Raw genomic sequence first — 115,343 nt, 5'->3', positions numbered from 1 at the left:
GTGCCGAGCAGCGGGTCACGGCGCTGTTCGGCGGCGATCACCGCGGGAGATCGGTAGGCCGATTCCACGTCCGAGCCCGCGTGCCCCATCAGCCGGACCGTGCGCAGGCGCAAGAACGCCGGGCGCCGGTGCTCGCGCACCCAATGCGCGGCGCGCGTTGCCGCGTCGACAGCGGCGGCGAGGTCGCAGCCGTCCGCGGCGAAGTACTCGAGCCCCACCCGGCCCGTGTAGGCGGACTCGATCCAGCCCCAGGGGGTGGGCACGCTGACGCCGATGCCGTTGTCCTCGCAGACCAACAGCAAGGGCAGCGGTAGCCCCTCGTACGCACCCAGCGCCGCCGCATTGATCGCGCCGACCGCCGTCGAGTGATTGGCGGAGGCGTCCCCGAAGCTGCACACCGCCACCGCATCCGCGGGCCAGGGCGTATCGACACACAGCCTGCGGGCCCTGCCGATCGCGAACGCGACGCCCACCGCGCGCGGAAGGTGGGAGGCGATCGTGGAGGTCTGCGGGATCACCGCGAGGTCGTGCCGGCCGAACACCTTGTGCCGCCCGCCGGAGATCGGGTCGGCGGCTGCCGCGACCACCCCGAGCAGCACGTCCCGCAGCGGATCGCCGCCGCCGACCTGGCGCGCGCGTTCGAGGAAGAAGCCGCCGGACCGATAGTGCAACAACGCCGGGTCCGTCGGACGCAGCGCAGCCGCCACGGCCGCGTTGCCCTCGTGACCCGAGGAACCGATCGTGTAGAAGCCCTCGCCACCGGCCCGCAGCACGCGGGCGGCGAGATCAAGATGTCTGCTGCCGAGCTGGGCGTCGAAGAGCTCCAGGCAGCGGGCCACGGCGAGCACCGAACCCTCGCGGACGGGTTCCCCCGGGGCCGGCGAGCGCCTGGGGGTCGGGCTCGCCATCGCCGCGACGGTCTCGATGAACAGCTCGTCGATCGGTTCGACCATACGAAAACTATGCGCCTTCGGCGCCCGTGCGCGTGTTGTCCCCGATTGGGTGCAACTCGCGCGCGGGCGGCGCAGCCGCTGTCAGCCGATGGCGGCGGGGTCCATCCACATGACCTCCCAGACGTGCCCGTCCAGGTCGCGGAATGCGCGGCCGTACATGAAACCCTGGTCCTGCGCCTCCATCCAGGCCGAGCCGCCCGCGCCGATGGCGGTGTCGACCAGCGAGTCGACCTCCTCCCTGCTGTCGGCGGAGATGCACAGCAGGGCCTCACGAGACTTCGAGGTGTCGCAGATGTCATCGGAGATGAAGTCGCGGAACCGCGCCTCCTGCAGCAGCATCACCGTGGTCAGGTCGTTGATCACCATCGAGGCACAGTTCTCGTCGCTGAAGGTCTCGTTGAACCCGAATCCGAGCCCGTCGAAGAACTTCCGGGTCGCCTCGATGTTCTTCACTGCCAGGTTCACGAAAAGCATGCGGGACATTGTCTGCTCCTGTCATCGGTTGCGTCGCTGCGTCCTCGGCTTCCGAGGTCGTCGAACGGTTAGACCATCGCCGATCGGAAAACTCATCGGTCCCTGCAAACTATCTCCGTTCGACGCGCTCCGGGCACGGCGAACGCCGGTTGGACTACCGTCGAACCCGGCGCTCGTACCGCCATGAATCCACACGAGTTCGAAGGAGACAACGCCATGTCGCAGCAGGTTCGGGGTGTCATCGCCCGCTCCAAGGGAGCGCCGGTCGAGATCGCGACGATCACCATCCCCGACCCCGGGCCCGGCGAGGTCGTCGTCGCCGTCTCGACCTGCGGGGTCTGCCACACGGACCTCACCTACCGCGACGGCGGCATCAACGACGAGTACCCGTTCCTGCTCGGGCACGAGGCGGCCGGCATCGTCGAGAGCGTCGGTGCCGACGTCGATTCGGTCGCGGTTGGCGATTTCGTGGTGCTGAACTGGCGTGCCGTCTGCGGTCAGTGCCGTGCCTGCAAGCGTGGACGCCCCCAGTACTGTTTCGACACCTTCAACGCGACGCAGAAGATGACCCTCGAGGACGGCACCGAGCTCAGTCCCGCCCTCGGTATCGGCGCGTTCGCGGACAAGACCCTGGTACACGCCGGTCAGTGCACGAAGGTGGACCCGTCCGCGGATCCCGCGGTGGTGGGTCTGCTCGGCTGCGGCGTCATGGCGGGCATGGGTGCGGCCATGAACACCGGCAACGTCGGCCGCGGCGACTCCGTCGCGGTCATCGGCTGCGGCGGCGTCGGTGACGCCGCGATCATGGGGTCCCGGCTGGCGGGCGCGGGCACGATCATCGCGATCGACCGCGACCCCCGCAAGCTCGAGTGGGCGACCGAACTCGGCGCCACCCACACGATCAACGCCGCCGAGGTCGACGACGTGGTCGAGGCCGTGCAGGAACTGACCGGCGGCTTCGGCGCCGACGTGGTGGTGGATGCGGTCGGACGGCCGGAGACGTGGAAGCAGGCGTTCTACGCCCGCGACCTCGCCGGCACCGTGGTCCTGGTCGGCGTGCCGACCCCGGACATGACGCTGGAGATGCCGCTCATCGACTTCTTCTCCCGCGGCGGCGCACTCAAGTCGTCCTGGTACGGCGACTGCCTGCCCGAGCGCGACTTCCCGATGCTCGTTGACCTGTACCAGCAGGGCCGGCTGCCGCTGGAGAAGTTCGTCACCGAGCGGATCGCGCTCGACGAGGTGGAGCAGGCCTTCGAGTCCATGCACCGCGGCGAGGTGCTGCGTTCGGTGGTCGTGCTGTGAGCGACGTGCGGGTGGACCGGGTCGTCACGTCCGGCACCTTCAGCCTCGACGGCGGCACCTGGGACGTCGACAACAACATCTGGCTGATCGGCGACGACACCGAGGTGGTGATCGTCGACGCGGCACACACCGCGCAGCCGATCATCGATGCGGTCGCGGGCAGGCGGGTGAAGGCGATCGTGCTCACCCACGGGCACAACGACCACGTGACGGTGGCACCGGAGCTATCGGAGCGCCTCGACGCGCCGATCCTGCTGCACCCCGCCGATGACGTGCTGTGGCGGATGACCCACCCCGATGTCGCGCATCTCCCGCTCGAGGACGGACAGCGGATCGCGGTGGCGGGCACGGAGATCCAGGCCATTCACACGCCGGGCCACTCTCCGGGCTCGACCTGCCTGTACCTGCCCGAGGCGGGCGAGCTGTTCAGCGGCGACACCCTGTTCTCCGGTGGACCTGGGGCCACCGGACGCTCCTTCTCCGATTTCCCGACGATCATCGGATCGATCCGCGACCGGCTGTTCGCGCTGCCCGCGGAGACCCGGGTGCACACCGGGCACGGCGACGGCACCACGATCGGCACCGAGTCGCCGCATCTGGAGGAGTGGATCCGAGCGGGCTCCTAACGCCGGACGGCGGGTCGGCCCGGTTCCCCGGTCCGACCCGTCGTGCCGCGAGGCTCAGCCGTCGATCTGCCACACCTTCGGCCCCCGGGCATCCACCTGGCTAGTGTGGAGTCCGGGTAGGTGCCCCCAGCCGGGCACCTGCACGTCGGGGGCGAGCGGAAGCGAGAGACCGATCAACAACATGCGCACGGCCGAGTATCCGCGCCCATCACACGTCCTGCTCCACCTGAGCGATACCCACCTGCTCGATCGCCCCGACACGCTCTACGGCGCGGTCGACAGCGAGGCCCGACTACGGCAGATCTTCGCCGAGATCGAGGCGTCACACGCGAGGCCCGATGCGCTGGTGTTCACCGGCGACCTGGCCGACAAGGGCGAACCCGGCGCCTATGCGAAGCTTCGCGCCCTCGTCGACCCCGTCGCGGACTCGCTCGGCGCGCAGGTCATCTGGGCCACGGGCAATCACGACGACCGCGCTCACTTCCGCGCCGTGCTGTTCGACGAGGATCCGCAAACCGGGCCTGTCGATCGCACCTACGACGTCGACGGCCTGCGCATCATCACCCTCGACTCGACCGTGCCCGGACACCACTACGGCGAGATAGGTGAGTCCCAACTGCGCTGGCTTGCAGCCGAACTCGAGACGTCGGCACCACACGGCACCATCCTGGCGCTGCACCACCCGCCGGTTCCGTGCGTGCAGGATCTTGCGGTGCTCGTGGAGTTGCGCGACCAGACGCGGCTCGCGGAGGTGCTGCGCGGCAGCGATGTGCGGGCCATCCTGGCAGGCCATCTGCACTACTCGACGACCGCGATGTTCGCCGGCATCCCCGTCTCGGTCGCATCCGCCACCTGCTACACGCAGGATCTCACCGTGCCGCCCGGAGCCCAGCGCGGACGCGACGGCGCCCAGGGCCACAACATGGTGCACGTCTACCCACGCACCATCGTTCATTCCGTCGTCCCGATGGGCGGCCAGGACATCGTCGGCGAGTACGTCACCGCGGGGGAGACCGCGCAGCGCCTCGACGCGGCCCGGGTCCGGATCGCAGACAGCGAACTCCCGGTGGTGCCGGTGAGCGCCGACCGGGTGTAGCCGGGCGCGCGACCGGCTACGTCGCGGAGATCTTCACCTAGAGTCGGGGCATGGCTACCGTCTGGACAGTTCCGATCGACATCACACCGCGCTGGCTTGCCTCGCCCGAGGTCCAGACCTTTCTCGCATCCAACGACCTGGCCGACGCATCGCCGGATCCGCGGGTGCGGCTGGCGCAGTTCGCCGAGGTGACCACGTCACTCGGGCGCCACGTGGGCCGCACGTTCACGTCGGTGCAGTCGGCATCGGCGGCGCTGTTCGATCGGACCGATGGCGGCGGCCACGGTGTCCCGGTTGCGTTGCGGCTCGCCGCGCTGCGCCTGATCGTGACGGCGGTCCATCAGACGCGTCCCGCTCCCAAGCCATTGCCTGCGCGAGTGGCCGAACAGTTGGGGAGGTACGTCTACGCGCTGCTCGACCCACGCAACCGGTCGGTCTTCTACGTGGGGAGTGGGCGCGGCAACCGAGTCTTCGGCCATGTCTGGGCGGCGTTGGAGGAGAACGAGAGTCTCCGATTGCTCGAGCGCCAGGAGAAGGACAGCTCCGAGAGCACGGCCGCGACAATCGGTCGCATTCGCGACGTCTACGACTCCGGCCACGAGGTGGAGCATTTCATTGTGGCGCACCGGATCACGTCCGCCGATGACGATCGGGTCGCGGACGAGATCGGCCGGGCGCTGGTCGGAGTGCTCGGCCTGATCGAGCCGGACACCGAATTCCCCGGAGTCACCAACCCCTCAGACGGCCCCCTCGAAACCACTGCGGCGACGGTCGATGACCTGGTGCTGCAGTACGCGGCGGAACCGGTACCGGACCTGCCCACCCCGTGCTTCCTGGTCGAGGTGAAGGGTGCGGCAAAGCGGGGCACGACACCGGATGAGATCTACGCGATGTCACGGCAGTCGTGGGCCGCCGGGAACGCTGTGCGCGACTCGGCCAAGATTCCGGTAATCGTCTTTGCGGACAACATCGTTCGTGCCGTGTACCGCGCGGAGTCGTGGGCAATGGTGCCGCGGTCGACCGACACCACGCTGTGGCGGTTCACTGGCACAGCCGACCCGGAACTCGAAGCCCAGTACGTGAACAAAAGGGTCACGCCCGATCGCGTGGGGCTGAAGAAATGGCCGGGCTCCGGATCGGTATCCCACCTGACACACGCCCGTCCGGGTCGGTAGACGATCTAGGGGCGTAGCGCCTGCGGGGACTCCCAGGGTGCAGGGATGGGGAAATAGTTCTCCAGGAACTGCGTCACCTTCTCGGTGCGCAGCTCGAGATCGATCTCGGGCGCGCTGCCGTCGTTGAGGCAGAAGAAGTCCATCGACCGCTTCGCGAGAAGCGAATCCATGTCCTTGAGACCGGATTTCATGGTGGTGTCCACGTACTTCACCCGCGCGGCGGTCTGCGCCACCGCGCGTCCACTCATCAGCGCGTAGTAGTGATACAGCGAGTTGGTGACCGAAATGTTGGCGCTCGCCCGGAATGCACTTGCGGCCGTGGCCGCGAACTCATCGGGGAACTCCTCCTCCATCTCGGCCATCACGCTCTTGCGCAGCGGAGTGGCCGCATGCTCGAGGTGCCGGGTGGTCATCAGACCGAAACGATCCTGCAGCAACCGCCGGTTGACCCGCGCCGCGTTCTCGAACCCACTGCGCTCCCCGTCGTTGTGGCCCAATCCGATTCGCGTTGTCGCCTCAATGAACATGCTGACGCCACCGGGGGAGAAGAACATCTGGGGTCCGACCGGCCGGCCGAAGAACATGTCGTCGTTGGAGTACAGGAAGTGCTCGGCAAGGCCTGGGATGTGGTGCAGCTGGCATTCCACGGCTTGCGAGTTGTGGGTGGGCAGCACCGACGTGTCGGCGAAGAACTCTTCGCTCGGCATGAATGTGACCCGGGGGTCGTCGGCCAGCCAGGCGGGCCGGGCGGAATCGGTGGCGACGAAGATGCGCCGGATCCACGGCGCATACATGTGGACGGACCGCAGCGCGTACTTCAACTCGTCGATCTGACGGAAGCGGGCCTCGGAGTCGTCGCCCGCCCCGACCACATAGTTCTGCATGCGCTTGGCGCGCTGCGCCTGCCATTCCTTGGATGAGCCGTCAACCCACGAGAACACCAGGTCCACATCGAAGTTGATGTCCGACGCGTGGTCGGCAAACATGTTCTCGATGGTCGGCCACACCTTGCCGAACCGTTCGACCGTGCCCCGCACGGCCTCTTCGGGGCGCACTGTTCGTCGGGTCAGCGAGTTCTCGATCGGCAGCACGATCTCGTCCTCCGACATCGACCACAGCTCGATCTGCACGCCCGTCGACGCCCCGTAGTTCAGTCCGCTCGCCACCTCGACCCGCGGCCGGAACAACCGGAAGATTCGGGCCTTCGACGTGGTCGACAGCGTGCCGTCTGCCACCAGGACCGCCGGGCCACGTTTGGCATCGACGGTCTTCGAGTAGAACGGGAGGTCCTCGCACGCCGCGACGAGAGCCGCGCGCAGGCTCTTGCGATCCGCCCAGTTGACGGCGATCACCGGTCGCTCGTCGTTGCCCCGCACCAGCAGGTATTCGATGCCGGCGGCGTCAAGGGTGTCGCGGATGAACAGCAGGTCCTCCACCACGGCCTCGTGTGGGGTCGTCGTGGTGATCGAGAGCGCGAAGCGGCCCTTGAACCGGACGACCTCGGGGCGATCACGCAGCCGCGCCTCGGCTGCTGCGGACGCGTCCCGCACGGCGTCGCTCGTCTCCTGCTCCGGGGGAACGAAGTAGATGTCATTCGGGGCAGCAGAGTGTGTGATTGTGGTCCTTCCGGTGGTGGCCGCGACAGGGCGGCCACCACCAGTCTAGTTCTCGCAGGCGTCGCCTCCGACCTGCGCCGTTGCCGGCCCTCGAGAACCGGTCAGCTCAGGTCCCACACCTTCGGCCAGTCCTTGCCGCGGGCCGCGGCGTCGGTGCCACCGTCGACGAACACGACGGACCCGACGAAGTAGCTGGCCTCGGGGCCGAGCAGGAACGCCACCAGAGCGGCCACCTCCTCGGGCTTGCCGCCGCGCCCGGCGGGGATGGTGGACAGGAAATGCTCCATGCCCGCGCCGACCAGCGGGTCCTTGCGCCCCTCCTGTGTCATCGGGGTGTCGATCAGGCCGGGCGCGATCGCGTTGAGTCGGATGCCCTGCGCGATGTACTCGGCGGACTTCGTCCGGGCGTAGTAGGCCAGCGCGGCCTTGGTGGCCGGGTAGGCCTGGATGGCGGCCCACTCCCCGAATGTCGCGGCGACCGCGTTGGCGCCCGATTCGTCGCCTGCCAGGCAGGCGTCGGCGAGATCGGTCGGCCAGTTCGGTTGACTGGTGGTGGAATTGGAGCTGACCAGCACCACGGACGGGTTCTTGCCCGCGGCCAGCAGCGGGCGCAGGCCCTCGAGGAGTTCGATGGCGCCGAAGTAGTTGACCGCGATCAGCAGATTCGCGGGGCGGCCCGCGGCGGCGGCCAGGCCGGCGAACGGGACGTATCCGTCGATGCTGCCGTCGGCCAGCGCGGCCACCTGCGCGATCGCGTCGCGGCGCCCGTCGGCCGTGCTCAGGTCGACGTTGACGTCCGCGTTGTGCAGATCGACGCCGATGACGCGGTGGCCGTCGGATTCCAGCCGCGCCTTGGTGGCCGCGCCGATGCCGGAGGCACAGCCGGTGATGACGTAGGTCGCCATGAAATTCCCTTCGAACAGAAGATCCGATGCGATGCGGCCAAATGCCGAATCGGTCAATGGGCATGCACCGAGCGACACCCAGTTGCCGAAGATATCCCCCGAGCCGATGGCTGCGACCGGGTTCGTCCGAATCGGAGGCTAGGTGCCGTGCCCCGACCACCGAACCGATTTGTCCCGCTGAGCGGGACCCGGATCGCGCACGTCAACTCAATCGAAGGCCCGCTCGTCGATCCAGTCGGCGTTGAACATCCGGGCGATCGACGCCAACGCGCTGGTGTCGCCGTCGACGCTGGCCGAGGTGACCATCAGCCGGCCGACCATCGTGGTGGCCGCGGACTCCTCGACCGTGTCGGTGGCGTAGAGCAGCGACCACGGGCAGACCTGATAGTCGCGGTGCGCGCGACCGATGGTCTGCCGGGCGGCGATGCCGGAGTACCGGGGCTGGTGAAAGAACCCGATCCGCGGGGTGGCGGTGGCGCGACTCCCGTCGGCGAGGTGCTCGGCGGCGTGCAGGCTGATGGCGGAGGTCGTGTTGAACACGACGACCCGGGTCTCGCCGCGCTGGAACCGCAGCCGCTCTTTCTCGGCGTCGCGGCGGCCGCCGAAGATCCGGGACACCGCGATGCCGCGATCCTCGAGCAGGTCGGCCACCGGCTCCGCGCCGGTGCTCACCATCTCCGTCGCTACCAGGCACTGGTAGCCGCGTTCCACGGTCGCCGCGACCAGGTCCGCAGTGTGCGGCGCACGGATCATCCCGGCCTTCTGCCGGAACCGGATCAGCGCCGCCCGCCCGCGAGCGGTGTCGGAACCGGTTCGCGCGAGCTGCATCTCGCGCCGGTAGTCGCCCCACTCCATCTCGTACTGCTGCCGCTGCTCGAAGGTCAGGTCGACGCCCAGCCCGTCGATCGGGGCCTGGCCCCACGGCGCGTCGCGGTGCAGCATCACCGGCGGTTCGGCGGAGGTCATCGCGTCGCGCACGCGGGCGACGGCATCGGCCTGGACCCGGCCGGACGCCTTCGCCTCCGCAGTCCACTGCCAGCGGCCCATGTACCGCTCCAGCGGCACCCCCAGCTCGACCAGCCGTGCGCCGAGCTCATCCCACCGCTGCGGCGGCTCGCGGTGCACCTGCGCCAGCAGCGACGACAGGTACCGCCACTCGCCGGGGTGGTGCCCGAGGGTCGCGGTCAGCGAGATCACGAACGGCGCCTTCTCTGGCGGGTCGAGGTGCCGGGTCACCCGACGCTGGTAGTCCGTGCGCTGCGAGTCGTGCCGGAAGTTGTGCGCCTCGTCGTTGATCACGACGTCGAACCGGTACCTCGGCCTGCCGTTGCGGGCGATGAGCTTCTTGAGTTGGTCGGGGGAGATGATCAGCCACCGGTATCCGCCGTCCCCGACGGCCGCGATCGACGCGCGCCAGTGTGGGATGGTGATCGAAGTCGGGCGATCCACGGTGACGAGAATCGCCTCGCCACCGCGCAGTCGAGCGACGGCCTTCGCGCCGGCGATCGCGCTGAGCGTCTTGCCCAGGCCCGGGTCGTCGGAGAGGCAGAAGCCCCGGAAGTCCGCCTCGGCCGCCCGGACGATCGCGGCGGCCCCCTCGATCTGTTCGGGTCGCAACTCCTTCCTGGCGGCCTCGGCGGACGGGCCCCTGGTGCCGTTCAGCTCGTCCTCGACCCACTGCTGGTACGAGTACGGCTTCGCCGCGAAGGGGCGCAGCTCCTCGGGCAGGACCGACCCGACGTAGGCGTGGGCCTTGATTCCGCCGTAGTACTTCGCACCAGGGGAGGGCGCCCGGAACGGCACCTCCAGCACCCAGATACGTTCCCCCGCACCGGCAACGGGGGAGTCGGTCTTCGTCGACTGGCGGCTGTTCTTTCGGCGGGCCTTGGCGGTCACCGGTCAACCGTAGCCACGGCGTGCGACATGTCGGCGGCGCGGGCGCGCCGCGGAACTCAACGCACTGCCGTCGCGATCAACCGACTCGACCGCTGCAACGCCGTGACGTACTCCTTCTCGATGCTCTCGACGATCGTGCTCACCGGTTCGATCCCGCGGATGGGCGCGAGCCCCTGGCCGGCCGCCCAGACGTCCTTCCATCGCTTCATCGATTCCGCACCGGCGGTGTAGTTCTTCTCCCCGATCGGCGGCGTCAGGTTGTCGGGATCGAGTCCGCAGGCAGCGAGGCTGGGCTTGAGCCAGGAGGCCGGGGTGCCGGTGATCGCGGAGCTGACCACGAGGTCGTCGGGACCGTGGTCGACGACCATCTGCTTGTACCCGTCCGCGGCCATGCTCTCTGCGGCCGCCAGGAACCGGGTACCCATGTAAACGAGGTCGGCGCCTGCGGTGATCGCACCCGCGACACCGTGACCGTCACTGATGCCGCCCCCGATGATGATCATCCCGTCGAAGAACTCGCGCACGGCAGAGGTGAACGCGAAGGGCGACAGGTGGCCCGTGTGTCCGCCTGCGCCCGCCGACACGCAGGCCATGCCGTCCACGCCCGCGTCGGCGGCCTTGCGCGCGAGGCGCAGGTTCACCACGTCGGCGATCACCGTGCCGCCGTATCCCTTGACGATGTCCATCACGGGCTTCGGGGATCCGAGTGCGGTGATGACGATCTGCGGCTTGTACTCGGCGATGAGGCGCAGGTCGTCAGCGAGCCGGGCGTTGCTGCTGTGGGTGATCACGTTTGCCGCCCACGGGGCGACCGGGACCGCGGCGGCCTCGGCCGCGCGGAGCTGATCGGTGATCGATCCCATCCAGGTGTCGAGGTCCGCCGCGGTGCGGCAGTTCTGCGTCGGGAAGGAGCCGACGATGCCGGCGGTACAGGCAGCGGTGACGAGCTCCGGGCCGGACACCAGGAACATCGGTGCCGCGACGACCGGCAGGCGCAGGGTGGACAGGAAAGAGTCGGTCATGATGGTTCCTCTATTGGGTGCTGTCGGTGTAAGTGCTTGTGTGAGTTCACGATGCGGTACGGCCCAGGGCGCCGAGCAGCTCGGCGGCCGCCGCCCGATCCACCTTTCCCAGCGCGGTCAACGGGAGACGGTCGACGCACTGCGCGGCCTTGGGGCGTTTGTAGTCGGGCAGCCGCCTGCGGCTCTCCGCCAGCACGACGCCCTCGTCGACCCCCGCGTCGGCGGTCGATGTGTACGCGGCGACGATGCGTTGCCCCCACACCTCGTCTGGCAGCCCGACGACGACGACATCGTCGACCCCGGGGATCGCGGAGATCGCCTCCTCCACCTCGCGGGGATAAACGTTGTATCCGCCGGTGATGATCATGTCCTTGCTGCGGCCGGTCAGATGGATGTAACCGTCTTGATCGCGGTAGCCGAGGTCGCCCGAGTAGAGCACGCCGTCGACATGGCTCTTGCCCAGATCCGTTCGCGTGCCCGCATTGTGATACCCCGGGCTGACCGCGGGGCCTGCGACGACGAGCTCGCCGACCTCCCCGTTGGGGACGGCATCGCCGAGATCGCGGATGACGATGTCCGCCTCCGGGCAGGCCCGACCCACCGAGCCGAGCAGGTCGGGGTTCTCGAGCACGCCGCGGCGGTGGTCCGCCGCGGTCAACACGGTCAGGGGCGGGATCGCCTCGACCATCCCGTAGTACTGAACGAGATTGGGCGTGATGCGGCGGTATGCCTGCCGGACATGCTCGACCGGCATCGGTGCGCCCGCATACGCGAGCATGCGCATGCGCCGCATCACCGACAGCCGGTCGTCGTCGAAGTCCAGCAGCCGGGCGATGACCGTGGGCACCAGCGCGGTGTGGGTCGCGGCGTGGGCCTCGACGGCGTCGATCAGACCCGCCGGGCCGATGTGATCGAGCAGCACCTGTCGTCCACCGGCCTCGAGGAACGGCAGCACGAAGAGCCCGCTGGTGTGAATGACGGGGCCTACATGCAGGAACACCGCCGGCTCGGCGCCGTCGAGGGTGCCTGCGAGCACCTGGTCGCGCATCGCGCGCAGCGAAGCCAGCCGGTTCGCGTGGGTCCGCTGGGCGCCCTTCGGTACCCCGGTTGTCCCGGACGAATAGTGCAACGCGCACAGCGAATCCGGCTCAGGCGTAGGAATCGCAGCGTGACGGGCGGCTCCGGTCGCCAACTCGTCGAGCGACGGCAGGGTCGACGAGGTCCCGTCGACGGTGATCACTGTCGGGGTGAGCGTCCGGGCGGTGAACTCGGCCGCGCCCGCGATCCGAGGGTCGACGATCAGCGCGTCTGGCGCGCAGTCGTGCACAACGCGTTCCCAATCCAGAGATCCGACGCGCGGATTGAGAGCGACCCGGACGAAGCCGCCGATCGCCAGCGCGAGATCGACCTCGACCGCCTCGACGGCGTTGCCGAGCAGGACGACGACCCGGCTCCCCACTGCGAGGCCGAGGTCATCGAGGGCCCCGGCCAGCGCGTGTGCCCGGTCGGAGAGTTCGGTGAACGTTCGAGACTTGCAGCTGTCCTCGATCGCGATCGCGGGCCCGTACCGATCGGCCGCGGTACGAAGCACGTCGGCTATCGACATGAGGCTCCTTCCATTCGCTACAGTTATTGAAGTAGACAACAGGCGGGCGAGATTCCGCAAGGGCCGCACCCGACCGCACAGGAGGAGTCCCCATGACCCAGAGCCTTTCCCCGTCGGACCGTCGCGCGCCGTGGGTGATCGATGCCGTCCGAACCCCGTTCGGCGCGGCCCGCGGGGCGCTCTCGCGCGTCAGGGCCGACGACCTGGCCGCGCTTCCGATCGCCGACCTGGTCCGCAGGCACCCCGCGCTCGATCCGGGCCGCATCGACGATGTCGTCTGGGGAAATTCCAACGGCGCGGGCGAGGACAACCGCAACGTGGCCCGGATGGCGCTGCTGCTCGCGGGGCTTCCGCACACGATTCCGGGGGTGTCGGTCAACCGGCTGTGCGGCTCCGGCGCCGAGGCGGTGTTGTCCGCGGTCAGGCGCGTCGCGGTCGGCGACGCCGAGATCACGATCGCAGGCGGCTCGGAGAGCATGAGCCGCGCACCGTACGTGCTCCCGCCCGTGGACGCCGCGTTCCCGCGATCGATGGAGCTGATCCCCACCACCGTCGGGTGGCGCATGCCGAACCCCAAATTTCCCGCGGCCTGGGTCGAGTCGCTCGGAAGATCCGCGGAACTGGTGGCGGAGCAGCTGGGCGTCGGCCGCCTCGAGCAGGACGAATGGGCGCTTCGGTCACACGAGCTGGCCGGCCGGGCGTGGACGGACGGCGTGCACGACGGCTTCGTGATGCCGCACCCGACCCTCGACCGCGACGAACCCATCCGGGAGACCGATGCCGCCACCCTGGCCACCCTGCGGCCGGCCTTCTCGAGCGGCGGCAGCGTCACCGCCGGGAACTCGTCCCCGATCAGCGACGGAGCGGTCGCGGCGCTGGTCGGCACCGGAGCCGTCGCCGACGAGCTCGGCGTCGAACCGCTCGGCCGGGTGCTGGCCTCCGCGGTCGTCGGCACCGAACCCGACAAGTTCGCGCTGGCGCCCGTCTCCGCGATCGCAAAGGCCCTGGACCGAGCGGGTCTCGAGCTCGCCGACGTTCGAGTGCTCGAGCTCAACGAGGCATTCGCCGCGATGGTGCTGTCCTGCCTGCGTGAACTCCCCGGCATCCCGGTCGATCGCGTCAACCCCTTCGGCGGCGCGATCGCCCTTGGTCATCCGATCGGCGCGTCGGCGGCCCGAATGGTGGTCGACTGCCTGCGCCATCTCCGCCGACTCGGCGGGGGCATCGGGGTCGCGGCTGCGTGCATCGGCGTGGGACAGGGCATCGCTATTGTGTTGGAGGCCTGAACAAGCGATCCGCGGGACGCGATCGTCACAGGCAGTACCGGAAGGTGGGTGACGTGGCCGAACCCGGCGCCGCCGCACCTCCGAGTCCGGTTGCCCAGACGATCGACCTGCTCGGCGACCGGCTGACCCTTGCCATCCTGCGCGAGGTCTTCGTCGATCACGTGCGCCGCTTCAGCCAGTGGATCGACCGAACCGGCGCTCCGCCCGCCATGCTGACGGCACGACTGAACGCGCTGGTCGAGGCGGGCCTGATGGAACGCAGGCCGCAGCCGAACGGCGGCGACCGCCACGACTACCTGCTGACCGAGCTCGGCCTGGCGACCTGGGAGATCCTGGCCAGCGTGTGGGCATGGCAGCGCGAGTGGTCCCCGGAAGGGCTGCTGCAACCCGAGTTGGTGCACATCGACTGCGGCCACCGGGGACCACCGGCGATGATGTGCAGGCACTGCGGCGGCGCCGTCGGTACGCGCGATGCGCGGCTCGAGCTGGACCGCGAATCTCTGGTCCTCGTGGCACGGGGCGGGCGAAGGCGGTCGACACGCACCGCCCCGTCAGTGAGCCGGGCCGACCTGCAGTTCACCGAGGTCATGGAGGCGATCGGCGACCGCTGGAGCGCCATGGTCACGGGCTTGGCGCTGTCGGGGGTTCGCCGCTTCGGCGAGTTCCAGTCGATCCTGAGCATCTCGCCGACGACCCTCACCGAGCGGTTGGGACGGCTGTCCGAAGTGCAGATCCTCACCCGGGCCGAACACGGCGGCGGCCGCGAGTACGTGCTGACCCCGCGAGGCAGGGGATTGTTCCCGATCTTCGCCTTCCTGCTGTCCTGGACAGAGCTCGCGCACCCCGGCGCACTCCCGCTCGGTCCGAAGATCCGCCACCACGACTGCGGCTCCTGGTTGCTCCCGGCGCTGCGGTGCCGCGGATGCGAGGCCAGGCTGAAACGCACGTCCGTGCGCTTCGAGCCGTTTCCGTTCGGCGCTCGGCTCCCGCGCTAGCCGAAGCAACTCTCACCCTCGAACGGTCCGACATCGTCGACCGTTGACAACCCGCTGTGTGTGCTGGTTCACTTCAATAATAGTAGTTAGATCGGGCAAAGCGGACGATCGCCCTCGTCCGCACACCCACCCCGATGACTGCCTGATCTCGCCACAATCTGTTGACACAGGAACGAGCGCCCATGTTCTTCGAAACCCACCTCGAACTGCTGCAGGCAGCGACAGAGGCCAACCGCACCCGCACCGCGTGGACCGGTTATGCGCCCATCGCCCCGCCCGACGCCGCGCAGGCCGACGCCATCCTCGGCACCTACGACGGTGCCACCCTGACGCTTTCGTCTCCCACGGACTCGGTGATCACCGCAGACGAGATCTCGCCGTACACCGCGAAGGCGCTCAACGTCAGCTACAGCGCGCCCTCCGTTGACGAGGCGCTGGTGGGTGCGGCAGCCGCGGCCACCGCCCTCCGCGACGCCGACGTCGAGCGTCGGGTCGGCGTGTGCCTCGAGGTACTGCACCGGATCCACCAGCGCGGCCAGGAGTTCGCGGCCGTCACCGCACACACCACAGGGCAGAGCCTCAACATGGCCTGCAGCGGAAGTGGGACCAATGCGCTCGACCGCGGTCTTGAGGCCGTGGCGATGGCCTGGTCGGCCATGACCCGGGTGCCAGGACACGTGACGTGGCAGCAGCGATTCGGCAAGTCGGATGTGACGCTGCGGAAGCGATTCCGCGCCCGCCCGCTCGGCACCGCACTCGTCGTCGCCTGCGCCTCGTTCCCTGCATGGAACGCCTACCCGGCGATCCTCGCGAACCTGGCGACGGGAAATCCGGTTCTCGTCAAGCCGCACCCCCGCTCGGTGCTCGCGACCGCGCTCGCGGTTCGCGTGATCCGCGAGGTGCTGGCCGAGGCGCAGCTGCCTGCCGACGCCGTTCAGTTGGTCGTCGACACCGCGGACGCCCCGGTCGCGGGGCAGCTGGCGACCAGCCCCGAGGTGCGGATCGTCGACTTCACCGGCAGCCCCACGTTCGGGTCGTGGCTGGAACGAAACGTCCCGAACACCCTGGTGTTCACCGAGACCGCGGGCGTCAACACCGTTGTCCTGGACTCTGTTTCCGACCTGTCAGCAGCCATGCGGACGCTCGCCGGGGGTCTCTCGCTCTTCAGTGGTCAGATGTGCACCACTCCGCAGAACATCTACATCCCGGACGCCGGTGTGCGCACGGACGAGGGTGTGATCGCACGAGACGACGTCATCACCGCGCTCCTCGCGGCGATCGACGATCTGGCAGGCGCACCTCGCCGCGCCGGTGCCGTCTGCGGCGCGCTGCAGTCCGACGCGACGCTGCACTCGATCACCGCGCTCGCCGACGCGGCCGAGGCGAGGGGGACCCTGGTCCGCAGGCCACTGCCGTACGCGCATCCGGACTACCCCCAGGCCCGGGCGGCGACCCCGCTGGTCATCAGGGTCGACCCACGCCGGGGAGACACCCTTCCCGAGGGCGAACAGTTCGGCCCGGTCGCGTTCCTCGTCGACGCCGCCGACACCGCGTCCGCGGTGGAGCACGCGACCGCGAGCGTCCGCAGTCACGGCGCGATCAGCTCGTACCTCTATTGCACCGACGACGCCGTCATCGACGAGGTGGCGGACGCATACGCCGATGCCGGGGCCTCCCTGTCGGCAAATCTGGTGTCCTCGATGCCCATGCAGTTCGCGGCCGCCTACAGCGACTACCACGTCACCGGCCTCAACCCTGCAGGCAATGCGACCCTCACCGACGAGTCCTTCATCGCCGGGCGTTTTCGCATCGTCCAGGATCGTCGCCAGATCGAAGGGGAGTGACCATGTCCCAGTTCACATCTGGCGTCTATATCTACGATGCCGTTCGCACCCCTAAGGCGCGGGTCCGGCGCCAGGGCGGCACGTTCGCCGACGTACCGTCACACGAACTCCTCGCCCAGTTGCTGTCCGCCCTGCAGGAACGCGGACTGCCCACTGACACGGTCGACGACGTCATCGTCGGCACCAGCACGGCCGTCGGCGACCAGGGCGGCGACATCGCGCGTACCGCCGTGCTCTGGGCTGGCTGGCCGGACCAGGTCGGCGCAGGCGTGGTCTCGCGACTGTGCTGCTCGGGGCTGGACGCGATCGAGTCCGCCTCGGCCAAGGTGGCGTCCGGCATCGCCGATGTCGTCGTCGCCGGTGGTGTCGAGTCGATGTCGCGGGTGCCGATGCTGTCCGACCGGCCGGCCTTCCTCGGCGACGAGGAGCTCGGCGACCGCACGGGTTACGTGACCATCGGAGTCTCCGCCGACCTCACCGCAGCCGAATACGGGTTTACCCGAACAGATCTCGACGAATATGCGGTGACCTCTCACCGCCGTGCCGCCGCGGCCCCGCCGTCCGAGTCGGTGATCCCGGTCCGATCGGGCGCCACCACGATCCTCGGCTCGGACGAGGGGCCCCGACCGGACATCAGCCTCGAATCACTCGCCGGACTCGCGCCCCTGTTCGGGGAGGATCCGTCGTGGAGCCGGGTGGCGATGCGTCTGCCCGCCGTCGGTCGGCCGGAGGGCGGGCTGCACACCGCAGCCACCGCACCGCAGATGGCGGATGGTGCGGCGATGGCGGTCTTCGGGTCCTCCTCCGCCCGCGATCGGCTCGGCCGCGCGCCGATCGCGGAAGTGGTGGGCGTAGCCCAGGCCGCCGTGCGCTCGCCGCTGCTCACGGCATCCGTTGTCGCCTCCAGGCGTGCCCTCGAGAACGCGGGGATCACCGCCGGACAGCTCGACGTGATCGAGGCGAACGAATCCTTTGCCGCGTCCGTCCTGGTGATGACCCGGGAGCTGGGGCTCGATCCGAACAGGGTCAACCCGCTCGGCGGATCTCTCGCCACCGGTCACCCCCTGGGCGCGGGCGGTGGTGCCCTCCTCGTCAACGCCCTTGACCAGCTCGCCCGCATCGACGGCGAGTACGCCCTGGTGACCATCCCGGCAGCGCTCGGGCTCGGCGCCGCCGTCGTCATCCGCCGTCTCCGCTGACCCGCCACCCCAGACCACTGCACGAAAGGACGCCATGAACGCCCTCCCGGAAGGCCCCTCCGCCAACCGCTTACGCCCGTGCCATCCCGACAGCCGTGTCGACGACTACCTCGAACACCACTGGTGGTCGCCGCTGACCGTGCTGGACCTCCTCGACGGCCAGGTCCGGAGCCGCGGAGGCGCCCCGGCGGTGACCGATCCAACGAACCTGCCCGCGCTGTGCGGGATCGAGCCGGAGTCACTGACATGGCAGGAGTTGGACGCACGCGTCGATGACCTGGCTGCGAAGCTGCACGAGTCGGGAATCGGTCCCGGCGATGTCGTTGCCGTGCTGATGCCCAACTCCGTCGCCCTGACCGCGACCTACTTCGCGCTGTGGCGCCTCGGAGCGATCGCGGCCCCGATGCCGGCCTCGTACCGACGATACGAACTGACGCGGATCGTCGAATCCGCTGCGGCCGTCGCGGTTGTCACCGTCAACAGCTTCGGCGACCGGTCGCCGTCCGAGGAGGCGCTCGGCCTGATCGGCGAGTTGCCCTCCCTGCGCACCGTGTTCACCTTCGGCCCGCCCTCGTCGAACAGTGGCCGACCGCTGGATGCCGCCCCCGCCACCGACGGATCGCTCGATGCCGCGCGTCGCGCCTACGCGGCGCTGCCCCGATCGGTGAACGACTGCATCACGATCTGCTGGACCAGCGGCACCGAGGCGGCACCCAAGGGCGTGCCCCGGTGTCACGGTGACTGGATCGCGGTCGGGCAGGCGGTTCAGGACGGACTGGAGACGGACGAGGCAACGGTCATGCTCAACCCGTTCCCGATGGTCAATATGGCCGGGTTCGCGACCTCGCTGCTGCCGTGGCTGCTCGGCGGCGGTCACGTGGTCCACCACCACCCGCTGGACCTGGCCGTCTATCTCGATCAGCTCCAGCGCTACCGCGTCACCCACACGAGCATGCCGCCCGCGATTCTCACCATGCTGTTGCAGCGGGAGGACCTTCGGACCGCATACGACCTGTCCGCGCTCCGCCGGGTGGGTTCGGGTGGCGCCCCGCTGCCCCCCGGTGTGGTGCGCGACTGGCAGTACTCGCTCGGTGTCGAGGTGCTCAACTTCTTCGGCTCGAACGAGGGAGTATGCCTGCTCGGCGCCCCGTCTGACACGCCCGACCCGCTGATCCGCGCAGAGTACCTGCCGAACTACGGCGCACCGGACAGGTCGTGGGCCACCGACGTGGCCGAGCGCACCTCGGTGCGCCTGGTGGACCTGGCGACCGGCGAACAGGTCACCACGGTCGGCGGACGCGGCGAGCTCCGGCTGAAGGGACCGACGATCTTCGCCGGCTACCTGGAGGGAACCGCGGCATCGAGCCCGTTCGACGAGGACGGATACCTCTGCAGTGGAGACATTTTCGAGCTCTGCGGGGACAACGGCGAGTACCTCAAGTTCGTCGACCGCAGCAAGGAGATCATCATCCGCGGAGGCATGAACATCGCTCCTGCCGAGATCGAGGGGATTCTCATCGACCACCCCGCCGTCGCCGATGTGGCCATCGTCGGGTACCCCGATGACGTCCTCGGCGAGAAGTGCTGTGCGGTAGTTGTTCCCGCCACCAGCGACGGGGTCGCACTCGAGGACCTCGTGGACTTCCTGCGCGCGAAGGAGGTGGCGTCGTTCAAGCTGCCGGAACGGATCGTGACGGTCGACGAGCTTCCCAGGAACCCGATCGGAAAGCTGCAGCGGCGCGACATTCGCGGCGCGGTCGAGAAGGTCGGCTGACAATGGCATCACCGGATGGCGACGGTGCACCGGTCGGCAGGCCACGCGAGACACCGACCGGGTCCGGCCGACCCATCGCCGACGAGATGACGGCGATGCTGGACGGGCGGTTCCCTGGCCTGGTCGGCATGCGCATCCTCGAGGCGTCGGCGTCGGAGGTCACCGGCGAACTGCGCGTTCGCGAGGAACTGCTGGCACCGAACGGATATCTGCACGCGGCCACCGTCGTGGCATTGGCCGACACCGTGTGCGGTGTCGGCGCACGGCTGGCGCTGCCCGCCGAGGCATCTGGATTCACCACACTCGAACTCAAGACGAACTATCTCGGCACCGCGCGGTCCGGCACGGTCACCGTCGAGGCGACCCTCGTCCACAGTGGGCGGCGCACGCAGCTGTGGGACGCCACCGTCCGCGACAGCGCCGGGAAGGCGATCGCGCTCTTCCGCTGCACTCAGATGGTCCTGTACCCCTCAGCACCGCAACAACATTCAACTTCTCGACCTGTACACAGCAACACCGAAACGGAGCAGGCATGACTTCCACCCAGCCGCGCGCGAACGGCGACCCCATCGCCGTCGCTCGCCCGGTCGACGCCACCGACGACAATCCGTACACCCTCGGGGTGTTCGCGCCGGTCCACGACGAACTCACCCTCGACGATCTCACCGTCATCGGTGAGATCCCCAAGGACCTCAACGGTGTGTACCTCCGCAACGGCCCGAACCGGCAGTTCGAGGCACCGGGCCGCTATCACATGTTCGACGGCGACGGCATGATCCATGCCGCACACTTCGAGAACGGGAAGGTGCGGTACCGCAATCGGTACGTCCAGACCAAGGCCTTCCAGGATGAGTCCGAGGCGGGCCGTGCCCTGTGGACCGGTCTGATGGAGAATCCGCAGGACAATCCGTGGGGCAACGGACACGGCCTCGGGATCAAGGATTCCGCCAATACCGACGTGATCTACCACCGCGGCCAGGTCCTGGCGACCTGGTACCTCTGCGGAACGCCCTACGCCGTGGACCCACTGTCCCTGGAAACGCTTGGTGCACAGGACTTCCTGGGAACCTTTGCCGGGGACATGATGGCCCACCCCAAGGTCGACGAGGCCACCGGCGAACTGATCTGGTTCGACTACGGTCCCGACCAGGACTTCCTGCGTTACGGCATCATCGGCACCGATGGTCGTCAGACGCACCTCACTCAGATCGATCTGCCGGGTCCGCGACTTCCGCACGACATCGGGATCACCGAGAACTACTCGATCCTGATGGATCTGCCGCTGGTTCAGGATCACGATGCGCGCCGGGCAGGCAAGTACCGGATCTTCTACGATCAGGATCTTCCCGCTCGATTCGCGGTCATTCCCCGCCACGGCAACGGTAGCGAGGTGCGCTGGTTCGAGGTGAAGCCCTGCTACATCTACCACGTGGTCAATTCGTGGGAAGAGGGCGACGAGATCATCATGGACGTGTGCCGGGTGAAGAACCCTCAGCACCAGACGACCTTCGCCTCCCCGCTGTCGAACATGCTCGCGTACATGCGGCTCGACGCCCAGCTCTACCGGTACCGCTTCAACCTTCGTACTGGCGCCACCATCGAAACCGAACTCGACAATGCCAACATCGAGTTCCCCAGCGTGGATTCGCGTGTGATGGGCCGCTCGCACCGGTACTCGTACAGCATGAGTCTCGGCAACGAGCCGACCCTGCTCTTCGACGGGCTCGTGCGGTTCGACTCACAGACGGGCACCAAGGAAGAGCACAAGTTCGGTTCCGGGCGTTGGGGTTCGGAGGCACCATTCGCCCCGCGCGACGGATCGACGGGTGAGACCGACGGCTACCTGGTCTGCTTCGTCAACGACGAGGCCGAAGACAAGGGCGAGATCAACATCTTCGATGCCGAGAACGTCGCGGCGGGACCGATCGCGCGGGTGCTGCTGCCGCGCCGGGTTCCCTCCGGCTTCCATGCCACCTGGGTGCGCGCCGATCAGCTCGCCGAGGCCCGCGCGTAGAAGAACGTAGGTCTCCCGGTGCGGGGCGGTCCGAGAGCCGCTCCGCCCGGGAGACCTACGTCGTGTGCGTGGCTACGCTCCGCTTCCCCGGACCACGACCGTGGCCACCGCGGTCGTGAACGAACCACCGATGTTGACGGTGAGGGCGCGCCTGGCGTTCTCGACCTGATGGTCCCCCGCCCGGCCGGTGACCTGGCGAGCAGAATCGAGCACCATGCGGACGCCGGTGGCACCCACCGGGTGCCCGTGTGACATCAGCCCGCCGCTGGGGTTCACCGGCAGCCGGCCGCCGCGCTCGATCGAACCGTCCATCACCACCTCGCCGCCCTTGCCCGGGTCCGCCAGACCGATGTGCTCGAGGGTGACCAGCCCGTTGATGGTGAAGCAGTCGTGGATCTCGGCGAGATCCAGATCGGCGACCCCATCCAGCCCTGCGCGGCGGTAAGCGTCGTCGACGGCTCCGCGTAGGTGCGGGAAGAGATAGTCCCGGTCGGCACTCTGGGCGAGCTTGTCCGCGAGCAGCAGCGTCGCCGTGCGATGGCCGAATCCGGCGATCGTGGCCTCCTGGTCCAGGTCGGCTCCGGTCCGCTGCGCCCACGCCTGCGCAAACTTCGGCCCGGCCAGCACCACGGCTGCACCTCCGTCGGTGATACGCCCGCAGTCGGTCTTGCGGAGCATCCCCTCCACAATCGGGTTCACCTCGTCGTTCTCGTCGAACGACCCAGCCGGGAAGTCCCAGTCCCTGGTCTGCGCAAGACCATTGCGCGATCCATTGCCGAAAGCGATCTCGGCGAAACGACCGAGATGTGCGTGGTCGAGACCGTAACGCCGTGCGTACTCGTCCGCGATGTCGGCGAAGAGCGCGGGCCACGGGTACTTCACACCCAGCGCCTCCCGCCCGGCCCACGCCGCGGTACCCAGGTACTCGGCGGCAGTCTGCGCGGGCACGTTGCGCATCAGCTCGACCCCGACCACCAGCGCCACGTCGTATCGACCCGACTCGATGTCCGCGCACGCAGCGAGGATCGCGGTGCTGCCCGAGGCACACGCCGCCTCGTGCCGAGTGCTCGGCAGGCCGTCGAGGCCCGGCACGGCCGCGACCACCATTCCGCCGAGCTGGGCCTGGCCCGCGAAGAGTTCTCCGGCGAGGTTGCTCACGTGGATCACACCGATCTCACGCTCGTCCACTCGCGCGTCGGCCAGGGCGGCAGGCACCGTCTCGGCAAACATGTCGACCAGGCCGAGCCCCTCCTTCGACCAGTTCCTGGCGAAGTCGGTCTGAACTCCTCCGAGCACGTACACGGGGTTCGTCATCTTTCCTCCTTGTTGTCGCATCTCAGGTTAGCCACGGCCTGCCGTTACTACAAGATCCATAGTTGCTTCCGCAACTGGGTGCATCAGTGAATCAACCAGCGGTACAACAGTTGAACGTTGGGTACGCGGACATACCCCTATGAAATAGGTGTCGTATGCCGATATCACTTCTTAATGAGAAGCCGAAAGTCCGAGAATGGGGCCGGACCGCCGCGGTTCCCGGCCACATGCTGTTTGCGATGATTGACGGCATGTCCCCAGTCCCGACGCACCCGGCATCGTCCGCGCTGGGGCACGCCCTGCTGATCGCGGGTGACCGATGGAATCTGCAGATCATCCGGGCAGTCTTCGACGGCGCCGAGCGCTTTTCGCAACTACGTGACGAACTGGGGATCTCGGACGCCGTCCTCTCGCATCGTCTGGGTCGCCTGATCGAGGACGGAATCCTCGATGCGCACCCGTATTCGACCGCGCCGCCGCGCAACGAGTACCGCCTCACCGACCTCGGTGACGACCTGTGGCTGGCCTTCGTCGCGTTGTGGAGTTGGGACCGCCACTGGGCACCGTGGGCACCCGACCGGCCGACCACTCACCTTCGTCACCTGCCGTGCGGGCACCTCATCACGCCGATTTTCGGGTGCGCCGGCTGCGCGGCGATCGGGGTGACCGCCCGCGACGTGCGGACCGAGGTCGACGCGCCGCTCCTCGTCGACATCGCCGACCGCCGATCTCGGCGCACGGCGAAGGGTGACGCGCCGGGGATGGACTCCACCAGCGTGCTCGCCGATCGCTGGTCGACCTTCCTGCTCGCCGCCGCACTCGAGGGCAACCGCCGGTTCGGCGACTTCCAGAACCGGCTCGGGTCGATCTCGCCGGTCACCCTGACCGACCGCCTCGCCTACTTCGTCGACAACGGAATGCTGGTCCGTACGCCGATCACGGATGGCGCGCGGCGGCACGAATACCGCACCACGCCAAAAAGCCTCGACTTCTTTCCCGTGTTCGCCGCGCTCAACGCGTGGGCGGCGCGGCATCTGTCCGAAGACGGGCGATCCGGCCTGACCATCGTGCACAACGCAGGCGAGCACCTGCTCGAACCCCGGTACACGTGCAACGCCTGCAATGCCGTCTTGCGTCGGGCCGACACCGAGTTCAGGCGGGCGACCGCCGGTCGCTGATGGGCCGACCGCGCGGGCCAGAGGACATCGTCAGCCCCGGATCAGCCCGTCGTGCTCGGTCACCTCGCGCGCGGCCCGTTCACCGGAGCGGACGGCCCCGTCCACCCAGCCGCACATCTGCGCCGAACTCTCCGTGCCCGCCCAGTGGATACGACCGCAGGGCTCGCGGAGCGCATGGCCGAACTCCGTCAGCACCCCGGTCGGCGCGTGGCTGAGCATGGCGCCGCCGGAGTATCGCTCCACGGACCAGTTCTGCTCGATGTAGTCGATCGGTGTGCCGGCCTTGTCGCCGAAACGTCCGGTGAGCTCGCCGAGGACCGACTTGCGGCGTTCGGCCTCGCCGAGGCGCCCGATCTCGCGGGCAATCGGGCCCTCGACGATGACGCACAGCACCCCGGGCGTGGCCGCGTCCGTGCAGGCGTCGATGGTGATGGTGGCGGGGGAGCCGGGTGCCGCCGACTGACCTGACAGCCCATCGGCCCGCCAGAACGGCTCCTCGTACACGACCGCGATCTTGAAGATCGCGCCGCTCGGCATCCGCTGGTGCAGGAAGGAGCGGTCGACCGGCAGCATCGGCTCGTAGAGGATCTGGCTCGCGATCGCGAGCGGCACCGCGACGATCGCCCGCCGGGCACGCACGGTCATGTTCTGGGAGCGAACGGTCACGCCGTTCCCGTCCTGCTCGATATCGCGAACAGGCTGCCCGAGATGGAGGGCGTCCCCGATCTCGGCCGCCATCGGCCGGTAGACGGCGCCCATGCCGCCGACCGGTCGCTCGTCCTCGGCCGCGTCCTTGACCCCCAGGACGAAGCTCGGACCTCCACCCGTCGCCATCTGGTACAGAACGAAGAGCAGCGAGACCTCCGAGGCTGCCGAGGTGTAGCAGCCGGCGATCGCCGTCTCGAGGAGGTCGTGGGCCGGCCTTGAGTGGACGTTGTCGTCCAGCCATTTGGCCAGGCTGATCCGATCCCACTCGGCGGCCTTCTTCGCCTCCCACGGGGCGTTGAGCGGGATCGTCTTACACATCGAACCCAGTTCCAGGAAGACAGCACCGAGATTCGCCGTCACCCACGGGCTCATCGTCAACGGAATGGTGCCCTCGTACCGGTGCTGCTTGCCGCCGACCACCATCATGGCCTCGCCGTCGGTGTACTGCTTATAGCTCGGCACACCGAACTCGTCCATCAATGCGTAGATCCGGTCCTGACCTGGCCCTACCCAGGCGCCGCCACGGTCGATCCACGACCCGTCCTCGCGCACTTCTGTGAAGGTTCGCCCGCCGACCCGGTCCCTCGCCTCGAGCAGCGCCACCGATTGGCCGCCTTGTTTGAGCCGCAGCGCCGCCGTCAGCCCCGCGAATCCCGCACCGACAACGCAATAGTCGACGTCGACGTCAGCCATGACAGCACCCTGCGTTCACCAGATCTGCGCGCACACCCCTCGCCGGGTGCACCACTCGGCTGCACTCGCGTAGCGGGGGTCGAAAACGCCTCGCATCTATGCGTACTCGCAGTGCACGTGCAGGTCAAGGGCGACGGATCTGTGAGCGAAAGCCGTTGTCGCAGATTCGAAACCGCACGATCGCTGCGGACGAACCGGCGGTTCTCGGGCGCCCTACTCGGACGATGATCCGATAACCGCCCGTTCGCGCCATCAGGGCGAACGGTCAGGCGCGCAGCTTGGCCAGTGGCGAGGGAAAGCGGGGGAGCACCTTGTCGCCCTCGAGCCAGGCCGACAGCTTCGCCGCTTCGTCGTCGAACGCTTGCCGGGCCTCGGTACCGACGTCCTCGAGCAAGTGCACCACCACCTGCCCGGCCTCGTCCTGCCACCAGCCGCCGACGATCCGTCCGTCCCACCACGCCGTCGGGCCGGCGTTCCCGTTGGTGTCGAAGAGCAGGTCCTTGTGCGGCCCGAGGTACCAGTCCCGGTCCCGCCAGCCCATCGTGGTGGGGTCGAGGGCGGGCAGCAGTGCCGCCCACGGCTCGACGGGATCGTCGTGTTCCTGGTCGTCGGCCATCAGGTAGCCGGTCTGGCCCTCCAGGTCGACCGTGACGACGTCCAACTCCGACAACGCCTTCCGCACGATGGACACGGTCGACCCGAGCCACCATTTGAGATCGGCCTCGGTGCCGGGGCCGAACGCGCGCAACCACGCCTCGATCAGCCAGGCCGCGCCTTCCGTCTCGGCGCGGCGATCGATCGGCACACCCAGCCAGGATTCGCTTGTCGCCCAACGGTTCCGCGACGCCCGCCACGGTCCGTCATTCGTCGCACGCACGATCCGGCCCTCCGCCGACAGCACAGTCAGCACCCGCGGACCGACCGACACCTGCCCACCCCAGCTCCGGCCCTCGCCGTAGGTCATCGAACCCTGCAACAGTGGGATCTGATCACGCAGCGACGTGTACGCCATCGGCGCGCTGCCCTCCAGCACATCGAGCACCGCATCCCCGGCAGCCCCGAGCCAGCCCGCCCCGTCCTCGAACAGGCCGGCCTTCTCCACCTCCCTGATCAGGCGCCGCCGCTCCGTGTCGGCCACCCGGTCGCTGGCACCGGCCTGGACGAACGGCAACGACTCGCTGGGGAACACGAACAGGGTGCGCCGCATCGCGAGGTGCTTGACCAGCGAACGCTCCTCGTACAGAGCGTGTTCCAGGTCCGCCACCATCATGCCGTCGACCCTGGCCCTTGCGGACAGGAAGATCGTCGCGGGGTCGGTGCCGTGCAGGCACACCAGGCTCGTCGCCGCCTCCGTCACGCTCTCGGCGCGAGCCTCGGGCGCGAGCCGGTGTCGGCGGGCAAGCCGGGCGCGGCGCTGCGCCTGGTCGAAAGGTGTGGCGTGATCGGTGGGCACGGGGATCATTGTGCCCGCTCGCGGCCGGCCTGCGCGGCTACCCGAGCGCAGCCCGCACCCGCAGGTCCCGTTCCAGGTGGTCACGCTGCTCGATCACCAGCCGGCGCAGCGCGTTCGGTGCGTGCGGGTTCGCGGCCAGCCAGGCGTCGACGGGGCCGAGCGAGTCGGCCACCGGGAAGAGCCCGAGCACGATGCGCCGCGCGATCTCGATGCTCCGTCGCGCCCATACCTCGCCGATCGCCGCGAAGTACTCGTCGTCGTAGCGGGCGATGAGGTCGCGGCGGTCACCGGCCCGGAAGCCGGCGATGACGGCGTCGAGGTGCTCGTTCGTCAACGAGGTGTCGCTCAGCGCGGACTCCCAGGCGCTCGCCTTCACCTCGGCGTCCGGCCGCGCCGCCAGCGCCCGCAGATGGGCGGTCCGGCCGGAGGCGGTGTCGTCGGCGCCGAGCTCCGCATCCAACTCCGCCGCGCCTGCGTGTCCGGTGGCGGCCAGCGCGGTCCACAGCGCCCAGCGCAGATCGGGATCGAGGGCCAACCCGTCCGGTGCGGGCGCCCGCCCGTCGAGGATGGCCCCGATGTCGGCGGCCAGGCGGTCGTCGACCGTGGCCGCGGTCGCCGCCGCGCGCGCCCAGGCGAGCTGGGCGCCCGAGCCGGGCTCGGCGGATTGCATTGCGGCCCAGGTTGCCTCGAGCCAGTCTCCCCGCCACCGATCCCGCTCCACGATCGGCAGGTAGTGCCCGATGGCGTAAGACGCATTCGACAGCACCGCGGCCAGCAGCGCCGTGTTCGACTCCGCCGGCGCGAACGCTCGGGCCATCGCGAGGTAACGATCGGCGGCCAGTTCGCCGTCGCGGGTCGCGTTCCACAGCGCGGACCAGATCAGCCCGCGCGCCAGCGGATCGGCGACGCGGTCGAGTGAACGCTCCACGGTGGCAAGCGATCCGGAGTCCAGGCGAACCTTCGCGTAGGTGAGGTCCCCGTCGTTCAACAGACGAAGCGGAGCGGGGTCGAGCGCGATCGGCGTGCGTTCGGCGACGAGGTCCACCTCCACCCGCCCGCGACGGACCAGGTCGCCGGCATCGTCGAAGTCGTACAGACCGACAGCGAGGCGATGCGGACGCGGGTCCGTCAGGACGATCTCGTGGCCGCGGTCGGTCTCCTCGAGCGTCAGCGTCGACATCCCCGAGGTCTGCAGCCAGGCACGCGCCCACTCCGTGAGGTCGCGGCCCGACGCCGCCGACAGCTCCGCCAGGAGGTCCGCGAGGGTGGTGTTCCCGAAGGCGTGCGCCCGGAAGTAGCGGCGGGAGCCCTCGAAGAAGGCGTCGCGCCCGACGTACGCGACCAGCTGCTTGAGCACGCTCGCGCCCTTCGCGTAAGTGATGCCGTCGAAGTTGAGCTTGGCCGCCTCCAGGTCGACGATGTCCGCGACGATCGGGTGCGTGGTGGGCAGCTGGTCCTGCGAGTACGCCCAGGCCTTGCGCCGGTTCGCGAACGCGACCCACGCGTCGGTCCACTGCGTGGCCTCGGCGCTGGCGAGCGCGCCCATGTAGTCGGCGAACGACTCCTTGAGCCACAGGTCGTCCCACCACACCATCGTGACGAGGTCCCCGAACCACATGTGGGCCATCTCGTGCAGGACGGTGTTGGCCCGACCCTCGTACTGCGCGGCCGTCGCCGCGCCCCGGAAGACGTAGGCCTCGGTGAACGTCACGCAGCCGGGATTCTCCATCGCCCCGAGGTTGTATTCCGGCACGAACACCTGGTCGTACTTGCCCCACGGATAGGGGTAGTCGAAGTGCTCGGCGAAGAAGTCGAGGCCCTGCCCGGTCACCTCGAAGAGAGTATCCGCATCGAGGTACTGCGCGAGCGAGGCGCGGCACAGCAGCCCGAGTGGAACCGTGAGATCTCCACGGCTCCACGTTGATTCGACCCGGGCATAGGGCCCGGCCACCAGGGCGGTGAGGTAGGTGGAGATCGGCAGGGTGGGGGAGAACTCCACCGTCTGCCGGGAGTCGTCGCCCTCGCAGGTGGCGATCGGGCGATTGGACACCAGCTCCCACCCGACCGGGGCGGTGACGGTAAAGGTGAACGGCGCCTTCATGTCCGGCTGCTCGAAGCAGGCGAACACCCGGCGCGCGTCCGACGGCTCGTATTGGGTGTAGAGGTAGGTCTGACCGTCGACGGGGTCGAGGAAGCGGTGCAGGCCCTCGCCGGAACGGCTGTACTCGCCGGTGGCCTCGACGACGACCCGGTTCGTCGCACGCAGATCCCGGACCCGGATGCGGGCGCCGTCGTACTCGACGGGGGCTGCCGTCCCGTTGACGGTCACCGACTCGACCGACTGCCCGATGAAGTCGATCCACGTCTCCGCGGCGGTGGCGTCGAACTCGAGGGTCGTGGTCGTCGGGAAGCCCGGCCGGGAGTGGTCGGGCGCGGCCAGGAGGTCGAGTTCGACGCGATAGCCGCGGACGGTGACCACCGCCGATCGGGCGGCGGTTTCGGTGCGGGTCAGGTTCGCGATGGTCACGGGTCGATCCTGCCAGGCGGGCCGCGCAGCAGGGCGGTACCGACGGCTTCTATGCCAAGCGTCATACTTGGGGTCGATCCGTCATCGCCTACGAGGAGCCACCGTGACCCGGACCATCGCCCCGCCGCACCCCTTCGACTCCGCCGTCGAGCTCACTCCCGCAGGCGACGGGCGTTTCAGCGGCCACACCTCCCCGGCCTATGCCAACATGGTCGGCCCGTTCGGCGGGATCACCGCCGCGACCCTGCTGCGGGCGGTGCAGCAGCACCCGGACCGGCTCGGCGATCCGCTCTCGCTGACCGTCAACTACGCCGGCCCCATCGCCGAGGGCGCGTTCGAGATCTCCGCCCGGCCGGTCCGGACCAACCGCAGCACCCAGCACTGGGCCCTCGAGCTGTCCCAGGACGGAGTGGTCGCGACGACCGCGACCGCGGTGTTCGGCACCCGCCGCGAGACCTGGTCGTCCACCGAGATCGCCCGCCCGGACGTTCCTGCTGTCGACGACGTCGAGACCGGCTCCTTCCCCGAGTTCATCGCCTGGTCCCGCAACTACGAGATGCGGTTCGTCGAGGGCGGCATTCCGACGACCGAAGCCGTCGAGCACCCCGACACGGTCTCGACGCTCTGGGTGCGCGACACCCCCGCCCGTCCGCTCGACTTCGCGGCCCTGACCGCACTGAGCGACGTGTTCTTCCCCCGGATCTTCCTGCGCCGCGGGCAGTTCATGCCTGCTGGCACCGTCTCGATGACCGTCTACTTCCACGCCGACGCGGAGGTGCTCGCCGAGCAGTCGGAGGAGGCACTGCTCGGTACGGCCCGCGCCCAGCAGATCCGCAGGGGCTACTTCGACCAGTCCGCGGAGCTGTGGGGACGCGACGGCGCGCTGCTGGCGACGACCCATCAGCTGGTCTACTTCAAGGACTGAGGCGATGGACGCCGAACCCGATCCGGCGTCCCTCCGACACCCGCGCGTCACGCCAGGGTTCGCTGCTCCGCCTCAGCCAGCGCCTTCAGCGTCAGCAGCTGCTTTCGCATCATGACCAGGTCGCCGAGCGCCAGCGCCCGCGCGACGACCCACGGTGCACCGCAATGCATCCGGACCACGAGGCGGGTTCCGCTTCCCTCGGGCCGCACCGCATAGGTGACGCATATCTTGCCGGTGACCAGCGTGATGTGCCCATCGGGAACGAAGGACACCAGATCGAACTGGGACATGAAGCGTTGCCCCACTTCGAGTTCGGTCAGCGCCGGGTCGCGGCGGCGCGGGCTGCGGCGGCCGAATCGGTCGAGCAGGTCGTAGCTGTAGGGCGCGACGCGCAGCTGACACAACCAGGCGTAGACCACCCGCGGTGATGCATCGATGCTGATGGCCCGGTCCGCCTGCACCCCGCCGAAGCCCAGCTCGTCACACGGCAGGGGTTGCCCTCGCTCGGCCTCGGTGGCGCCCCAGACGAGCCCGGGGATCATGCCGCGGCCGCTATCTGGCGCAGCAGCCGACGCACGACCACCTGGTGACCGCCACTGCCGATCACCAGCGCCCGGTAGATCTTGCCGTGCAGGCCGGGGAACTCCCCCCACGACTGCGCCCGGACCCGAGTACGGCTCGGACTCTCTTCGTCGAGTTCGAAGATCAGCGCGTAACGCGAGAACCAGTGCCTGCCCGACAGCGCCAGCCGGGCCGGAGCTTCGGCCGAATCGAGCCGGAAGCCCCTCGGCGCGGACGGGTCGTCCGGGTCCTTGCACATGACCTTGAGCAACGCCGTCCATGCCCGATCCCGATTCGCGTCGATCGTTCTGGCATGCTGGTCGATGTAGGGCAATCGCTCCATATAGAAGGAACGTACTAGTAGTGGCACCACCCCGCAAGCACGACACCGATGCAATCCTCGACGCGGCGCGCACGCTCGTGCTCGCCGACGGCCCCCGCGCGGCAGGCGTCGCGGCGATCGCCGCTGCGAGTGGCGCACCCGTCGGCACGCTGTACCACCGCTTCGGCAGTCGCAACGGCGTACTCACCGAGGCGTGGTTGCGCGCGCTTGCCCGATTCCAGGAGCGCGTGATGGGTGCCGCGGGCGACCGGGACCCCGTCGAGGCGGGCGTCGCGATGGCGGTGGCAGCCGTGCGGTTCGGTCGCGAGTTGCCCGACGACGCAAAGCTCCTGCTCAACCTGCGTCCGAGCGATCTACTCGACGGCGGCCCCGACGCGGAGTTCCGCAGTCGCCTCGACCGGATGAACGCGCCGTTGTTCGGGCACCTGCGGCGCCTGGCCCGCGACCTCCTCGGCGCGGATGGCGACCGGGAGGTCGATGCCGTCAGCCGTGCCGTCGTCGACCTCCCGTACGCCGCGCTGCGCCGCCACGCCCACGCCGCCGAGCTACCCGACTGGCTCGACGCCGACCTGGCCACGACGGCACGCACGCTGTTGACCTCGTACCGACGCTGACGCACCCGCTGGGCCGGCATTCCGCCGCCAACCGATAACGTGTTCTCATGAACGAACAGCAGGTCGGCGACTCGCTACCCGATCAAGAGCATCACGAGGGCGGGTTCCGGCCGATGTCCGAGCTGATCAACGCCCGCGAGGAACAGGGCGCCGACATCACCCGGGGTGGACCGCACTACGGCGAGTTCATCGAGCAGGTGCGCGGCCTGATGGATCGCGCGCGGCTGGCCAGCCCCTCCGACGAGCTGGCGCTGGAGACGATCGGCGTGCTCAAGCAACTCAATGACAAGCTGGACGCCGCCGTCGTGAACGAGTGGTCAGCGCCGACGTGGACCCGGTTCGATCTGCCCGGTCGCGGGAACATCACCCTCCCGCCCTTCATGATCGATCACGCCGATGCGAGCGGCGTCGACGCCCGCATCACCTTCCGCACCTATCACCTCGGTGGCAACAATGCCGCGCACGGCGGGCAGGTGGCCGTCGGTTTCGACGACCTGCTCGGCATGGCTGCCGCGATGCACGCGGGGTCGGTGACCAGGACCGCGTCCCTCACCGTGGACTACCGATCCGTCACCCCGCTCAACACCGAGTTGACGGTCCGCGCCTGGGCCGAGCGCCAGGACGGTCGCAAGGTCTACGTGCGCGCCACCATGCACGACGGCGACCGGCTCTGCGCCGAGGCACACGGCCTGTTCATCGTACTCAAGCCCGGGCAGGCGTGAGTCGATAGTTCCGTCGAGGATGCTCCAGGTTGGCGGTTGCGGCTATCCGCGGGCGACGCGGAACCCGACGTCGTCGATCCGGTAGGTCGGGTGGCTGCGCCGCCGGGCTGACGCCCGGCAGCTCCAGTGGTCGTCGAACCAGCCGCCTCCGCGCAGCACCCGATACGTGCCGTACACCTCGGGGTCGTAGAGGTCCCAGCACCATTCCCAGACATTGCCCAGGGTGTCGTGCAGTCCCCACGCGTTCGGCTGCTTCCCACCCACCTCGTGCGGCCCGCCGTCGGAATTCTGTCGATACCAGGCGATCTCGTCGAGGGGTCCGTGCCGGGGACCGGTCGTCCCGGCCCGGCTGGCACGTTCCCACTCGGCCTCGGTCGGCAGCCGGTACCCGTCGACTGTTGTGTCCCAGGTGACGTCGTCACCGACAATGCGATAGGCGCCGGCGAGGCCGGCCTGCTCGGACATGTTGTTGCAGAACGTGATCGCGTCCCACCACGACACACCCTCGACCGGCAGACGCGCACCCCGAGTCGACCCGGGCCACTCGCCGGTGACCTCGGCGTATTCGCCCTGGGTCACGGGGGTTGCGGCGATCTCGAAGGCCCCGACATCGACGCGCCAGCTGCGGCTGGTCCGCCGATCCGAGAGGGTGACGTCCCCCGCGGGGACGGCGATCATCTTCATGGCCGGTCGACTCCTGGAAATTCGTTGATCGCGGGCTGTCACATTCTCGACGTGGCGGCCGTCATGGTGGTGAATCCATTCGAACCCGATGAGGAGACAATTCCGATGAACACCGCCTATGTCATCGTCACCATCCTGGCCGCAGCATGGGTCGGCTACTCGGCGGCCGCCGTCTTCTTCCGCGCCGGATGGGTCGTGGAAGCCCTGACCGACTACGGCGTCCCGCAGTCGTGGTGGCCGTGGCTCGGTGCCGCCAAGGCGGCCGGGGCGGCGGGCCTGCTGGTCGGCCTGTTCGTACCGGCGGTCGGCGTCGTGGCCACGATCGGCCTTTTCCTGTACTTCACGGGGGCGGTCATCACTGTGGTCCGGGCGCGCTCGTACGCGCACATCCCGTTCCCGCTGCTGTACCTGGCGCCGGTGCTCGTCGCCGCTGCGCTGGGATATGCGGCCTGAGCACGATCTCCCGGTCGGTACGGAGCCACGGCCGACCGGGAGGTCCGGGTCAGTGCTGCGGGATGGGGTGACCCTCGGACGCCTGAACAACGACGAATCCGTTGCCGGTGAGACACAACTGGTACGCCTCACCCGAACCGCGCCCGATCGCTGCGGACATCTTCGCGGTCTTGCGGATGGTCGACTGCAGCCCGGTCGACCACACCACCGCGCTCTGCATGTCGACAAACGTGGGGGTGTCCACGTTCAGCACCACAGGCGTGCCGTAGACGTTGATCGCAAGCACACCGCGCCCACTGAAGGTTGTGTTGAACAACCCGCCGCTGAGCATCGACGCACCCTCGACCCGATTGATGTCCCAGCTCAGTGAGCTCTCGAAGGCGAGGACATTCGTCCCGTTGACGGTCACCGACTCGTCCTCGAGTTCGAGCAGGAAGATCTCGTCGGCGTCGCGGGCGAGGAAGACGTCGCCGCTGCCGGACACCTTCATCAGCGACATGCCCTCGCCGGTGAGTGCCTTCTTGAACAGTTTCCCGAGGCCGCCGCTGCCCTGATAGGCGAAGTCGACATCACCCTGGTAGGCGACCATCGACCCCTGACGGGCGAGGAAGTGCCCACCGGTTCCGGCCAGGTCCACCTTCAGCATTCGCGAGTTCTGGAGCACGAAAGTCCCCGGCTCACCACTACGTTCCGCGTTCTTCATCAGGTCGCTGCGCATGCTCCCGATGCTAGCCGAATACGATTCCGTCCGGGGGGCGCCATCTCGACGCGAAGACCGACTGCACTCCAGAATCGTTGGAGCACTCTCTATTTGGTTGAGCACACGGCCCCAGGGTAAAGGCGGCATCACCTCCCGCCCCGGGGCCGTGTTCGCAACCCGCCGTTCGGTCAGCCGATGCTGAAGGGCTGTCCCCAGAGGGTGACGGTGCTCATGACGTTCTCGGTGTCGACGGTGACGTTGACGTAGGAGCGGGCCTGCGCGTAGCCGGCGCAGCCGTCGACGCCCATGGTGGAGTCGGCCCACGTGACGCTGCCGGAGTCGCCCTCGAAGGAGTGTTCCCCGGAGTGCGACTCGCCGCCGAAGTCGTCGGCGGACTCGAGGTCGAGGATCGGGAAGCTCGCAGCCTCGCCGGGACCGATCGAGACGGTGCCCGCACCGCCGGCAGTGGGTTCGGCAGCGCCCTTCCACTCGGCCCCGATACCGGCGTCCGCTCCGGTCTCGCCGCCGAGGGTCAGCTGGCAGCCCACGATGTAGCCGGGCTCGATGGAGCCGCCCTCGGCACCGGAGCCGCCGGAGATCTCGACCTTCGCCGAGCCGGAGACCCACACGTTGCGGTGCAGGGGAGTAGACCCCATCGACGGCGACACCGTCGCGGACTCGCCGGTCATGGTGACGGTCACCTCGGTGCCGTCCGCGAGGGTCTTGGTGATCGTGCCGCCGGGCAACGGGATGACGGTGTCGGCATTGGCGGCACCGATGGAGCAGAAGCTCAGTGCGACGGCGGCGGCGGCCCCGGTGGTGGCGATCCGCAGCCCGTGGCGCGGGCTGGACTTGACGTGCGTCATGAATTCCTCTTTGCAGGTAGATGTTTCAGATTTCGGGTGTGGACTGTGCGCGATGCCGCTATCCGATGCTGAAGGGCTGGCCGTACAGGGTGGTCTTGGAGTAGTCGTTACCGACGATCTCGAGCACCGTGTAAGAACGGGCCTGAGCGAAGCCACCGCAGTTCTGGATCTCGATCTGGGTGTCCTGGTACTGCACCGAGTAGGTGCCGTTGCCCGTGATGTCCTTGCCAGCAACGTTCACGAAGGTGACCTGGCCGGCGGATACCGGCACGGTCAGCGAACCCGAGACGGACGGGCCCGAGAGGTCGACGCCTGCGCCGATGGAGCCGCCGAGGCCGGTGATGTCGACCTGGCAGCCGACGATATAGCCGGTGCTGACACGGGAGACGCCGTGCGTGGACGAGTTGTTGGTGCCCTTCTCGTTCGTCGCACCGTTCGAGGGCCCGGCCTCGCCGTCATCCGGGGCGCCGGTGACATCGGCGGTGACCGTGCCCGAGACCCACGCGGTGCGGCCCGCGCCATTGGCGGCGAGCGACGGGGAGATCAGGGCGCTCTCCTCGGTCCGGGTCAGCACCGCTCCCGGACCTGCCTTCTGCCCGTCGGGCAGCGGAACGAAGGTGTCGGCATGGGCGGCACCGGTGGACATCAGTCCGATCGCGATGGCTGCGGTGGCACCGACGCCTGCCCGGTGGGCTAGTCGGCGTGTACGAGAGTTGTTCGTGTTCATGGATTTCCTCTTGACGGTCCGCAGAACGGACATTGGTGGGACAGTCGTGGGCGTCGGGTTGGCACGACGGCCGTTGCGGCTCATAGCCAGCCGCCGAAGCGACGGATGAACCAGACCTTGACGCCCTGGGTGAGCACGCAGTACGCGGTCAGCGTCAGAATCAGCCACGGGAAGTAGGACCACGGCAGCGGAACCAGGCCCAGCGCCTGACCCCATCCGATGAACGGGAACACCAATCCGAAGACGCAGACGAGCCCGGTCGAGATCAAAACCGGCAGAGATGCCCTCGACTGGATGAACGGAATCCGCCCCGTGCGGATGATGTGCACGATCAGCGTCTGCGAGATGATGGATTCGATGAACCATCCGGACTGGAACAAGGCGGCCTGCTCGGGGGTGTTCGCGGCGAAGACGAACCACATCAGTGCGAACGTGGTGATGTCGAAGATCGAACTGATGGGACCGATGATGACCATGAACCTGGTCAGGCTGCGGGTCTCCCACTTGCGCGGCTTCTCGACGAAATCGCGGTCCACCTTGTCCCACGGGATCGTCAGCATCGCCATGTCGTAGACGAGGTTCTGGACCAACAGCACTGCCGGGATCATCGGGATGAACGGAAGCAGTGCGCTCGCGACGAGGACCGAGAACATGTTGCCGAAGTTCGAGCTGGCCGTCATCTTGATGTACTTGAGGATGTTGCCGAAGGTGCGGCGCCCCTCGACCACACCACGCTCGAGCACACCGAGGTCCTTCTCGAGCAGGATGATGTCGGCCGACTCGCGGGCGATGTCGGCGGCGGTGTCCACCGAGATGCCGACGTCCGCGGTGCGAAGGGCCGGTGCGTCATTGACCCCGTCGCCGAGGAATCCGACCGTGTGCCCATTCCGCTTGAGCGCGTCCACGATCCGTGCCTTCTGAAGCGGGTTGGTCTTCGCGAAGACCGTGGTCTCTCCGACGATCGCATCGAGGCCGTCATCATCCAATCGATCGATCTCGGCGCCGGTGACGATGGATCCGACATCGAGACCTACCTTTCCGCAGACGGTCTCGGCGACCAGCTCGTTGTCGCCGGTGATCACCTTCACCGCGGTCCCGTGGGCTCGAAGCGCTTCGATCGCGGCGGCGGCCGAGTCCTTCGGCGGGTCGAGGAACGTCAGGAAACCGACGATCATCATCTCGGTCTCGTCCGCCGTCGAGTAGTCGCGCCTGGTATCGCCCGGGGCAGCCGGCAGACGCCGGGTGGCGAGAGCCAGGACCCGCTTGCCGAGCCCGTTCTGCTCGGCGACGAGCCGGTCGAGGGCCGAGAGCAGGCCCGGCGTCAGCTGGTGGGTTACGCCGTTCATCTCGACCGAGGTGCACACGGAGAGCACCTCCTCGACGGCACCCTTCATGATGATCAGGTCGGCGTCGCCGTCGTTGACGACCACAGACATCCGCCGGCGAGCGAAGTCGAACGGGATCTCGTCGACCAGGCCGTGCTCGCGGCGGATACGCTCGACCAGGTCCGGGCCAGCGGCCTCGACGACGGCGCCATCGAGGAGGTTGCGCAGCCCGGTCTGGAACACCGAGTTCATCGTGGCCAGACGCAGCGTGTCGGCGCTGAGCCTGCCGGCCGTGTCCAGGTGCTCCTCCAGCACGATTCGGTCCTCGGTGAGTGTTCCAGTCTTGTCCGTGCACAGCACGTCCATCGCACCGAAGTTCTGAATAGCATTGAGCTGCTTAATGATCACCTTGTGCCGGGACATGTAAAGCGCGCCCTTGGCAAGATTGGCGGTGACGATCAGCGGAAGCATCTCCGGCGTCAGCCCGACCGCGGTCGCGACGCCGAACAGCAGCGCCTGGCTCCAGTCCTTGGTGAGTCCGTTGATGATGAATACCGCGGGCACCATGATGACCATGAAGCGGATCAGCAAGAAGCTGACCTTCTTCACCCCGATGTCGAAGCTGGTCTCGGGACGAGACGTGCCCAACCCCTCGGTCATCGCACCGAAGTAGGTGTCGTCCCCGGTGTGGACCACGACCGCGGTCCCCGATCCGGACACCACCGAGGTGCCCATGAATGCCAGGTTTCCGGCCTCGAGGATCCGATCGGGTTCGAGGCGGGCCACGGGGTCGCCCGTCTTCTCCGCTGACATCGACTCGCCGGTGAGCATCGCCTGGTTGACCTGCAGGTCCTTGGCGCGCACGACTCGCATGTCCGCGGGGATCATGTCGCCGGCCGCGAGCTGGACGACGTCCCCCGGCACCAACTGCTCGATGGGGATCTCGGCGGTCACCACCGTGTCGCCCATCTGCCGGGTGGTGGACACCGTGGTGCTCACCATCGCCTTGAGCGCCTCCGAGGCCCGCCCGGACCGGTACTCCTGCCAGAACCGCAACGACACGCTGATCAGGATCATCGCGCCGACCGTGCTGATCCCCATGTAGTCGGGACCCTCTTCCGGGTCGGCCAGATAGACCTCGGTGATGTACATGATCACGCCGATGAACAGCAGGATCGAGATGAACGGATTCTTGAAGGTGGCGAGGAACTGCACTATTGCGGGTGCCGGTCGGTCGTGTCGGACCTCGTTGCTGCCGTGCCTTCGGCGCAGCGGATCGATCTGATCCGATCTCAATCCCTTTGGAGTGGTGTGTAGTTCGGCGTAGACGCCCGGGTGACGCAGCCGGGTGAATCCGGCGAGCTCCGCCATCTGACGGTCCGGGAGAACAGACTGACCATTTCGTTTGGCGGCCTTGCCCGGACGCCCCGGAGGTGCCGCGACACTTGTTTTCGACATGACAGATCTCTCGGTCGCACACGAACTCGCTAATGCCCGGGCACGACGAAATAAGCTCTGCGACTGTGACTGTCGCGAGAATGATCGCGGCAAGTTGCCGCGCACGAAAGGGTCCGACGGTGTCCGCGGCTAGCGGGCGCGATGGACACCGGCGGTGAGGAATCCGGGCGAGGCCGGATATCGACTCGGCGGTTCGTCCACGGTGGTCACCTCCCGGGTTCGGATGCGGGCACGTCCAGGGGGGACGAAGCTCCGCAATGGTGTGTCCACAGCACAGAAGGACAGGATCGAGGCCGCGACGCGACCGCGTGTGAATACCGACACGAACGAGTTGCCCTGCCGAATTCGACACCCCCACGTACGAGTTTTGGCACTGCACGACGTGTCCCACACCACTGCGGGAAGCCACTTTGGGTCACCCCTTAAGCCGGGGAGACCTGTCCTGACCTTGGGCGTCTCTCGACGTCGTGAGATCAGTGGCCTGTGTTCGTGCAGACGCCTCACCTAACGAGGTGCTGCGCCGACAGGCAATCATTGCGAGCGGCGGATGTCAACCTGCATCCACTGATCACCGCCCTCCACGATGCGCCGGAGCGCGCATTAGCCACTGCGGAGATCCAAATGCTGTTGTCCAACTGCAGAATTGGGTTGCCACGAAGCGAAATGCATTTCCCAGCAATAATTTCCGCTATCGGAATGATCTTGGTGTGCCATCGCCCTTGCGGTTTGACATATATCGCGGGTGTCGGCACCATGGTCGGCGTAAGCACCTCGCTAGGCGAGGCTCCTGCATGAACACAGGCCACTGATCTGACGACGTCGACAGACGCCCAAGGTCAGGACAGGTATTCCCGGATTAAGGGTCTATCCAAAGTGGCTTCCCGATCGTATCGGGACACGTCGTGCAGTGCCGAAGCTCTGACGAGAGGGGTGCCCGACCGGGACAGTTGTCGTCCCGGCGCCCTCCCCGTGTGCGAGTCGACGCCCGCGTGCGTCCTGTCTGCGAGGAGGTGAGGAACGCAGTGAGTATCAGCGATAGTCCGTATCCGTGTAGGACTTTCATTTCGTTCCGAACCGGCCCCGGCGCAGCATCGGCATTCTGCGACCTGACGCCTCGGTAGCCCGATCCCGGCCTCGTCGTGAGCACTCCAGTTGCCTCGGCTGAGTTCCGGCACGGCGTCAACTCGACGGACCTGCATCGTCTCTGCCATGGGACCGGCTCCTCAGACAGGAGAAAACCGTGGCTTTTGTTATCACGCAACCTATTTCGTCGGCACGCGAGTCCGCGATGCTGCACACGATTCGACGCGCGGCGAACCGGCTGTGGGGACAGCGCAACCTGACCCCGCAGGAACGCGCCAACCTGTACGCGTCGCGAACGCCGGTGGCGGTGATCACCGCCTCGTTGGGCGGGCACCCACACCCGGGCGGGGCACGTAGCTGGTGACACCGCTGATCCGCTCCGCCCCGATTCGAGGCGGAGCGGAGTTGCGGTTGCCGGGCTCACCCCATCCGGCCGGCTCCGATCCACGATCCGGCGGGCACCGCATGTGACCCGCACCATATTTTGCCACCTTGCACATACCCCCAGTGGGTATTATCTCGGTCGACGGGAACACCACACGACGAGAGGCCGAGACATGAACACCCACACGCATGGCAACCACCAGGCCGCACATACCGATCACACTGCTCATCACCACCAAGGGCACCCGGCGGCCGCGGTACACGCAGGTCACGGTGAGGGCGACCACACCGCCCACGCACACCACACCCCCGCCGCGCACCACGCCCATGGCGCGAGCGCACCGGGAGGTCTCCAGATCACGCAGGACGGATACACACTCGACCTCGCCGAGACCATCGTCGGCCGGGGCGACGTCGACTTCCGGTTCCGCATCCTCGGCCCGGACGGTCGACCGGTCACCGACTACACCCCGATCCACGATCGGGACCTGCACCTGATCGTGGTGCAGCGCGAGCTGACCGGGTTCTGGCACGTGCACCCCGAACTCGCTGCCGACGGCACCTGGTCGGTTCGACTGAACCTGCTGGAGGCTGGGTCCTACCGCGTGTTCACCGACATCTCGCCCACCCTGCTCGGGCGAACGATCACCCTGGGCGCGGATCTCGCCGTCTCGGGCGCCTACGATCCGCGACCGACGCCGGGCCAGACCCGCACCGCGGTCGTCGACGGCTACGAGGTCGTCCTCGACGGGGATCTCGCTCCCGGAGACGGTGAACTGCTGACACTCACCGTGTGCAAGGACGGCCGGCCGGTCACCGATCTGCAGCCCTACCTGGCCGCCTTTGGCCACCTGGTGGTGCTCCGAGCCGGCGACCTGGCCTACATCCACGTTCACCCGAACGGCGAACCCGGCGATGGGGTCACGGCCTCCGGCCCCGACATCACCTTCCACACGGCGGTACCCGGCCCCGGGACCTACCGACTCTTCCTCGATTTCAAGCACGGCGACACCGTCCGCACCGCGGCGTTCACCCTCGGGGCCACCGCCCACCAGCACTGAAGCACCATCCCCGGAGGAGGACCCATGTACACCTGCAGTTGTCGACGAACCCGTGACCCACCCCGCTCATTTCACACATTCGAAGAAAGTGTTCGCGATGCGAAAGCCGTTGATCACATCTCTGTTCACCAACCGCGACTACCTGCGACTGTTCACCGCCCAGGTGTCGGCCCTGTTCGGTACGGGTTTGACCACCGTCGCACTGGGACTGCTCTCCTATGAGCTCGCCGGTGCCGACGCGGCCGCCGTGCTGGGCACCGCGCTGACGATCAAGATGTTCGTGTACGTCACGGTGGCGCCGATCGTCGCCGCCCACGCCGACCGCTTCCCACGCAGGCTGTTCCTGTTCGGGCTCAACCTGATTCGCGCCGCCGTAGTGCTGGCACTGCCGTTCATCGACGAGATCTGGCAGATCTACGCACTGATCGCGGTGCTGCAAACCGCCTCGGCCGCGTACACCCCCACCTACCAGGCGATCATCCCCGACATCCTGCCGGACGAGCGCGAGTACACCAGGGCGCTGTCGGCCGCGCAGCTCGCCGCGACGATGGAGACCCTGCTGAGCCCGATGCTGGCCGCGGCGGCCCTGACCCTGATCAGCTTCCATTGGTTGTTCGTCGGCACCGCAGTCGGATTCGCGGTATCGGCCGCCCTGGTGATCGCGACCCGCATCCCGAACGCCCGTTCCGCCAACGCGGACACGTTCCGGGACCGGATCGCGGTGGGCATGCGGATCTTCGCCGCCACGCCGCGGCTACGCGGCCTACTCGGCCTGAACCTGGTGGTCGCCGCCGCTGGTTCGGTGATCATGGTCAACACCGTCAACTACGTCCGTGACACGCTCGACGGTACCCAGTCGGGAGTAGCAATGCTCTTGGCCGCCAATGGGGTCGGCACGATGATCGTCGCGCTGTCGCTACCGCGGTTCCTCGACCGGCTCGGCGCCCGGCCCGTGATGCTTACCGGTGCCGCCACCCTGATCGCCGGACTCGGAGCAGCCGTCGCCCTGTCGGCCGTCGATGCGGGCGACTGGCGCTGGGGCGGGGCGATCGCGGTGTGGGCCGTGGTCGGCGCGGGTACCGCGGCGGTGCTCACCCCGACCGGGCAGGTACTGCGGCGCTCGTCGCAATCCGCCGACCGGCCCGCACTCTTCGCCGCCCAATTCTCGCTGTCGCACCTGGCCTGGCTGCTCACCTACCCGATCGCAGGGTGGCTGACCGCCGCCGGTCTCACCACCACCTGGATGACGCTGGCCGTGATCGCAGGCATCGGGATCACGGTGGCCGTGCGGATGTGGCCGCGTCATGACCCGGCGGAGATCACCCACCTGCACGAGGCCGGGACCATCGACGCCGCCCGACTGACCGACGCCGCCCGCGTGGGCGAGCGTCTCTACCGGCACACCCACGTGTACGTCATCGACGCCGAGCACCGGCGCTGGCCTAGCCAGGGTGCGCGGGAGCATGCGCTGGTCGCGTGACCATTCCGGATCCGCCGGCGTGCCTGCGAATCCCGGCCCGGCCCACGATCGTTCGATCCGGGCCGGGCCACGACCGCTCCCTACCTTGGTTCGCGGTCGAGGATGGCTACGTCGTAGAAGTCCGCCGCTTTTCGGAACTGCTCCTCGAGGCGCGGCCAGCGGTCCTCCGCACCGAAACGGGACCGCGCTCTGATGTACTGCTCGCGTGCACCGGACTCGTCGCGGGTGGCGAGTCGATAGCGGAGGACGTCGAAGTCGATGTCAGACCCCACGGACCGAGCGATGTCGTCGGGGCCGCGAAGCTGACCCATCACCGCCAGCGCACTGGTGAGTGCCGCGCGGAGCTCGTCGGCGGCCGCGGGAACGTCGGTGTCGGCGTGCATGGTCACGTGCGGCCCGATCCCGGTCGCGATGCTCTCGATCCGGCGCCGGTACTGGCAGTCGACCTCGGACGGTCGCTGCTGGGGTGTCCGTCCGATGACCCGGTCGAACTCCACCGAGTAGACACCGCAGTTGACGTAGAACCGGATCGACTCGTGGCTGTTGCCCGCCGACCGCTGCAGGTTGATGACGTCGACCAGACCATCCCGCTCCCGCGTGAAAGTCAGCTTTCGCTTCCGGAACCCCTGCTCCTTCAGGAGCGGAACAGCACTCTCACCGAGAAGAGTGGCAAAGGCATGTTCAGCGGACGGATGCTCCATTCGACCATGCTCGCAGACCGGCGGCCGGCGGTCAGTCGACCACCGGCCGCAGACACCGTCAGAGTCCGTCGGCCGTCGCAAACTGCTCGCGCAGAGTGAGCTTCTTGAACTTGCCCGTGGCCGTTCTCGGAATGGCCGAGACGAACTCGAACCGTTCGGGGAGCTGCCACCGCGCAAACTCGGTCGACAGATGCTCGCGCAGCGGCTCCGGATCTGCCGCCATGCCATCCCGGAGAACCACCACCGCCAGGGGACGCTCGCCCCAACGCGGGTCGGGCACGGCGATCACCGCGGCCTCCGCCACCGACGGGTGCGCCATGAGATGGTTCTCGAGATCGACCGACGAGATCCACTCGCCCCCGGATTTGACCAGGTCCTTGGAGCGGTCGCAGATCCGGATGCAGCCGCGATGGTCGATGCGGACGATGTCGCCCGTGCGGAACCAGCCATCATCGGTGAAGCTGTCGGCGCCCTTGCCGTTGTGGTAGCCGGCCGCCACCCACGGCCCGCGCACCTCGAGCTCGCCCATGGCCAGGTCGTCCCACTCGATGAACCCGTCGTCCTCACTGCGGGCTCGGATGTCGACGAACGGCATCGCGATACCCTGCCTGGCTCGGAACGCGTACTGGTCGTCTTTCTCGCTCTCGTCAAGGTCCGAGGGGAGCCGGCTGACGGTGCCCAGCGGTGCGGTCTCTGTCATTCCCCAGGCCTGGACCACCGTCAGACCGTGGCGGTCGTATCCCTCGAGCAGGCTGCGCGGCACCGCCGCCCCTCCGACGATCAGCCGGTCGAGGTGGCGCAGGTCCCAGCGCTGCGGTTGGGAGTCGAGCGCGTCGAGCATCGCCATCCACACCGTCGGCACCCCCGCCGTCATGGTGACCTTCTCGTCAGCGATCAGGTCGAGCACGCTGACCGGGTCCAGCTTCGACCCGGGCAGGACCAGCCGCGCGCCGAGCAGCGCGGCCGCGTACGGGAGACCCCAGGCGTTGGCGTGGAACATGGGCACGACCGGAAGCAGGGTGTCCTGCGTCGACACCCCCAACGCGTCGGGCAGTGCCGCGGTCAGCGAATGGAGCACCAGCGCCCGGTGCGAGTACACCACGCCCTTCGGGCGCCCCGTGGTGCCGGACGTGTAACACATTGCGCCGGCGCGTCCTTCGTCGAGAACCGGCCACTCCATCGACTCGGCCCCGTCGATCAGGGCCTCGTAGTCGAGCATCCCCTCCGGTGCCGACTCGCCGTGCGCGACGACGACGACGTGCTCGAAACGGTGAGCACCGCGGAAGCCTTCGAACGCATCGAGCAGCGATTCGTCGACGACGATCACCCGGTCCTGTGCGTCGCCAACGATGAAGGCGAGCTCGTCGGCGTGCAGACGCGGGTTCAGCGTGTGCACGACCGCCCCCATCGCCGGGACCGCAAAGTACAGCTCGAGGTGCTCGGCCTGATTCCACAGCAGCGTGGCAACCCGGTCGCCGTCGCCGACGCCGAGTTCGGCCAGCGCGGTGGCGAGCCGACGCGAGCGCCGGGCACACGCCCCGAGAGTGGTCCGGGCGATGCTGCCGTCGGGGCGGCGTGAGACGACATCCTTTCCACTGTGGAATCGCTCGGCTCGCTCGACCACCGCGGTCAGCGAGAGCGGATAGTCATCCATGGTCAGGCCGTTGATCACGTAACACTCCTAGATGGGGGCAGAATTCGGCGAGGCGCTGTCGCTGATCAGGCGTGGTGGGTGAACCCGACCTGACCCGGGCGCCGGTTCGGCGCATAACCGAGCTTGGCGAGGGTCTCGTCGGCGTCGGCATAGGTGGTGCCGATCTTGTAGATGTCGCGGGCGTCCTTGCCGGTGGCGACCTCGCGTCCGAGCTCACCGGCGATGCGGACCAGCTGCCGGATCTGCTGGACCGAGGTCATCTTCTCGCCCTTGCGGCCCCAGATGGTGTCCTCGTTACCGCAGCGCGTGTGCAGGCCCATCGCGATCGCCATCGTGTTGACGGGCAGCACGCTGCGCATGAGGGACTCCAGGGTCAGGGCCGCGCCGTCCGGGACGCGCTGGATGAAGTTCATGATGTTGTACGGGTTCGGCCCCTCCATGCCGCCGCCGATTCCGGTCCAGGTCACATTCAGCGGACCGGTGTAGACGCCGCGGCGGATGAGCCGCTCGACGCTCTCGAGGCCGGTGATGCCGGTCAGCGCGAACAGGGGCTGGATACCGGCGGTCTGTAGGCGGCGCAGGTGCTCCTCGACCCAACCCGGGCCGGCCGGGATCGTCATCTCCCGGTACGTCTCCTGTAGCTCCGGACGCGCCAGGGATGTGCCCGCGATGTCGTCCGCGGTCAACAGCTCCGCGATGTTCATCTGGCTGGTGTTGATCGCGATCGTGACCTGGTCCGGCTTGGGGTCGAGCTCGGCGAGCATGTGCCGGGTGTCATCGGAGAGCCACTTGGCCTCGGCGCCCTCACCTTCCGGAGCGAACGAGATCGAGCCGCCGACCTGCAGGACCATCTCCGGGACGGCCTCGCGCAGCCGGCCGAGCAGCTCGTTGAACTTCGAGAGACGCTTGCTGCCCTTGCCGTCGAGCTCACGGACGTGGATGTGCAGCACCGACGCGCCGGCCTCGTAGCAGTCGACGGCCTGCTGGACGTGCTCGTCCATGGTCAGCGGAAGGTCCTCACGGAAGTCGTTGGGCTCCCACTCGGGCCCGTACGGCGCAGCCGTGATGACCAGCTTCTCCTGGTTCTCCGGGAAGAGGGCGTCGTCGTGGAAGTGCATGTGGTGCTCCTGTCGGTGACTCTGGAAAGAGTTGTTGGGATGTGGTTTTCGATGGAACCGCGGGGCGGTGGCGGTCAGATGACGGCGCCACCATTGGGGCTGATGACCTGGCCGACGAGGTAGTGGGTTTCGCCTGCGAGGTAGACGGCGAGGGAGGCGTACTCCTCGGGAGTACCGAGTCGGCCAACGGGAACGATCTGGTAGAGGCTGCGCTTCTGCTCCTCGGTGGCCCCGTCGAGGTATTCCTGGAAAGGAGGCGTCAAGACGCCTCCGCAGGCGATGGCGTTGGCGTAGATGCCGGCACCGGCGACGTCGAGCGCGACGGTCTTGGTCAGGCTCACCACGGCGGCCTTGCTGGCGGAGTAGCCGGGGCTGTGGGTGCTGGCCGCGGAGGTACCGGCGATCGATGCGATGTTGATGATGCGCCCGTAACCCTGGGGCTCCATGAACTTCAATGCTTCACGGATGCAATAGAAGACGCCGTGCACGTTGACGCCCCACCACTTGAGCCAGTCGTCGTCAGTGAGGCTGCTGGTGATGCCGAGGGACTGGCGTTCCATCGGCGTTGTGATGTAGGCGTAGTGCTTGTTGCGACGAACCTCGTCGGCCGGGGAGTTCGGCACGCGGGCGGCGTTGTTGACGAGGATGTGGACGGTCCCGAACTGCTCGCCTGCGCGGGCGAACATCGCCGAGACCTCCTCCCGCGAGGAGACGTCGCACCGGATGGGCAGACTCTTGCGGCCGAGGGCCTCGATCTCCGCGGAGACCTCGTTCAGCCTGTCCTCCTGCACGTCGCAGAGCACCAGGTCTGCGCCTTCCTGCGCCATGGCCAGGGCAATCGACCTGCCCAAGCCCTGTGCTGCCCCGGTGACGACGGCAACCTTGTCGAGTAGCTGCTGCAACGTTCTGCTCTCCTTCAGTGAGTGGATAGACGAGCCGTCTCGACGCCCCCGGCGACGACAGACTCCGATGAGCGTGGTGATCTAGGCCGGGGACACGAGCGCGTCTGCCGGGGCTTCCGATGTCTCGCCGGAGGTCTTCAGCGCCACCGAGGCAAGCTTGCGGAGACCGCCGGGGTAGAGCCTCACGCCGAGGACCAAGACCACGATCGACAGGACGGAGGCGAGCGGAACCCACTGCAATGCGCCGAGCAGACCCAGCCGATCGGACATCAGCCCGACGACGAGCGGCCCGAGCGCCAGTCCGAAGACGTTGTTCGCGAGGGTGCCCACGCCGAAGGCCGAGGCCTGGATCGACGGGTGGGTCAAGCTGGCCACGACCGCCGTTGTGGCACCGGTGAATCCGGAGCAGAAGAATGCCCCGATTCCGATCAACGTCAGCTGCGCCGGCCCGTTGTCGAGCTGGAAGCCGATCATCAGGCACACCATCGAGATGGCGCCGTACGCGATCGCGGCACTCCACCTGCGTTCGGGTCGCCGCCGCCCGATCCGGTCGGCAGCGACGCCACAGAGCACCGTTCCCGCACCGATCAAGAGCACGAAGGCCGAGGCCGCCAATCCGGCATCCGCGGCCGCCATGTCGTGGTAACGGTTGAAGTAGCTGGGAAGCCAGGCAAGCAGCACACCCGCGACGAAGAACTGCATTCCCGCACCGACATATGCACAGGTCAGCGACGCATTGGTGAACAGACTCGAGATGGGCGCGCGTCCATTCCCTGGATCGCGCGTCCCGGGAATCTGCTGATCAGCGGCATGACGCGCCAGTCGCTGCTCGTTGACGAGGATCCGGAACAGAACGACCAGGCACAGGCCGAAGGCCGCCATGATCACGAACGCCCCTCGCCAGCCGAGCCGATCCGCGAGGATGCCGCCGAGCGCGACACCCACGACCGAGCCGAGAAACCCTGCGCCGATGACGGAGCCACTGAGCGAGGCATGCAGTCGTGGGGAGAAGACTCCCAGAATCACGGCCATGCCCACGCTCGCGTAGGCGGCCTCACCGAACCCGATCAGGAATCGTGCGCCGAACAACTGCGCGTAGTTTCCCGCCGCGGCGCACAGGATCGTGGCAACGCTCCACATGCCGGCCATGACCACCACGCTCCTGACGCGACCCCAACGGTCGGCTACCAGCGAAATCGGCAGCGCCAGCACACCGACAGTCAGGGCCACGACACTGGTCAGACCCGCAAGTTGCGAGTCCGACAGGTGCCACTCGGCTTTCAGTACCGGGAAGACCGAGCTGAGAACCTGGCGGGACATGTAGTCCGACATCATGAGGCCGAGGATCAGGGCGAAGACCACCCACGGATAGATCCTCGAGCGGTTGCCTGCGCCGGGAACGTCTCGGGACGGCGTGGACTCCTGGGGCTCCAGTTCCATGCGTGCTCCTGTTCTTGAAGAGCGCGTTGGGCGACGCGTCTCGGATATGGCTGGTTCGGAGAGCTCGCTGCGGTCCTGAACCAGGGGATCTGCCCGCGAGGAGCGACCGTGTGGACGGATTCGACAAGTGCGGGTGACTCAGGTCACGCTATACGGATTGGGTCGCCATCACTTGACCCATTGGGACACATTCTTTGACAGTTTGGGACAGGGGATCGATGACGGTGCTGAAGGTGCGGAGTTCGGCTCTGACCGGATACGTCGAGTTGACGCAGTCCCTCGGCTCGGACCCCGATCCGTTCATGCGTGCGGTTGGCATCGACCCGACGGCCTTGGCCCTGCCGAACACGTGGCTTCCCGCGGAGCGCGTTGACGCGCTGTTGGAGCGCACAGCTCTGGCCACGTCCTGCGTAGCCTTCGCGGTCAAGATGGCGGACGGAAGGGGCGTGTCGATACTCGGAGCCGTGGGTTTGGCCGCCAGGGAAGAGCCCGACGTCCGGAGCGCGATCGCGCTCATCCTCCGTCATATGCGGGTACACAATGAGGCGATTCGGATTCGGCTCGTCGAGTTGAACGGGCTTGCCTCCCTGCGGATCGAGCCCGCGCCAGGGATGACACTCGGTCGCCAGTCCATCGAACTGGTCATCGCGTCGTTGGCCCGGATCCTCGGCGCGTTCCTTCCCGAGGGCTGGCGGCCACTGTCCACGTGCTTCGTCCACGACGCACCGCCAACGCTCGACGTCCATCACCGCGCGTTCGGGACGGACATCGCGTTCGAACAGGACTTCAACGGCTTCGTGCTCTATTCGAGCGATCTCGACTCCGTAAACCCGCTGTCCGACCCGATGTTCCAGCCCTACGCACGGCAGTACCTGGATCTGCTCGCGCCACCCGAGGATGCTTCCGCCGTCGGACGTGTCCGCGACATCATCGAAGCCCTCCTGCCGGGCGGAAGGTGCACTGCAGCCCGTATCGCGCGCAGTCTCGGCATGGACAGGCGGACCCTGCATCGACACCTGTCCCAGGCGGGCGAAACCTACTCGTCCGTAGTCGATTCGGTACGTGCAGACCTCGCGCGGCGGTACATCACACGCGGGGACAGGAACCTCACCGACATCGCAGGCGAACTCGGATTCTCGGATCTGAGCGCCTTCTCGCGCTGGTTCCGCCGACAGTTCGGCGTGAGTCCGACGGCCTGGGCCGCCAAGGAACGTGACCTCGGCCCGCGACCGAGAAGGGACACTCCGGCCTTGTAGAGCCCCGGTCGGCTACACGATCGGGGGCCTGGTCAGCGAGCGGCAGGCGATTCCACCCAGGCATCTCCGGTCCACGAGATGTCGATGGCATATTCACTGTTCACCCCGGTGGCCCAGTAGTCGATGAGGCCGTGGTTTGCCGAGTCGAGTTCGATCCAGCCGATGCGGAACTCGCCACGCAGAACACGTTGGGCGCGGCGGTCTATCTCCGCCAACGAGGCGCAGAGCCCGCGGATTCTCGACTCGATCCAGTCCGCCGTGGGATCGACGATGGTGATCTCCAGGGTGTGCTCGTCGCCGAGCGGGATCACGATCAGCAGCTCGCCGGAGCTCGGCCGAACCTCTCGTGTCGCGTGATGCTCATAGGCGCGCAACAGGTCTCGCGGTTCATAGGGCGCATGAGCACCACCGGAGCGTCTGAGACGAGCAAAACGGAACACCGGACTATTTTCCCCCAACGAGGAAGAAGCGATCACCCAACGGCTTTTCCCCTTTTCAAGATATAGCGCACCGGGGGGCTTGCCGCAAGACCCGGGTTATGACGCAGAATCGCTGGCCTGAGTCAGAACTGAGGAAACGGGAGTCAACAAAATGCCAGTGACGGACACCGACGTGATCATCGTGGGCGCAGGCCCGGCCGGCCTGATGCTGGCGGGTGAGCTGCGCCTGGCCGGAGTGCGAACTCTGGTGCTGGAGCGACAGCCTCAGATTCGCGACATCCCGAAGGCCAGCGGCATCGGCGGGCGGATCCTGGACCTGCTGCGCTACCGAGGTCTGCTGGAACGGTTCGAAGCAGCCAGCGGCGACCCCAACATTGCACCCCGATTCCCTTTCGCTGGTTTGTATTTGGACTTCACGGACATGGCGGACCCGCCGATGCGGGCGCTGCCGATCCCACAGATGGAGATCGAGCGACTGCTCGACGAGCACGCCTGCGAGCTCGGCGCCAACATCCGCCGCGGACACGAGGTGGTCGGCGTGAGTCAGGACGACGCATCGGTCACCGCGGACGTGCGCGGGCCGGACGGGCCGTTCCGGGTGACTGCCCGATACCTGGTTGGCTGCGACGGCGGGCGCAGCCGGATCCGGGACATGGCCGGTATCCCGTTCCCCGGCACCACCTATCCAGAGGTCAACAGGTTCGCTCAGGTCGCCCTGCACGATTCGGTGACCGCGCTCGACAACGGCGACATCGATGTGCCCGGGCTGGGCAGGATCCAGGCCGGGTTCACCCGAACCGACCGCGGCGTGTTCGCCTTCGCGGCCGGCTCCGGGGTGCTGTCGCTGCAGACCACCGAGGGCGAAACCACCGAATACGACGACGACGAGCCGCTGACCCTGACCGAGCTCGGCGACAGTGCCCGACGCGTGCTCGGCGCGGATCTCCCCTTGGGAGAGCCGATTCGGCTGTCGCGCTACACGTTCAAGGATCGGCAGGCCGAGCGGTACCGCGCCGGGCGGATCCTGCTGGCCGGCGATGCGGCCCATCTGTTTCCCGCCACCGGCACCGCGCTGAACGTCGGCATGCTCGACACGGTCAATCTCGCCTGGAAGCTGGGTGCCGACATCCACGGCTGGGCACCGGCCGGACTGCTGGACACCTATCACGACGAGCGCCACTACGCCGGCGGGCGTGCGCGGCTCCAGACCCGAGCCCAGGTGGCGCTGCGGCGCGGACACGACGCAGCCGCCGACGCGCTTCGGCAGGTCTTCCAGGAACTGCTCGCCGACGAGCCGGCACTGCGCCGCATGGGATCCCTCGTCGGCCACACCGACATTCGTTACCCGATGCCAGGTTCCGACCACCACGCCCTGGCCGGCACCTTCGCACCGAACCTCATCCTGCACACCGACCAGGGCATCACCAGCGTCGCCGAGCTCATGCACCCCGGTCGGCCCACTCTCCTCGACCTCGCCGACCGCCCCGACCTCCGCGAGGTAGCACAGGACTGGGAGCACCGCATCGACATCCACACCGCGAAGACCGACGATCGACCGGCCGACGCCCTGCTGATCCGACCGGACGCCCACATCGCCTGGGCGGCCGGCATCGACGAGTCCGCCGATGCCGCCGCGCCCGCGCTGCGGCAAGCGCTCTCGTCCTGGTTCGGCGAACCCAGCTCGGGTCGCTGAACCGGCTCCCGCTACGGTGCCGATTCCACCGAGGCGGAGTACCGCCGGGCCAGCGTACGCAGATGCGCGACCAGTTCCGGTGGGCCGTCGACGCGGAAGTCCATCATCAGCATGCTGAGGTAGATGGCGATGGTCTCCAGGGCGTCCGCGCCTGTCAGCAGGACGCAGCTGTCCGCGTCGACGGCCTCCACCACGCCGACGGCGGGATTGATGCGGGCGATCACCGTCTCGGCGGGCGCGAGCACGGTGACGCGGGCGTGCACCTTCCAGCCGGTGCTCGCGATGTGGCGCATGACGAAGGCGACCAGGTCCTCGTCGGGCAGCGCGCGGGGCCCGAACCTGCGGCTGCCCGCGGTTGCCTGGCGCACCTGTGCGACGGGAATCGCTCGCCAGGAATGGGTTCCGATGTCGTAGGCGACCAGGTACCAGCGACGCTGCCAGTTGATCAGGCGGTACGGCTCGACTTCTACGGTGTCGCTCTCGACCTCGATGGACACCGCGGTCGTATCGCGGATCGCCCCCGCAAGAGCGGTGAGCACCGCGGCGGGCACCGGGGCGTCCGGTTCTCGCGAGCCGGTGGTCGCGGGCCCGAGGGCAGTGGCGTTCCGCAGTGCTGTCACCTGACGCTGCAGCCGCTTCGGCAGGATCTGTTCCAGCTTTGCCAGGGCGCGCGTGACGCTTTCGGTGATGCCCGCGATGCCGGTGGAGCCGTCCGCGGCGAGGTCGATCGCGACGGCGACCGCCACCGCCTCGTCGTCATCGAGCAGGAGCGGCGGCATCGTCGAGCCGCGGCCGAGCCGGTAGCCCCCGATGGCGCCGCGTTCAGCGTGAACCGGGTAGCCGAGTTCGCGCAGTCGCTGGATGTCGTTGCGCAGGGTGCGATCGGTGATGTCGAGCCGTTCGGCCAGCTCCCTGCCGGTGTGCGCGCGGTCCTGCAGCAGTGAGAGCAGGCGCAGGACGCGCGTTGTGGTTGGCGCCACATTCACCTCCGAAATTATTAGGAACGAATCCAGCCTAATGGCCCCATAGGCTCAGGTCACACCAAGGAAGCACGACGAAAGGTCAGCCATGAACCTCACCACCGCCGCCGACGCCACCGCGACCCTGCGCCCCGCGTGGCGCGACGTGCTCTCGACCTCCTACTCGGCGCTGGAAGGCGTCGTCGCAGGAGTCGGCGACCAGCAGTGGCAACTGCCGACCCCGTGCTCGGAATGGAATGTCACGCAGGTGATCCAGCACGCCGCGGGCGACCAGCTCGCCTTCGCCCAGGCCCTCGGCGTCGGGGTCGGACCCGCCTACAACCCCTTCGACCCCTCCGGCGCCATCGACGGCTCGGCAGCGGCACTGGTGCGCGAGGCGATCGAACAGACCGCCGCCGCGTGGGCGACCGTCGCCGACGACACCGATTCCGTCCCGACCCCACTTCCGCACGGCGCGCTCGCGACCCCGATCGCCGCGGTCATGGCCGCGCTGGACGCCGCCGTGCACGCCTGGGATATCGCGGTCGCAACCGGCCAGCCGTCGCCGCTGACCGATGAACTCGCCGGCTACCTCCTCACCGCGGCACGCACCGCGCATCCGGCGCCCGGCAGTGGCATCGAGGCGGAGATCGTTGAGCCGCTGCGCCAGTGGGGCGCATACGCCGCGGTGGTCGAGGACGAGTCGGATGATACCGCGGTCGCCGAGCTGCTTCGTTACCTCGGGCGCGACCCGCGCGCCTGATCCGAGGTGGTGCCGGCGCGTTCCGAGCTCGGCTGCCCCAGCGGGCTGCGTCAAAAAAGCCGCCCCTCCCGCGATCGGGAGGGGCGGCTTCGAGATCTGGTGCAGACCACGGGCTAGAAGGGCTGGCCCAGCAGCAGTTGCAGTGGCATCGTGATCCAGAACACGCCGTTGAAAAGTGCAGATCGCAGTGGATCACCGGCCAGGTATCCCTCGCGGATCCATTCCAAAGCATCAGTCGCCGAACCCATGCGCTTCCCTCCCTGTTTGTTTGTAATACAACAGAACTGTCGGCAGCACAGCGCGTTCCGTTACAGCACGAAATTGCTCATGCCAGGCGCACATCGCGACGCCACTTCTCGAGGGGGTTGTCCGTCCGGACGAAGAATGGAAAGGAGTCCGTACCCTTTTCCACTTTCAATGTATAGCGCACCGGGGGGCTTGCGGCAAGACCCGGGTGGTGCCGCAGAATCGCTGGCCGAAGCCAGAACCTGCGGAAATGGGAGGCACATGTCAACTCAGGGATACGAGGACGAGTTGCGGTCCGAACGGAGCCACGTGGCCGAGCTCTACGCGCGGCTCGACGCCGAGCGCGCGCGGGTGAAGGGTCGGTACAGCGCGGCGCTCCGTGGCCCGATCGACGCCGAGAACGGCGGGACACTCGTCGACCGCGATGCCGAGGTGCACGCGCTGGCGAGGGAGGTGAATCGGCTGGAGGTGGCCGACAACGGGCTGTGTTTCGGCCGATTGGACGCCCTGTCGGGCGAACAGTCGTACATCGGCCGGATCGGCATCTTCGACGAGGCGAACGAGTTCGAACCGCTGCTGCTCGATTGGCGGGCACCCGCGTCGCGTGCGTTCTACGTCGCCACCGCCGCCAGTCCGGAGGGCATGCGCAGGCGCCGCCAGTTCCACGGCCACGGGCGTCAGGTCGCCGATTTCACCGATGAGGTCCTCGGCCGCCCCGATGGTGCCGCCGACGATGACCGGGGAGACTCCGCCCTGCTCGCGGCTGTCAACGCGCCGCGCGGCGAGGGCATGCGCGACATCGTGGCGACCATCCAGGCCGAACAGGACCGGATCATCCGGCTCCACCACCCAGGGGTGCTGGTGATCGAGGGCGGCCCCGGCACCGGGAAGACCGTCGTGGCGCTGCACCGCGTCGCTTACCTGCTCTACACCCAGCGGGAGCGGATGGAACGCCACGGCGTGCTCGTGGTCGGGCCGAACCCGGCCTTCCTGAACCACATCGGCCGCGTTCTCCCGTCGCTGGGCGAGTCCGACGTGGTGTTCATGACCACCGGCGACCTCGTGCCCGGTCTGCGCGTCACCGCCGAGGATGCCCCGGAAGCCACGCGGCTCAAGGGTTCGCTGAGGATCCTGGACATCCTCGCCGCCGCGATCGCCGATCGGCAGCGACTGCCAGGGGATCCGCTGCCGATCGATCTATCGGACGTCACGGTGCGGATCGACGCAGAGACCGCGGCGTGGGCCAGGGAGGAGGCGCGCGCGAGCGGGCTGCCGCACAACGAGGCCCGCGCCGTGTTCGCCGACATCGTGACCTACGTACTCACCGAACGGGCGATAGGCCGGATCGGCCGGGGCTGGCTGACCCGGAAGGACGAGCAGGCGTGGGAGGAGTTGCGGGCCGACCTGGTCGCCGAGCTCGCCGGCAACGACGCGTTCACCGCCGCGCTCGACGAACTCTGGCCGATCCTGACGCCGGAAGCACTACTGGCACAGCTGTACACGTCACCCGAACGGCTGCGCGCGGCGGGCGCCGGCCAGGCACTGCTGCGCGCCGAGGGTGATGCCTGGACGGTGTCGGACGTGCCGCTGCTCGACGAACTGGTCGACCTGCTCGGCCCGGACCCGCGCGCCGAGCAGGCCGCCGCGCGGGAACGGAAGGCCGAGGCCGAGGCCGAGGCGGCGTACGCGGCCGGCGTGCTCGACCTCATGGTCGGCCGTGCGGACCACATGGACGACGACGATCACCTGTTCGCGACGGATTTGCTCTACGCCGAGGACCTCGCCGATCGATTCGTCGAGCGAGACACCAGGGATCTCGCCGAACGCGCTGCGGCGGACCGGGACTGGACGTACCGGCACATCGTGGTCGACGAGGCCCAGGAGCTGTCCGAGATGGACTGGCGGGTGCTGATGCGGCGCTGCCCGGACCGATCCTTCACGGTGGTGGGCGATCTCGCCCAACGCCGTTCGGCGGCAGGCGCGACCTCGTGGGACACGATGTTCGAGCCGTACGTGCCCGGCCGCTGGGTCTACCGGTCGCTGACGGTGAACTACCGCACCCCGGCCGAGATCATGACCCTCGCCGCCGCGCTGCTCGCGGAGTTCGCACCCGGAGTCGAGGCCCCGGAGTCCGTCCGCGCCTGCGGCGTCCGGCCGTGGTCCAGGCGGGTCTCCACGGACGAATTGGATTCTGCCATCAAAGAATTCGTTCGGGACGAAGCCGGGCGCGAAGGCACCAGCATCGTGATAGGGCCGGCGGACATGCCGGGCACGGTGGCGGCATCGGAGACAAAGGGCCTGGAGTTCGACGCCGTCCTGGTCGTGGAGCCGGAACGGATCCTCGCCGAGGGCCCCCGCGGAGCGGCCGAGCTCTACGTCGCCCTCACCCGGGCCACCCAACGTCTCGGGGTGCTTCACCGGGGCCCGTTGCCGCAGGCCCTGGCCGGACTCGACGGACCCGGGACGTCCGCGCCCTCAGCTCAAGAACCCGACCTCCGACAGCTCAGTCCGGAAGCCTCCCTCACTCCCCGCCTGAGCTGAGATCCAGACGGTCAATCCGGAGTACGGCGCCGAAGCGACGAGGGCAATGGGCGTCACTCCCGATTGCAGGGTCGCTGCCCCCAGCACCGTGGTCTCTTCGAGGGCTCCGCCGACCGGGGGGAGGGTTCGTATCTCGACGCGGGCTCCCGCGGAGGGCGATGCGATCCACACCCCCCGCAGGGCGGTGTCCGGGGGTAGCGCAACCGTCAGCCCGACACCGTTCTTGAATTGCGGGAACTGCTGCATGTACGTGTCCGTCGACCAGGCCGTCTCCAGATTCCCGTCGATGGCAAGGCCGCTCGCGAGCGCGTTGTCCGGGTACTGCTGGGGCGAGTACACGGCCGCTCCACCCGGAGCGACTGGAATCAGTGGAGGCGGCGGTGGCGGTGCGCCATCTCCGTTCGTTTCATCGGCCGAGGCAACGGCCTCGAAGGTGGGCGGGTCGGCAATGGACGTCCCGATGAGCCACCCGATCGCGCCGAGCAGCACCACGGCGACCGCTGCGATGCCGGCAAACGCGGCCAGAGCGCCCGGTCGCGTCGGGTCCCCGGGCATCACCGGCTCTGCATCGGCGATCGGTGCGGGAACCGGAGCCTCCGGCGGGAGTGGCTGATCGACGATCCCCTGCAGCGTGTCGGTAATGGCGACCGCGGTCACCTCCGGGCCGTCCCGCCTCGTCATGAGACCCAAGGCGTCGGGACTCTGGAGCCCCGCGGCCAACGTGTGGACCACGCGGCAAAAGCCTCGAATGTCGCCGTCGCGCCCGCTGGACGCGGGCGTCCCCGGAAAGGCCACGTACGCGGTGCCATCCAGACTCACCCGCACGCGCCCGGCGTCTCCGATCGCGAGTGCCACCCCTGACTCGTGGAACCTGCGCATGGCGTCGGCAAGCTCGACGACCGCGCGGGCCACACCCAGGACCGACGTCGAGCCGGCGGACGCCTCATCCACTGACACACTGGGAATCCACTCTGCGACCACCGCGCTGAACGAAGCCCCGTCGACCATGTCGAGAACGGAAGCGACAGCGCCAGTCCTGACCTGGCCCAGCACCACCGTCCGCGCAAAGACCTCGTTGACGGACGAGCGGCCGAGTTGCGTACTGACACCGTCGATGATGGTCAGCGCGACCTCGCGATCCAGGACCCGATCCATCGCATGCCAGAACTCGAAATCGGCGGTTACACCCCAACGCCGGAGTAGGCGGTAACGACCGCTTCCGAGAACAGATCCCGCCGATCGGACCGCTCGATGTGGCAATTGTCCGTTCGGCGCGGGACTTACGGCCTCGGTTGCGCGACTGCGGAGCTGACCGGCTTGCATTGCTACCCACCCCCACACAGACAGATCCCGTTCGGGTGCTCGCGAGAACGACGCGGCCCTCCATACGTACCAAGAGAAACGGTATCGGATGACCAGGCCCACACCTGATTCGACCAAAGGTGCGCGTTTGGTCGAATACCCGTGCAGGATCTGGAGAGTCCGCCGAGCGGGCGCAATCTGACTCCTGCGCTCGGCCGCGATCTACTGACCCGGTAATTGGCTGGCGCTCAGACGAATCCGCCACCGAAGAAGGCCAAGAGTGCCGGCGTCGGATCGGCCGCGGTGGTCGTGTTTGCCAAGCCGACAACGATCATCCCCAGCGACACCACCGCCGAGAGAACAGCGAACGACCCCAACATGCGCCTCGCACCCCTGGCGGACGACTCCGTGCTCGCACACCACTTCCACAACACCACGCTCAGGCCGATGAGGACGGCGGCAACCATCGCGGCGATCACGGCCATCACCGCGTGATATCGAGAAAAGTCGCTGATCATCACATCGAGGGCAGGAGGGGTCCGGTCACCAACGGCACTCGGGGAGTCGGCCAGTTGCTGCCTGACTTGGCCGAGAGCATCGGCGAGCTCTCCGTCGGTTTCGCCGACCGGCAACATCGACATCAGCGAGGAGAAGGGCGCCACGGCGCCCTGGACGTTGGCCATCACCACAACCATCGAGAACAGCGCGAGCATGGTGACCAGAACGCCGCCCGCCGCGAGCGCGGCACGCCTGACCGCCCCGGTGCCGCCTGCCATCGCGAACGCCTTCCAGAGAAGAACACCGAGCACAACGAGCGCGACCAGCAGGATCGCAGCGATCACGCCCTTAGCCACGTGGTAGCGGACCCAGTAGTCGACAACCCCCTCCAGGCCCGGCGAGAAGTCCCGGTCGCCGGTACTCCAATACGCAACGAACGTCTCGCGGACGGCGTCGATGAGGCTCCTCTGGTCTGAGAACCCCTCGCCGGGCCCGATCGCCGCCAGGGTGCGCGGGGCGACGACGAAGGCGACGACGAGCGCCGCGGCGAGGGCGACGAGCAGGGCGAGTGCGCGACCGGATACTCCTGCGGGTCGCGGCGGGGCGGCGTAGCGGTGCAAGAAGGCTCCTTCAGCTCGATCGAGGGTGCGCGCGGGTGGGCCGCGACGCTGTCGACACCCGATCACCATTCCGCACCGGCGACCGCGCGGTCACTGGGGTTCACCGCACACTTGAGGGTGGTGCCAGCCCCACCCCCTTGGCTCGGGAGCCCATCCACTCGCCGGTGCGGAATCTTCGAAGTTGGTCTCAGTTCACTCTTCTCGCGTCTGGGTGTTCGTTCCGCTCGCGCCGTCGTTGCGAGCTTCGATGGCCTCGACGGACTTCCTGAGCCCTTTTCCCAGGACGCGGGCGCCGACGATTCCGAGCACGCTCGCGAGCAGCCGCCCCTTGAGGTTCTTGCCATCGCGGACCACGACGACGTCCACATCGGTCCCACCCGTGGGTTCCTCTGTGAGAGTGTAGGTATGGCTCGAGGCACCACCCCACAAGTTGGAATCGGTGGTCGTCATCAGGACGTGGTGTGGGTCGGTCCAGTCGTAGTGCAGGCGTTCCCAGATGCCGCTCGAGCCCTCCGTGACATCGGCCTCATGGGGGCCTTCGTGATGCACCTTGAGGTAACTGTCTGCGCTTCTGCCGAAGAGTTCCTCGCGACCTGGCCCGAAGTCAGTGAGGCCGGCAAGAACCTGCTCGGGCGTCGCGGTGGTTTTCTGGTGGAGATGGATCGTGGTCATGGCGCCTTCCCTGACACTGTGATGATCCGCTCCGGTCCTGAAGGCCGGGGTGGGTGACTCCCATCCAGAACACCACGCGCGCGAGCGTCACGGAAGGGACTGCTCGACCCGATTTGCAGTCCTTGGAGTGTCTAGCCCCGTAGGCGGGTGATCACTTGCGGGGTCAGGTGCTGCGCGAGCTCTTCGAGGAGGCCGGCGATCTTGGCTACCGGTTGCGGGTCGTCGGTGTCGATGGCAGTCGCGAGGGCGGCATCGATGGAGCTCGACCTGACCTCCTCCACCCTGCCGGAGGGCTGGGGTGCGGGGTGGACGAGGAGTCGACGTCGGTCGCCGGGGTCGGGCGCGGTGATGACGGCGCCCGCGTCACGGAGCCGGGCGATCGCTGCCGAGACCGCGCTCTGGGGAAGGCCGGTGCGCTGTGCGATTTCTCCGACGCTACTGCCGGGATGTGCGCGCACGTCGCTGACCACGATCAGCACGGACCGAACGCTGGTGGAGTGCGGACCGATGCCGTCGGTGGGCAGGGCCTCCTCGCCGATCTTCATCAAGGTCCTTCCCAGCAGGAACAGTTCGACTCCATCCATGCCCACAATCTACATCAGTTTTGATGTATCAGTATTGATTCATCAAAACTGATGCTTTACGGTGGTTCTCGCACGGGCCGAGTCGGCCCCAATCGAGAGGACCTTCGATGGACACCACCACGGCCCCGGGCCCGACGGCCGGCATGCTCCGGGCTGCCGGCGCCACGCTCTACTACGAGGTGCGCGGCACCGGCCCGATGTTGCTGATCTCCCAGAGTGGCGAGGGAGACGCCGCGCGCAGCAAGGACCTGGTCGACCACCTCGTCGCCGATCACACTGTGGTGACCTACGACCGCCGCGGCCTGTCCCGGAGCACGCTGGACGACCCCGCGCAAAGCGTGAGCCTGGCCGAGCACGCCGACGACGTGCACCGCCTGCTGTCCCACCTAAGCGATGAGCCGGTGCTCATGCTCGGCTGCAGCCTGGGTGCCTCCATCGGGTTCCACGTGGCTGTCGACCACCCCGGGCAGATCAGCATGCTCATCGCCCACGAGCCCGTCACCCCGCGACTGCTGCCCGCCGACCGACGCGCCCACCACGAGCAGGAACTGGCGCACATCCAGCGGGTCCACCGCCGCGACGGACTGGCCGCCACCTTCAAGGTGGTCGCCGAGGTGCTCGGCATCGACCCCGCCAACCCCGACGCCGAGCCCGGCCTCACCCCGCAGCCGACGACACCTCAGCGGGCGAGCAACTTCGACTTCTTCGTCGAGCACGACTTCACCGCTGTCATCGGCGACACCCTCGACGTCACCGCCCTCGCCGACACCCCGACCCGGATCGTTGCGGCCGTTGGGCGCACGACCCCACGCACCGTCTTCGACAACGAGTGCGCCTTCGCGCTGGCAGACCTGGTCGGCAGCGACCTGCACGAATTCCCCGGTGGCCACAACGGCAACACCACTCACCCCCGCGCCTATGCCGCCGCCCTGCGCACCGCGTTCAACGCCCTCTGACCAGGTAGCTTCGACTCGTGGTTTCTGTCCCAGACGCGGACTCCGGTCGCCCCCTGCGACTCCCCGTGCCCCCGACCGTGGCGAACATGCCCCTTCTCGCGAATGCATGCTCGGATTCCGTTCGCGCCAACACCGGTCACAGCCTTCCCTTCACCATCGCATCGACCCGCGACATCGATATGTACCTCGGGGAGGTTCGTGATCAAGAGGGCGGAAGCAACGACCTCGCGGAACTCGTCTTCAAGTTCGGCAGCTATCTCGGCGAACTCCTCGTTCGCCACGCTGATGCGCGATGGGTTGAGCCGCCCGCCCAGCTCAGCGGATGGCCCGGCGTCGAACTCCCCGGCGGAACATTCGCAGACCCCATCGGCAAAGCGTTCAAGCGTGTGGACAACGGCCTAGAAGAGAACGTGGTGTCCTTCATCGACGTGGCAATGGAGCTGGCTCGATCTACTCCGAAGCGCCGCTGGTTCAGGCGGTGACCCCAGCATTACGGGGTTGATGCGTAATGAACACGGAGCACCGCACGATTATCAAGACATGTCAATTTCACATCGATCTGTTTCGGCCGCAGTTACCGGACTCATCGGCGCAGCGATGTTCGTTGCGGCGCCGGGCGTAGCCGGCGCCACCGACGCGGCCAATCCCTGCCAGCTCGGGTGGTCGAACACAGAACCGCGATCGTGTGCCCAGGCAAACGTCGGACTGGCCCCGGTGTGGACGCTGGGAAATGGCATCTGCGCCGGCATGCTGACCGCCTCCGGAACTGCGTTCGACGGACCCCTGTGGCAATACTCCGAGGCTCGAGGGGCCGTCCATTCCGTCGAAATGCGAATCGCGCAGGGCTTCTCACCGCTGGGGGAGTGGGCGCCGACCATCCTGGCCTGCGACGTAACTGCGATCGTCGATTGGCGGAACCTCGACACCGGCCAAAGCGGCACAGTGAGTAAGTACGTACCCGCCGGCAACACGAGTACCCGGCCGATGCTCATGCATGTGGGTACCGGCCCGGGACGGGTCCAGCTCACCATGCGGACCGACCGCCCGAGCATTCCGGTATCGACGGAAGTGGTCGTCCCCTGACGCAAATCGCTGCCTAGCCGCGACGGCCCGGAAATCACGCAGCGCCAGCATCTTCCGGGGACACGCGACCGAAAGCCGCGCCGCCTGGGCGTAGGTTCCGGATCTACTTTGTCCGATCGGCCTGCGGTTTTCGGAACGAGCTCCCGGGCTAGGTCCCGTTGTCACAGAAGGTCACCCGCTCCCACGGGAATGCATCACCTGGGGAACCGTCCGGTCGATGTGCTCGCCGGTGTGGCGGCCGCCTCTATCGATCAACACTGCACCCCCGCCGATTCAGCAGGCAGCCATGCTGCTTGTGCTCATGCGCTGCTCCTGCTCGAGGACCGGGCGATCAGGATCCGAGGCTGCCGGTATCGATGCTACCGACGTTCGAGCATCCCGGGGTCTCCTGAGTCGGCACCGGGGTGCCGTCGGGGGCCGGATTGACCGTGACGGTCTCCGACACCGTTGTGCCGTAGTGGGTGATACTGATCGTGTGGGTACCGGCCGTGGTCGGTACCCACGACAGGTAGCTGAATCCCGAGGGGGCCTGGCCTGGCCAAAAGGAGTAGACGCAGGTTCCGTTGTCGCTGAGGGTCACCCATGACTGGGGGAGGACGGGGAACATCGAGCCGCCGACCCCCTCCACTGTGATGTCCGCCCTCACGCCCACGACGTATCCGCCGGGCGGCGGGAAGACATCCAAGGACAGCCTGCCGTCAGGGGACGTGGCCGCCGACGCGGACGGGACGGACATGCCGACCGCCGCGGCCACCATCATCAAACCCGATGCACCCCAGCCGATTCGGCGAAGGAATGTCCTGCTTGCAGTCATCTTGGTCTCCTGTTCGGCCCCTCGTTGGGGCGTTACGCACACTAACGTTCACCGTGTGAGAAATGAGGAGATTCCACTGGTTCGGGTTGCCCCAGATTTCCGGGGCAGCAGAGGCGATCGACTCGCAGAGCTGAGCGAGCTGAGCGCACAGGTGATCGCCGCCTCGCGCGACTACCGCGGGCAGACGCCGGCCGGGTGACTCAGCGCGATCCGAACTGAGCCTCAGCGACCGAAGAGACGGCCGAAGAACCCGCCCCTGCCCGAGGAGAGCGGCGCCCACTCGAGGTTCCACAGCTCCTCGACCGTGATCCTGGCGAGGCGACAGACGAACTCCAGGTGCGCGTCCTCCGGGTCGTCCTCGGTCTCGAATACCGCCTCAGCGTCGATCGGGGCGCCGAGGTCTTCGGCGACCTCGCGCTCGGCGAGTACTCGGAGGCGGGGGTCATCGCCAAACGACCGGACCACATAGACGTCGCTCGTGCCACCGAGGGTGACGAGCACCGTTCCCGCGGGCGGCTCGGAGAGCCGCGGAAGTTGCTGGAGATCGAGACCGGGATCCACGAGCACCACGTGCGCGCCGACCTGCGCGGCCGACGGGCCGGCCGCGGTGCTGCGGCTCGCTTCGTCGAAGTCGATGGTCGATTCGGCGTCAGCTCCGAAGGCCGAAAGGTCGGTGTTCGGCACGAAGCCCAGCATGAAGTTCATCGACATCGCGACAGCCTAGCGACCGGGGACGGCGGTTCCCCGGATCGAGTAGCCGCCGTGCGCCGCCGGGTTGGCGCGCGCTACTCGCCGTCGGCCCGCCCGTCCGCGTACTGCGCGACCACGCGGTCATGCCAATCACGGAAGTCGTCGAAGTTGCCGGCGAGCGCCTGCCGCAGCTCGGCAGCGCTGTTCACCCAGTCCATGTCCTGCGGATCCGGAACGTCTCCCGGGACATGGTTGGCGCCGGGGACGACATAGGTCGGGTTGCCCTGCGGATTGACGATGAGGAACCCCGCCGCGACGCACAGCTCATAGATGAACGTCGTCTCCTCCTCCGACAACGAGGCGTGATCGATCCCACCGCTCAGCGGCCCCTCCTGATCGAGCGGGTCGAGGTACAGGTCGGTCCAGTGGCCGTCGAACGAGAGCGCCTGCCCGTCCGCATCGACGAGAAGCGAACCTTGGCCGTCGCTGTCCACCGCGCGCAGGCCGCGCGCCTCGAGGAAGGCGGCGACGGCATCGCGATCCGCGTCGCGCTGCTCGTCTCCCTGGACGCGGACGAAGATCAGCGAGAATCCCATGCCCGGAATACTGTGTCGTCGCGTGTCCCTCCGCAAGGAAGACAATGACGGTCGCGGACGATGCCCTGTTCGCACGGTGCGGGCTACCGAGACGGCTCCACGCAACATCCCCGTCGGCCGGCGAGTTCGGCCGAGGCTAGGCCGACAACTTCGGCGGTCGTCGATTACCCCAGACGGCACCTCGCTGCGGATCCCAGAGCATCAGGCCATGGCTCAGTGCCACCTCCATCAGGACGCCTGTGTAGTGCTCAACCGCCGAATGCGGGGCATGGATGACGATCCATGCGGTCTCGCCATCTCGACCCGAACTCGCGAGTGCGACGCGCGGTTCATGAACGCCGCCAGGGGGATCGGCGTACCGCGGTGCGGGCATGGCTCCCAGTGCGGCCATAAGGATTCAGCAACCCGGCAGATCGAAGAGCACTCCGGTTCGTCGCGCTCTCCGGCGCACAGTTGCGGGTCACCGACGACGACGGGCTGCGTCTGACCGAAACTGGGCATCCGGGTACTTCGAGCACTCCCTGAACGCCTACGGGCGCGCCGGCAAGCCGTGCGTCCCGGCGGATCTCAGCCTCGAGCGGATCCGGATGAGCTGTGGGTCAGAGACGGGCAGGTCTCAGCGGCTCAATGACCTGGGCCTCGGAGCGCTCGCGCAGCTTGAGAAGCGCCTCGTCAAGGCTCGAGCCGAGCAGGTGGAGGGTGTTCATGCCGCGCGATTCCCACACCGGAAACTCCTCGTCGGCATTGCGGCTTGCGACGTCCCAGAGGAGAAGGTCGCCGTTCTCGCTCCAGCCGAAGACTTCGAGTCGTTCGGCGAGGTCCCAGCTACCGTCGGGCTCGATCATCCAGTCGAATTCCTCCTCTTCGCCGTCGCGGAAGACCGTGTGGAAGTGCTCGGTGAGGTTCGCTGCACGGGCCCGCCCGTCTGCGAAACCGGGTTGCACGGGCGGGTAGATGAGCCACAGGCCGAACGTGCGGGCCCAGCCGCAGGAGCGAACAAACTCGCGGTAGCTCTGGGGGTACCCGCCGCCGTCCGGGAAACGGAACGAATCGAGTGCCTCGAAGTCGACATGCTCGAACGAGGGGGCTTCAGGCGCGGGGACACTCATGACTCGATTATGGTCGGGTTGCTGAAGACACGCCCCTGGAGCCAGATGGAGTGAAGGCGGCGACCGTCAGTCCCACACCAGGAACACGACGCTTTCTTGTCCGGACACTGCAGGGATCCGGCAGTACTCCTCGCCCGACACCTGACGCCAGTTGACCGTAGACATCAGCGAACGCTGAGGCAGGTGACCGTGCCCGCGGGTGGAGCGAGCGAAGGATGGTCGGGCGCGGGGCGGGCAGTCACGCCTGCGGCGGCGTGCGGAGTGGCTCGCTGTCGAGGCTGGCTGCCAGGGTCGCCGGTGATGCGGTGCGGCGTGGCCAGGTCCAGGCGGAGCGCAGGATGAAGGCCAGGAGCAGCAACTCGAGTCCGATGGAGAGGCCGTAGAAGTAGAAGTAGGTCCAGGACTCCCCTGCCGCGTTGAACATCGAGACGGGGATGTAGAGCGTTGCTACGACGAGGTTGATGGTGCGGTTGACACGGGCGGGCAGTGTCGCGGAGAGCAGGATCATGAGGATCGGGATGGCCATGAGCGTGAGCGCAATGGCGACAAAGGTTGGACCGATGTCGAACTCGTGGACGATGCCGGCCAGGAGGTCGTCGAGGAAGCCGGGCTTGTACAGGGCGAGGTAGTCGACGTAGATGTAGAGGAACATGAAGCTGGTCCATGCTGCTGCGAGTTTGGCCTGCACGGGCATGCGCAGATCTTCCAGCGCGTTCTGGGACGGCGGATTCTCTGGTGCGGTGTGGGATTGAGGCGTTCTCATCAATGCTCCTTGGCTTGATTGGGTGGGTGCTTTCACCTTCACGGATGCCGGCGGCGGGCACATTAGCCCCGGAGCCTGATTCGACCTGGCCGTTGGCACAGCCGAGCTCTTGTACTTTCGGCGGAGGCACCGAGCACGCGGTCTGCCTAGGCTGATCAGATGGCCACCAACGCGCTCCGCTCGCTGTGGGCCGAACCTCGACCCACGAATGCCCCGGGCCGGGGGCCGCGGGACTGGGCCTTGGTCGCAGTACTGATCTGCTGGTCGGTGGTGGAAGTGGTGCTTCGCCAGGACCTGGCGCCACTCCCGCTGCAGCTACTCGCGGTGCTCGCGGTCCTCGGCCCCCTGCTGTGGCGACGCACGCACCCGCTCGTCGCGGTTGCGGTCTCCTGCGGCACGTTGACGATCGTCGATATCGTCAGAATTCTCACCGGGTCGCAAGGCACCCTGCTGAACAGCACCCTCGCGGTGCTGATCCTGGCCTACGCCCTGTTCCGGTGGGGCTCCGGCCGGGAAGCCGCAAGCGGCCTCGGCGTCATCCTGCTCTGGCTGGCCATCATCACCACCCACGGCGCCGACCCCACCACCCTGGCGGAGGCGGTCGCAGGATATGCGTTCTTCCTGTTCGCCGCCGCGCTCGGCGCCGCGATCCGCTATCGCGCGAAGATCCGCATCCGCGACATCGACCAAGCCAAGGCCCGCGAACGCGAACAGCTCGCTCGCGAGCTCCACGACACCGTCGCCCACCACGTCTCGGGCATCGCCATCCAGGCCCAAGCAGGACGTGCCATCGCGGCCTCCCACCCCGAGCGCGCCGTCGAGGCCCTGGCCGTCATCGAGGACGCAGCGACCCGCACACTCACCGAGCTGCGCGCCATCGTCGGCGTGCTCCGCGCCTCACAGGACACCGAGTTCGCGCCGCAGCCCGGCGTGGCCGAGGTCGAGCAGCTCGCCACCGATGGCCGGACGCGTCCCAGCGTCGAGGTGACGCTATTCGGCGAGTTCGACGACCTCAGCCCGGCGGTCGGGGCCGCGATCTACCGCCTGGCCCAGGAGTCCATCACCAACGCTCGACGGCACGCCCGTCACGCGACCCAGGTCACCGTCGCCGTCACAGGCGACGCCGACCGGGTACGGCTGACCATCGACGACGACGGCTCCGCCGCTGGCGGCCGCGCCCCAGCAGGCTACGGCCTGGTGGGCATGCGGGAACGCGCCTCACTGCTCGGCGGCACCTTCCACGCAGGCCCCGCCGCCGAGCGGGGCTGGCGGGTAGAGGCGGTCCTGCCCCGAACCGGGACGCCACGATGAGCATCAGGGTCCTCATCGCCGACGACCAGCCCATCGTGCGCACCGGGCTGACGATGCTGCTCGACGCCCAACCCGACATCGAAGTGGTCGGCGCGGCCGCCGACGGGCGCGAGGCAGTCCGCCTGGCGCTCCAGCTGCGCCCCGACGTCGGCCTATTCGACATCCGAATGCCGCTGATGGACGGCATCGAAGCCACCCGCCGCCTCGCCGGCCCCGACGTCACCGACCCCCTGCCGATCGTGGTCATCACCACCTTCGACCTCGACGAGTATGTCCACGGGGCGCTCAGAGCCGGCGCCCGCGGGTTCCTGCTCAAGGACGCCGGACCCGCCCTGCTGACCCAGGCCATCCACGCCGCCGCCGACGGAGACGCACTGATCGCACCCAGCGTGACTGTCCGACTGCTCGCAGCGTTCGCTCACGCACAGCCCTCACCACCGAGGCGGCCGATAGAACCGCTCACCGCCCGCGAGGAGGAAGTCCTCGTGCCTGTAGCCCAAGGCCGCACCAACAATGAGATCGCCAGCGAGCTCTACATCACCCCAAGCACCGTCAAAGCCCACCTCGCCAGCCTCATGCGAAAGCTCGGCGCCCGAAACCGCGTCGAGGTCGCCATGTGGGCCCACGAGACGGGCCGCATCTGACGCCGCAAAGGCTCCCGCCGCCGTTTGCCGCACCCCCCACAGCTGTCGTAGCCCCCGCCGCGCTCACATAACTCGTGAGCGCGAGCTTTCTTCAGGCTACGGCGCCAGCGCGGACATCTTGCCACTGTTTCGTTCCGCGCATGCCGCTTCCGAACGCAACCCCACGGGCGGCATATCGTCCGCATATCGAAAATTGCATACGCGCTGGCAACACCGCGTTGTCTTGACTTTCGGCATGTCCTACAGCGACCTGGGTTTGATCGACAGCGAAGTGATCGCGGAGCGGCACGTCCGAGCGCTCGACGATTCGTCACCCTCGGCCGTCCCGACCACGGGGGTCAGAGTTTTCGGATGCGGTCACGACGAAGCCGTTTTGTTCCGCGAGATGGGAACCCGCCTCGGGCTAACGCCAAGCATCACCGAGGAAGCGGTCAGTGAAACCAACGCTGAACTGGCGCGTGGCAACCGATGCATCAGCGTGAGTCACAAGACGCAGATCACCAATTCCACGCTGCTGGCGCTGAGCCGAGTAGGAGTGGAGTACATCTCCACCAGAAGCGTCGGGTACAACCACATCGACGTGGAATTCGCGGCGAGCATCGGCATCTCGGTCGGCAACGTCGACTACTCGCCCGACAGCGTGGGCGACTACACACTGATGTTGATGCTGATGGCCGTACGCCACGCGAAATCAATTGTCCGCCGTGCCGATACGCATGATTACCGGCTGAATGACACGCGTGGCAGGGAGCTGCGCGACTTGACCGTCGGGGTGATCGGAACAGGGCGCATCGGCACAGCCGTCATCGACCGGCTGGAGGGATTTGGCTGCCGCGTGCTGGCACATGACAGCAGGCCTCACGCCTCCGCCGACTACGTTCCGCTCGATGAACTGCTGCGGCAGAGCGACATTGTCACGCTCCACACTCCACTCACCGCGGACACACACCATCTCCTCGATCGCCAACGCATCGACCAGATGAAGCACGGCGCGTACATCGTCAACACGGGTCGCGGACCGCTGCTCGATACCGAGGCCCTCCTCTCCGCATTGGAGAGCGGCCGGTTGGGCGGCGCGGCGCTCGATGTCGTCGAAGGAGAGGAAGGGGTCTTCTACGCCGACTGCAGAAGAAAGCTCATCGAGAACAAGGCCCTGGTGCGGCTACAGCGCCTGCCGAATGTGCTGATCAGTCCGCACTCCGCCTACTACACAGACCACGCCCTGAACGACACCGTCGAAAACAGCCTCGTCAACTGCCTCAACTTTGAAAGTGGGAGAACAGCATGAGCAGATTGAAGGTCGGGGTCATCTTCGGAGGGGCTTCCGAAGAACATCCCGTCTCCATCAAGTCGGCGCGAGAGGTGGCAAGAAATCTCGACACGGAGAAGTACGAACCGTTCTGGATCGGCATCACGACCGGCGGCGAGTGGAAGCTCTGTGACGGCCCCGACGCGGATTGGGAGAATCGCAGCGCCCGTCCCGCCGTGCTGTCACCCGATCGAAGTGTGCACGGCCTGCTGGTCATGGAGCAGGGGGGCTACGAAACCGTGCGCCTCGACCTCGTCTTCCCTGTACTTCACGGCAAGCTCGGCGAAGACGGCGCGATCCAAGGCCTGTTGGAGCTCGCCGGCATCCCCTATGTCGGCTGCGACATCCAGGGCTCGGCTGTGTGCATGGACAAGGCCCTGGCCTACACCGTGGCCAAGAGCGCGGGAATCGCCACGCCGACCTTTTGGGTTGTCGCGGAGAACGAGAAGGTCGACGCCGATCATCTTCGCTATCCGGTCTTCGTGAAGCCGGCCCGTTCGGGTTCATCTTTCGGCGTCAGCAAGGTCACCCGTGAAGACGAGCTGCCGAACGCGCTGAGCGCGGCGCGACAGTACGACTCGAAGGTCCTGATCGAAGAAGCCGTGGCCGGCAGCGAGATCGGCTGCGCGGTCATGGGGGAACGATTCGGCCTGATCACGGGCGAGGTGGACCGCGTCGACCTCTCGCACGGATTCTTCAGGATCCACCAGGAGGACTCACCAGAGAACGGATCGGAGAACTCGACGTTCATCGTTCCCGCCGACATCTCCGACGAATCGCGGCGGCTCGTCCAAGAGACCGCCAAGGCCATCTACCGCACCCTGGGCTGCAAAGGACTTGCCCGCGTTGACATGTTCCTCACCGACGACGGGCGGGTGGTCCTCAACGAGGTCAACACCATGCCCGGGATGACGTCGTACAGCCGGTACCCGCGGATGATGGCCGCCGCGGGACTGCCGCTCACCGACGTGATCGACCGGCTCATCTCGATGACACTGCACGGGACGAAGCGATGAACGAGGACTTCGTCTACGTCGACGACTGGGTGCCCGGGGTCCGCTGGGATGCCAAGTACGCCACGTGGGACAACTTCACCGGCAAACCGGTAGACGGCTACCTCACGAATCGCATCGTCGGCACCCGGGCTTTGTGCGCTGCCCTCAAGCAAGCACGAGAGAAGGCAGCCTCCCTCGGCTTCGGACTCCTTCTCTGGGACGGCTACCGTCCGCGGCGCGCCGTCGACTGCTTCCTACGCTGGTCAGAACAGCCGGAGGACGGCCAGACGAAGCAGCGGCACTATCCCAATATCGATAGACACGAGATGCTCGAAAAGGGATATGTGGCAACCCAATCGGGCCACAGTAGGGGCGGCGCCGTTGACCTGACGCTCTATCACCTTGCGACCAATGAACTTTCTCCTATGGGTGGCGACCATGACCTCATGGACCCGATCTCAGGTCATCGAGCGCGAGGAATCACGCCGATCGAGTCCCAGAATCGTGAGCTTCTTCGTTCCATCATGGAGGACTGCGGATTTGATCGGTACGACTGCGAGTGGTGGCACTACACGCTGAAACGCGAACCATATCCAGATGTCTACTTCGACTTTCCGATCACGTGATGGGGCTCCATTGCGTCTCGCAGTGGGGGCGTTTGGAAAACAACGACGAGGTCGTGATGCGGCGCACCGGCCCATCGGGGCTGGAGGTCTCCTTGCGGCACTCCGATCCATCGCAACTGCACGACTGGGCCTCAGATGGATACCGCTCGAGCGAGGAGTACCTGTTCTGGTCCCGCAAGGTCTGCGGCTTGGCGTGTCTCCAGTCGCTGCTCCACGGCTGGACTGACGTCCGACTGTCGATAGGCGAACTTCTTGCGCTTGCCGTCGAGTGGGGTTGCTATGTGGTGGAGCCTTCGGGCAAGGTCCACGGCCTGCTCTACCGGCCGTTCATGGCATGGGTCAGCTCACAATTCGGATTCAACTGCCAACTGGTCGAGCACACCCCGATTCAGGTATCGGCCCGAGAGCTGCGGCCCGGGCAGGTCATGATCGCTTCGGTATCACCCGAGATTCGCGATCCCAACACCTACGAGCCGCGACGAGGAGGCCATCTTGTGCTGATCTATGCAGTCGATGATGGAGTGGTGCGGTTTCATAATCCGTCGGGCTACTCCCACAATTCAGACTCTGCATCGCTGCCCATGCATGTGTTCGAGCGGTTTCATGCCAACCGAGGAATCTTGGTCAGAGGGGCATCGTGATGCTGGCTGGCGAACCCGCACCGCGCGTCGTTGTCGCGGGCGGCCATTCGGCCGGGCACATAGAGCCCACGATGAACTTCGCCGACGCGCTGAGCCTGCTGGAGCCCACGGCCGAGATCACCGCGCTCGGCACTGTCCGTGGCCTGGACACCACGCTCATCCCCGCCCGCGGCTATTCGCTCGAACTTATCCCGCCCGTGCCACTGCCGCGCAAGCTGAGCCGCGACCTGCTGCACACGCCGGGCAGACTGCGCGACTCCGTCCGGGCGACCGGAGCCGTACTCGACCGCGTGCGGGCCGAGGTCGTGGTGGGCTTCGGGGGCTACGTGGCCATGCCCGCTTATCTTGCCGCACGCCAGCGGGGAATGCCGATCGTCGTCCATGAGGCGAATGCCCGGCCCGGAGTGGCGAACCGACTGGCGGCCCGGATGACGACCCACGTATTTACCGCCGCGCCCCGTGTCCACCTGGCTCACGCCAGCGCGATCGGCATCCCGCTGCGGCCGGCGATCACCAGGCTCGACCGGGCCGCGCTGCGCGAGGCGGCTCGGCAACGGTTCGGCCTGCGCCTGGACGAGCCGGTACTGATGGTCACTGGCGGTTCGCAGGGAGCTCAAGCGATCAACGCCGCCGTGGCCGGCGCTGCAACAGCGTTGCGGGCGGCCGGCGTGCAGGTGCTGCACATCACCGGGCCACAGCGCATAGTCGAGCCGCCCGACGGCGACCCCGGCGACCCGCCCTACGTCGTCGTCCCGTACGTCGATGAGATGCAGTACGCCTACGCCGCAGCCGACTTCGCGATCTGCCGCTCGGGGGCGATGACGTGCGCCGAACTCGCCGCTGTCGGCTTACCGGCCGCCTATGTGCCGCTGCCGCTGCGCGGCGGTGAGCAGCGCTTGAACGCCGAGGCGGTCGTTGCTGCCGGCGGGGCAGTGATCGTCGACGATGCCGATCTCAACGCAGGATGGATCGAAACCACTCTGATCCCGCTGCTCGCCGATACCGAGCGGAGAGCGGTGATGTCGGCTCATGCGTTGGCAGCCGGCGCACCCGACGTGGGTTCGCTGCTGGCCCGGCACGTGCTTACGGTCGTCGCTGAGCGGCGGGCAGTCGCACTGCGACGGAGAGCCCGCCGGCAGCTCGGGGGCTGAGCGTGAGGGATCCGTCGTGTGCCTGAGTGATGCTTTTGACGATCGCCAGGCCAAGGCCCACCCTCGCATCGTCCCCGCGGGTGCGAGCAGTGCCGCGCTGAAACGGCTCGGTGAGTGTCGAGACCAACTGTGGACTGAGCTTGTCGCCGGTGTTCTCGACCGTGAGCATGACGGACTCGGGGCCGATGGCGGTGCTGATCTGCACGCTGCCGTGCTCGGGGACGTTGTGGACGATCGCATTGTGCAAAAGGTTCGTAGTCAACTGCAGCAAGAGTGCGTGTGAGCCGATGACCGGCGCGATGTCCCCGGAGGTCTCGATGCTGACGCCGTGCTTCTCCGCGAACGGGAGGAGCGTCTCGGCGGCTTCTTCCGCGATGAGCGACAGATCGACGTCTTCTCGGCTGAAGGACCGTTGGTCGGTACGGCTGAGCAGGAGCAATGCCTCGGTGAGCTCGATCGCTCGTGCGTTGACAGCGCGGAGGCGTTCGTCGAGCTCGCCGCCGTCGCGGTTCGGATCGTTGCGGGCGACATCGAGAAGGGCTTGTGTGATCGCCAGCGGGGTGCGCAGCTCGTGGGAGGCGTTGGCGGCGAATCGCTGCTGCGCGGCGTCTCGTGCTTCGAGCTGTGCGAGCATGGCGTCGAAGGCATCGGCAAGTTCACGGAACTCGTCGTTGCGTCCCTCCAGTTCGATCCGGTACGACAGCGAGCCACTCCCCGCCTCCCGCGCGGCGCGCGTAATGCGCGTCAACGGGGCAAGCATTCGGCCCGCGAGAATCCAACCACCCACAAGGCCGAACACCAGCAAGAACCCGAGCGCCAAGATCGCTGCTGGGACAAACACCACGGGACCGAAGTTGCTCGGGTCGAAGACCCGGGCAAAGTCGGCCAGATCAGGGAATTGGAAATTCGTGGACCGCCCTCTCAGCAGGAAGACCCAAACCGCCGCAAGGAGCAAGACACCAGCGAGCATGAGGAACCCGGCATAACTGAGAGTGAGTTTGAGGCGAACGCCCAACCCAGGCGCTCTATCCACCGTCGCCGCCGCCTGTGGCGTCCGGTTCGGTATCGATGCGGTACCCGACCCCCGGCACCGTGGCGATCAGCCACGGTTCGCCGAGCCGCTTGCGCAACGTCGAGACCGTGATGCGCACGGCATTCGTGAACGGATCGGCGTTCTCGTCCCACGCCCGCTCCAGCAACTCCTCGGCGCTGATCACACCGCCCTCGGCAGCGACGAGAACTTCGAGCACCGCGAACTGCTTCCGGGTCAGCGCGACGTACCGGCCGTCCCGGTAGACCTCGCGACGGAACGGGTCCAGCTGCAGACCAGCGATCTCCCGCACGGGCGGCCTGCTGTGCGCGCGCCTGCGGTCGAGTGCCCGGAGACGGAGCACGAGCTCTTGCAGCTCGAACGGCTTGGTGAGGTAGTCGTCGGCACCGAGCTCGAACCCGGAGGCCTTGTCGTCCATCCGGTCCGCGGCAGTGAGCATCAGGATTGGTATGCCGCCACCGGAAGCGACGATGCGCTGGGCGATCTCGTCACCGGAGGGGCCGGGGATATCACGGTCGAGGACGGCGATGTCGTAGGCGTTGACGCCCAACAGATCCAGGGCAGTGTCCCCATCACCGGCGATGTCGGCCGCGATCGCTTCCAGGCGCAGCCCATCGCGGATGGCTTCCGCCATGAACCGCTCGTCCTCGACGACCAACACACGCATGCTCGCCATGTTAGGCGGCCGCGTATATCGCCGGCGTATCAAAAATCGCCTTCGGGCTGGCAACAGCGCATTGCCTTGATTGAGCAGTATGGACCAGACCGCAGCACGACCGAAGACCCGCAGGACTCCCAGACCGACCATTGTCGGCCTGGTCCTCGTCATCTTCGCTGTGACCGTCGGGATCTCGTAGACCGGTCGGCATCGCCATCGGGGACGACTGGACCTGGTGCAGTGCGGGTCTGAGGTAGGCGGCACCTCGGCGCCGTCGTCGGCCACGTCCGGTCGCGCCTTGATCTTCGCGCACTCGTCGCGGAGCCGCTCCCTCTTCACGTCCAGCAGGCGCGGTGTCCGCGGCCTCGGTAAGCTCGGCCAGCAGTTCGGCCTGCACGTCCCGGATAAGCGGGTATTACCTCTTGCGCGCGAGGCTCGCCCTGAAATCCATTGCGATGGTGCGGATCTATAGGACGATCGGCACCCGCTGCACCCACGCGTCGAAGCGACTGGCTATCGCAGGTTCGATTCGTCTGTCACCAAGCGATAAAGGACGTATCCAGAAGACACTATTGTGGAGACGACGCAGAGCACGAGCATGATGTCGAAGAAGATGGTCATGTTTCCCCTCATGGGTTCGACTAGGATCGATTCGTTTCTCCCCGCGGAGGTTTCTCCGCGAAAGTATCCTGTTCCGCAGCTCCAATCGTGTGGCCGGCGATTGCGCCTCGCCGCCCGAGGCACGCCTCAGCACTACTCACAGTGGGGGCTTGGCAGTGTCACGCGCTGCGCGAAGAGTCACTTACGATCCCTGATCCGCTGACGCGAGGTCGCGGAAGTAGTCGGAGAGATGGTGAGTGCCGGTTTGCTCGCCAACCGACTCACGTTGGAGCCCTTCGAGGAAGAATCGAGCCAGCGACGACGGGCGCGGCCCCATGCGATCCGCGGTCCAGATGACAGGTCGGACGAATCCAACAGGGACCGAGACCATTCGGGGCCGCTTGCCCACCGCGGCGAACGCCAAGTTCACGATGTCGCGATACCTGTAGATGTCCGGGCCACCGACATTCCACTCACCGGACTCGTCCCCGAGACGGTCGACGCAGAAGGCTGCGAGGTCGGCGCCGTGGATCGGGTTCAGTCGCGCTGTTCCGGCACCGAGACCGAACGCAAGGCCGCGACGGGCCATGTCGAGGAACTCGGAGGCGTCCGAGAAGTACCCCGAGGGATCGACGATCTGCGAAGCCACCTCGCTCCGCCGCAGCGCCTCCACGAACGCCGCCTTCGACCGCATCACCATCGAGGTGCCCTCGTGGACATGCATGACGTTGACAAACAGAAACGACGACACCGAGTCCTGTTCCGCCAACTGCAGCAGACGCAAGTTTGCTTGAAAATCGATATCCCAGGGGTCAGCGCGTTGCCTCGTCACACCCAACGCTGAAACCACCCGGTGCACACCGTGACACAGACCTGGAATCGTACTGCGATCGCCGATGTCTCCGATCACCCACTCGTCGACCAGGCCGCTTAGAGCTGGAGCTCCGAACGCCCCCGAGCCCTCCGCCCGGTCGCGTGAACGCACCAGCGCCCTCACCCGATAGCCGCGTTGATGGAGCTCACGCACCAGGTACCGACCCATATACCCCGTCGCCCCGGCAACTAGTACGGTCTGCGCTTCCATGTGCACCCCTTCCATTCGTGTACTACCCGGTACAAGAATACAGTACTGCGATGACTTCGACACGTCAGGGAGGTCCTGTCGACCCACCTGGACAATGGGAACGTCGGGTCGCCTCGGATAGCCGGCGACAATGAGATGGAGGAAACGTGATGGCGCGTCCCGCACGACCGTTGGACCCTGTGCGCTCTCGCGCGCTACTCGATGCCGCCGGCGTCGCATTCGCAACACACGGTTTCGAGCGGGCCTCGCTCAACTCGATCCTGGCCGAGGCGCGATTCCCGAAGAGCTCCTTCTACCACTATTTCGGGGACAAGACGACACTGTTCGAGCGCGCCGTGGAAGCCGGAATGGACGCGCTGCGCGCAGCGGTGACACCACCGAACATCGACTCACTCGATCAGCACAGCTTCTGGCCGCAGATACGTGAACTCGGCGACCAACTCCAGATCGCCGCCACCTCGGACCCGCGCACCCAGATTGTCGGACGCCTGCTTCACGCCGCCGACGTCCCGCCCTCACCCACGCTCGACGCTCTTCGCCACTCGACAACGAACTGGCTCACACACGCACTCGAAAGAGGCCGCGACCTCGGCCAGATTGACCTCGACACCCCACTGGAACTTCAACTACACCTGCTGATCGCCGTCCTCACGGAAGTCGACCGATGGGTGCTCGCCCACAACGCGAACACCGACTCCACGTCCGCGGCACTGCGCGTACTCGAACGCTTGCTCGTCCCGTGATCAATCTTGGGCTCCAGGGATCGTCGCAACCCTCCCAAACAGGCCGCCGCAGGACAGCCCTTGATACGCGGAGTGGAGGACCCTCCGGTGCCGCAAGTCGCCAACATAATCGGGTTGCCGGCCGCACCCGCGACGCGTGACAATCGTGGCCATGAGCGTCGATATCTCGGAGCCGGCCCGGTTGGGCGAAGTGCATCTTGCAAGCGGGCGGTAATCGGGTGGGCCCAATGGGGCCACCCCAACGGGATTCCCGTGTTGCTGTGCCCAGGCGCAGCAACCACCCGAGCGCTGGGCTTCAGCTCGGGCGTACTCGAGGCACTCCACGTGCGCCTCATCTCCCTCGACCGGCCCGGATTGGGGCTGTCGACACCTCAGCCGGGCAAGTCATTTCGCGACTTCGCCTCCGATGTCGACGAGTTCTCAGCGCTGCGCGGGCTGGGCAGACCCGCGATGGTCGGCAACTCTCAGGGCGCGCCGTTTGCGCTTGCCTGCGCGGCGACGGGTATCACCGGCGCGCTCGCGATCGTGTCGGGTGCGGACGAGGTGGCGGCCCCCTGGTTCGCGGACACCCTGCCGGATCAACTCCGCGGACTGGTCGACCTGACCGCGTCGGATCCTGACGAAGCAGAGCGCTTCTTCGCGACGTTGGACGCGGACACCATGTGGCAGATGGTCATCGACTCGAGCCCGGCATCCGATCTCGCCGTCTACCGTGACCCCACGTTCGAGTGCCTCTACCGTCGCAGTCTGAGGGAGGCGTTCGCCCCGGGCCCCGCCGGATACGCCCGTGACACGGTCCTGGCAATGGGCCGCTGGCCGTTCGATCTGACGACGATCACTGTGCCCGTAGATTTTTGGTACGGCGAACAGGACACCAGCCACTCCCCGGATCTCGGAAGTTCGCTCGCTGACCGCATTCCCGGAGCGCGCCACCATATCGTGCCCGGCATAGGCGGCGCAGTGTTGTGGACACACGCTGAGGCAATCCTGCGCACCCTGCTCGGACACAACGAGCCGCTCGGATAGCGAACCAAGCCCCGGGCAATTGTCCCGAACGCCCCACCTGGATCGGTGGCTATCCGTCGATCAGGTGGGCGTTTCCAGGACACGACGAGCTCCCGGCGTCGCTCCCTTCGGCTTACGGCGCTTCCGGCTGCAATTCGCCAAGTCGGGCCCATTCGGGATGGGCGGGCATCCAGTGCCACGCCGCGTTACCGAAATGCGACCAAAAAGGACATATAGGGTGGATTCATCTCAAGTATGGAATTGATAGGTCCGGAAAACCTCATCTAGATCCGGAACCTACAGCAACGGGTGCCGCTGACACGAACATCTGAGACGAGCGCCTGGGACAACAACGAAAATGAGACCGTGATCGACCTACATCCTGAGACGGCCCAGGGTTTGCAAGCCTTCCCTGACTTTCCGTTGCGGGCTGATCCGTCATCGCAACGAACAGTCGTGAATCTGGCGTCCTGTATGACGATCGCTGAGCAGGCCGCCCGCCGCATGCCCTAGGCGTGGGACCGTCGATGCAGCCGTGGAGAGCGCCGGGCGCCGCTACGCTCGCGGACGCAGTACGGACTCAAGGGAGCTCGGTGACGAAGATCAGCAGGACAAGAGGGATCCAGGTCGACGGCGGGTGGAGTGTCGACTCCAATGCGTTCGTCGACGAGCACTACAACGCACAGGACGTGCCGTTCGATGACACCGTGCTGTTCACCGCGGTGAACAGCATCACCGGCGAGACGGTTTCCCTCTCCTATGAGAACGCAGCCATCGGCTACTCGCTCGAGCAGATTCTGCTGTCGAGATCGTTGGGCCGATGGATGTACGACGAAGACAGGAGTGTCCACACGACGATCGCAGCCGGCCACGACATCGAGGCCATCTATGGCCTGCTCACCCGGTTCCTCAACCCACTCAACAAGGACCTGATTCCTCTCCGGCTCTCCAGTTGGACGGTTGTCGTCAACAATCTGACTGAAACAGACGCTGCGCACCACGACGTGGAACTGGTCTTCTCGGCGACTCGTGGGAAGCTCTTCGTCGACGTCACCTACACCCGGATCGAAGATCGGCCGTACTGCGTCTACATGGGGATGTCGAAGCATCCCTACACCGAACTCACCTACAAGCTCGACAAGCCGACGACGACGCGGAAGGTGGTCCACCTGAACGAGGTGGACGCTGTTGCCGCGTTGATCGACGATTTACTGACGGGACTCGAGCCCTTCTATGCGAGCGTCGGCTGACCATGGACGCCCCGGGCATGCCCCGGTCATGGCACTTTGACCTCGCCGGGCACCTTGTCGCGCAGTCCCTTCCAGCTCGGATTACGAAGGCTCCGCCAGTATGCTCGCGGTACTCCGCCTCGCATACCAGTAGCGGTTCCACCCGTGCACGCCCCGGATTCGCGGCCTCAACGTGCGTCCTGCTTGACGAACGGTAAAACCCGAGCAGGATTCCGGTGGTGAGTCGATCAGCTGCCTCGGCCCGCGGCCATCAAACAGTCCTGGTTACCCGTCCTGCTCGCTGATCCTGCGAGGGCACCCTATCCAGGACCCATTTCAGCTTGGTCCCATCGGCAGATCTCGCGATCGCGGGCTCTCTCGACGACGCTCTCCGTCAGGCACGCCGGATACACAACGACGGTTAGCTCGAGATCACACCGGTGGGCCGTGCTGCGACTGTTGAGCGGCCCGCCGGTGCGTGTTGAACAACGCCCACCAGCTGCGGCCAGGGGTTACAGCGCATGCGGATCCGCGCGAGAGGAAGCACGGGCCGGCGAACCGGACCTACGACTTGTCGCATGCCGCACGTCTCAACAATCCGTCAAATGTCCGATTTTTGTCTCAACATCTCAACATGTCCGATTTTTGTCTCAAGTTTCGGTGTCCGCGGCAACGGGCTAGCCCCGCGCCATGTCCACGAACCGCGACAGGTGCAGCTGGTGCGCCACCGTGATCGTCGCGGTGGGACCACCACGGTGCTTGCCGAGGATGATGTCGGCCTCGCCGCCGCGCGGGTCGTCCCGCTCGAAAGCATCGGGCCGGTGCAGCAGCATGACCATGTCGGCGTCCTGCTCGAGCGAGCCGGACTCGCGGAGGTCGGACACCATGGGGCGCTTGTCGGTTCGCTGCTCGGGACCACGGTTGAGCTGACAGATCGCGACCACCGGGACCTCGAGCTCCTTGGCCAGCAGCTTGAGGCTTCGGGAGAACTCGGAGACCTCCTGCTGACGCGATTCGACCTTCTTGCCGGACGACATCAGCTGCAGGTAGTCGAGCACGATCAGCTTGATGTCGTGCTTCTGCTTGAGCCGGCGCGCCTTGGCGCGGATCTCCATCATGGTCAGGTTGGGGGAGTCGTCGATGAACAGCGGCGCCTCGCTGATCTCGCTCATCCGCCGCGCCAGCTTGGTCCAGTCCTCGTCGTTCATCTTGCCGGACTTCATGTCGGCGAGCTTGATCTTCGCCTCCGCCGACAGCAGGCGCATGACGATCTCAGTCTTTCCCATCTCGAGGGAGAAGATGACGCTGGCCATGCCGTGCTTGATCGAGCAGGACCGCAGGAAGTCCATTCCGATGGTCGACTTACCCACACCGGGGCGGGCCGCGACGATGATCATCTGCCCGGGGTGCAGGCCGTTGGTGACCTCGTCCAGCTCGGTAAAGCCGGTAGGCACGCCGAGCGAGAGGCCGCCGCGGCTGGCGATCGAGTCGATCTCGTCCATCGTCGGCTGCAGCAGCTCCTCGAGCGCCACGAAGTCGTCGTTGGTGCGGCGCTCGGTGACGTCGTAGACCTCGGCCTGCGCGCGGTCGACCACCTCGGCCACATCCTGGCCCTCGGACCCGGCGTAGCCGTACTGCACGATCCGGGTGCCTGCCTCGACCAGGCGGCGCAGGATCGACTTCTCCGCGACGATCTCGGCGTAGTAGCCGGCGTTCGCGGCGGTCGGCACCGTCTGGGTGAGCGTCACCAGATACGGTGCGCCGCCCACCCGGCGCAGGTCGCCACGACGCTCCAGCTCGGCCGACACAGTCACGGGGTCGGCGGGCTCGCCGCGGGCGTACAGGTCCAGGATCGCGTCGTAGACGTTCTGGTGGGCGGGCCGGTAGAAGTCGCCGGGCCGCAGCCGCTCGAGCACGTCCGCGATCGCGTCCTTGCTCAGCAGCATGCCGCCGAGCACGGACTGCTCGGCCGCCATGTCCTGTGGCGGCTGGCGCCCGAAATCCTCGCGGGGCGGCTCAGCCGGCTCCGAGTAGTCCGAGTGACCCCGATCATCGACAACCGCCACGCGATAACCGTCCTCTCCCGCAAACCTCGACGCCCGGTCGGCCACGCCGTCCGGTGCGTCCACACGCAATACATACGCGCCCGGACCGACAGGTCGATCCCGACCCCCGAAATCGGGGTCCGGCACAGCCGTCGCAGGACGCGCGCGCACGACGTTAGGCATCCGGACCGGCTCGTTCAACACGGGCTGTGTACACAACTGTGGATGAATTGTGGAAACCGCAGTTGACCAGTGTTAGCGCCCTGGGGACAACCTGAGGATAACTGTGTGACTTCTTCCCATCTGTGCAGGTGATCGTACCTTTTCTTATTCACACACCTGTGGATGAAAATACTTTCGGCGTGTCCCACGGGTTGGGCATCCGGGCGTGTTGCCGAAACGCACTGACCTCGCAATATGAGTTGCATCACAGTGATCGATCACACGAACTGGACGCTTGTCTTGGGACCCGATCACAACGGGCGGAAAGTTATCCACAAACGACTCGGGGCCCCGCAGACCATAGGTCCGCGGGGCCCCGAGGGCGAACGTGGGTCGGACTAGCCGGCGACCACGGTCAGGTTGAACTTGGCGGTGACGCCCTGGTGCAGGTTCACAGCGACCGCGTGCTTGCCGGTCGCCTTGATGTGTGCCTTCGGCAGCACCAGGCTGCGCTTGTCGACAACCGGGCCACCGGCGGCCTTGAGGGCGCCGGCAACGTCCGCCGCGGTGACCGCGCCGAACAGCTTGCCCGAGTCCGCTGCGGCCTTAACCGTCAATGACACGTTCTCGAGACCCTCGATGGCGGCCTTGAGCTCCTGAGCATGGTCGAGTCCGCGCACCTCGCGTGCCTCGCGGGCACGACGGATGCCGTCGACCTGCTTCTCGGCGCCACGGGTCGCGAGAATCGCGAAACCACGGGGCATCAAGAAATTGCGGCCGTATCCGTCCTTGACCTCAACGGTGTCGCCAGGCGCACCGAGGTTGTCCACGTCAGCAGTGAGAATCAGCTTCATGTCTTCCCTTCCTTAGCGAGCCAACGAAACGTAAGGAAGCAGAGCGACCTCACGGGAGTTCTTCACGGCAACGGCGACGTCCCGCTGATGCTGGACGCAGTTGCCGGTGACACGGCGCGCGCGGATCTTGCCGCGGTCGCTGACGTACTTACGCAGCAGCGTCGTGTCCTTGTAGTTGATCTGCGTGTTCTTTTCCTTACAGAACGCGCAGACCTTCTTCTTCATCACCTTGTCGCGCAACGGCGGCTTCGGCATTGTCTTTCTCCGTACTTTCAATGTTCGTTCGCATCAGATCCCGGCGCTGTCGCCAGAGCGGGGATCAGAACGGGGGTTCGTCGTTTCCACCACCGGAGCCACCGAACGAGCCGGACGCCTGCGGGGCGCTGCCCCACGGGTCGTCGCCGCCGGAGTTGGCAGCCGGGCGTCCGCCGCCCGAACCGCCCGAGGAACTGAACCCTCCACCGCCTCCGCCGCCACCGCGGTTGGCCTTGTTGACCTTGGCCGTGGCGTACTTGAGCGAGGGGCCGATCTCGTCGACCTCGAGTTCCATGACAGTGCGCTTCTCGCCCTCGCGAGTCTCGTAGGACCGCTGCTTGAGCCGTCCGCTCACGATCACCCGAGAACCGCGAGTCAGGGACTCGGCAACGTTCTCTGCGGCCTCACGCCAGATGTTGCAGCGCATGAAGAGCGCCTCGCCGTCTTTCCATTCATTGGACTGACGGTCGAAGGTGCGGGGCGTCGATGCGACGGTGAAGTTCGCAACCGCTGCCCCCGCGGGGGTGAATCGAAGCTCGGGATCAGCCGTCAAGTTTCCGATGACGGTGATCACGGTGTCGCCTGCCATGTGGGTTCCTCCTGCAGTGTGTGGAATCCTGTTGCGCCGAGCCTAGGGCCACGCGCAGACAGAAATCACTTGTTGTGGCGCAGAACCTTGGTGCGGAGCACCGACTCGTTCAGGCCGAGCTGACGATCCAGCTCGTTCACGGTGGCAGGGGTCGCGTTGATGTCGATCACCGCGTAGATGCCTTCGCTGTGCTTGGCGATCTCGTAGGCGAGACGGCGCTTACCCCAAACGTCGACCTTGTCGACACTGCCGCCGTCCTGGCGAACAACATTGAGGAACGTATCCAGCGACGGAGCGACGGTGCGCTCGTCCAGGCTGGGGTCAAGGATGACCATCAATTCGTAATGACGCATAAGACCTCATCACCTCCTATGGACTAGTGAAACGGCCACGGACTATCCGTGACAGGAGGGTCGTTGCGTCAGCAACCCATGCAGGTTACACGAGCGGCCCCTGACCTGCGAAATCGCGTCCGTCCGGGCGACCGCCGCGAGGGCGGAGGGATCCCTGCAGCGGCTGGGACCACCTAGGCTGACAACCATGCGGATGCGCGCCCAGGCAGGGACACCGGCGGTGGCGGTCACCGTGACGCTGCTGTGCGGGCTCACCCTCGCCCTCGGCTATCTGAACAAGGCCAGGTGCGCGGGCGCCCCGTTCGCCGAGAACGGTCGCAGCCTCGTCTTCGACCGGCTCAAGGACAGCAACTTCTGCTACTCCGATATCCAGTTCCTCTGGCTCGGCCGCGACATCGACAACCACGTCTTCCCCTATCTCACGGGCGGCATCACGCCCGACGGACTGCTCACCGGCGGCACCGTCGAGTACCCCGTGCTCAGCGGGCTGCTGATGTGGCTCGGCGGGATCGGCGCGCACAACGACGCCGAGTTCCTGCTGAACTCGGCGCTGATCCTGGTGCCGTTCGGGCTCGCCACCGCGTGGATGCTCGGTCGGCTCGCTGGCTGGCCTGCGCTGCTGTGGGCGGCCGCCCCGCCCCTGGTCCTGTACGCCTTCCACAACTGGGAGCTGCCGGTCGTCGCGGCCGCCACCGCGGCGATCTTCGTGGTCGTCTATTACCAGCGGATCCCGCTGCGCACCAGGGCGATCGGCGCCGCCGTCCTGCTCGCGATCGGCCTCTGCCTGAAGATCTACCCGGGCGCCTTCGTGCTGCCGTTGATGGCCTTCGTGTTCACCGGCGGCGCCGGTGGCGGCGAGCTGCCCGCCTCGGTGCGGGGCCGGTTCGACCCCAAGGGCGCGCTGATGGTGGCCGCTGCGGCGGCGGGCACGGTGATCGCGATCAACCTGCCGTTCGCGCTCGCCGGCTACCCCGGCTGGCTCGCCTCGTTCACCTTCCAGTCCGCCCGCCAGGCCGACATCACCACCAACTCGATCTGGTACTGGGGGGTGCGGGAGCTGTTCGGTGGCGTCGAGGGCCCGGACAGCGCCTACGCGTCCTTCGTCGGCGTGGCCTCACCGCTGCTCATCGCCGCGTCGTTCGCGCTGGCGCTCTGGCTCGGCTTGCGCCGGTATCGCCGCGAGGGCAGCTACCCGTGGATCGCGGTGAGCGCGGCGATGCTGTGCGGCTTCATGCTGTTGCACAAGGTGCATTCGCCGCAGTACACGCTGTGGCTGATCCCCTTCCTGGTGCTGCTGCGGGTGCCGTGGGCGCTGATCGGGGGCTACCTGCTCGCCGACCTGGCGATGGGGATCGGGGTGTTCCGCTACTTCTACGAGCTCGCGACCGGATCGGACGCGGCCGTGATGGAGTTCGTCGTGCAGTTCGGCGTCTGGGGCCGCGCGGCGCTGCTGGTGGTGCTGTTCTTCGTCTTCCTCCGCGCCCGCCCGCGATGGGAGGCCGCGGGCGCCGACGCGGGCCCACGGCACGGTCTCGGTCACCGGGATCCGGCCCTCACGGCGGCGTCATGACCGGGCCCTGGTTCGAACAGCCAACGCTCACCGGCGAATACGTCCGCCTCGAGCCGCTGACCCTCGCGCATGCCGTCGACCTGTACCGGGCCGCCGACGATCCGACACTGTTCCGCTGGACCTGGCGGCCGATCGAAAGCGTCTCGGACGCAACCGAATACATTTCCCACGCCCTCGATGACCCGCAGCGGCTGGGGTACGTCCAGATCGACACCGCGACCGGTGCGGTGGTCGGCACCACCTCGTACTACCAGATCGACCCGCTGCACCAGTCGCTCGCGATCGGCTACACCTGGCTCTCCCGCTCCGCCCAGGGCGGCCGGATCAACCCGGAGGCCAAGCTGCTGCTGCTGCGCCGGGCCTTCGAAGACCTCGGCGCGGTCCGGGTCGAGTGGCACACCGACGAGCTCAACGCGCACTCGCGCGGCGCGATCGCCAAGCTCGGCGCCGAGTTCGAGGGGCTGCTCCGCAAGCACCGCCGCCGCCAGGACGGAAGTTGGCGGAACACAGCGCTTTTCTCGATGATCGACGACGACTGGCCGCTCGCCCGGGCCCAGCTCGAGGCGCGGATCAGCGAATAGCCTGCGCCTCGGACCAGGCCTGCGCGCCGCGTCGGTCCCGCGGGCGTAGCCAGGACGGCAGCCACCCAGGCGGCCGGTCCGGGGCGCCGTCGAGGACACCGCCGACCGGGTCGTCCACCCCACCTTCGCGCACCAGGTCCAGTTCCGGGCGGCGGATCTGCCGGATCACCAGCACGCACAGCGCGACGACCGCGACATCCCGGACGATCACCGTCGCCGTGAACCACTGCTCGGGCAGGCCCTTGTTCTGGACGCCCAGGTAGTAGTACATCCGCGGAACCCAGACGAGGGCATCGATCGTCATCCACGCCAACAGGATTCGACGATGCGGCAGCGCGAGCACCGCCAGCGGAACCAGCCAGAGCGAGTACTGCGGACTCCACACCTTGTTGGTGAGCAGGAAGGCCGCGATCACCAGGAAACACAGCTGCGCGACGCGGGGCCTGCGGGCGGCGGTCAGGGCCAGGTACCCGATGCCGACGCAGGCGGCGGCGAACAGCACCAGCGACACCGCGTTCAGATTCGTCGGCGTCTCACCGGCGGCCATAGGGCCGTCGAAACCGGACCAGCCGGTGAACGAGGAGATCACGTTGTAGATCGAGTCCGGGTCGGCGCCACGCTCGGAGTTCAGCCGGAAGAACTCCCGCCAGCCGGCCGGGAACAGCAGGGCGATGGGCAGATTCACCGCCAGCCAGGCCGCGGCCGCGCCCGCCACGGCCTGCCACCAGGGCCGCATCCGGCCGGTCCGCAGGCACAGCACCAGCAGCGGACCGAGCAGCAGCAGCGGGTACATCTTGGTGGCACCGCCGAGCCCGAGCAGCACGCCTGCCAGCACCGGCCGCCTGCGCGCCCAGCCGAGTAGGCCGCCCGCCGCGAAGGCCGTCGCCAGCGGGTCGAAGTTGGTGAACGCATGCACCACCACCAGCGGGGACACCGCGACCAGCGCGGCGTCCCAGACCCGCCTGCCTGCCAGTAGCACCGTCGCCCAGACCGTGACCAGCCACGCCAGCGACAACCCCAGCGCGACCACGTTGAAGTAGAGGACCACCTGCAGCGCCCCTGGCAACCAGGAGACCGCGTCCCAGGCCTTGGCGACCTTCATCGAGCCGTATTGGTAGAGCCCCGCGAGCACCGGGTACTCCATGTACCGCACCTGCGTGGACCCGTCGCCTGCCTTCTCCTCCCACGACTTCTTGTACGGGAAGGCGCCCTCGTCGAGCCGTTCCGCGCCGTACAGCGGCACCGTGTCCGAATAGCACAGCGCGGTGTATTGGCGGCTGCCGCTCCAATCCAGGCCGAGCGCGGCGCCGGGCCCGTTCGGGGCCTGCTGGAGGCACGCCGCCTTGGTGGACCAGCCGAGGGCGAGAAAAACGACCCCCAGCAGCAGGATCACCCGCAGCGGGGTGAGGAAGCGGGTCCGGCCGACGAGCGCGTGCCGCCCGACCGGTCCGCCGATGACGTCGCTGAGCTCGGCCACCATCGGATCGGTGCGCCCGGGCAGGTCCCGGTCCACCACGGACCGGCAGTCGCCCGCCAACGGGCCCGGCGAGGCGATGACCGCGCCGCCCACAGGCTCCTGTGGTGGAGCCTGCGGAACGACCGTCACGGTGCTGTCGTCAGGTTGCTCGGCCACCGCAGTGACGTTACCGATCGGCTAACGGTTCGGCCGGACCGGCGCTCCCTGCGGGCTACCCCCCTGCGCGTTGGCTCCCGGGCTCAGACCCTCCTCGGCCTCGACCTCGTCCTGCGTCGGCTGGCCCGGAGACGGACCCGGATCGACCGTCGCGGGCGGTGTGGTCGGCCTCGGCGCCAGACCCGGCAGCGGGATCGTCACGCCGGGCAGGACCTCCACCTGGCGCGGGGTGATGATGACCGGCGGCAGCGTCAGCCCCGGTGCCGGCGTCGGGCTCGGCGTGACGGCCGTGGTCTTCGGCGGCACGTACGGCGCGGTGTACGCGGGCACGCCGGCCTGACCGGCGATCGCCTCGGGCTTCGGGAAGGTCTCGACGTCGGTGCCCTTCAGCGCGCCGTCCATCGTGGCCTTCCAGATGTCGGACGGGAGCCCCGAGCCGTACATCAGTCCGCCGTAGCTGTTCTGCAGCGGCAGGCCCTGCTCGGTGCCCACCCACACGGCGGTGGCCAGCGACGGGGTGTAGCCGACCATCCAGGCGTCCTTGTTCTGACCGGTGTCGCCGAGCTGCGCGGTGCCGGTCTTCGCGGCGGACGGACGCCCGCCTGCCAGGCCGTGGTTGCGGGAGTAGCCCGCGATCGGCTGCATGGCGGACGTCACGTTGTCGGCGACCGCCGGCTTGAGCCGGGCCTCGCCTGCCGGCGCGGGCCCGCGATCGAGCAGCACGGTGCCGTCGCCGGTGACGACCTTCTGCACGAAGTGCGGCGCGCGGTAGACGCCGGAGGCGGCCAGGGTCGCGTACGCGGATGCCATGTCGATCACCCGGGACTGGTACTGGCCCAGCACGATTCCGTACTCGGATGACCCGTTCGGCTCCTGCAGGGTGATGCCCTTGACGTCGGGGATCTCCTCGGGGATGCCGGCCTTGTGCGCGATGTCCGCGATCTTTTCCGGGCCGTTCTCGATGGACATCATCTGCCGGTAGAAGCTGGTGTTCAGCGACCGCTTGAGCGCCTCGGCGATGGTGCAGGTGCCGCAGGACTCGCCCTCGACGTTGGTGATGGTGATGCCGCCGATCGTCAGCGGCCCACTGTCGTACATCTTCGACAGCGGGATGCCCTGATCGAGGGCCGCCGCGAGCCCGAACACCTTGAACGACGAACCGGTCTGCAGCCCGGACTGGGCGAAGTCGAAGCCGGAGCCGTCGGCGCCGCCGTAATATGCCTTCACCCCGCCGGTCTTCGGGTCGACCGATACGACCGCGGTGCGCAGTTCTTCCTTCTCGCCCTCCATGTTGTTGTTCACCGCGTCGACCGCGGCCTGCTGGGCCTGCTGGTCGATGGTCGTGGTGATCTGCAGACCCTCGGTGTTGAGGACCTGTTCATTGATGCCGTTCGCGGCGAGTTCCTTGATCACCTGGCTGCGGATCAGCCCCTCGGGGCCGTCCGCCGAGCTGCCGTTGTCGACCTCGGATTGTGGAATCGTGTACGGATACTTGGCGCCCGCCCGCTCGCCTGCGCTGAGGGTGTTCGCGCTGACCATGCCGTCGAGGACGTAGCCCCAGCGGGTCTCGGCACCGGTCGGGTTCGTCTCGGGGTCGAGCAGCGACGGCAGCTGGATGCTCGCCGCAAGCACGGCGCCCTCCTCCACCGTGAGCTCCTCGACCGGCTTGTTGAAGTAAGCCTTCGACGCGGCCGCGATGCCGTACGCACCACGACCGAAGTAGATGGTGTTCAGGTAGGCGGCGAGGATGTCGTCCTTGGACCACTGCCGGGCCATCTTCGAGGAGATGACCAGCTCGCGCATCTTGCGGGTGAGGGCGCGCTCGTCACCGACCAGCGCGTTCTTGACGTACTGCTGGGTGATCGTGGAGCCACCGCCCGCGTCTTCCCTGCCGAGGACATTGTCTCGCGCGGCCCGGGCGAAGCCGGAGACGGAGAACCCGGGATTGGTGTAGAAATCCCGATCCTCGGCCGAGAGCACGGCGTTGCGCACGTGCGGCGGGATCTGATCGATGGTGACGTCGGTGCGGTTGCCCTCAGGCGGAACGATCGTGCTGATCACGGAGGTGCCGTCGCTGTTGTAGATCGTGGCGACCTGGTTCGTCTTGATGTCGCCGGGCTTGGGCACATCGGCGCCCGTGTAGGCGACCATGAACGCCAGCAGCGGCACCACCAGTCCGATGGCGACGAGGCTGATCACGGTGCGGCGGATGATCTTCCAGCGCTTCGAGCTGCCCTTCTTCGGCGGCTTCGGCGGCTGACCGCCGGACGAGCCACCCCTGCCCTTCGGCGGCGGGCCCGCCGGGGGACGGCCGCCGGGTCCGTTACCGCTACCCGACGCGGTGCGGGGCGCGGCGGGCCGCTGGACAGGGGGGCGCTGGGCCGGGGGGCGCTGGGCCGGGGGGCGCTGCGCCGCGGGGCGGGGCGCCTGGCCACGCGCGGCGTAGTTGGCCTGCCCCTGGTTGGGCGGCGGGTATCCGGGCGCCTGGTTGGGGCGCGGCGGCGCGCCCTGCGGGTATCCCGGCGCCTGGTTGGGCCGGGCCTGCGGATATCCGGGTTGAGCGTTGGGATGTGAGTACCCCGGCGGTCGGCCTCCCGGTGGCGGGCCACTCGGCCGCGGCTGTCCGGCGGGTCGACCACCCTGCATGTTGTCGTAGGGGGAACTCACGTAGGAATCTCCAGTGCTCACGTAGACACGGCTGTGTCAGTTACATCGTTCGGCGGGTTGGTGGTGCTCACTCACTCGCAATGCGGCGACTCGGCGCACGCGCACCCGAGGGGCGGCGAGCCCGTTTCGGGGCGGGGGCCGCTCCGAGCACATACGACTGCACCAGGTGGTTCCAACTGCAGGTGCGGCACACCTCGACGACGTGGACGGAGAACTCCTCCTGGGTCGTCGCCAGCCGAACCAGCTCCTCCGACGTCCGTGCCGAACCCGAGATCGGGCCCAGCCTGTCGCCGAACACCCACGAGACGAGGGTGAGCTGTTCTTTCCTGCAGATCGGACAGGTCGCGTCGGAGCCCCTGCCGTGGAACTTCGCCGCGCGCAGCAGGTAGGGACCGGCATCGCACACCTCGGCGACACCCGTCCGGCCGGAGTAGACCTCGGCCAGCAGGGATCGCCGCTGTAGCGCGTAGTCCACCACCTGCCGCTGCAATCGCACGTGACCAGAGTACGTGGGCAATCGTGCGAGGTCTCGGGTTGGCGGCGGCGCGAGCTGCGACACGCCGGGCCGACACCCGCGGCGCACCCCGCCCGACCAGTGGCTGCGCCCTGCCCGCGCCGGATCGCGAATCTGCACTGTCGATCGCGCCACTACCCGGCTGCCGAACCCCCTCGCGCCGCTTCTCCTATCATTTCGACCGTGGCCAGCCGCAACACGACCCGAGCGCGGGACATCGACCGCTCGAACACCTGCACGCTGCTCGACGCCGGGTACGGCGAGGGCCAGCTCGACTTCGACGAGCACAAGTCGCGCACGGCCGCGGCCATGTCCGCCAGAACCCTGGGCGAGCTGGAGTCGCTGGTCACCGACCTGCAGCTGCCGACCGCCCTGACCGACACGCTCACCGTGCCGAACCGGCCCGCACCGCCGCGCCGTGGGGCGCTGCTGGCCGGCGTCGCCGCGGTGGTCGTGGTGGTCGGTGCGGTGACGCTCGTCCTGGTGAACCAGGATGGCCCCGACCCCGCGCCCGCGGCGGCCGCCCCGGCGGTCGCGCCGCTGGCCCCGATTCCCCCCGCGCCCCCTGCCTCCGACAAGTACGCCGACGTCGCGCCGGTGGTCATCGCGCCGATCGACACCCTCACCGCGGCCGGCATCGAGCAGTTCATCACCAAGTATCGGGCCAAGTTCGGCGACACCCTCGTCTACGACGCGTACTTCTACGGCGACTACGCCGGTGTCACGCGGATGGCGCCAGGGCAGCCGGGCAACGAGCAGGACTACAGCTTCCGCGGCGGCTTCGAGCCCGACAGCGTGACCAGCCACACCGGGGACGAGCCGCCGTTCGACCTGGCGAGCGTCGACCTCGGCGCCCTGGCGGGCCACCTCCTCGGCGCCGCCGAGTCGGTGCAGGTGCCGGGCGGGACGATCAGCCACATCGGGATGCAGTTCGAAGAAGGTGATCCGACGGTGTCCATCTACGTGAACAACGAGAAGACCGGCGCGAGCGGCTACCTGGAGCTGAGTCCCACGGGGGAGGTAACCCGCGTGTCCACGCCCAGCTGATAGGCGGCGCGCTCCTATGCTCGGCGGGTGCCGAGCAACTCCTCGCTGCGCATGCGCGCCCGCGACACCGACCGCGTCGACGTGTGCGGCCTCCTCGACTCCGCCCACGACGACGGCCAGCTCTCCGACTTCGAGCACCGCGACCGCACCAACGCGGCGATGGCCGCCCGGACCCTCTCCGAACTCGACGCGCTGGTGTCGGACCTGCAGATCCCCGACAAGCTGAAGGGGTCGCTGCCCGTCCCGCCGACCGGCCCCGGCCTCGGCCTGCGCATCCGCCCGCGCCTCGCCATTGCCATCGGGGCCGTCGCGGCGATCGGCGCCGTCGCGTACTTCGCGATCGGCGGCGGTGACGGCGCGGGCGCTCCCGACCGCCCCGAGAACGTGCTGTCCGCGCCCGGACTCGCCCAGATGATCGACGAGCTGCGCGCCGGGTACGGCGACGCGGTGGTCGACGAGGCGACGATCTATCCCGAGTACGCGCGGATCCAGCGCGCCGAGCCGGGGGCACCCGGGATGTACCAGGACATCGACTATCGGGACGGACTCCAGGAGCCCGATTCCCGCACCGGGCGCGATTCCAAGACGGTCCCGGTCGATCTGGCCCGGCTCGACATTCCGGCCGTGGTCGGGCTGCTGCTCGGCGCCCCGCAGACCCTGGGCGTGGCCACCCCGGATTCGATCCACATGTCCGTGGAGAACGGGGACCATGGCCCCGAGGTGTCGATGTACCTGTCCGACGGGCGGATGGGCACGTCAGGACACATAACCGCGGGGTTCGACGGGGAGGTCTTCTCGATCTACCCCGCGACGGACTAGCCCGGCCCGGACCGCACGTCTAGGCGTGACGCCTTGTCACACAAATGCGCCTTGTCGTAGGCTCCTATATATCGGCGCGATATAGTTTGCTGTCGCATCAATCGATAGGTGACTCAGGAGGTGCAGTAATGCTCGAACTCGCGATCCTCGGGCTGCTCCTCGAGTCACCCATGCACGGATACGAGCTGCGCAAGCGGCTGACCGGCCTATTGGGCGCGTTCCGCGCCTTTTCCTACGGTTCGCTCTACCCGACACTGCGCCGCATGCAGACCGACGGGTTGATCGCCGAGGACGCCGGACCGACGGGTGCCTCCATGCGACGGGCCCGCCGCGTATACGAGCTGACCCCTGCCGGCAGGCAGCGGTTCGCCGAACTGGTCGCCGACACCGGTCCGCAGAACTACACGGACGACGGTTTCGGCGTTCACCTCGCCTTCTTCAGCCGCACCCCCGCCGAGGCGCGGATGCGGATCCTCGAGGGCAGGCGACGTCAGGTCGAGGAGCGCCGCGAGGGGCTCCGTGAGGCCGTCGGGCGAACCACCGGTTCTCTCGACCGCTACACCCGGCAACTGCATCAGCTCGGTCTCGAATCGAGCGAGCGCGAGGTGCGCTGGCTCAACGAGCTGATCGTGGCCGAACAAACATCGACAGCAGTACCCAAGAAAGAAGGAGAACCCGACCATGGGTGAGAACAGCACCTCGGTGCGCGTGGCCATTGTGGGCGTGGGGAACTGTGCCTCGTCCTTGGTCCAGGGAGTCCACTACTACAAGGACGCCGACGAGACGGCCGCCGTGCCTGGCCTGATGCATGTGAAGTTCGGTCAGTACCACGTCCGCGACGTCGAGTTCGTCGCCGCGTTCGACGTGGACGCCAAGAAGGTCGGCTTCGACCTCTCCGAGGCGATCCTCGCCAGCGAGAACAACACCATCAAGATCGCCGACGTGCCGCCGAGCAACGTCACCGTGCAGCGAGGCCCGACCCTCGACGGAATCGGCAAGTACTACGCCGAGACCATCGAGGTCTCCGACCTCGAGCCGGTCGACGTCGTCGCGGCCCTCAAGGCGGCCAAGGTCGACGTCGTCGTGTCCTACCTCCCGGTGGGCTCCGAGGCTGCCGACAAGTTCTACGCCCAGTGCGCGATCGACGCGGGCGCCGCGTTCGTCAACGCCCTGCCGGTGTTCATCGCCTCCGACCCGGAGTGGGCCGCCAAGTTCAAGGACGCCGGCATCCCGATCGTCGGCGACGACATCAAGAGCCAGGTCGGCGCCACCATCACCCACCGCGTGATGGCGAAGCTGTTCGAGGACCGCGGCGTCGTGCTGGACCGCACCTACCAGCTCAACGTCGGCGGCAACATGGACTTCAAGAACATGCTCGAGCGTGAGCGCCTGGAGTCCAAGAAGGTCTCCAAGACCCAGGCCGTGACGTCGAACCTGACCGGCGCGCTGGCCGGCAAGGTCCACGACCGCAACGTCCACATCGGTCCCTCGGACTACGTGGAATGGCTCGACGACCGCAAGTGGGCGTACGTCCGCCTCGAGGGCCGCGCCTTCGGTGACGCCCCGCTGAACCTGGAGTACAAGCTCGAGGTCTGGGACTCGCCGAACTCCGCCGGCATCATCATCGACGCCGTCCGCGCCGCCAAGATCGCGCTCGACCGCGGCATCGGCGGACCGGTCTACCCGGCGTCGGCGTACCTGATGAAGAGCCCGCCGGTCCAGATGGCCGACGACAAGGCCCGCGCCGAGCTCGAGGCGTTCATCATCGAGGCATAGTCTCCGCGCCAAACGCGGTGAAGGGCACGTTTGTTCGGTTGATCCGAACGAACGTGCCCTTCAGCCATTTCGGGCGGCAGTCAGGTTGGCCGAGCCACGGCAATCGGGTAGTCGACTACGCGTGCCGGCGGCAGCGAGCCGGTTCATTCTGAACCTGGACGCCGCCTACCCTGCGATGGGAGTGTCATGTCGCGGGTGTTCATCACATACTCCAGCCGGGACCGCCGCCAGGCGATCGCACTCAAGCGATGGCTGGCGGAGCGAGAGCCGGGCCTGGCGCGCGAGATCTTCCTCGACGTCGACGTCGATACCGGCCTCCCGCTGGGTATCCGGTGGAAGGACGCACTGCGAAAGGCGAAGGACCGGTGCGAGGCGGTCGTCGTCCTGCTCTCCTCGACCTGGGAGAGCTCGCACGAGTGCAAGCTCGAGTACCGCCATGCGGAGGACCTGAACAAGCCGGTCTTCGTCGTCCGGCTGGAGCCGATGGAGAGCGGCGAGATCACCCGAGAATGGCAGCGCTGCGATCTGTTCGGCGACGGACCACAGACCGAGATCTCGCTCGGCGACGGGTCGGAGCCGGTCGTGTTCCTCACCGACGGACTGGAACGGCTGCGCACCGGGCTGCGCGCGACCGGAGTCGGCGCGGAGTACTTCCCCTGGCCGCCCCCGGGTGACCCGAACCGGGCGCCCTATCGGGGCTGGGAACCGTTCGAAGAGGTCGATGCCGCCGTCTATTTCGGGCGGGACGCGCAGATCCTCGACGGGCTCGACCGCCTACGTGGCATAAGCAACACCGGGGTGGAGTCGCTGTTCGTGATTCTCGGACCGTCCGGGGTCGGCAAGTCCTCGTTCCTGCGGGCCGGACTCCTGCCACGGCTGCGCCGCGACGACCGGAACTACCTGCTGCTCGACATCGTTCGGCCCGAACGCAACGCGCTCACCGGCGATTCCGGCTTGGCCCAGTCGATTCACGCGATGCGCGTTCGCCTGGGACTCACCCGACCGACGCTCGGGGAGATCAAGGCCGCCTGCCCCGACGGCGTCGACCGACTCCGTGAGTGGCTGCTCGAGGCGCAGCAGGCCGCCAGGGCGCGCGTACTGGACCTGCCCCCCGATGCGCCTGCGCCCGCGCTGATCCTGCCGGTTGACCAGGCTGAGGAACTGTTCGGCGTCGATGCGGGACCGCAAGCCCGCCAACTTCTTTCGCTGCTCGCGCGCCTGATGCGGGATGCGAACGGCGATCGGGTGTCGATGTTCGTCGTGCTGACGATCCGCGCCGACCTCTACGAGGCGTGGCAGACGGCGCCGGAACTGGCCGGCCTGAAGAGCGCGGTGTTCGGCGAACTGAAGCCCATGCCGCCGACCCAGTTCAAGGAGGTCGTCGTCGGTCCCGTCCGGCGCGCAGGCGAGACCGGCCACCGGCTTCGGGTTGAGCCTGCGCTGGTGGACCGATTGCTGGAGGAATGCGGGCAGGGCGCAGACACGCTGCCACTACTGTCGCTGACCCTGTCGCGGCTGTACCGGGACTACGGCGGCGACGCCGACCTGACCCTGGATGAGTACACGGCGATGGGCGGGATGTCGCGCGTGGTGCAGACCGAGATCGACTCGGCTCTCTCGGCCGACCCCGGCGAACGGCAGCGACAGCTCGAGCTACTGCGCAGGGCCTTCATCCCCTGGCTGGCGACGATCAATCCGGACAGCGACCAGCCGATGCGCCGCGTCGCGCGCTGGTCCGACATCCCGGCCGAGAGCCGACCACTGATCGACGTGCTGGTGGCCAAGCGCCTGCTGGTCAAGGACGAGCGCGGCGGGGAGACGGTGGTCGAGGTGGCCTTGGAGAGCCTGCTGCGCCAGTGGGACGAACTGGCCGGGTGGCTGCGGTCCGAGGCCGAGGACCTCAAGGCAGCGGATCGCCTCGAGGGTGCAGCCACCGAATGGGAGCGCCGCGACCGGGACGAGGACTGGCTCCTACAGGGGACGCGACTGGAGGACGCCGAAGTCCTCTCGGCCAAAACGGATTTCATCGATCGACTGCAGCCGACGCGGGGTTTCCTGCTGGCCTCGCGGGAGCGGGAGACCGCCCGGACCGAGGAGGAGAAGCGTCGCCGGGAGGCAGAACTGCAGGCCGCCAAGGACAAGCAGCAGGCGGCGGAGGCCCTCGCCGAGGCGGAGACGGAGGCCAAGGAGCAGGCGCAGGCCCACACGGCGGCGCTGCGCAAACGGGCGCGGGCGCTGCGGGCGGTGCTGGCGGTGACGCTGGTCGCGGCGATGGTCGCCGTCTTCTACTACTTCCAGGAGCGCGACAGCGCCCGCGAATCATTGGCCGCGCAGCTGAACTCGGAAGCCCAGGCGATGCTCGCGGGCGCGCGGCCGGAAGGCGAGTTCCGCGCCCTCGGTGAGTTGCTCGCGGCGCCACACATCGCCCCCAAAACCGACAACGACGCCATGCTCGGCGCATTGGTCGCGAGGCGCGATGTCGTCAAGATCATCGGCACGCCTGATCTGGTCGGGAGCGCCGCGTTCGATCGAGACGGCGATCGGATCGTGTCCGGCGGCTCCGACGGAACGGTGCGGCTGTGGAACGCGCACACGGGGCAGCCCGAGGGCGCACCGATGCCGGCCGATCGCGGCGGCGTGAGCCACGTTGCGTTCAGCCCCGACGGCGGGACCATCGCAGCCAGCGGAAGCGATGGAGTCGTTCGGCTTTGGGAGACGGCCACCCAGAAGCCGCTGAATGAGCCGGACATCGCAGATCCGAGCGCCGTGCTGGGGATGGGGTTCAAGGCCGACGGCGGACGAATCGTCTCAGCCACATTCGACGGCACTCTCCGGTGGTGGGACACCGCGACCGGAAAGCTGGACAGCGATCCGGTCGAAAGACTGCGCGGCGGAAGAGTGATGAGTGTGGCCTTCAGCCCCGATGGACGATGGCTCGCTCTGGGCAGTGAGGACAACAGTATTCGGCTGGCGGACCTGTCGACACCCGAGTACACGCTGGTAGACGACGTCTTGGCCGGCCACCAGGGTGTAGCCCACAGCATCGCTTTCAGCCCCAACAGCGGTCAGATTGCCTCCGGAAGCGCCGACGGCACCGTGCGGTTGTGGGATGCGCACAGTCACACCTCCATCGGCGCGCCGATGGAGGGCCACGAGGCGCCGGTCACCAGCGTGGCATTCAGCCCCGACGGCCAACGGATCATCTCCGGTGATCTCGCGGGCACCATCCGCGTCTGGGACGTGGCTACCGGTCATCCCGCCAGCACACCCCTGGTCGGCCACCGGGGAATGGTGACGAGCGTCGGGTTCAGCCGCGACGGCAGTCGGTTGCTCTCCTCCAGTGCAGATACCACCATGCGGATCTGGGATGCGAAGACAGCGGTGGGGATGACCGGCCACTACGGCGGGGGTTTGGGCGTATACAGCGTTCGATTCAATGAGGACGGCAGCCGGATTTCCACCGCGAGCCTGGACGGGGCCCGGCTGTGGGATGCGGACACGGGAACGCCAGCAGGATTCATGGCAGGCCTAGGTTTCCCTGTCGCGGTTGCTTGGAGCCGCGATTCGCAGCTGGTCGTGATCGGCGGTAAAGACGGGACCCTCCTTCGTTGGGATTCTTCCGGGCTCCCCCTCGGCGATCCGATCATCAGCCCCGGTCTGGCGAGCCTGGATGTCAGTCTCGACGGCAAGTGGATCGTCACCGGTGGCGAGGATGGCGCTGTGCGACGTTGGGACGCTCGAACCGGCAAGCAGGTCAGCGAGCAACTGGACGCGCACACAGCCAAGGTGAACCTGGTCGGCTTCAGCCCCGACAGCCGAATGGTCGTCACCGGCAGCCTCGATCGAACGCTGCGTCGTTGGGATGCGGCAACCGGGAAGAGCCTCGGAGAACCGATGGCGGTGAACCCCAAGGCACCCGCGATATCGGCGGATTTCAGCCCGGACGGGCGGGCCATCGCCACCGGCGACGATGTCGGCACCGTCCGCAGGTGGGATGCAGAGAGCGGTCAGGCCCTCGGCGAACCCATGACCGGGCACCAGGGTTCGATATACGTGGAGTACAGCCCCGACGGCCGCACCATCGCCTCCTACGGGTTCGACGCCACTGTGCGCCGCTGGGACGCCCAGACCGGTGAGCTGCTGGGGGAGATGCCGACCCAGGGCTGGACCGCCAATATTGATTTCAGCCCCGACAGCCGCCGCCTCGCCTCCGCGGGAGCCGACGGCATCCGATTGTGGAACGCCGATACCGGGGAACCGATCGGGGAGCCGATGAGAGGACACATAGGCCAGGCCTTGTCGGTCGACTTCAGCCCCGACGGACGCTCGGTCGTCTCGGGTGGCGCGGACCATACCGTCCGACTTTGGTCGGTGCCGCCACTCGACCCCTCCGAGTGGCCGGACGCCCTGTGCGACAAGCTCACTCGCAATATGAGCGAGGCCGAGTGGGAGGCCTGGATCTCACCTGATGCCGACTACGCCGCGACCTGTCCCGATCTTCCGGTCCCCGACGGCGGCGGAACCGGCTGACCCTGGGCCAGGCCGAGTCAGCCCGGCAGCGGGATGACGATGCCCGGCAGGATCTCCACGTTCCGCGGCGGGGGCGGCGGCGGAAGCGGGGCGGGCGGCACGAACACCGGCGGGGCCGGGGCCTCGGCCGGGGGTGCACCCTCCGGGACAGGCGGGGCCGCCGGGGCCTGCGGCAGCGGCGCCTGCTGTGCCGAGCCGCCCGTGTTGATGCGGGAGCCGTCGCCGGTGCCGCCACCCGAGTACGCGGGCACACCCGACTGGCCACCGATGGGCTGCGGCCACGGGAAGGTCTCCCAGTCGCTGCCCTCCAGAGCGCCGTCCATCGTGCCCTTCCAGATGTCCGAGGGCAGTCCGGACCCGTAAATCGATCCGCCCCACTGGTTCACGATCGCCTGCGACTGCTCGGTACCGATCCAGACCGCGGTGGACAGCGACGGCGTGTAGCCGACCATCCACGCATCCTTGTTCATCCCGGTGTCGCCGAACTGCGCGGTCCCGGTCTTGGCTGCCGACGGCCTGCCGCCGTACAGGGCGTGCCCGTTCGAGTAGACCGCGATCGGCAGCATCGCCTGGGTGACATTGTCGGCCACCGCCGCGTCGAGCCGCCGTTCTCCCTGCGGCGCAGGATGATCCAGCAGCACCGCGCCGTCCGCGGTCACCACCCGCTGCACGAAATAGGGCTGATGGTAGATCCCGGACGCGGCCAGCGTCGCATACGCGGAGGCCATGTCGATCGGACGGGACTGATACTGCCCCAACACGATTCCGTTCTCCGGCGGGCCACCGTTCTGGGTCAGGCTCTCGCCCTCGACGCCGGGGATCTGCTTCGGGATGCCGGCCTCGTGCGCGACGTCGGCGATCTTCTGCGAGCCGTTCTCCATCGACAGCGTGAGCCGATAGAAGCTGGTGTTCAGCGACTGCTTGAGCGCCTGCGCAATGGTGCAGGTCCCGCAGCCGTCGCCGCCCACGTTCGTGATCTCCACCTGACCGACGGTGAGCGGGGCACTATTGAACATCGTCTGCAGACCCTTGCCCTCCTTGAGCAGGGCGGCCAACCCGAACACCTTGAACGCGGATCCGGTCTGCAGCGGCGACTGTGCGAAATCGAAACCGGCCCCGTCGAATCCGCCGTAGTACGCGCGGACCGCGCCGCTGCGCGGATCGATGGACACCACCGCCGCGCGCAACTCCGGGGGTTCACCCTCCATCGTCTCGCGCACAGACTCCAGCGCCGCGTCCTGCGCCTTCGGGTCGATGGTCGTCGTGATCTGCAGTCCCTCGGTGTTCAGCTGTTGCTCGCTGATCCCGGCCGCGGCCAACTCGGCGAGCACCTGCGCCCGGATCAGCCCCTCCGGTCCGCGCGCCGCGTTCGCATCCACCAGCTGACTCGACGGCACCACCGCCGGGAACAGCGCCGCGGACCGCTCCTCCTTCGACAGCTGGCCCTGGCTGACCATCCCGTCGAGCACGTACCGCCAGCGTGACTCGAGCCTGGCGCGGTTGGTCTCGGGGTCGAGGCTGGACGGGCTCTGGATGACAGAGGCGAGCACGGCGCCCTCCTCGACCGTGAGCTCCTCGACCGGCTTGTTGAAGTAGGCCTTCGACGCGGCCGCGATGCCGTACGCGCCGCGACCGAAGTAGATGGTGTTCAGGTAGGCGGCGAGGATGTCGTCCTTGGACCACTGGCGGGCCATCTTCGAGGAGATGACCAGCTCACGCATCTTGCGGACGACATTCCGGTCCGCGCCGACGAGGGTGTTCTTGACGTACTGCTGGGTGATCGTCGAACCGCCGCCCGCGCTTGCCTTGCCGAGGATGTTGTCGCGCGCCGCCCTGGCGAAGCCGGACACGGAGAACCCGGGGTTGGTGTAGAAGTCCCGATCCTCGGCGGACAGGACCGCCTGCCGGACGTGCTCGGGGATCTGCGCGAGCTCCACATCGGTGCGGTTGCCCTCCGGCGGCACGACCTTCGTGATCGTCGAACCGTCGGTGGCGAAGATCGTCGCCACCTGGTTGGTGCGCATGTCCGAGGGATGCGGCACCTCGGCCTGCCAGTAGCCGACCGCGAACACCGCGGCGGGCACGACCAGCAACAGCGTGACGAGCCCGGCCGCGATCCCAAGGAACAGGCGGCGCCTGCTCCGCTTCGGGGGAGTGGGCTCACCACCCGGCGGGTCGCCACCACCCGGTCCTTCGGGCGGAGGCGGGGTCGTCGGGGCATTGCTGGTGGGCGAGCTCACATGCAGGATTCCTGTCTGGGAGACCGAGTCTTCCCTGCATCCTGACATTCGTAAACAGGCGTGGCCATCGACGCGCCACAACTACGCCGCCCCGAACTGGACGGGTCACCAGATTCACCCGCGACGGATGAGGGTCAGCGCACCCGTCGCCACACCGCGACGGCCAACCCGAGCAACACCGCACAGCCGGCGAGCACCAGCGATTCGGTGACCCCGGCCTCACCGCGCACGATCCCGGCCGCCGCCGCGATGAACGCCATGACCGTGAAGAACCCGAGGATCCCGATCAGCATCTCGACCTGCTGTCGGCGCCGCGCCCTGTTCTTCACGAGGCGCGGCTCACGACTTGACGCCGCCCGCGGTCAGACCCGACACGATCCGGCGCTGGAAGATCAGCACCATGATCACGAGCGGGACAGTCACCAACGTGCCTGCCGCCATCACCGCGGTGTACGGCTGCGAGAAGGAGTCCGGGCCCTCGAACCGGGCGATCGCCACCGTCACCGGCTCGGTCGCGCGGGTGGAGAGCATGTTCGCCAGCATGTACTCGTTCCACGTCGCGATGAAGGCGAGGATCGCGGTGGTGAACAAGGCCGGCGCGGCCAGCGGCAGGATCACCTTCCGGAAGGCCTGCCCCCGCGAGGCGCCGTCGACCCGGGCCGCCTCCTCGAGCTCCCACGGCAGGTCGCCGAGGAAGGAGGTCAGCGTGTAGATGGTCAGCGGCAGCACGAACGAGATGTTCGGGACGATCAGCGCCTGGTAGTGGCCGATCCAGCCGATGTCACCGAACAGCTGGAACAGCGGCGTCACCAGGGCGACGCCGGGGAACATCGAGGCCGCCAGGATGATGCCGGTCACGACGTACTTGCCGCGGAACTCGATCCGCGCCAGCGCGTACGCGGTGAAGATGCCGAGCATCATCGCGACCGCGGTGGTTGCGGCGCCGATGATGAGGCTGTTGACGATGGCGCCGAGGAAGTCGTTGCCCTTGTCGGTGGCCAGCGCGTCCCGGAAGTTGTCGAGCGTGACGTAGGTCGGCCACGGGGTGGTGTCGAAGGTGTGATCGACATCCCGGAAGGCGGTGATGACCATCCAGTAGAACGGGGCCAGCCCCCAGATCAGGATGATGGCCGCGCCCATGTAGGTGCGCACGCTCGGCCAGGGGGACCGCCGGCGACGCGCGATCGGCGCGGCCTGTTCGGGGCCCCGCCCGATGGGCGACTTCGCAAGCGCGTCGCCGCGACCGAAGGGCGACTTCGCCAGCTCGTCGCTGCGGTGCCGTCCCGCCATCACTACTTGTCTCCCTTGCGCTGTTCGTCCTGCGTGCGCACCGCATTGGCGCCGAGGAACTTCACCATGATGAAGGCCACCGCGAAGATCATCAGGAACACCAGCGTCGACAGCGCGGACGCGCTGTTGAAGTTGCCGTTGCGGATGTCCGCGACCACCAGGATCGACATCGTGGTGGTCGGGGTGGCGCCGCTGTCGCCGTTGAGGATCGCGGGCAGGTCGTACATGCGCAGCACGTCGAGGGTACGGAACAGGACCGCCACCATCAGCGCGGGCTTGACCAGCGGCAGCGTGATCTGGGTGAACCGCTGCCAGGCGCTGGCGCCGTCCACCTTGGCGGCCTCGTAGACGTCCTGCGGGATCATCTGCAGACCGGCCAGGATGAGCAGCGCCATGAACGGCGTGGTCTTCCAGACGTCGGCGACGATCACCGCGAACCGGGATGCCCACGGATCCGTCGTCCACGCGATGTCGGTCCCGAGGATCTTGTTGGCGATGCCGTTCTCCGCGAAGATGAAGAACCACAGCTTGGCGGTGACCGCCGTCGGGATGGCCCACGGGATCAGCACCGCGGCCCGCAGCAGCGAACGGCCGAAGAAGGTGCGGCCCATGATCGTCGCCATCCACAGGCCCAGCAGGACCTCGATGGTGACGGTGACGGCCGCGAAGAAGAAGGTGATCCCGACGGACGGCCAGAAGTCGGCGCCCAGGGTGCCGGGCGGGCAGGACCCCATCCCGGAACCACAGTTCTGGGTCAGCCACATCAGGTAGTGGTCGAAGCCGGCGAAGCCGCCCTTGGTGAACGTGCCGGTCACCGGGTCGAGGCCCTTGTCGGCCTGGAACGAGAGCCAGATGGCCCGCAGGACCGGGTACAGGATGACGATCGCCAGGATCACCATCGTCGGCGCGATCAGCCACACCGCCCGCAGATCTCGCTTGCGCGGTGGGGGTGCTACGTCGTCGCGACCCGGATACCCGCTGTCGGGTACCTCGCGCCCGGAGGCGCTGACGTCGCGGCCGGAGTCGGTGAGGACTCCGGCCGCGGCGCGGGCCTCGTCTGCCTGCCGTGGCCCAGCAGAGTCAGCCATCGTTGGTGTACCTGGTTCTCTTCGTGTTCGAACTGCCAGGGCCCGAGCCGGGTCCTGGCCTTATTGACCTACTTGGACGCGGCCGAGATCGCCGCGGACATGTCCGCGGTGGCCTGGTCGACGCTCATCTTGCCGGTGATGGCGGCGTACGCGTTGTCCTGGATCGCCTTGGTGACGGCGTTGTAGAACGGCGTGACGGGGCGCGGCACGGCGTTCTCCAGCGCGGCCTTGAGCGCGGGCAGGTACGGGTACTTGGCGATCAGCGCGGCGTCGTCGTACACGGACGCGAGCACCGGCGGGAACGACGCGTCCGCGAAGGACTGCTGGTTCTCGGGGTTCTGCACGAACGCGACGAAGTCGCGAGCGGTCTGCTTGCTCTTCGAGTTCACGTTGATGCCGTTGTTGTAGCCGCCCAGGGTGGACGCGCCGGGGCCGGTGGGGCCGACGATCGGCGCGACCGCGACGTCGCCCTTGACCTTGGAGCTGTCCTTCTCGGCGTTCGTGTACATGTACGGCCAGTTGTAGGCGTACATGGACTCGCCACCGACGAACGCGAGGTTGGTCTCCTCCTCGGTGAAGCCGGTGGAGCGCTTGGCGATCTGGCCCTTCGCGTAGGCGTCGACGAGCGACTGCAGGCCCGCCTTGGCCTCCGGCGACTCGACCTCGGGGGTCTGGCCGTCGGGGCCGACGACCGAGCCGCCCCACGAGTTGATCGCCTGCGTGGTGTTCACGGTCAGGCCCTCGTACTGCTTGAGCTGGGTGACCAGGCAGTCAACGGACTTGGCGGTGGCCGCGGCGCAGCTGTCGGTGAGCGCCTGCCAGTTCGCAGGCGCCGTCGGCATCAGATCGGTGCGGTAGTAGAGCAGCTGCGCGTTGGTGTTCTGCGGGGCCGCGACCAGCTTGTCGCGGTAGGTCGCGCTGGCGACGGTGGCGGGCAGCAGGCCGGACGTCTCGATCGCCAGGTCACCCTCGAGCGGCTGCAGCCAGCCGTTGGCGGCGAACTCGGCGGTCCAGGTGACATCGAGCGCCATCACGTCGTAGTCGGAGTTGCCGGCCTGCAGCGACTGGACCAGCTTGTCGCGCTGGTCGTCGGCCTCGCCGGGGAGTTCCTTGAGCTCGACCTTCTCGTCCGGGTGCGCGGCGTTCCAGCTCGCGATGACCGGGGTGAGCTTGTCCGTGTCGTTCTTGCCCATCGCGAACGAGATCGGACCACGGCCGCCGGTGTTCTCAGCCGAGGCGTCGCCGGAGCCGGAGCCGCTGTCGCTCGAACAACCGGTGATCGCGAGCAGCGATGCGGCGGTTGCCGCGACCGCCGCACGGCGGACCGCCTTCGTATTCAGAACCATGGAGTATCTCCCCGGTAGTCGGTGGATCGGATCGGTCGGTCCGGCGCAGCACGAAACGCGCGACGCCGATGCCCGTGTCGTTGCCTACTGTGGCACGGAACACCGCCGAACCGAGACATTACGTCGAACCTGAATCGGTCAGGAATCTAGTCGAGCCTGCGGCCGTCCGCAGCGGAGAACAAGTGCAGCTCGGAGGGGTCGACGTGCAGCCGGACCTGCTGGCCCTTCTGCGGCGGGTTGCGCCAGTCGGCGCGGGCGACGACCTCGCGCGGGGCGCCCGCGAGGGTGGTGCGGCCGTAGATGTAGGCGTCCGAGCCGAGCTCCTCGACCACGTCCACCTCCATCGGGATGCCCCGGTCGGAGAGCTCCAGGTGCTCGGGGCGGATGCCGAGCACCACCTCCGGCTCGTGCGCAAGGGCGAGGGCGCCGCGCGGTACCGGGATCACGGTCTCGCCGAACAGCACGCCGCCGTCGGTGACGGGCAGGGTGAACAGGTTCATCGAGGGCGAGCCCATGAAGCCGGCCACGAACATGTTGGCGGGCCGGGAGTACAGCTCGCGCGGCGAGGCGCACTGCTGCAGCAGTCCGTCCTTGAGCACCGCGACCCGATCTCCCATCGTCATCGCCTCGACCTGATCGTGGGTGACGTAGACGGTGGTGGTGCCGAGGCGGCGCTGCAGCTGCGCGATCTGGGTGCGGGTCTGCACGCGCAGCTTCGCGTCCAGGTTGGAGAGCGGCTCGTCCATGAGGAACACCTGCGGCTGGCGCACGATCGCGCGGCCCATCGCGACGCGCTGACGCTGGCCACCGGACAGCGCCTTCGGCTTGCGGTCGAGGTACTGCGACAGGTCGAGGAGCTTCGCGGTCTCCTCCACCCGCTGGCGGATCTCCGCCTTCGGGGTGCCCGCCAGCTTCAGCGCGAAGCCCATGTTCTCGGCGACCGACATGTGCGGGTACAGCGCGTAGTTCTGGAACACCATCGCGATGTCCCGGTCCTTCGGCTCGGTGCCAGTGACGTCCTTGTTGCCGATCAGGATGCGGCCGGAGTCGACCTCCTCCAGTCCCGCGAGCATGCGCAGCGAGGTGGACTTGCCACAGCCGGACGGGCCGACCAGGACGAGGAACTCGCCGTCCTCGATGTGCAGGTTCAGCTTGTCCACGGCCGGCGTGGTGGTGCCGGGGAACACGCAGCTGGTGGAGTCGTAGGTGACTGTCGCCATGGGTGTCGATCGATCCCTTCACCGGCAGGAACGTGCCGGACGATCCGAGTTGAGGGTGGTGCGCGGCCAGTATCGCAGAGCGCGCCGATGAGTTCCGCCGTCGAGGCGGGTCTACCTGTTCACACGCCCGACGGGCCCGATGGCAGGAGATTGTGCGATGACCGGTGGCCACCTGACGCAGGAGCAGATCCGCCCGATGATCGCGGCGGAGCGGACGGAGCTGGCGGACCTGCTGGCGGGGCTGCCCGAGGCGGCCTGGGACTCCCCGACGCTCTGCGCGGGCTGGCGGGTCCGCGAGGTCGTCTCGCACATGACCATGGCGTACCGGTATTCGATGCTGCGGGTGGTGTTCGGGATCGCCAAGGCGGGCGGCAACTTCAACCGGATGGCCGACCGGGCGGCACGGAAGGACGCGGCGGAGCTGACCTCAGGGCAACTCGTGGCGTCGCTCCGCGAAAACGTGGACCATCCATGGAAGCCGCCGGGTGGCGGCTACGAGGGAGCGTTGTCGCATGACGTGATCCACGGCCTCGACATCACCACCGCGCTCGGGCTCGACCGCACCGTGCCCGCCGACCGTCTGCGCGTCGTCCTGGGCGACCTGTCGACCAAGAACCTGAAGTACTTCGGCACCGACCTGCACGGTGTCGAGCTGCGGGCAACCGACCTGGACTTCGCCATCGGGTCGGGGACGCCCGTCACCGGACACGCACAGGACATCCTCCTCACCCTCTGCGGACGGAAGCTCCCACACGATCGGCTGCTGGGCGAGCAGGCACCGCGGTTCACACAGCGGTTCAACGGGAAGGACTGATCATGACCGATGACACCGAACAGATCCGAGGCCTGATCGAACGCTGGGCGGTCGCGGTGCACGACGGGGACCTCGGCGGTGTCCTCGCCGCCCACAGCGAGGACATCGTCATGTTCGACGTGCCGCCGCCGTGCGAGGGCGTCCGCGGCCTCCCCGCCTACCGGGAGACCTGGCCGCAGTTCTTCGAGTGGCAGTCCAGGGGAGCGGTTTTCGAGATCGTCTCCCTCGACGTCACCGCGGGGGAGGACGTCGCGTTCGCGCACGCACTGCTGCGCTGCGGACTGCCGCAGGAACTCGCCGAACGCCCCGAGAACCGCCTGCGGGTGACGATGGGGCTGCGCCGCGAGAACGGCGGCTGGGTCATCGCCCACGAACACCATTCGTTCCCCGACTTCGACGCTGTGGAAAGCGCAGGTACCTGACAAGGCCTGAGCCGCACACTGACCCCTGGCGTCAGAGGTGTTCGGAGAAGAAGGCGGTGAGCTCGTCGACGGCCTGGTGCACGAATTCCGGGACGTCATAGAGGTCGATGTGGTTCGTGGTCGGCAGCCAGACGATCTTCTTCGGCTCACCGGCCCTGTCGTATACCGCCTTGGCGCCCTCGGGACTGCAGAACTCATCGGTGGTGCCGTGCACCACGAGCAGCGGGGTGGGGGAGATCAGGTCGGCGGCGGCGAGGGTGTCGACCGTCATCGTCTGATACCCCGACGCGACGGTGACGGAGTTCTCCCAGTGCGGGCTGTAGGAGCGTTCCGTGCCGTAGTACTCGAACGGCTCCGCCCCCATCATCGCCGCGGGCCCTCCGTCATCGGTCACCGCCTTCTGATAGACCGGCTGTCCGTCCTCGGTCCATGCGTGATCCCAGATGTCCCGCAACGCTTCTCGGTAGGCGCCACCGCGATGGGCGAAGCTGCCCGGGGCACCGGGGTACGCGCCCGCCACGCAGGCCAGCGCGGCCACCCGGGGATCCTGGGCGGCGGCCTTGAGTGCGTACCCGCCGCCCAGGCACACGCCCGTCAGACCGATCCGTTGAAATCCCAGCGCGCCCAGGTGTCCGACGGCCGCGCGCAGGTCGGTCAGCTTGCCCGCGGCGTCCTCGTGCCTGCGGATCGCACCACCCGACTCGCCGTAGTTCCGATGGTCGAAGGCCAGCGTGGCGAATCCGGCGCGCGCGAGGGCGTCGGCGTACGTGCCGACGACCTGTTCCTTCACCCCGGTGAACGGGCCGGTGAACGTCACCGCCCTGGTCGCCCCCGCCGGGCGACGCAGGATTCCCACCAGGCTGGTGCCGTCCTCCGCGCGAAACTCGACACGCTCCGTGTTCACTGTGACCTCCCCATCGGTTGCGGACACGATCATCGCCCGCCCGTGCTGATCCCGACACAGTAGGCGTCCGCCGCCAAATCGGAGTGCCGTTGCCGCCCAGGATGAGTGGCACCTAAACTTCGTCGCCGTACCAGTCGGCGATGGGGGAGACCGCGTGGACCAGCCAGCACTCGACGGCGCCGATTCGGTGGCCGACGCTCCAACCGAACCTCCACACGAGCAGCGGGTCGCGTGGGCCGAGCTGTTCTTCGACCTGATCTGGGTCTTCGCGGTCACCCAGATCGCCACGGCCCTGGCCGGCGCCCACGACATCGGCGAGGCGGCTCGCCTGATGCTGCTGTTCATGCCGCTGTGGTGGGGGTGGGTTGGCGCGACGCTGCTGGCGAACCGGGCGGGTGACCTCGTGGATCGGGCGCTGGGCCGGGTGGCGCTCTTCAGCGTCGCCGGCTGCGGGCTCCTGATGTCGGTGGCCGTGGGAGACGCGTTCGGCGACCGTGCCCTGGTCTTCGCCGCCGGGTATGTCGTGCTCCGACTGCTGTTGTGGGCCTTCTCCTGCCGACTTCCCGGCGGGTCCGCCCGACTCCGGTTGGAGCCCTTCGCCGTGGCGGCCTTCGTCGCCGCTCCGCTGTTCCTGCTCGGCGCCTTCCTCGAGGGGCCATGGCGGATCGCCGCGTGGACCGCGGCCGCCCTGATCGAGCTGATCGCCCCGCGGGTGCTGCCCGCGGGTCTGAACCACCTCCGCATCGAGACCGCGCACCTGCCGGAGCGGTTCGGGCTGTTCCTGATCATCGCGCTGGGCGAGACGGTGGTCGCGGTCGGCGGCCAGGCCGCCGGGATCGACCTCGACGGGCCCACCTACGCCGCCTTCGCGCTCGCGTTCCTCATCATCGTCCTGCTGTGGTGGACGTACTTCCACTACGGGGCCCCCGCCGTCCGCCACAGCCTGGAGCACAGTCCCGAGCAGGCTCGCATCGTCACCGATGTCTTCAGCTACGCCCACCTCATCTACGTCACCGCGATCATCATGATCGCCGTGGGCCTGAAGAAACTACTCGCCTATCCGCTGGCCGTGCCGCACTCGTTCCCCGAGCTGCTGCTCGCGCCCGGCGTGGCGCTGTACCTGTTCGGGTTCTGCTACGCCCGGTGGCGGATGTTCGGGGCGGCCACCGGGCAGCGGTCCGCCGCGGCCCTCGCCTGCTGCGCGATCGCGGTGGCGGCGCCGCTCCTGCCCGCCATCGCCACCGCCGCGCTGGTCCTCGCGGTCCTGCTCGCGCTGAACGGATACGAGGCCTGGATCGTCACCACCCACCGGTCGCTCCCGCTCCTTCGCCTGCCACGGATGGCGCGGCGCGAAACGCAGCTCTGACGCGCTGCGCACGAACGGTCGCGGAGGACTGCGGGGTCGGCCCCTTACGGACTACCGTGGGATCCGGCCTTCCTCGACGAGTCAGGAGTGCAGATGACCCACGGATTTCGCATCGGCGTCCAGCTCCAGCCGCAACACGCGCCCGACTACGGCCTGATCCGCGACGCGGTGCTGCGGTCCGAGGACGCGGGCGTCGACATCGTCTTCACCTGGGACCACTTCTATCCGCTCTACGGCGACCCCGACGGCGCCCACTTCGAGTGCTGGACGATGCTCGCCGCCTTTGCGGAGCAGACCGAGCGGGTGGAGATCGGCGCGCTGGTCAGCGGCGGCGGCTACCGGAACCCGGACCTGCTCGCGGACATGGCCCGCACGGTCGACCACATCAGCGACGGGCGGCTCATCCTCGGCATCGGGGCGGGCTGGTTCGAGAAGGACTACGACGAGTACGGCTACGAGTTCGGCACCGCGGGGCACCGTCTGAAGCTGCTCGGCGAGACCCTGTCGCGGATCTCGGCACGGCTGGACAAGCTCAACCCGGCCCCCACCCGGCACATCCCGATCCTCATCGGCGGCGGCGGCGAACGCAAGACGCTGCGCCTGGTCGCCGAGTACGCCGACGTGTGGCACAGCTTCGCCGACCTCGACGCGTTGCGGCACAAGTCGCAGGTGCTGGCCGAGCACTGCGCGGCCGTCGGCCGCGAACCCGCGCGGATCGAGCGGTCGGTCGCCTGGCCCGGCCCGGAGGCCGCGCAGGATTTTCTCGACGCGGGCGTCACCCTCTTCACCGTCGGTACCGGCGGACCCGACTACGACCTGTCCACGGTCCTGGAGGCGCTGCGCTGGCGCGCCGACCGGATGCCCGAGCCGATCGAGGGCCTGGCCTGACCCCATTTACAAATCCGCAAACAATCTCGGTTCCGCACCGCCGAGCGCGATAACCTGCATGGGACGAAAATCGTCCGGCCCGGTTCGGGTCACCTCCGAACCGGGCAAAACGGTCCCTGACATCCAGCGGGGCAGCACCAGGAGGAACGGTCTTGACCAGTCGCCGATTCAGAGGCCGCGCGCTCGCCGCGGTCGCCGCATCCCTCGCTCTGATGCTCGGCGTGGCCGCCTGCTCCTCCGACAACAGCTCCGGCGGTACCGGCGAAAACGCACTGGAGGGCTCGGACCTGGCCTCGACCGACAAGTACACGACCGCCGACGTCACCCCGCTCGATCAGATCGACAAGAGCAAGCTTGGCCTGATCAAGCCGGACACCCTGTACGTCGGAACGCTGTCCGACGCGCCGCCGAACATCTTCATCGACGCCAGCGGCAACTTCACCGGCTTCGACAACGAGCTGCTCAAGGCCATCGGCGGCAAGCTCGGCCTCAAGGTCGAGTTCGCGGCCACCGAGTTCGCCAGCCTGCTCGCCTCGGTGAACAACAAGGTGTACGACGCCGGATCGTCCTCGATCTCGACCACCGATGCGCGCCGCCAGAACGTCGGCTTCACCAACGGATACGACTTCGGCGAGATGGCGCTGGTCGCCAAGACCGACTCGCCGACCACCAAGATCGCCGACCTCAAGGCTGATCAGCGGATCGCCGTCGTGCAGGGCACCGTCCAGGACGACTACGTCACCAACACCCTCGGCATCGAGCCGGTCCGGTTCCCGGACTACAACACCGCCTACGCGAACGTGAAGTCCGGCCAGGTCGACGCATGGGTGGCCCCCTCCCAGCAGGCCAGCGGTCAGGTCAAGCCCGAGGACGGCGTCGCCATCCTCGAAACCACCATCAACACCACCAACTTCACTGCCTACGCGGTCGCCAAGAACAACCAGCCGCTGATCGACGCACTGAACTCCGGCCTGGACGCAGTCGTCGCGGACGGCACCTGGGGCACGCTCGAAAAGCAGTGGTACCCGGACCGCCCCCTCCCCGAGAACTGGAAGCCCGGTAGCAAGGCTTCGGTGCTGCCGACGGCATGAGCGATCTGTCGCAGCTCTACGACACCTTCTTCAACTGGGAACTGATCTGGGAGACGGTCCCCAAGCTACTGACGGTCGGACTGCCGAACACGCTGATCCTGGCCGGCTCGTCCGGCGCGATCGGGACCGTCCTGGGGCTCGGGCTGGCGGTGGCGGGGATCTCCCGCTCCCGCTGGCTCCGGTGGCCCGCCCGGGCCTACACCGATGTCTTCCGCGGGCTGCCCGCCGCCGTCGTGATCCTGCTCATCGGGCTCGGGCTCGGGCCGACGATCACCGACCTCACCGGCAACCGAAGCCCGTTCCCGCTGGGCATCCTGGCCCTGTCCCTGATGGCGGCCGCGTACATGGGCGAGATCTTCCGTTCCGGCATCCAGAGCGTGGAGCCGGGGCAGCTGGAGGCGGCCCGCGCGATCGGCTTCAGCTACCGCCGGGCGATGACCCTGGTGGTGATCCCGCAGGGCGTCCGGCGGGTGCTGCCCGCGCTGATGAACCAGTTCATCTCGCTGATCAAGGATTCGTCGCTGATCTACTTCCTCGGCCTGCTCGCGTCCCAGCGTGAGCTGTTCCGGGTCGGTCAGGACACCGCCGCGCAGACCGGCAACCTCTCACCCCTCCTCGCGGCGGGTGTGTTCTACCTGCTGCTGACCATTCCGCTCACCCACCTGGTCAACTACGTCGACCACCGCATGCGCACCGGCAAAACCGACGTCTCCGGCACCCTCGATCCCCTCGACCCGGTGGACCAGTCGATCGTCGTGGAGAGGTCCTGACCCGTGACAGAACCGACAACCCCAGCCACCTCCGGGACGCTCACCGGCACCGACCTGCACCTGTCCTTCGGCACGAACAAGGTGCTGCGCGGCGTCGACATCCACGTCGACGCAGGCAAGACCACCTCGGTCATCGGCCCGTCCGGCTCCGGCAAGTCGACACTGCTGCGGGTGCTCAACCGCCTGCACGAGCCCGAACAGGGCGACATCCTGCTCGACGGCCGGTCGGTGCTCCGCGACAACCCGGACACCCTGCGGCAGCGGATCGGCATGGTGTTCCAGCACTTCAACCTGTTCCCGCACCGCACCGTGCTCGACAACATCGCCCTCGGTCCCCGAAAGCTGCGAGGGCTGTCGAAGGAGCAGGCGCGCGCGGTCGCCCTCGAACAGCTCGAGCTGGTGGGTCTGGCGGAGAAGGCGCAGTCCCGGCCGGGCAACCTGTCCGGCGGCCAGCAGCAGCGGGTCGCGATCGCCCGGGCCCTGGCGATGAAGCCGGAGATCATGTTCTTCGACGAGGCCACCTCCGCGCTGGATCCGGAGCTCGTCAAGGGCGTGCTGGCGCTGATGACGGACCTGGCGTCCGGCGGCATGTCAATGGTCGTCGTCACGCACGAGATGGGTTTTGCCCGTTCGGTTTCCGACACCGTGCTGTTCATGGACCGCGGGGTCGTGGTGGAGACCGGCAAACCGGAGGCGCTCTTCGACGACCCTCAGACCGAGCGCCTGCAGGCCTTCCTCTCCCAGGTGCTGTAGCCGCACTAAGGGTCGGCTCATTGTCCGGTCGTTCACTTTGCCGTTCCTTTGCCCTCGCTTACTGCTTCTACGGTCTCCCGAGTTGAACCTTCGACCAGGAGAACCACGTGAAGCTGAAGCCCCTCGCGCTGTTTGTCAATCACGACGGCAAATCATCGCGGGCATCGATCACCTGCCAGTACAAGTGCGGCAATGCCTGCTCGCACGAGGTGCCCAACACCTCCGGCGGTGAGTACTTCGGCGACATCGTGCGCGCCGCGATGTCGCGGCGCGGGCTGCTCAAGTCCGGCGCCGTCGCGGTGCTCGCGGTCGGTGCGGGCGGCGCGCTGGTCGCGTGCTCCGACGACTCCGGCAGCGGGTCGGCCGGGGGCTCCACGACGGCGACGGCGGGCGGCGGCGCGGCCCCGGCCGGCACCTCGTTCACCGCGGTCGCGCCGAACACCGAGGACGCCGTCGTGGTCCCCGAGGGCTACGAGCAGGCCGTCGTGATCCGCTGGGGCGACCCGGTGCTGCCCGGCGCGCCCGCGTTCGACTTCGCCAACCAGACGCCGCAGGCGCAGGAGATGCAGTTCGGCTTCAACAACGACTTCGCCGGCCTGCTCCCCGTCGAGGGCCAGCCGAACACCTACCTGCTGGTGGTCAACCACGAGTACACCACCGAGCCCTTTATGTTCACCGGCTACGACCCCGAGAACCCCACCCTCGAGCAGTTCCAGACCGCGATCGCCGCGCACGGCCTGTCCGTCGTCCAGGTCAAGGGTGAGACCGGAACCGGTAGGCTCACACCGGAATTCGGCCCGAACAACCGCCGCATCACCGCAAACTCGGAGTTCCTGGTCACCGGGCCCGCCGCGGGCAGCGACCTCCTCAAGACCACCGCCGACCCCACCGGCACCCGGGTGACCGGGACGCTCAACAACTGTTCCGGTGGCGTCACCCCATGGGGCACGGTGCTCTCCGGCGAGGAGAACTTCAACCAGTACTTCGCCAACGCCGACCAGGTCACCGATCCGACCGTCGCGGCCAGGCTGAAGCGGTACGGCATCGAGGGCGGGGCGAGCGAGCGGAAGTGGGAGCGCTTCGATCCCCGCTTCGACCTCGTGCAGGAGCCGAACGAGGCGAACCGTTTCGGTTATGTCGTCGAGGTGAACCCGTGGGATCCGGCGTCCACCCCGATCAAGCACACCGCGATGGGCCGGTTCAAGCACGAGGCCGCGACCATCTACGTGACCGATGACGGCACCGTGGTCGCCTACAGCGGCGACGACGAGCGGTTCGACTACATGTACAAGTTCGTGTCCGCGCGAAAGATGATGCCCGGCAACGGCCAATCCAGCATGCGGCACAACCTGACCATCCTCGATGCCGGGACGCTGTACGTCGCCAAGCTGACCGGCGACGAGCCGGACCAGATCGACGGCTCCGGCAAGCTGCCCTCTTCCGGGCGCTTCGCAGGCAAGGGTGAGTGGATCCCGCTGCTGCGCACCGGCGAGGACGGCAAGGCCGAGTCCCTGGTCGACGGGATGAGCGCGGAGGAGGTCGCGGTGTTCACCCGGCTCGCGGGCGACAAGGTGGGCGCCACCAAGATGGACCGCCCCGAGGACTTCGAACCGAACCCGAAGACCGGCAAGGTGTACGTCGCGCTGACCAACAACACCAAGCGTGGCGAGGAGGGCAAGCCCGCCGCCGACGAGCCGAACCCCCGCAACAACAACAAGAACGGGCAGGTCCTCGAGATCGAGGACGAGCACGCCGGGACCGGTTTCACGTGGAACCTGCTGCTGGTCTGCGGCGATCCCGCGGCCGCCGACACCTACTTCGGCGGGTTCGACAAGACGCAGGTCAGCCCGATCTCCTGCCCCGACAACCTGGCGTTCGACCCGCACGGCAACCTGTGGATCTCCACCGACGGCAACGCGCTGAAGTCGAACGACGGCCTGTTCAGCGTGGTGCTCGACGGCGACCGGCGCGGCGAGACCAAGCAGTTCCTCACCGTGCCGAAGGGCGGCGAGACCTGCGGACCGATCATCGGCGAGTCCCGCGTCGTGGTCTGCGTGCAGCACCCGGGCGAGCTCGACGGGGCCAACGCCGACAAGCCGGCCTCGCACTGGCCCGACGGCGGCACCAGCCAGCCCCGGCCCTCGGTCGTCGCGGCCTGGAAGTCGGGCGGCGGACGGGTCGGTATCTGACCCTCGCGAATCCTGGGCGCCCTCCGGTTCTCCGGAGGGCGCCCTTTCGTGTCCGAGGTGGGGCAGGCTGTACCT

102 protein-coding genes, 1 pseudogene and 2 riboswitches (1 of these 105 cut by a window edge) are annotated in these 115,343 nt (G+C 67.7%); of the genes and pseudogenes, 50 read left to right on the top strand and 53 right to left on the bottom strand.

All coding sequences use genetic code 11. The features are described 5' to 3' along the window. Together FCG67_RS04970 and FCG67_RS04965 are read right to left on the bottom strand one after the other, a co-directional pair. A protein-coding gene (locus FCG67_RS04970; RefSeq protein WP_136907665.1) for a thiamine pyrophosphate-dependent enzyme crosses the window boundary here: on the bottom strand, positions 1-953 show its start. Its footprint begins 1,279 nt before the window's first position; 953 of the gene's 2,232 nt are visible here — the first part of the coding sequence; the start codon lies at positions 951-953; its stop codon lies off the left edge, out of view. Positions 954-1,034: 81 nt separating this feature from the next. After that, entirely contained in the window at positions 1,035-1,436 is a 402-nt protein-coding gene (locus FCG67_RS04965; protein ID WP_136907663.1) for a VOC family protein, read from the bottom strand. A gap of 207 nt (positions 1,437-1,643) precedes the next feature. On the opposite strand from FCG67_RS04965, the gene FCG67_RS04960 reads away from it, so the two are divergent. From FCG67_RS04960 to FCG67_RS04945, 4 genes are all read left to right on the top strand, one after another. Then, positions 1,644-2,732, top strand: coding sequence for an S-(hydroxymethyl)mycothiol dehydrogenase (locus tag FCG67_RS04960; RefSeq protein ID WP_136907661.1), 1,089 nt, complete (start codon positions 1,644-1,646; stop codon positions 2,730-2,732). After that, positions 2,729-3,358 (top strand): MBL fold metallo-hydrolase, encoded by a 630-nt coding sequence (locus tag FCG67_RS04955; protein ID WP_136907659.1) that lies wholly within the window; start codon positions 2,729-2,731, stop codon positions 3,356-3,358. The genes FCG67_RS04960 and FCG67_RS04955 overlap by 4 nt, the downstream gene beginning before the upstream one ends. Before the next feature lie 181 nt (positions 3,359-3,539). Next, on the top strand, positions 3,540-4,454 hold the full coding sequence (locus FCG67_RS04950) for a phosphodiesterase (RefSeq protein ID WP_136907657.1): 915 nt from the start codon (positions 3,540-3,542) through the stop codon (positions 4,452-4,454). A 50-nt stretch (positions 4,455-4,504) separates the two neighbouring features. Beyond that, a complete protein-coding gene (locus tag FCG67_RS04945; RefSeq protein ID WP_136907655.1) occupies positions 4,505-5,629 on the top strand; it encodes an LEM-3-like GIY-YIG domain-containing protein in 1,125 nt (374 codons plus the stop codon). Between the two features lie 5 nt (positions 5,630-5,634). Here the strand turns inward: FCG67_RS04945 and FCG67_RS04940 are convergent, their stop codons facing one another. The 5 genes from FCG67_RS04940 to FCG67_RS04920 form a co-directional block, all read right to left on the bottom strand. After that, a complete protein-coding gene (locus tag FCG67_RS04940) occupies positions 5,635-7,146 on the bottom strand; it encodes a stealth family protein (RefSeq protein WP_425467798.1) in 1,512 nt (503 codons plus the stop codon). A 200-nt stretch (positions 7,147-7,346) separates the two neighbouring features. Beyond that, positions 7,347-8,150 (bottom strand): SDR family oxidoreductase, encoded by an 804-nt coding sequence (locus tag FCG67_RS04935; RefSeq protein WP_097213507.1) that lies wholly within the window; start codon positions 8,148-8,150, stop codon positions 7,347-7,349. A 207-nt stretch (positions 8,151-8,357) separates the two neighbouring features. Next, complete coding sequence (locus tag FCG67_RS04930; protein ID WP_136907651.1) at positions 8,358-10,046, bottom strand: DEAD/DEAH box helicase family protein; 1,689 nt, start codon at positions 10,044-10,046, stop codon at positions 8,358-8,360. Positions 10,047-10,102: 56 nt separating this feature from the next. Beyond that, positions 10,103-11,068, bottom strand: coding sequence for an NAD(P)H-dependent flavin oxidoreductase (locus FCG67_RS04925; RefSeq protein WP_136907649.1), 966 nt, complete (start codon positions 11,066-11,068; stop codon positions 10,103-10,105). A 46-nt stretch (positions 11,069-11,114) separates the two neighbouring features. Then, positions 11,115-12,674 (bottom strand): class I adenylate-forming enzyme family protein, encoded by a 1,560-nt coding sequence (locus FCG67_RS04920; protein ID WP_136907647.1) that lies wholly within the window; start codon positions 12,672-12,674, stop codon positions 11,115-11,117. Between the two features lie 92 nt (positions 12,675-12,766). Between FCG67_RS04920 and FCG67_RS04915 the strand changes: the two genes are divergently transcribed. The 7 genes from FCG67_RS04915 (at position 12,767) to FCG67_RS04885 (ending at position 21,786) form a co-directional block, all read left to right on the top strand. Further along, a complete protein-coding gene (locus FCG67_RS04915; RefSeq protein ID WP_136907645.1) occupies positions 12,767-13,960 on the top strand; it encodes a thiolase family protein in 1,194 nt (397 codons plus the stop codon). Between the two features lie 53 nt (positions 13,961-14,013). Next, positions 14,014-14,955 carry a winged helix-turn-helix transcriptional regulator gene (locus FCG67_RS04910; RefSeq protein ID WP_136907643.1) on the top strand — a complete coding sequence of 314 codons (942 nt, stop codon included), beginning with the start codon at positions 14,014-14,016 and terminating at the stop codon, positions 14,953-14,955. Between the two features lie 182 nt (positions 14,956-15,137). Continuing rightward, positions 15,138-16,799, top strand: a complete 1,662-nt coding sequence (locus FCG67_RS04905; protein WP_136907641.1) for an aldehyde dehydrogenase family protein — start codon at positions 15,138-15,140, stop codon at positions 16,797-16,799. A 2-nt stretch (positions 16,800-16,801) separates the two neighbouring features. After that, positions 16,802-17,998, top strand: coding sequence for a thiolase family protein (locus FCG67_RS04900; protein ID WP_136907639.1), 1,197 nt, complete (start codon positions 16,802-16,804; stop codon positions 17,996-17,998). A gap of 34 nt (positions 17,999-18,032) precedes the next feature. After that, on the top strand, positions 18,033-19,772 hold the full coding sequence (locus tag FCG67_RS04895) for a class I adenylate-forming enzyme family protein (RefSeq protein ID WP_136907637.1): 1,740 nt from the start codon (positions 18,033-18,035) through the stop codon (positions 19,770-19,772). Between the two features lie 2 nt (positions 19,773-19,774). Then, a complete protein-coding gene (locus FCG67_RS04890; protein ID WP_169310445.1) occupies positions 19,775-20,308 on the top strand; it encodes a PaaI family thioesterase in 534 nt (177 codons plus the stop codon). Further along, entirely contained in the window at positions 20,305-21,786 is a 1,482-nt protein-coding gene (locus FCG67_RS04885) for a carotenoid oxygenase family protein (protein WP_136907635.1), read from the top strand. The genes FCG67_RS04890 and FCG67_RS04885 overlap by 4 nt, the downstream gene beginning before the upstream one ends. A gap of 72 nt (positions 21,787-21,858) precedes the next feature. Here the strand turns inward: FCG67_RS04885 and FCG67_RS04880 are convergent, their stop codons facing one another. Beyond that, positions 21,859-23,100 (bottom strand): acetyl-CoA acetyltransferase, encoded by a 1,242-nt coding sequence (locus FCG67_RS04880; protein WP_136907633.1) that lies wholly within the window; start codon positions 23,098-23,100, stop codon positions 21,859-21,861. A 251-nt stretch (positions 23,101-23,351) separates the two neighbouring features. Between FCG67_RS04880 and FCG67_RS04875 the strand changes: the two genes are divergently transcribed. Further along, on the top strand, positions 23,352-24,278 hold the full coding sequence (locus FCG67_RS04875) for a winged helix-turn-helix transcriptional regulator (protein WP_169310444.1): 927 nt from the start codon (positions 23,352-23,354) through the stop codon (positions 24,276-24,278). Positions 24,279-24,308: 30 nt separating this feature from the next. Here the strand turns inward: FCG67_RS04875 and FCG67_RS04870 are convergent, their stop codons facing one another. The 3 genes from FCG67_RS04870 to pepN form a co-directional block, all read right to left on the bottom strand. Beyond that, positions 24,309-25,679 (bottom strand): flavin monoamine oxidase family protein, encoded by a 1,371-nt coding sequence (locus FCG67_RS04870; RefSeq protein ID WP_136907629.1) that lies wholly within the window; start codon positions 25,677-25,679, stop codon positions 24,309-24,311. A gap of 265 nt (positions 25,680-25,944) precedes the next feature. Further along, positions 25,945-27,132, bottom strand: coding sequence for a winged helix DNA-binding domain-containing protein (locus tag FCG67_RS04865; RefSeq protein WP_246044849.1), 1,188 nt, complete (start codon positions 27,130-27,132; stop codon positions 25,945-25,947). A 37-nt stretch (positions 27,133-27,169) separates the two neighbouring features. Next, the gene (gene pepN, locus FCG67_RS04860; RefSeq protein ID WP_136907625.1) at positions 27,170-29,659 is read right to left on the bottom strand and encodes an aminopeptidase N; all 2,490 of its coding nucleotides are present in this window, start codon (positions 29,657-29,659) and stop codon (positions 27,170-27,172) included. Positions 29,660-29,762: 103 nt separating this feature from the next. Here pepN and FCG67_RS04855 point away from each other — a divergent pair, with 103 nt between their 5' ends. Further along, positions 29,763-30,584 carry an acyl-CoA thioesterase gene (locus FCG67_RS04855; RefSeq protein WP_136907623.1) on the top strand — a complete coding sequence of 274 codons (822 nt, stop codon included), beginning with the start codon at positions 29,763-29,765 and terminating at the stop codon, positions 30,582-30,584. A 47-nt stretch (positions 30,585-30,631) separates the two neighbouring features. Here FCG67_RS04855 and FCG67_RS04850 read toward each other — a convergent pair whose 3' ends face one another. Beyond that, positions 30,632-31,126 carry a hypothetical protein gene (locus tag FCG67_RS04850; RefSeq protein ID WP_136907621.1) on the bottom strand — a complete coding sequence of 165 codons (495 nt, stop codon included), beginning with the start codon at positions 31,124-31,126 and terminating at the stop codon, positions 30,632-30,634. Beyond that, a complete protein-coding gene (locus FCG67_RS04845; protein WP_136907619.1) occupies positions 31,123-31,488 on the bottom strand; it encodes a hypothetical protein in 366 nt (121 codons plus the stop codon). Before FCG67_RS04845 ends, FCG67_RS04850 begins: the two co-directional genes overlap by 4 nt. A 20-nt stretch (positions 31,489-31,508) precedes the next feature. Here FCG67_RS04845 and FCG67_RS04840 point away from each other — a divergent pair, with 20 nt between their 5' ends. Together FCG67_RS04840 and FCG67_RS04835 are read left to right on the top strand one after the other, a co-directional pair. Beyond that, on the top strand, positions 31,509-32,102 hold the full coding sequence (locus FCG67_RS04840; RefSeq protein WP_136907617.1) for a TetR/AcrR family transcriptional regulator: 594 nt from the start codon (positions 31,509-31,511) through the stop codon (positions 32,100-32,102). A gap of 47 nt (positions 32,103-32,149) precedes the next feature. Beyond that, entirely contained in the window at positions 32,150-32,824 is a 675-nt protein-coding gene (locus tag FCG67_RS04835) for a PaaI family thioesterase (RefSeq protein WP_136907615.1), read from the top strand. A 42-nt stretch (positions 32,825-32,866) separates the two neighbouring features. Here the strand turns inward: FCG67_RS04835 and FCG67_RS04830 are convergent, their stop codons facing one another. Continuing rightward, complete coding sequence (locus FCG67_RS04830; RefSeq protein ID WP_136908087.1) at positions 32,867-33,502, bottom strand: formylglycine-generating enzyme family protein; 636 nt, start codon at positions 33,500-33,502, stop codon at positions 32,867-32,869. A gap of 111 nt (positions 33,503-33,613) precedes the next feature. Here FCG67_RS04830 and FCG67_RS04825 point away from each other — a divergent pair, with 111 nt between their 5' ends. Continuing rightward, complete coding sequence (locus FCG67_RS04825; RefSeq protein WP_136907613.1) at positions 33,614-33,961, top strand: DoxX family protein; 348 nt, start codon at positions 33,614-33,616, stop codon at positions 33,959-33,961. A gap of 49 nt (positions 33,962-34,010) precedes the next feature. Here the strand turns inward: FCG67_RS04825 and FCG67_RS04820 are convergent, their stop codons facing one another. The 4 genes from FCG67_RS04820 to mgtA form a co-directional block, all read right to left on the bottom strand. Beyond that, positions 34,011-34,679: an AIM24 family protein gene (locus tag FCG67_RS04820; protein WP_077040034.1), complete on the bottom strand. Its 669-nt coding sequence runs from the start codon at positions 34,677-34,679 to the stop codon at positions 34,011-34,013. 170 nt (positions 34,680-34,849) lie between these two features. Further along, on the bottom strand, positions 34,850-35,527 hold the full coding sequence (locus FCG67_RS04815; RefSeq protein ID WP_136907611.1) for an MspA family porin: 678 nt from the start codon (positions 35,525-35,527) through the stop codon (positions 34,850-34,852). Positions 35,528-35,585: 58 nt separating this feature from the next. Then, complete coding sequence (locus FCG67_RS04810) at positions 35,586-36,254, bottom strand: MspA family porin (RefSeq protein WP_136907609.1); 669 nt, start codon at positions 36,252-36,254, stop codon at positions 35,586-35,588. Between the two features lie 80 nt (positions 36,255-36,334). Next, positions 36,335-38,950 carry a magnesium-translocating P-type ATPase gene (gene mgtA / locus FCG67_RS04805; protein ID WP_246044848.1) on the bottom strand — a complete coding sequence of 872 codons (2,616 nt, stop codon included), beginning with the start codon at positions 38,948-38,950 and terminating at the stop codon, positions 36,335-36,337. A gap of 432 nt (positions 38,951-39,382) precedes the next feature. Continuing rightward, a riboswitch (M-box (ykoK) riboswitch) is annotated at positions 39,383-39,556 on the bottom strand. Positions 39,557-39,800: 244 nt separating this feature from the next. Beyond that, a riboswitch (M-box (ykoK) riboswitch) is annotated at positions 39,801-39,974 on the top strand. Positions 39,975-40,325: 351 nt separating this feature from the next. Here mgtA and FCG67_RS24885 point away from each other — a divergent pair. The 3 genes from FCG67_RS24885 to FCG67_RS04795 all read left to right on the top strand — a co-directional run bounded on the left by FCG67_RS24885 (position 40,326) and on the right by FCG67_RS04795 (position 43,045). Then, on the top strand, positions 40,326-40,484 hold the full coding sequence (locus FCG67_RS24885; protein WP_169310443.1) for a hypothetical protein: 159 nt from the start codon (positions 40,326-40,328) through the stop codon (positions 40,482-40,484). A 193-nt stretch (positions 40,485-40,677) separates the two neighbouring features. Beyond that, positions 40,678-41,565, top strand: coding sequence for a hypothetical protein (locus tag FCG67_RS04800; protein ID WP_136907605.1), 888 nt, complete (start codon positions 40,678-40,680; stop codon positions 41,563-41,565). Positions 41,566-41,662: 97 nt separating this feature from the next. Beyond that, positions 41,663-43,045, top strand: a complete 1,383-nt coding sequence (locus tag FCG67_RS04795) for an MFS transporter (protein WP_136907603.1) — start codon at positions 41,663-41,665, stop codon at positions 43,043-43,045. 80 nt (positions 43,046-43,125) lie between these two features. Here FCG67_RS04795 and FCG67_RS04790 read toward each other — a convergent pair whose 3' ends face one another. The 5 genes from FCG67_RS04790 to FCG67_RS04770 all read right to left on the bottom strand — a co-directional run bounded on the left by FCG67_RS04790 (position 43,126) and on the right by FCG67_RS04770 (position 48,860). Next, positions 43,126-43,746, bottom strand: a complete 621-nt coding sequence (locus FCG67_RS04790) for a DUF4304 domain-containing protein (protein WP_136907601.1) — start codon at positions 43,744-43,746, stop codon at positions 43,126-43,128. Between the two features lie 58 nt (positions 43,747-43,804). Then, positions 43,805-45,418, bottom strand: coding sequence for a long-chain fatty acid--CoA ligase (locus FCG67_RS04785; RefSeq protein ID WP_246044847.1), 1,614 nt, complete (start codon positions 45,416-45,418; stop codon positions 43,805-43,807). A gap of 47 nt (positions 45,419-45,465) precedes the next feature. Continuing rightward, positions 45,466-46,518 (bottom strand): beta-keto acid cleavage family enzyme, encoded by a 1,053-nt coding sequence (locus FCG67_RS04780; RefSeq protein ID WP_136907600.1) that lies wholly within the window; start codon positions 46,516-46,518, stop codon positions 45,466-45,468. 74 nt (positions 46,519-46,592) lie between these two features. Continuing rightward, positions 46,593-47,420: an SDR family NAD(P)-dependent oxidoreductase gene (locus FCG67_RS04775; RefSeq protein ID WP_136907598.1), complete on the bottom strand. Its 828-nt coding sequence runs from the start codon at positions 47,418-47,420 to the stop codon at positions 46,593-46,595. Positions 47,421-47,501: 81 nt separating this feature from the next. Then, positions 47,502-48,860 carry an MFS transporter gene (locus FCG67_RS04770; RefSeq protein ID WP_136907596.1) on the bottom strand — a complete coding sequence of 453 codons (1,359 nt, stop codon included), beginning with the start codon at positions 48,858-48,860 and terminating at the stop codon, positions 47,502-47,504. Between the two features lie 218 nt (positions 48,861-49,078). On the opposite strand from FCG67_RS04770, the gene FCG67_RS04765 reads away from it, so the two are divergent. Next, positions 49,079-50,116, top strand: a complete 1,038-nt coding sequence (locus FCG67_RS04765; RefSeq protein WP_136907594.1) for an AraC family transcriptional regulator — start codon at positions 49,079-49,081, stop codon at positions 50,114-50,116. A gap of 32 nt (positions 50,117-50,148) precedes the next feature. Here FCG67_RS04765 and FCG67_RS04760 read toward each other — a convergent pair whose 3' ends face one another. Beyond that, complete coding sequence (locus tag FCG67_RS04760) at positions 50,149-50,490, bottom strand: hypothetical protein (RefSeq protein ID WP_246044846.1); 342 nt, start codon at positions 50,488-50,490, stop codon at positions 50,149-50,151. A gap of 217 nt (positions 50,491-50,707) precedes the next feature. Between FCG67_RS04760 and FCG67_RS04755 the strand changes: the two genes are divergently transcribed. After that, entirely contained in the window at positions 50,708-52,249 is a 1,542-nt protein-coding gene (locus FCG67_RS04755) for an FAD-dependent monooxygenase (protein WP_136907592.1), read from the top strand. 11 nt (positions 52,250-52,260) lie between these two features. Here FCG67_RS04755 and FCG67_RS04750 read toward each other — a convergent pair whose 3' ends face one another. Next, on the bottom strand, positions 52,261-53,235 hold the full coding sequence (locus tag FCG67_RS04750) for a helix-turn-helix transcriptional regulator (RefSeq protein ID WP_425467794.1): 975 nt from the start codon (positions 53,233-53,235) through the stop codon (positions 52,261-52,263). An 82-nt stretch (positions 53,236-53,317) separates the two neighbouring features. On the opposite strand from FCG67_RS04750, the gene FCG67_RS04745 reads away from it, so the two are divergent. Next, positions 53,318-53,971, top strand: a complete 654-nt coding sequence (locus FCG67_RS04745) for a TIGR03086 family metal-binding protein (RefSeq protein ID WP_136907590.1) — start codon at positions 53,318-53,320, stop codon at positions 53,969-53,971. A 113-nt stretch (positions 53,972-54,084) separates the two neighbouring features. Here the strand turns inward: FCG67_RS04745 and FCG67_RS25530 are convergent, their stop codons facing one another. After that, positions 54,085-54,219 (bottom strand): hypothetical protein, encoded by a 135-nt coding sequence (locus FCG67_RS25530; protein WP_281282320.1) that lies wholly within the window; start codon positions 54,217-54,219, stop codon positions 54,085-54,087. A gap of 259 nt (positions 54,220-54,478) precedes the next feature. Here FCG67_RS25530 and helR point away from each other — a divergent pair, with 259 nt between their 5' ends. After that, entirely contained in the window at positions 54,479-56,758 is a 2,280-nt protein-coding gene (gene helR, locus FCG67_RS04740) for an RNA polymerase recycling motor ATPase HelR (protein WP_211243110.1), read from the top strand. On the opposite strand, the gene FCG67_RS04735 is transcribed toward helR, so the two are convergent. The 4 genes from FCG67_RS04735 to FCG67_RS04720 all read right to left on the bottom strand — a co-directional run bounded on the left by FCG67_RS04735 (position 56,693) and on the right by FCG67_RS04720 (position 60,434). After that, a complete protein-coding gene (locus tag FCG67_RS04735; protein WP_136907588.1) occupies positions 56,693-57,913 on the bottom strand; it encodes a protein kinase family protein in 1,221 nt (406 codons plus the stop codon). The two genes, helR and FCG67_RS04735, sit on opposite strands and share 66 nt — an antisense overlap. Before the next feature lie 395 nt (positions 57,914-58,308). Then, a complete protein-coding gene (locus FCG67_RS04730) occupies positions 58,309-59,178 on the bottom strand; it encodes a hypothetical protein (RefSeq protein WP_211243109.1) in 870 nt (289 codons plus the stop codon). A 192-nt stretch (positions 59,179-59,370) separates the two neighbouring features. Beyond that, a complete protein-coding gene (locus FCG67_RS04725; protein WP_136907586.1) occupies positions 59,371-59,850 on the bottom strand; it encodes a hypothetical protein in 480 nt (159 codons plus the stop codon). Positions 59,851-59,981: 131 nt separating this feature from the next. Continuing rightward, complete coding sequence (locus FCG67_RS04720) at positions 59,982-60,434, bottom strand: MarR family winged helix-turn-helix transcriptional regulator (RefSeq protein WP_136907584.1); 453 nt, start codon at positions 60,432-60,434, stop codon at positions 59,982-59,984. 107 nt (positions 60,435-60,541) lie between these two features. Between FCG67_RS04720 and FCG67_RS04715 the strand changes: the two genes are divergently transcribed. From FCG67_RS04715 to FCG67_RS25330, 3 genes are all read left to right on the top strand, one after another. After that, complete coding sequence (locus FCG67_RS04715; protein ID WP_136907582.1) at positions 60,542-61,390, top strand: alpha/beta fold hydrolase; 849 nt, start codon at positions 60,542-60,544, stop codon at positions 61,388-61,390. 86 nt (positions 61,391-61,476) lie between these two features. Continuing rightward, positions 61,477-61,872, top strand: coding sequence for a hypothetical protein (locus FCG67_RS04710; RefSeq protein ID WP_136907580.1), 396 nt, complete (start codon positions 61,477-61,479; stop codon positions 61,870-61,872). A gap of 58 nt (positions 61,873-61,930) precedes the next feature. After that, entirely contained in the window at positions 61,931-62,473 is a 543-nt protein-coding gene (locus FCG67_RS25330) for a hypothetical protein (protein WP_246044845.1), read from the top strand. 331 nt (positions 62,474-62,804) lie between these two features. Here the strand turns inward: FCG67_RS25330 and FCG67_RS04700 are convergent, their stop codons facing one another. From FCG67_RS04700 to FCG67_RS04680, 5 genes are all read right to left on the bottom strand, one after another. Beyond that, complete coding sequence (locus FCG67_RS04700; RefSeq protein WP_136907578.1) at positions 62,805-63,287, bottom strand: hypothetical protein; 483 nt, start codon at positions 63,285-63,287, stop codon at positions 62,805-62,807. A gap of 222 nt (positions 63,288-63,509) precedes the next feature. Further along, complete coding sequence (locus FCG67_RS04695; protein WP_136907576.1) at positions 63,510-63,998, bottom strand: hypothetical protein; 489 nt, start codon at positions 63,996-63,998, stop codon at positions 63,510-63,512. A 74-nt stretch (positions 63,999-64,072) separates the two neighbouring features. Next, positions 64,073-64,573 (bottom strand): hypothetical protein, encoded by a 501-nt coding sequence (locus FCG67_RS04690; RefSeq protein WP_136907574.1) that lies wholly within the window; start codon positions 64,571-64,573, stop codon positions 64,073-64,075. Positions 64,574-65,172: 599 nt separating this feature from the next. Beyond that, positions 65,173-65,682 (bottom strand): hypothetical protein, encoded by a 510-nt coding sequence (locus FCG67_RS04685; RefSeq protein WP_136907572.1) that lies wholly within the window; start codon positions 65,680-65,682, stop codon positions 65,173-65,175. Between the two features lie 238 nt (positions 65,683-65,920). Then, positions 65,921-66,445 carry a DUF6326 family protein gene (locus tag FCG67_RS04680; protein ID WP_136907570.1) on the bottom strand — a complete coding sequence of 175 codons (525 nt, stop codon included), beginning with the start codon at positions 66,443-66,445 and terminating at the stop codon, positions 65,921-65,923. Positions 66,446-66,604: 159 nt separating this feature from the next. Here FCG67_RS04680 and FCG67_RS04675 point away from each other — a divergent pair, with 159 nt between their 5' ends. The 7 genes from FCG67_RS04675 to FCG67_RS04645 all read left to right on the top strand — a co-directional run bounded on the left by FCG67_RS04675 (position 66,605) and on the right by FCG67_RS04645 (position 73,122). Further along, complete coding sequence (locus FCG67_RS04675) at positions 66,605-67,756, top strand: sensor histidine kinase (RefSeq protein WP_136907568.1); 1,152 nt, start codon at positions 66,605-66,607, stop codon at positions 67,754-67,756. After that, the gene (locus FCG67_RS04670) at positions 67,753-68,400 is read left to right on the top strand and encodes a response regulator (protein WP_136907566.1); all 648 of its coding nucleotides are present in this window, start codon (positions 67,753-67,755) and stop codon (positions 68,398-68,400) included. Before FCG67_RS04675 ends, FCG67_RS04670 begins: the two co-directional genes overlap by 4 nt. Positions 68,401-68,635: 235 nt before the next feature. After that, complete coding sequence (vanH, locus tag FCG67_RS04665; RefSeq protein ID WP_136907564.1) at positions 68,636-69,688, top strand: D-lactate dehydrogenase VanH; 1,053 nt, start codon at positions 68,636-68,638, stop codon at positions 69,686-69,688. Next, on the top strand, positions 69,685-70,725 hold the full coding sequence (gene vanO / locus FCG67_RS04660; protein WP_136907562.1) for a D-alanine--(R)-lactate ligase VanO: 1,041 nt from the start codon (positions 69,685-69,687) through the stop codon (positions 70,723-70,725). The genes vanH and vanO overlap by 4 nt, the downstream gene beginning before the upstream one ends. Then, on the top strand, positions 70,722-71,330 hold the full coding sequence (gene vanX / locus FCG67_RS04655; protein ID WP_136907560.1) for a D-Ala-D-Ala dipeptidase VanX: 609 nt from the start codon (positions 70,722-70,724) through the stop codon (positions 71,328-71,330). Before vanO ends, vanX begins: the two co-directional genes overlap by 4 nt. Positions 71,331-71,362: 32 nt before the next feature. Next, the gene (locus FCG67_RS04650) at positions 71,363-71,971 is read left to right on the top strand and encodes a hypothetical protein (protein WP_136907558.1); all 609 of its coding nucleotides are present in this window, start codon (positions 71,363-71,365) and stop codon (positions 71,969-71,971) included. Beyond that, a complete protein-coding gene (locus tag FCG67_RS04645; protein ID WP_136907556.1) occupies positions 71,971-73,122 on the top strand; it encodes a UDP-N-acetylglucosamine--N-acetylmuramyl-(pentapeptide) pyrophosphoryl-undecaprenol N-acetylglucosamine transferase in 1,152 nt (383 codons plus the stop codon). Before FCG67_RS04650 ends, FCG67_RS04645 begins: the two co-directional genes overlap by 1 nt. On the opposite strand, the gene vanS-O is transcribed toward FCG67_RS04645, so the two are convergent. From vanS-O to FCG67_RS04630, 3 genes are all read right to left on the bottom strand, one after another. After that, positions 73,055-74,155, bottom strand: a complete 1,101-nt coding sequence (vanS-O, locus tag FCG67_RS04640) for a vancomycin resistance histidine kinase VanS-O (RefSeq protein WP_136907554.1) — start codon at positions 74,153-74,155, stop codon at positions 73,055-73,057. The genes FCG67_RS04645 and vanS-O overlap by 68 nt on opposite strands. Continuing rightward, positions 74,148-74,840, bottom strand: coding sequence for a vancomycin resistance response regulator transcription factor VanR-O (vanR-O, locus tag FCG67_RS04635; RefSeq protein ID WP_136907552.1), 693 nt, complete (start codon positions 74,838-74,840; stop codon positions 74,148-74,150). The genes vanS-O and vanR-O overlap by 8 nt, the downstream gene beginning before the upstream one ends. Before the next feature lie 793 nt (positions 74,841-75,633). Next, entirely contained in the window at positions 75,634-76,515 is an 882-nt protein-coding gene (locus FCG67_RS04630; RefSeq protein WP_169310442.1) for an SDR family oxidoreductase, read from the bottom strand. 179 nt (positions 76,516-76,694) lie between these two features. Between FCG67_RS04630 and FCG67_RS04625 the strand changes: the two genes are divergently transcribed. From FCG67_RS04625 to FCG67_RS04615, 3 genes are all read left to right on the top strand, one after another. Next, entirely contained in the window at positions 76,695-77,258 is a 564-nt protein-coding gene (locus tag FCG67_RS04625; RefSeq protein ID WP_169310441.1) for a TetR/AcrR family transcriptional regulator, read from the top strand. A gap of 72 nt (positions 77,259-77,330) precedes the next feature. Continuing rightward, positions 77,331-78,284, top strand: coding sequence for an alpha/beta fold hydrolase (locus FCG67_RS04620; RefSeq protein WP_342775464.1), 954 nt, complete (start codon positions 77,331-77,333; stop codon positions 78,282-78,284). Positions 78,285-78,856: 572 nt separating this feature from the next. Then, positions 78,857-79,513, top strand: coding sequence for a hypothetical protein (locus tag FCG67_RS04615; protein ID WP_136907546.1), 657 nt, complete (start codon positions 78,857-78,859; stop codon positions 79,511-79,513). A 656-nt stretch (positions 79,514-80,169) separates the two neighbouring features. Here the strand turns inward: FCG67_RS04615 and dnaB are convergent. The 5 genes from dnaB to rpsF form a co-directional block, all read right to left on the bottom strand. Then, a complete protein-coding gene (gene dnaB / locus FCG67_RS04610) occupies positions 80,170-81,558 on the bottom strand; it encodes a replicative DNA helicase (RefSeq protein ID WP_077043362.1) in 1,389 nt (462 codons plus the stop codon). Positions 81,559-82,097: 539 nt separating this feature from the next. Beyond that, the gene (gene rplI / locus FCG67_RS04605; RefSeq protein ID WP_136907544.1) at positions 82,098-82,553 is read right to left on the bottom strand and encodes a 50S ribosomal protein L9; all 456 of its coding nucleotides are present in this window, start codon (positions 82,551-82,553) and stop codon (positions 82,098-82,100) included. A 12-nt stretch (positions 82,554-82,565) separates the two neighbouring features. Then, positions 82,566-82,808, bottom strand: coding sequence for a 30S ribosomal protein S18 (rpsR, locus tag FCG67_RS04600; RefSeq protein ID WP_136907542.1), 243 nt, complete (start codon positions 82,806-82,808; stop codon positions 82,566-82,568). Positions 82,809-82,872: 64 nt separating this feature from the next. Next, positions 82,873-83,397 (bottom strand): single-stranded DNA-binding protein, encoded by a 525-nt coding sequence (locus tag FCG67_RS04595; RefSeq protein WP_077040007.1) that lies wholly within the window; start codon positions 83,395-83,397, stop codon positions 82,873-82,875. 65 nt (positions 83,398-83,462) lie between these two features. Beyond that, the gene (gene rpsF / locus FCG67_RS04590; RefSeq protein WP_027502097.1) at positions 83,463-83,750 is read right to left on the bottom strand and encodes a 30S ribosomal protein S6; all 288 of its coding nucleotides are present in this window, start codon (positions 83,748-83,750) and stop codon (positions 83,463-83,465) included. 187 nt (positions 83,751-83,937) lie between these two features. On the opposite strand from rpsF, the gene FCG67_RS04585 reads away from it, so the two are divergent. Both FCG67_RS04585 and FCG67_RS04580 read left to right on the top strand, forming a co-directional pair. Further along, positions 83,938-85,320: a glycosyltransferase family 87 protein gene (locus FCG67_RS04585; RefSeq protein WP_246044844.1), complete on the top strand. Its 1,383-nt coding sequence runs from the start codon at positions 83,938-83,940 to the stop codon at positions 85,318-85,320. Continuing rightward, the gene (locus tag FCG67_RS04580; protein ID WP_136907539.1) at positions 85,317-85,901 is read left to right on the top strand and encodes a GNAT family N-acetyltransferase; all 585 of its coding nucleotides are present in this window, start codon (positions 85,317-85,319) and stop codon (positions 85,899-85,901) included. The genes FCG67_RS04585 and FCG67_RS04580 overlap by 4 nt, the downstream gene beginning before the upstream one ends. On the opposite strand, the gene FCG67_RS04575 is transcribed toward FCG67_RS04580, so the two are convergent. The 3 genes from FCG67_RS04575 to FCG67_RS04565 all read right to left on the bottom strand — a co-directional run bounded on the left by FCG67_RS04575 (position 85,891) and on the right by FCG67_RS04565 (position 90,697). After that, positions 85,891-87,381, bottom strand: coding sequence for a glycosyltransferase family 87 protein (locus tag FCG67_RS04575; protein ID WP_246044894.1), 1,491 nt, complete (start codon positions 87,379-87,381; stop codon positions 85,891-85,893). The two genes, FCG67_RS04580 and FCG67_RS04575, sit on opposite strands and share 11 nt — an antisense overlap. 174 nt (positions 87,382-87,555) lie before the next feature. Next, a complete protein-coding gene (locus tag FCG67_RS04570; RefSeq protein ID WP_246044893.1) occupies positions 87,556-90,180 on the bottom strand; it encodes a transglycosylase domain-containing protein in 2,625 nt (874 codons plus the stop codon). 88 nt (positions 90,181-90,268) lie between these two features. After that, complete coding sequence (locus tag FCG67_RS04565; protein ID WP_027502101.1) at positions 90,269-90,697, bottom strand: DUF5318 domain-containing protein; 429 nt, start codon at positions 90,695-90,697, stop codon at positions 90,269-90,271. 201 nt (positions 90,698-90,898) lie between these two features. On the opposite strand from FCG67_RS04565, the gene FCG67_RS04560 reads away from it, so the two are divergent. From FCG67_RS04560 to FCG67_RS04540, 5 genes are all read left to right on the top strand, one after another. Then, positions 90,899-91,762: a DUF1707 SHOCT-like domain-containing protein gene (locus FCG67_RS04560; RefSeq protein WP_136907537.1), complete on the top strand. Its 864-nt coding sequence runs from the start codon at positions 90,899-90,901 to the stop codon at positions 91,760-91,762. A gap of 27 nt (positions 91,763-91,789) precedes the next feature. Then, complete coding sequence (locus FCG67_RS04555; RefSeq protein ID WP_136907536.1) at positions 91,790-92,581, top strand: DUF1707 SHOCT-like domain-containing protein; 792 nt, start codon at positions 91,790-91,792, stop codon at positions 92,579-92,581. A 128-nt stretch (positions 92,582-92,709) separates the two neighbouring features. Next, on the top strand, positions 92,710-93,270 hold the full coding sequence (locus FCG67_RS04550; protein WP_027502104.1) for a PadR family transcriptional regulator: 561 nt from the start codon (positions 92,710-92,712) through the stop codon (positions 93,268-93,270). Beyond that, positions 93,263-94,357: an inositol-3-phosphate synthase gene (locus tag FCG67_RS04545; RefSeq protein WP_136907534.1), complete on the top strand. Its 1,095-nt coding sequence runs from the start codon at positions 93,263-93,265 to the stop codon at positions 94,355-94,357. Before FCG67_RS04550 ends, FCG67_RS04545 begins: the two co-directional genes overlap by 8 nt. A gap of 195 nt (positions 94,358-94,552) precedes the next feature. Next, on the top strand, positions 94,553-98,887 hold the full coding sequence (locus tag FCG67_RS04540) for an nSTAND1 domain-containing NTPase (protein WP_425467793.1): 4,335 nt from the start codon (positions 94,553-94,555) through the stop codon (positions 98,885-98,887). Between the two features lie 17 nt (positions 98,888-98,904). On the opposite strand, the gene FCG67_RS04535 is transcribed toward FCG67_RS04540, so the two are convergent. The 6 genes from FCG67_RS04535 to FCG67_RS04510 all read right to left on the bottom strand — a co-directional run bounded on the left by FCG67_RS04535 (position 98,905) and on the right by FCG67_RS04510 (position 106,071). Further along, the gene (locus FCG67_RS04535; RefSeq protein ID WP_136907530.1) at positions 98,905-101,175 is read right to left on the bottom strand and encodes a transglycosylase domain-containing protein; all 2,271 of its coding nucleotides are present in this window, start codon (positions 101,173-101,175) and stop codon (positions 98,905-98,907) included. Between the two features lie 86 nt (positions 101,176-101,261). Then, the gene (locus FCG67_RS04530) at positions 101,262-101,456 is read right to left on the bottom strand and encodes a hypothetical protein (RefSeq protein WP_136907528.1); all 195 of its coding nucleotides are present in this window, start codon (positions 101,454-101,456) and stop codon (positions 101,262-101,264) included. A 10-nt stretch (positions 101,457-101,466) separates the two neighbouring features. Beyond that, entirely contained in the window at positions 101,467-102,267 is an 801-nt protein-coding gene (locus FCG67_RS04525; protein ID WP_097210921.1) for a carbohydrate ABC transporter permease, read from the bottom strand. Between the two features lie 152 nt (positions 102,268-102,419). Then, positions 102,420-103,505 carry a carbohydrate ABC transporter permease gene (locus tag FCG67_RS04520; protein ID WP_077040000.1) on the bottom strand — a complete coding sequence of 362 codons (1,086 nt, stop codon included), beginning with the start codon at positions 103,503-103,505 and terminating at the stop codon, positions 102,420-102,422. 68 nt (positions 103,506-103,573) lie between these two features. Next, positions 103,574-104,851, bottom strand: coding sequence for an ABC transporter substrate-binding protein (locus FCG67_RS04515; RefSeq protein WP_136907526.1), 1,278 nt, complete (start codon positions 104,849-104,851; stop codon positions 103,574-103,576). 146 nt (positions 104,852-104,997) lie between these two features. Next, positions 104,998-106,071 (bottom strand): ABC transporter ATP-binding protein, encoded by a 1,074-nt coding sequence (locus tag FCG67_RS04510; protein ID WP_136907524.1) that lies wholly within the window; start codon positions 106,069-106,071, stop codon positions 104,998-105,000. Between the two features lie 157 nt (positions 106,072-106,228). On the opposite strand from FCG67_RS04510, the gene FCG67_RS04505 reads away from it, so the two are divergent. Beyond that, positions 106,229-106,885 (top strand): maleylpyruvate isomerase family mycothiol-dependent enzyme, encoded by a 657-nt coding sequence (locus FCG67_RS04505; protein WP_136907522.1) that lies wholly within the window; start codon positions 106,229-106,231, stop codon positions 106,883-106,885. 2 nt (positions 106,886-106,887) lie between these two features. Next, positions 106,888-107,307 carry a YybH family protein gene (locus FCG67_RS04500; protein WP_211243107.1) on the top strand — a complete coding sequence of 140 codons (420 nt, stop codon included), beginning with the start codon at positions 106,888-106,890 and terminating at the stop codon, positions 107,305-107,307. 31 nt (positions 107,308-107,338) lie between these two features. Here the strand turns inward: FCG67_RS04500 and FCG67_RS04495 are convergent, their stop codons facing one another. After that, the gene (locus FCG67_RS04495; RefSeq protein ID WP_211243106.1) at positions 107,339-108,211 is read right to left on the bottom strand and encodes an alpha/beta hydrolase; all 873 of its coding nucleotides are present in this window, start codon (positions 108,209-108,211) and stop codon (positions 107,339-107,341) included. A 154-nt stretch (positions 108,212-108,365) separates the two neighbouring features. Between FCG67_RS04495 and FCG67_RS04490 the strand changes: the two genes are divergently transcribed. From FCG67_RS04490 to FCG67_RS04465, 5 genes and pseudogenes are all read left to right on the top strand, one after another. Beyond that, entirely contained in the window at positions 108,366-109,577 is a 1,212-nt protein-coding gene (locus FCG67_RS04490) for a low temperature requirement protein A (RefSeq protein ID WP_136907516.1), read from the top strand. 93 nt (positions 109,578-109,670) lie between these two features. After that, positions 109,671-110,465, top strand: a complete 795-nt coding sequence (locus tag FCG67_RS04485) for an LLM class F420-dependent oxidoreductase (protein ID WP_136907514.1) — start codon at positions 109,671-109,673, stop codon at positions 110,463-110,465. A 212-nt stretch (positions 110,466-110,677) separates the two neighbouring features. After that, positions 110,678-112,326 (top strand): annotated as a pseudogene (locus tag FCG67_RS25325) (ABC transporter substrate-binding protein/permease). Between the two features lie 3 nt (positions 112,327-112,329). Next, positions 112,330-113,079: an amino acid ABC transporter ATP-binding protein gene (locus tag FCG67_RS04470; protein WP_136907508.1), complete on the top strand. Its 750-nt coding sequence runs from the start codon at positions 112,330-112,332 to the stop codon at positions 113,077-113,079. 107 nt (positions 113,080-113,186) lie between these two features. Next, complete coding sequence (locus tag FCG67_RS04465; RefSeq protein ID WP_136907506.1) at positions 113,187-115,268, top strand: PhoX family protein; 2,082 nt, start codon at positions 113,187-113,189, stop codon at positions 115,266-115,268. Positions 115,269-115,343: the final 75 nt, after the last annotated feature.

Source organism: Rhodococcus oryzae (genome assembly GCF_005049235.1).
Classification (GTDB): domain Bacteria; phylum Actinomycetota; class Actinomycetes; order Mycobacteriales; family Mycobacteriaceae; genus Rhodococcus_G; species Rhodococcus_G oryzae.
The sequence above is the reverse complement of the archived record's forward strand: the minus strand, read 5'-3'. Positions and strand labels throughout refer to the sequence as shown.

What these genes read in the sequence shown, in the direction of transcription:
- FCG67_RS04815 (WP_136907611.1), bottom strand. Translation starts at nt 35,527, where the DNA reads ATGACGCACGTCAAGTCCAGCCCGCGCCACGGGCTGCGGATCGCCACC.
- FCG67_RS04735 (WP_136907588.1), bottom strand. Translation starts at nt 57,913, where the DNA reads ATGGATCGGGTCCTGGATCGCGAGGTCGCGCTGACCATCATCGACGGT.
- mgtA (WP_246044848.1), bottom strand. Translation starts at nt 38,950, where the DNA reads ATGGCGGAGCTCGCCGGATTCACCCGGCTGCGTCACCCGGGCGTCTAC.
- FCG67_RS25530 (WP_281282320.1), bottom strand. Translation starts at nt 54,219, where the DNA reads ATGGGTTCGGCGACTGATGCTTTGGAATGGATCCGCGAGGGATACCTG.
- FCG67_RS04780 (WP_136907600.1), bottom strand. Translation starts at nt 46,518, where the DNA reads ATGCACTTCCACGACGACGCCCTCTTCCCGGAGAACCAGGAGAAGCTG.
- FCG67_RS04500 (WP_211243107.1), top strand. Translation starts at nt 106,888, where the DNA reads ATGACCGATGACACCGAACAGATCCGAGGCCTGATCGAACGCTGGGCG.
- FCG67_RS04680 (WP_136907570.1), bottom strand. Translation starts at nt 66,445, where the DNA reads ATGAGAACGCCTCAATCCCACACCGCACCAGAGAATCCGCCGTCCCAG.
- FCG67_RS04800 (WP_136907605.1), top strand. Translation starts at nt 40,678, where the DNA reads ATGAACACCCACACGCATGGCAACCACCAGGCCGCACATACCGATCAC.
- FCG67_RS04695 (WP_136907576.1), bottom strand. Translation starts at nt 63,998, where the DNA reads ATGTCGATGAACTTCATGCTGGGCTTCGTGCCGAACACCGACCTTTCG.
- FCG67_RS04715 (WP_136907582.1), top strand. Translation starts at nt 60,542, where the DNA reads ATGGACACCACCACGGCCCCGGGCCCGACGGCCGGCATGCTCCGGGCT.
- FCG67_RS04525 (WP_097210921.1), bottom strand. Translation starts at nt 102,267, where the DNA reads ATGGGCGCGGCCATCATCCTGATCTGGGGGCTGGCCCCGTTCTACTGG.
- FCG67_RS04545 (WP_136907534.1), top strand. Translation starts at nt 93,263, where the DNA reads ATGGGTGAGAACAGCACCTCGGTGCGCGTGGCCATTGTGGGCGTGGGG.
- vanO (WP_136907562.1), top strand. Translation starts at nt 69,685, where the DNA reads ATGAGCAGATTGAAGGTCGGGGTCATCTTCGGAGGGGCTTCCGAAGAA.
- FCG67_RS04845 (WP_136907619.1), bottom strand. Translation starts at nt 31,488, where the DNA reads ATGGAGCGATTGCCCTACATCGACCAGCATGCCAGAACGATCGACGCG.
- FCG67_RS04765 (WP_136907594.1), top strand. Translation starts at nt 49,079, where the DNA reads ATGACGGTGCTGAAGGTGCGGAGTTCGGCTCTGACCGGATACGTCGAG.
- FCG67_RS04950 (WP_136907657.1), top strand. Translation starts at nt 3,540, where the DNA reads ATGCGCACGGCCGAGTATCCGCGCCCATCACACGTCCTGCTCCACCTG.
- FCG67_RS04580 (WP_136907539.1), top strand. Translation starts at nt 85,317, where the DNA reads ATGACCGGGCCCTGGTTCGAACAGCCAACGCTCACCGGCGAATACGTC.
- FCG67_RS04710 (WP_136907580.1), top strand. Translation starts at nt 61,477, where the DNA reads ATGCCCCTTCTCGCGAATGCATGCTCGGATTCCGTTCGCGCCAACACC.
- FCG67_RS04700 (WP_136907578.1), bottom strand. Translation starts at nt 63,287, where the DNA reads ATGACTGCAAGCAGGACATTCCTTCGCCGAATCGGCTGGGGTGCATCG.
- FCG67_RS04830 (WP_136908087.1), bottom strand. Translation starts at nt 33,502, where the DNA reads ATGATCGCCGTCCCCGCGGGGGACGTCACCCTCTCGGATCGGCGGACC.
- vanX (WP_136907560.1), top strand. Translation starts at nt 70,722, where the DNA reads ATGAACGAGGACTTCGTCTACGTCGACGACTGGGTGCCCGGGGTCCGC.
- FCG67_RS04850 (WP_136907621.1), bottom strand. Translation starts at nt 31,126, where the DNA reads ATGATCCCCGGGCTCGTCTGGGGCGCCACCGAGGCCGAGCGAGGGCAA.
- FCG67_RS04890 (WP_169310445.1), top strand. Translation starts at nt 19,775, where the DNA reads ATGGCATCACCGGATGGCGACGGTGCACCGGTCGGCAGGCCACGCGAG.
- FCG67_RS04825 (WP_136907613.1), top strand. Translation starts at nt 33,614, where the DNA reads ATGAACACCGCCTATGTCATCGTCACCATCCTGGCCGCAGCATGGGTC.
- rpsF (WP_027502097.1), bottom strand. Translation starts at nt 83,750, where the DNA reads ATGCGTCATTACGAATTGATGGTCATCCTTGACCCCAGCCTGGACGAG.
- FCG67_RS04795 (WP_136907603.1), top strand. Translation starts at nt 41,663, where the DNA reads ATGCGAAAGCCGTTGATCACATCTCTGTTCACCAACCGCGACTACCTG.
- FCG67_RS04905 (WP_136907641.1), top strand. Translation starts at nt 15,138, where the DNA reads ATGTTCTTCGAAACCCACCTCGAACTGCTGCAGGCAGCGACAGAGGCC.
- FCG67_RS04895 (WP_136907637.1), top strand. Translation starts at nt 18,033, where the DNA reads ATGAACGCCCTCCCGGAAGGCCCCTCCGCCAACCGCTTACGCCCGTGC.
- FCG67_RS04790 (WP_136907601.1), bottom strand. Translation starts at nt 43,746, where the DNA reads ATGGAGCATCCGTCCGCTGAACATGCCTTTGCCACTCTTCTCGGTGAG.
- FCG67_RS04835 (WP_136907615.1), top strand. Translation starts at nt 32,150, where the DNA reads ATGAACGAACAGCAGGTCGGCGACTCGCTACCCGATCAAGAGCATCAC.
- FCG67_RS04965 (WP_136907663.1), bottom strand. Translation starts at nt 1,436, where the DNA reads ATGTCCCGCATGCTTTTCGTGAACCTGGCAGTGAAGAACATCGAGGCG.
- FCG67_RS04755 (WP_136907592.1), top strand. Translation starts at nt 50,708, where the DNA reads ATGCCAGTGACGGACACCGACGTGATCATCGTGGGCGCAGGCCCGGCC.
- FCG67_RS04810 (WP_136907609.1), bottom strand. Translation starts at nt 36,254, where the DNA reads ATGAACACGAACAACTCTCGTACACGCCGACTAGCCCACCGGGCAGGC.
- FCG67_RS04550 (WP_027502104.1), top strand. Translation starts at nt 92,710, where the DNA reads ATGCTCGAACTCGCGATCCTCGGGCTGCTCCTCGAGTCACCCATGCAC.
- FCG67_RS04670 (WP_136907566.1), top strand. Translation starts at nt 67,753, where the DNA reads ATGAGCATCAGGGTCCTCATCGCCGACGACCAGCCCATCGTGCGCACC.
- FCG67_RS04505 (WP_136907522.1), top strand. Translation starts at nt 106,229, where the DNA reads ATGACCGGTGGCCACCTGACGCAGGAGCAGATCCGCCCGATGATCGCG.
- helR (WP_211243110.1), top strand. Translation starts at nt 54,479, where the DNA reads ATGTCAACTCAGGGATACGAGGACGAGTTGCGGTCCGAACGGAGCCAC.
- rpsR (WP_136907542.1), bottom strand. Translation starts at nt 82,808, where the DNA reads ATGCCGAAGCCGCCGTTGCGCGACAAGGTGATGAAGAAGAAGGTCTGC.
- FCG67_RS04575 (WP_246044894.1), bottom strand. Translation starts at nt 87,381, where the DNA reads ATGGTGGCCGAGCTCAGCGACGTCATCGGCGGACCGGTCGGGCGGCAC.
- FCG67_RS04535 (WP_136907530.1), bottom strand. Translation starts at nt 101,175, where the DNA reads ATGTCAGGATGCAGGGAAGACTCGGTCTCCCAGACAGGAATCCTGCAT.
- FCG67_RS04900 (WP_136907639.1), top strand. Translation starts at nt 16,802, where the DNA reads ATGTCCCAGTTCACATCTGGCGTCTATATCTACGATGCCGTTCGCACC.
- vanR-O (WP_136907552.1), bottom strand. Translation starts at nt 74,840, where the DNA reads ATGCGTGTGTTGGTCGTCGAGGACGAGCGGTTCATGGCGGAAGCCATC.
- FCG67_RS04585 (WP_246044844.1), top strand. Translation starts at nt 83,938, where the DNA reads ATGCGGATGCGCGCCCAGGCAGGGACACCGGCGGTGGCGGTCACCGTG.
- FCG67_RS04510 (WP_136907524.1), bottom strand. Translation starts at nt 106,071, where the DNA reads ATGGCGACAGTCACCTACGACTCCACCAGCTGCGTGTTCCCCGGCACC.
- FCG67_RS04935 (WP_097213507.1), bottom strand. Translation starts at nt 8,150, where the DNA reads ATGGCGACCTACGTCATCACCGGCTGTGCCTCCGGCATCGGCGCGGCC.
- FCG67_RS04960 (WP_136907661.1), top strand. Translation starts at nt 1,644, where the DNA reads ATGTCGCAGCAGGTTCGGGGTGTCATCGCCCGCTCCAAGGGAGCGCCG.
- FCG67_RS04690 (WP_136907574.1), bottom strand. Translation starts at nt 64,573, where the DNA reads ATGGGATTCTCGCTGATCTTCGTCCGCGTCCAGGGAGACGAGCAGCGC.
- FCG67_RS04880 (WP_136907633.1), bottom strand. Translation starts at nt 23,100, where the DNA reads ATGACGAACCCCGTGTACGTGCTCGGAGGAGTTCAGACCGACTTCGCC.
- FCG67_RS04945 (WP_136907655.1), top strand. Translation starts at nt 4,505, where the DNA reads ATGGCTACCGTCTGGACAGTTCCGATCGACATCACACCGCGCTGGCTT.
- FCG67_RS04685 (WP_136907572.1), bottom strand. Translation starts at nt 65,682, where the DNA reads ATGAGTGTCCCCGCGCCTGAAGCCCCCTCGTTCGAGCATGTCGACTTC.
- FCG67_RS04630 (WP_169310442.1), bottom strand. Translation starts at nt 76,515, where the DNA reads ATGGAAGCGCAGACCGTACTAGTTGCCGGGGCGACGGGGTATATGGGT.
- FCG67_RS04920 (WP_136907647.1), bottom strand. Translation starts at nt 12,674, where the DNA reads ATGTCGATAGCCGACGTGCTTCGTACCGCGGCCGATCGGTACGGGCCC.
- rplI (WP_136907544.1), bottom strand. Translation starts at nt 82,553, where the DNA reads ATGAAGCTGATTCTCACTGCTGACGTGGACAACCTCGGTGCGCCTGGC.
- FCG67_RS04885 (WP_136907635.1), top strand. Translation starts at nt 20,305, where the DNA reads ATGACTTCCACCCAGCCGCGCGCGAACGGCGACCCCATCGCCGTCGCT.
- FCG67_RS04520 (WP_077040000.1), bottom strand. Translation starts at nt 103,505, where the DNA reads ATGGCTGACTCTGCTGGGCCACGGCAGGCAGACGAGGCCCGCGCCGCG.
- FCG67_RS04745 (WP_136907590.1), top strand. Translation starts at nt 53,318, where the DNA reads ATGAACCTCACCACCGCCGCCGACGCCACCGCGACCCTGCGCCCCGCG.
- FCG67_RS04915 (WP_136907645.1), top strand. Translation starts at nt 12,767, where the DNA reads ATGACCCAGAGCCTTTCCCCGTCGGACCGTCGCGCGCCGTGGGTGATC.
- FCG67_RS04870 (WP_136907629.1), bottom strand. Translation starts at nt 25,679, where the DNA reads ATGGCTGACGTCGACGTCGACTATTGCGTTGTCGGTGCGGGATTCGCG.
- FCG67_RS04770 (WP_136907596.1), bottom strand. Translation starts at nt 48,860, where the DNA reads ATGGAACTGGAGCCCCAGGAGTCCACGCCGTCCCGAGACGTTCCCGGC.
- FCG67_RS04595 (WP_077040007.1), bottom strand. Translation starts at nt 83,397, where the DNA reads ATGGCAGGCGACACCGTGATCACCGTCATCGGAAACTTGACGGCTGAT.
- vanH (WP_136907564.1), top strand. Translation starts at nt 68,636, where the DNA reads ATGTCCTACAGCGACCTGGGTTTGATCGACAGCGAAGTGATCGCGGAG.
- FCG67_RS04720 (WP_136907584.1), bottom strand. Translation starts at nt 60,434, where the DNA reads ATGGATGGAGTCGAACTGTTCCTGCTGGGAAGGACCTTGATGAAGATC.
- FCG67_RS04645 (WP_136907556.1), top strand. Translation starts at nt 71,971, where the DNA reads ATGCTGGCTGGCGAACCCGCACCGCGCGTCGTTGTCGCGGGCGGCCAT.
- FCG67_RS04875 (WP_169310444.1), top strand. Translation starts at nt 23,352, where the DNA reads ATGTCCCCAGTCCCGACGCACCCGGCATCGTCCGCGCTGGGGCACGCC.
- FCG67_RS04515 (WP_136907526.1), bottom strand. Translation starts at nt 104,851, where the DNA reads ATGGTTCTGAATACGAAGGCGGTCCGCCGTGCGGCGGTCGCGGCAACC.
- FCG67_RS04570 (WP_246044893.1), bottom strand. Translation starts at nt 90,180, where the DNA reads ATGCAGGGTGGTCGACCCGCCGGACAGCCGCGGCCGAGTGGCCCGCCA.
- FCG67_RS04820 (WP_077040034.1), bottom strand. Translation starts at nt 34,679, where the DNA reads ATGCGCAGCGACCTGATGAAGAACGCGGAACGTAGTGGTGAGCCGGGG.
- FCG67_RS24885 (WP_169310443.1), top strand. Translation starts at nt 40,326, where the DNA reads ATGCTGCACACGATTCGACGCGCGGCGAACCGGCTGTGGGGACAGCGC.
- FCG67_RS04675 (WP_136907568.1), top strand. Translation starts at nt 66,605, where the DNA reads ATGGCCACCAACGCGCTCCGCTCGCTGTGGGCCGAACCTCGACCCACG.
- FCG67_RS04925 (WP_136907649.1), bottom strand. Translation starts at nt 11,068, where the DNA reads ATGACCGACTCTTTCCTGTCCACCCTGCGCCTGCCGGTCGTCGCGGCA.
- FCG67_RS04485 (WP_136907514.1), top strand. Translation starts at nt 109,671, where the DNA reads ATGACCCACGGATTTCGCATCGGCGTCCAGCTCCAGCCGCAACACGCG.
- FCG67_RS04725 (WP_136907586.1), bottom strand. Translation starts at nt 59,850, where the DNA reads ATGACCACGATCCATCTCCACCAGAAAACCACCGCGACGCCCGAGCAG.
- FCG67_RS25330 (WP_246044845.1), top strand. Translation starts at nt 61,931, where the DNA reads ATGTCAATTTCACATCGATCTGTTTCGGCCGCAGTTACCGGACTCATC.